The following is a 96393-nucleotide window of genomic DNA, read 5'->3' on the forward strand; positions in this document are numbered from 1 at the left end:
TCCGGCAGATGGAGATGGCCGACGACATGCCCCCGCACCTGAAGTCCCTGATGCGCCCGAAACCGCAGCGCCGGCGCGCCCGCCCCAGCTGGGAGGACGAGGAGGACGCCCTGCTGGACGCCCTCGAGCAGCAGGGCACCGGCGCCCGCGACTGACCCCGGGGCGCGGACCGCACGGGCCGGGCCCGCGGCAGGACCCGGCCCGGCCGCCGTCACCGTGGCCGAACCCCCGGCAGGGACCGCGGGCCGGCGGCCGGACGGACCGCCGACCCGGGCCTGCCCGCCGGCGCCGAGGGCTCAGGCCAGGGAGATGAGGTCCTGGTACTCCTGGCTCCACAGGTCCTCGGTGCCGTCGGGCAGGATCACCACGCGCTCGGGGTCCAGCGCCTCCACCGCGCCCTCGTCGTGGGAGACGAGCACGACCGCGCCCTCGTAGGTGCGCAGCGCGTTGAGGATCTCGCGGCGGGAGGCCGGGTCCAGGTTGTTGGTGGGCTCGTCGAGCAGCAGCACGTTGGCCGAGGACGCCACGAGCGTGGCCAGCGCCAGACGGGTCTTCTCGCCGCCGGAGAGCACCCCGGCGGGCTTGGAGACGTCGTCGCCCTGGAAGAGGAACGATCCCAGGACGTTGCGGACCTCCGTGTCGGCGAGGTCCGGGGCGGCGGAGCGCATGTTCTCCAGGACGGTGCGCTGCGGGTCCAGGGTGTCGTGCTCCTGGGCGAAGTAGCCGAGCTTGAGCCCGTGGCCGGGGATCACCTCTCCGGTGTCGGGCTGCGCCTCCCCGGCGAGCATCCGCAGCAGCGTGGTCTTGCCGGCGCCGTTGAAGCCCAGGATGACCACCCGGGAGCCCTTGTCGATGGCGAGGTCCACGTCGTTGAAGATCTCCAGGGACCCGTAGGACTTCGACAGGTCCCGTGCGGTGAGCGGGGTCTTGCCGCAGTCGGCGGGCTTGGGGAAGCGGATGTTCGCCACCTTGTCGGCCTGCCGCTCGCCCTCCAGGCCCTGCATGAGCCGCTCGGCGCGCTTGATCATCTGCTGGGCGGCCACGGCCTTGCTGGCCTTGGCGCGCATCTTGTTCGCCTGGTCCATCAGCGCCGTGGCCTTCTTCTCCGCGTTGGCGTACTCGCGCTTGCGGCGGTGGGCGTCCTGCTCGCGCTGGAGGAGGTAGTTCTTCCAGCCCATGTTGTACAGGTCGATGACGCAGCGGTTGGCGTCCAGGTACAGGACCTTGTTGACCACCATCTCCATGAGCTCGACGTCGTGGGAGATGACGAGCAGCCCGCCCTGGAAGTTCTTCAGGAACTCCCGCAGCCAGACGACCGAGTCGGCGTCCAGGTGGTTGGTGGGCTCGTCCAGGAGCATGATGTCGGCGTCCGAGAACAGGATCCGCGCCAGCTCCACGCGCCGGCGCTGACCGCCGGAGAGGGTGCGCAGCGGCTGGCCGAGGATGCGCTCCGGCAGGTCGAGGTTGGAGGTGATCGTCGCGGCCTCCGACTCGGCCGCGTAGCCGCCGCCGGCGAGGAACTCCGCCTCGAGCCGGTCGTAGCTGCGCATGGCCTTGTCCCGCACGGCGTCGTCCTCGGAGGCCATGTCCTGCTCGGCCGCGCGCAGCCGGGCGACGACGCCCGCGAGATTGCGGGCGGAGAGGATCCGGTCCCGGGCGAGCTGTTCCATGTCCTCGACCTTGGGGTCCTGGGGGAGGTAGCCGATCGCCCCGGTGCGCGTGACGGTCCCGGCCGCGGGCAGGGTCTCGCCCGCGAGGACCTTCGTCATCGTCGTCTTGCCGGCGCCGTTGCGGCCGACGAGACCGATCTTGTCCCCCTTGTCCACGCGGAAGTTGACCTCGTCCATGAGCAGCCGGGCACCGGCACGCAGTTCGAGGTTCTGGACAGTGATCACGGAGGAGACCTTTCGGCAGGGTGCGGGGCGGGGTCAGCGCCCGAACGGGCAACCAACCCATCCTACCGGCCCCCGTTCCCCGGCGGCACCCCGCTCAGCCGGCCGGGTCCGCGTTCTTGCTCACGTGGTGGGCCGGCATCTCGTCGGCCAGCGCCGACGACTCCCCCGGCAGGGTGCGGGCGTTGTAGTCGGCGACCTGCCAGCCCCGGTGCGGGTGCTCCTGCAGCACGGTCCAGGCGCAGTTGGCCATCCCGGCGAACATGTCCCGCAGCTCGGGCGGGGCCCCCAGGAAGGCCAGCACCCCGCTGCGCAGGGCCGCGCCGTGGCCGACGAGCACACCGGTGCGGCCCTCCTCGAGCGCGGCCGCGGCGTCGCCGAGCACGGCCGCCATCCGCGCGTCGACCTCCGAGGGCAGCTCCGCCCCGGGCACCCGGTAGTCCTCCTGGGTGAAGAACCGCTCGTAGACCTCCGGGTGGCTCTCGCGGAACTCGGCGAACGTGGTGCCCTGCCGGATGCCCACGTCGTACTCGCGCAGCCGGGCGTCGAGCCGGACCTCCAGGCCCGTCAGGGCCGCGAGCTCCTGGGCGGTGTGCCGGGCCCGCTGCAGGTCGCTCGACCACACGAACGCCGGCTCGAACGCCGCGAGCACCGGAGCCGCGCTCCGGGCCTGCAGGCGTCCCACCGGGTCGAGCGGGATGTCGGCCTGTCCCTGGGCGCGCTTCTCGACGTTCCAGGCGGTGCGCCCGTGACGCCACAGCACCAGGCGCCGGCGCACCCGTCCCGTCACGATGGCCTGCTGGTTCATCCCTGCCCCTCGTCCGTGGTCCCGCCCTCGTCCCCATTTTCGGGGCCGCGACATAATCGTGCGAGTCTTCCCGGCGGGCGGGGGCGCTCGGTATCGTGCGACGGCAACTGGTCGGTCATGTGCCAGTATTCCCCACCGTCGGAAGCGGGCAGCATGCGACAGGACGTCCAGCAGTGGTTCAGCACCCGCAGCTACCACGCCCGGGAATGGACACCGGAACAGCTCTGCGGCCGGAAGGCCGGCACGAGGGTCAGCGTGGTGCTGCCGGCCCGCGACGAGGCCGCGACGGTGGGCCGGATCGTCACCGCGCTGCGGCAGGAGCTCATGGAGGACGTGGCGCTGATCGACGAGCTGGTCGTCATCGACTCGGACTCGACGGACGGCACGGCGGCGATCGCCGCGGCGGCCGGGGCCCGCGTGCACCGGCAGGACGAGATCCTGCCCGCCCACGGCAACGTCCCCGGCAAGGGCGAGGCGCTGTGGAAGTCCCTGGCGGTCACCACCGGTGACGTGCTCGCGTTCGTCGACGCGGACCTGCGGGAGTTCGACACCCGCTTCGTCGTGGGGCTGCTGGGCCCGCTGCTGACCGAGCCCGGGGTGCAGTTCGTCAAGAGCTGCTACGACCGCCCGCTGCACGACGGCACCACCATCCTGCCGGCCGGTGGCGGCCGGGTCACGGAGCTGGTGGCCCGCCCCCTGCTCAACCTGTTCTGGCCGCAGCTGGCGGGGCTCGTCCAACCGCTGGCCGGGGAGTACGCCGGACGCCGGTCGCTGCTGGAGCGGGTGCCCTTCGTCTCCGGGTACGGGGTGGAGATCGCGATGCTCATCGACGTCCTGGAGGCCGTGGGCCTGGACGCCATGGCCCAGGTGGACCTGGGCGTGCGCTCGCACCGCAACTCCTCGGACGCGGCCCTGGCACGGATGGCCGCCCAGATCCAGCTGACCGTCCAGGCCAGGCTGCGCTGCGAGTCCCCGGTGGCCGGTGAGCACGGCCAGCTCACGCAGTTCCTGCGCCAGGGCGAGCGGTTCCTCGCCGAGACCCACGACGTCAGCGTCCGCGAGCGCCCGCCCATGGTGGGCATCCCCGAGTACCGCGCCCAGTTCGTCGGCCGCGTCGCATGAGCGGGCTGCGGGTCCTCGTGAACGCGGGCCCCTGGCTGCCCGTGCCCCCGTCCGGCTACGGCGGGATCGAGACGGTGGTCGCCACCCTGGTCCCGGAGCTGCGGCGGGCGGGGGCGCACGTCACGCTGGCCACCGTGGGACCCAGCACGCTCGAGGCGGACGACCACCTGCGGCCGTTGCCGGAGCCGGCGTTCCGGTCCATCGCGATGCCGTACAACCGGGTCTCCGGCATCGCCCACGCCCACATGCAGGTCCTGGTGGACGCCCTGCGGGAGCGGGACCGCTGGGACGTGGTGCACGACCACCTGGAGGTCGTTGGCCCCTCCGTGCTCGCCGCCATGGGCACCGCCGCCCCGCCGACCCTGCAGACCCTGCACTGGGACCTGCGCAAGCACTCCGAGTTCTACTCCGCCTTCGACGGCCGCGGGCGCGTGCGCTTCGCCGCGGTCTCCGCCTCGCAGCTCGAGAGGGCCCCGGCGAACCTGCGCCGGCAGACGCTGGGGGTGGTGCCGCTGGCGGCGCCGCCGCCGCTCGAGGTGGCGGCGGACCCCGGCGAGCACGCGCTGGTCCTGGCGCGCATCACCGCGGACAAGGCCCAGGACGTGGCCGCCCGGATCTGCCGCCGGGCCGGGGTGCCCCTCGTCCTGGCCGGGCCCGTGGCCGGCATCGACGACCCGGAGGAGCTGGAGCGCCGGCTCGCCGACGGCGACGAGGCGCTGCGCGCCCACCCCGACGTCCGCTACTGGCTCGACGAGGTGCGGCCCCTGGTCGACGGCACGACGGTGACGTGGGTGGGCGGTGTGGCCGGCGAGCGCAAGGAGCGGCTGCTGCGCTCCGCCCGGGCGCTGCTGAGCCCCATCCGCTGGGCCGAGCCCGGCGCCACCGGCGTCGTCGAAGCGCTGGCCCGGGGCGTGCCCGTCGTGGGGACGCCGCGCGGGGTGCTGCCCTCGCTCGTCGAGCACGGGCGGACGGGCTTCCTGGCCGCCGAGGAGGACGACCTCGTCCGGCACCTGCACGAGCTCGACACCCTGGACCCGCAGGCCTGCCGCGAGGCCGCCGAGCAGTGGACGCCGGTGGGCATGGCCCGCCGCTACCTGGAGATGTACCACCGGCTGCTGGAGGAGAACCCCGCATGACGCTCAGGATCGCCCTCGTCGGGGCCGGCTCCGTGGCCCGGCGCCACGTCGGGGTGCTGCACGGGCTGGGCGGCGCCCGCGTGGTCAGCGTGACCGACGCGCACCGGCCGGCGGCCGAGGCCCTCGCCGCCGAGCTCGACGTCCCGTGCTTCACCGACCCGGACCAGGCCCTCGACGCGGTGGACGCCGACGCCGTCTACGTCTGCGTCCCGCCCTTCGCCCACGGGCCCGCGGAGCTCGCCGCCCTGGAGCGCGGCAAGGCACTGTTCGTGGAGAAGCCCGTGGGGCTCGGCCTGGACGTCGCCGAGCGGATCGGCCGACGGGTCGAGGAGACCGGGGTCGTCACGGGCACCGGCTACCACTGGCGCTGCCTGGACACGGCCGTGCTGGCCCGTGACCTGCTGGCCGAGGCCCCGCCGCTGCTGGCCAACGGCTACTGGCTCGACAAGCGCCCGCCGGTGCCCTGGTGGGGCCGCACGGACCGGTCGGGCGGGCAGGTCGTCGAGCAGCTGACGCACGTGCTGGACACGGCCCGGTTCCTGCTGGGCGAGGCCGTGGAGGTCTACGCCGCCGGGGTCCGCGGCACCCCGGACGGCACGAGCCCTGACGCCGGGGACGTCGACGACGCGACCGCCGCCACCGTCCGCTTCCGTTCCGGGGCGGTGGCCACGCTCGCGGCGACCTCGGCGCTGGCCGTCAAGCACCGCGCCGCTCTGCACACGGTCAGCCGCGGCCTGGTCCTGGAGCTCGCCGAGGACGGGCTCACGGCCTTCTGGCCCGCCGAGCGCACCGAGCACGCCCCCGCCGAGGACCCGCGGATCGCGGTGGACCGGGAGTTCCTCGAGGCCGTGCGCGGCGAGCGCGAGGCCACCCGGGTGCCCTACGGCGAGGCGCTGCGCACCCACCGGCTCGCCTGCGCCATCGCCCAGTCGGCGCGCACGGGACAGGCGGTCGCGCTGGAGGAGCGCGGATGAGCGCCCGGCGCAACCTGGTGGTTCCCGCGCGGGGCCGGATCGAGATCGCCGAGGAGGAGCTGCCGGACGTGCCGGAGGGCGGGCTGCTCCTGGAGACCCTGGTCACCGGGCTCTCGGCCGGCACGGAGCTGGCCTTCGTCAAGGGCGACCACCCCGGGCTGCACTCCCGGCACGACACCGAGCTGGGGCTGTTCCGCCCCGGTGTGGCCGAGCAGGGCTACCCGGTGCGCCGGCTGGGCTACATGGAGGTCGCGCGGGTGGCCGAGTCCCGCACCCCGGCCTTCCGGGCGGGCGACGTCCTGGCCTCGGCCTACGGCCACGCCACCGCCCACGTCGCCGACCCGCTGGGCGAGCACCTGGTGCCGCTGCCCGCGGCGCTCGACCCGCTGCTGGGCGTGTTCGTGGCCCACTTCGGCCCGATCTGCGCCAACGGGCTGCTGCACGCGGCCGCCGACGCCGGGCCGGTGCGGGGCCTCGGTGACGGTGTGGCGGGGCGGCTGGTGCTCGTCACCGGCGCCGGGCCGGTGGGCCTGGTCACCGGGCTGTTCGCCCGGGCCCTCGGTGCCCGGGAGGTGGCCGTGGCCGACGCCGACCCGCGCCGGCGGGCGGTCGCGGAGCGGCTGGGCTTCCTGCCCCTGGATCTCGACGACGACCCGGGCCGGGTGCTCAAGACCCGCTGGCGGCACGGACCGGGCGAGCACGGCGCCGACGTCGTGTTCCAGTGCCGGGGCAAGCCCGGCGCGCTGCACGCCGCGCTGCGGGCGGTCCGGCCCCAGGGCAGCGTGATCGACCTGGCGTTCTACACCGAGGGCGCCGACGCGGTGCGGCTGGGCGAGGAGTTCCACCACAACGGGCTGAGCCTGCGCTGCGCCCAGATCGGGCGGGTGCCCCGCGGTCTCGCCCACGTCTGGGACCGGGCCCGGCTCTCTGCCGAGACGATCCGGCTGCTGGGCGACCACGCGGCGGAGGTCCGGGAGCACCTGATCAGCGACGTCGTGGACTTCGACGACGCACCGGCGCTCATGCACGACGTCGCGGCCCGCCGCCGGCACGTGCTGACCGCGGTGTTCGAGGTCGACGGCCGCTCCTGACCAGCGCCGACGCGCCGCCGCGGCGGCCCTGCCGGTGCCCCGACCGGTGGACACCCTTCTGTCAGCCGCCTTAGGGTTGAGGTGAGCGCCGTCGTCGTCGCACGACCGCACCCCCGACCGCCGCCTTCCCCGAGGAGCCCCGCATGGCCACGTCGTCCCGCCCGGAACAACCACCCCGCCGCTCCGGCGGCGGGTCGTCGACCGCCCCGCTGCACGCCGAGAAGGTCCTGGGCGGCGAGGCCGACCCCGGCATCGTCGGGGTCCCCGCCACGGGCCCGGGGGTCGAGCCCGCCGGCTTCGAGGAGACCACGCAGGCGCTCGCCCCCGCGGTCAGCCCCTGGGCGGACTCCCTCGGGCGGGCAGGGTCCCGCGCCGCCCAGACGCTGCTCGTCGCCGCCGTGGTGGTGGGGGTCATCTGGGTCCTGCTGCGGGTCAAGGTCGTGCTGATCGCGGTGCTCGTGGCGCTCATCCTCGCCTCCGCCGTGGGGCCGGCCGTGAAGTGGCTCGAGCGCCGCGGCTGGTCCAACCTGCTGGCCACCCTCGCGGCGTTCCTCGGGATCCTGGCCCTCGTCGGCGGCGTGCTCACCGGCATCGTGTTCGCGGTGCGCAGCGAGTGGGACACCCTCACGGCCTCCGCGCTGGAGGGCTGGAACGAGCTGCAGCGCCTCGTGCAGTCCGGTCCGATCCCGGTCGACACGGCAGCGATCGACTCCGCCGTGCAACAGGCCGGGGACTTCGTCACCAGCGGCTCCTTCGCCGGCGGGGCCATCAGCGGCCTGGGCGCAGCCACGGAGTTCATCACCGGCGTGGTGCTGATGATCGTCGTGCTCTTCTTCTGCCTCAAGGACGGCGAGAAGATGTGGAACTTCACGCTGCGCTGGTTCCGCGGCGAGCGCCGGGCCAAGCTGGCCGAGTCCGTGGACCGCAGCGCGCAGGTGCTCGGCGGCTACGTCCGCGGGACGGCCTTCGTCGCGCTCATCGACGCCGTGTTCATCGGAGTTGCGCTGCTCGCCCTGCGCGTTCCCCTTGCCATCCCCCTCGCTGTCCTCGTGTTCGTCACCGCGTTCATCCCGGTGGTCGGCGCGACCATCGCGGGCGTTGTCGCCGTCCTGGTCGCCCTGGTCACCAACGGACCGGGCACTGCTCTGCTCGTGGTCGTGGTGATCATCGTGGTCAACCAGATCGAGGGCAACATCCTGCAGCCGATCATCATGGGCCGCACCCTCAGCCTGCATGCGCTGATCGTGCTGCTCGCCCTGACCGTCGGCACCCTGGTCGGCGGGATCTTCGGGGCCATCCTCGCCGTGCCCTACACCGCCGTGGCGTGGGCCGTGATCCAGGTGTGGTCCAGCCGCTACCAGGTCGGCGACGACCCCGTGCTGGGGCCGGACCCGGTGAACCCGAAGGACCGGGTCGAGTCGAAGGCCACGATGGCCGAGCGCTGGAAGTACCAGCGGATGCGCTATCAGCAGGCGCTGGGCGGCCGCTTCGGCGCCACGGAGCGCGACGCCGACCGGCAGGACGACAGCACCGACGACGGCGGCGAGCGCGCCTCGCGCGCGGCGGGCCGGGGCACCGGTTCGGGCGAGGACGCGCGCAAGCCCTAGTCTGGGACCCATGACCAACACCGAACGCCGCCGGTCCGTCACCGCCGAGGACCTCGCGAACATCGCCGTCTTCGCGGCTCTCACCGCGGCCCTGTCCGTCCTGCCCGGCATTCCGCTGGGCGGGGCGGGCGTGCCGCTGACGCTGCAGACCCTCGCCGTGTTCCTCACGGGCCTGGTCCTGGGCGGGACGCGCGGTTTCCTGGCGGTGGCGCTCTACGTCCTGGTCGGGCTGATCGGTGTGCCGATCTTCGCCGGCTTCCGCGGCGGCCTCGGCGTGCTCGCGGGCCCCTCCGCCGGCTACATCCTGGCCTTCCCCTTCGCCGCGGCCGCCGCCGGCTACGTGGCGCAGTGGCTGATCCCGGCCCGCCGGGCCGGCGACGGCGGGGCCACGAACGCCCGCTACGAGCGCACCGGCACCTACACGCTGCGGCTGGTGGCCGCCGCCCTCGCCGGGTTCGTCGTGATCCGGATCGGCGGCATCACCGGGCTCGTGCTCAACGCGCAGCTGCCCCTGCGGGACGCCTTCCTCGCCGACCTCGTGTTCTGGCCCGGGGACCTGGTCAAGTGCGTGCTCGCCGCGGTCATCGCCGTGGGCGTGCACAAGGCATTCCCCCGGATCGCGGGCACCCGCTGACCCGTGGCCGGCTCCCCGGGGCCGCGGCCCTCGTGTGCTCCGAGGTCACGGTCACCGCCCCCACCGCCTCCGGTGAGCTGACCCTGCTGCGCGGGCTCGACGTGACCCTTCCCGAGCGGCGGGTCGCCGTGGTCGGGCTGAACGGGTCCGGCAAGTCCACTTTCCTGCGGCTGTTCAACGGCCTCGCCCGACCCGCCTCGGGCGCCGTCACCGTGCACGGCATCAACGTGGCCCGCGACGTGCGCACCGCCCGCCGGCACGTGGGCTTCGTCTTCACCGATCCCCTCTCCCAGCTGGTCATGCCCACCCCCGTGGAGGACGTCGAGCTGTCCCTGCGCGGGACCGGCGTCCCCCGCGCCCGGCGACGTGCCGCGGCCCTCGCCCTGCTCGAGCGCGTGGGGATCGCCCACCGGGCCGAGCACAGCATCTACGACCTCTCCGGCGGGGAGCGCCAGCTCGCGGCCTTCGCGGCCGTGCTGGCCGTGGAGCCCGAGGTCCTCGTGCTCGACGAGCCCACGACCCTGCTGGACCTCCGCAACCGCGGGCGGCTGATCGACATGCTCGACGGGCTGCCGCACCAGCTGCTGATCTCCACGCACGACCTCGGGCTCGCCGCGACAGCGCCCCGCGTCCTGGTCCTGCACGAGGGGCGTCTGGTGGCCGACGGCCGCCCCGAGCAGGTCCTGCCCGCCTACGAGCGCTGGTGCGCCGACGGCTTCCCGCAGGAGGACGCGCCGTGAGCCGCGGCCCGGACCTGTTCGGCAGCTACACCCCCGGCACGAGCTTCCTGCACCGGGCCCCGCTGTGGAGCAAGGGCGTGGGCATCGTCGTCGTGACCGTGGCCGTGGTCCTCGCCCCGTCGTGGCCGGTCCCGGCCGCGCTCACCGCGGGCCTCCTGGTGGCGGGCACCGCCGCCGGCGTGCGGGCCCGCGAGTGGTGGCGCGGGCTGGCCCCCGCGCTGCCCGTGCTGGTCCTGCTGGGCGTCTACCACGTCCTCACCGCCGGACCGGGCCAGGCGGCCGACGTCCTGGTCACCATCGTGGTCTTCCTCGTGGTCACCCGGGTGCTCATGCACACCACTCCCCTGCCCGAGCTGCTCGACGGCGTGGTGTGGCTGTGCACCCCGGTGCGGCTCGTCGGCGCCGATCCCGAGCGGATCGGCCTGGCCGTGTCTCTGATGCTGCGCTCGATCCCGTTCATCGTCGGCGCCGTGGGCGAGCTGCGCGACGCCGTGCGCGCCCGCGGACTGCGCCCCAACCCGGTGCGGCTCGTCACGCCCGCGGTGATCTCCACGGTGGCCTACGCCCAGCGCACCGGTCAGGCCCTCGCCGCGCGCGGATTCGACTGAGCGGCACCGCACGAACGTCAGTGCGCTTATGCTTTGCCCATGACTTTCAGCAACGACTCCCAGCTGGACCCCGGGCGGGCCGGCGGTGGTGGCGGCCGCGGCGTCGCCGTGGGCGGTGGGATCGGCGGCACGCTGCTGCTGCTGGTCGTGGGCCTGTTCTTCGGCCAGGACGGCATCGACGCCCTCACCGGAGGCGGACAGGACTCCGGCGGCGGCTCCTCCTCCGGACAGGAGGAGTTCGCGCACTGCGAGACCGGCGCGGACGCCAACCAGTACAGCGACTGCCGGATGATCGCCACCGCGCAGAGCCTCGACCAGTTCTGGGAGGGCTACCTCCCGCAGGCCGCCGGCGAGCGCTACGTGCTGCCCGGGCTCGAGCTCTACCAGGGCCGGGACTCCACCGCCTGCGGTACCGCGTCCTCGGCCGTGGGCCCCTTCTACTGCCCGGCCGACCAGACCGTGTGGCTCGACGTGGCGTTCTTCGACGAGCTGCAGACCCAGTTCGGGGCCGAGGGCGGGCCCCTGGCCGAGGAGTACGTGCTCGCCCACGAGTTCGGCCACCACATCCAGCACCAGATCGGCACCCTGGGATACGCCCAGCAGGACCCGCAGGGCCCGGAGTCCGGCGCCGTGCGGGTCGAGCTGCAGGCCGACTGCCTGGCAGGGCTCTGGGCCCGCGGGGCGTCCGGCGACACCTCTGGGGCGGTGGACCTGCAGGAGGTCACGCCCGAGCAGCTCGAGCAGGCGCTCAACGCCGCGTCGGTCATCGGCGACGACCGCATCCAGGCCACCACACAGGGCCGGGTGAACCCCGAGGCCTTCACGCACGGCACCTCCCGCCAGCGCCAGCTGTGGTTCTGGGCCGGCTACCGCACCGGCGACCTGGACCAGTGCGACACCTTCGCCGCCCGCGACCTCGACAACCCGCCGGCGTTCTCCTAGCACCTCACGCCCACCCCGGCGCACCCCGCACACATCCGACCCGCACTCGCCGAGCCCCCACGGCCACGCCCCCTGAACCGCCGAGCCCCCAGCTACCCACCAATCCCCCAGCAATAGTCATGGGGAACTGAAGGAAAACTGGGGGCTCGGCGTCAACGGGGAGCTCGGCGAGGCAGCCCGTGGCAGTTCAGACAGGTCGGGTGATGACTATTGGCTAATCTGCCCCCATGACGACAAGGACGGCAGTGGCCATCTACGCCCGCATCTCCCAGGACCGCACCGGCGAGGAACTGGGAGTCAAACGCCAACTGGACGACTGCCGCGCCGAGGCCCAACGACGCGGCTGGCAGGTCGCGGACGAGTACGTCGATGACGACATCTCGGCCTACTCGGGCAAGCAGCGGCCGCAGTACGAACGCATGCTCACCGACATCGCCGAAGGGCGCCGCGACGGGGTGATCGTGTGGCACATGGACCGGCTGCACCGCCGCCCGGTCGAGCTGGAACGGTTTGTGGACACCTGCACCGCCGCCGGAGTCCGCGACGTGGTGACGCTGTCCGGGGATGTGGACCTGGTCCACGGGGACGGGCTGCTAATGGCCCGCCTGCTGGCGGCAGTGGCCGCCAACGAGTCGGACTCCAAGCGCCGTCGAGGCGCCCGCAAGGCATTGGAAATCGCCCAGTCCGGACGCCCCGCGATGGGCGGGCCACGCCCGTTCGGCTTCCAGGACGACCGGGTGAGCCACCACCCCACCGAGGCCCCGATCATCGCAGAGCTTGCCGCACGTGCCCTCGCCGGGGAGACCCTGACGTCGCTAGCGAGCTGGTTGCAGGAGACCGGGGTGAAGACGGTGGCGGGCAGGGAGTGGCGCACCAACACCCTGCGGACCCAACTGACCAGCCCGCGCATGTGGGGCATGCGCGTCCACCAGGGCCAGATCATCGGCCCGGCCCAGTGGGAACCGATCATCACCTCTGAACAGGGCGAGCGGCTCCGGCGGCTCTTGCTGGACCCGGCCCGGCGCACCAACCGCAGCGCACGCCGCTATCTGCTCTCCGGTCTGCTGGTATGCGGCAAGTGCGGCAACCGCATGCACTCGGCACCGCGCTACGACACCCGCCGCTATGGCTGCCGGACCGGTCCGGATTTCGGAGGGTGCGGGGGCGTGTACATCTACGCCGAGATGCTCGAGCAGTTCATCACCGAAGCCGTGCTGTTGCGCCTGGACTCCCCCGCCATGGACCAAGCGCTGACCGAGGACGGCATCGACCACGACCAGCTCCGCGCCCTCGCCGACACCATCGACACGCAAAAGCGGCGCCTGGACGACCTGGCGACCATGTGGGCCGACGGAGAGATCTCCAAGGAGGAATGGCGAACCGCCCGGAACCGGATCGAGGGCAAGCTCAAAGACGCCCGGAGCCAGTTCGACCGCTTGAATCGCCGCGACGCGGTCACCGAGTACATCGGCCAGGGCCAGCAGCTACAGGAAGTCTGGAAGTCCCTCAACCTCTCCCGGCAGGTCGCCATCGTCAAAGCCGTCTTGAACTCCGTCACGATCCTGCCCGCCACGCACCTCGGGCGGCACGGACTGGACCACGATCGGGTCGTGCCCGACTGGCGGCAGTGAGGGCAGGGCGGCCGGTCGCGTGCTCGGCGCCGGGGCGCCGTGCGCGCGCAACCGTTCCGCCCTCGCCCCCAACAGCACACCGAGCTCGTGCAATGCCGCCGGGTCGGTGATCTTCTCCGGTACTCCTTGTGCTGCGCAGGTGGAGCTGACCCATGCCGCCACCACGGACGGATCGATCTTGCCCACGATCAGATGTCCCACTGCGCCCAGATGGCCGGCGGACCATCCCAGGACTCCACCTGATCGGAGTTCCAGCGCACCGCCGGCTTCGCGCCAAGAACCTCGGATGCCTGCTCAATGACCGACCCGGGGCTGTCCCCGTGCAGGCGTCTCACCTTCGGTTGGAAGCCCTGACCGAGGTCGTAGCGGTGCATGCCCAGCGCCCGGGTGTTCGGGTCGGTGAAGGTTTTGGTGACGTACTTGGACAGATACCGCGCCGCCAGCCGCGCCTCACTGAGCGAGCCGGAACCGACCGGCAGATCTCCTAGCAGTTTGATGTGCACGAACCCACGGCCCCACGCCTCGCTGATGAGGCTCCGCGAGATGTAGCGCCCCACGGCGAAGTGCACGTGGAAGTGCACCCCGTCCTTATGCAGTTCCGGCACCCAGGCGTACGGCAGAGGGTCGCCGCCGAGGCTGTCGCGCAGTTGCCGGAAGAACAGCCCGGCATGTGCCCGGACCAGGCGGGGGTCAGTGCACCGAGGTTCGCCGTAGGTGAGAGTGCCCAGACGGTTCAGCCGGTTGGCCGCGCAGTATCGCCGCAGTTTGGCCCGAGCACGGCGTGCCGCCTCTTGGGCGGCTCGCTCGGGATCAACGGCAGACCCGGGAGCAACATAGGAGCGGTCGGGCCGCTGGGACGGGACAAAGCAACCACCGCCCTCCCCAGCATCGGGGTACAGAGACAGACGCCACCCCGCATCGACGGCAAGCGGAAGCGTAGGTGCAGCGGAGGAAGGAAAAGCGGACATGACACACCCTGGAGGTCAGGAACCACGAAGGTTCGCACTGTCGCCAGAGAGTGAGCAGACACCCAAGGTAACCGCTACAGTCCCGCGACGTCGCCAGCAGACGCACGCCGTGCCAGACCGGGAGAACAACTGCACCAGATCCCTTGTAGTCGCACAATTTAGCACCCGGGTGCACCCAGGCACAGTGAGGAGGGTGAAGCACCCCAACGAGTTACGTTGCTAGTTCAAGTCAAGGGCGCGCCTGCGGCGCGCCGCGCACCGACAGCCCGGCCCGCCCAGCGCACCTTTTTTCACGTCAGTAGGTCCAAACGCGCTTTTCCTATAGCGGCATCGAACGCAAGAGCGTAGTCCGAGGCCACCCGTATGGCGCAACGCCCAGCGGTCGGGCTTAACACTATTTTCTTGCCCTGCACCTCCGACTCCAGTACCTCGTTTATTTGACGGCGCATACTCAGGACATTTGTCAGCTTCTTAGTCTGCCTGCTAGTTAACTGGCCTTCACCGTGGACTATGGCGTTCCGTACGTCGACTACCACATTAAGCCTTTGAGCCTCTCGATTCCCAGCAAGTTGTACACCAAAAGCGTCTCTTAGTATGCCGTAACGACCATCCCACGTTTGATGATAGGACTCGGCACTATCCTGAATGAGTCGCCGCCCAAGACGGGTTGATTTAATCCCAGACTCATCAACAAGAAGGTCGATGGATTTGCCTACTAGAGCTTCAGCAAGCGAAGCCGCAGAAATAATCTGTCCCGCAACATCGGCGGCCTCAGCAGGCTCAAGGCGATGAAGCGATCTGATCGTGGCTTCAGTCATCGAGGCTACAGCAGCATCGATCCGCATTGATCTTCCCCCCAACTGTATGCCAATCTTGTAAGCGCGGAATCATCTCGAATCGCCTTTCCAACAGCCGACACACTTCCAGCATCAAGGCGTCCAACTACGCCCGCAAGGCCGACCTTTGTGATGTCCGTGGCACTCACAAACAACTCCCCGATTGCGGCAGGGGAAATCTGTTCATTGTTAACCAAAAACCACGCGCCTTCCGCACGAACCGTTTCATGACGGTCATCCAACAAGCCATTGGCCCAAGAAATTACCTCATCCCTCGACTCAGCCTCAACTGGCTCAAGAGAATCTGCCAAACGAGCCATCCATAGACGGGCCCAAGGACTCTGTCGAGGCAAACGCGTGAGATCTCTAAGGGTCGACCAATTGCGCAGATTTTCATGCCGATTTACCAAGTAGCTCCCGACATTAAAGAGTCGGACTGGTTCCTTCGCCACGACTTGAACGAGCCACTCGTCCTTTAGCCGTTCGTCACTTGCTTGAAGGGCCTGAAGTGCTCGCGTCCCGAAGTGTGTGTGGACCGTATAGTTATTCGCATCACCCGTGGCCCAATCTTCAATAACCCGACTTAGCGCCATGAAGTTGACATCCTGAGGATCGGGCTCAGTCTCAATAGCCGACCAATCATCGTATCCAATTTGCATGAATTCTATTGCGGTCAGTTGCTCCGCGGCCTCTTCATTGTACTTTTGGAACGCATCTTCCTTTGCAATGATTTCTTCCCTGACGTCCCAGGCGCTTCGGATATTGGTTTTCTTGTCAGCGAGAACAAGTCCATACCGGCGCGCAATCGCCATAGCATGCTCGATCGCTTCAAAAGCTTGGCTTTGACTCTCTGTAACGATCCGGAAGTCGTCTGCAAATCTATGGACGTCGTAACCCTCTCGAGACATATCCCGCTCAATCTGATTCAGGTAAGCATCCCCAAGAAGGTGACTAGAATCCATGGCTTGCGGAATTCCCATGCCCCTCGGAAACATGTCCAGCAGTAGACCCATAAGCGCTGAGACGGAATCGGCGTCCAGTGTCTGGATAAGGAGTTCTTCTGCGAGAATATTATGATCAATGTATTCGTAACATGCAGCAATGTCGAAGTCTACGATCTGCACACCTCGATCTGGCCATACGGGCACACCGAATTCTTGATGATCCGACATCGGCTGCGCACGCGATGGGCTTGGCAGTCCTGGCTTTAATTTCTCGACAAGCGCGTCGTAGAGAGTGCGGGTCTCGGGAGATAGCAGGCTGATGGGTCGAGGTCCGAGTCCCTTTTTTGGCATGGTAATGGTCTCAATTGCCGGCGAATGTCCGCGACCAAAACGAGCTTCAGTATGTCTCGCTAATTGACTCACACCCCCGTCCAGACTTCGATCAGATATTAGATGGGGCACTTGGTGAAGAGTTGTCGCGACAGCATTTCTTGCGGCGTTGTGTATCGGCAGTTTTTTAGCCAAGGTGCTGGGCAAATGCACGGCGGGGAACCTTTCGAAGGGGGTCCTTCCGAGCATATATGTGGTTGCCATAAAACGTCGGTCACACGGTGTCCTAGGGACTTGCCGGGTTGCCGGACCACGTGCACCGGCAGCCGGCGTGAGGATCAACGCCGGCTGCCGGTGTGCGCGTCTCGAGGGCGCCCGTCAGGTGCGGGGCCGGTCCTCGGGGTCAGGGGTACGACCCGGCGCGGCGGACCGCTCGTCCCGGAGGCGGTCGTCCAGGCGGGAGTCGTCCTGGCCGCGCTCGTCGCGCTCCCGGCGGCCGGCGCCCTCGTGCGACCCCTCGGAGCGCTCGTCGCGCCCAGTGCGGTCCGTGTGGTCGCTCCGGTCGGTGTGCTCCCCGTCCGGGTCCAGCGTGGCGGCCTCCCGCCGGTGCGCCTCCGCCTCCTCGCGTGCCCGGTCGGCCTCCTCGGCGCGCCGCCGGGCGTCCTGCTCGATCCGGTCGGCCTCGATGCGGGCCTTCTCCGCCTCGGCCCGAGCCGCCTCCGCGTCCGCCTTCTGCTCCCGGGCGGCCAGGCTCTGCTCCTCGCTGCGGGCCCGGAGCTCAGCGGCCCGCTCCCGGTTCTGGCGCTCCACGGCGGCCTGGTGGTCCCGCTTCTTCTTGCCGGCCCCCACCAGCGCGAGAATGACGAGCGCCAGCACCACGATCGCCAGCACGATCCAGATCCACGGTTCCATCGGACGGTCCTCCTCGGTCGGCGCGGGCTCCCTCTGGTGTGGGATCCTCACGCTCACGTGCCAGCCCGGCGGGCTGTGCTACCCGTCAGTTCAGCACCGGCACGGTGTTCTGTCCATCACTGTGGACGCCCGGCACACCCGCTCATGCGGGCCTGCCCGGGCCCTCCTGAACTCCCCGCCCGACGGGCGAACATCGCCGCAGGTCAGGAGAATGATCAGGAGAAAGCGAGCAGAGCGCGGGCCGCCGACCCGTGCGCGGGCTCCGACCGACGGCCTCCGCGCCCCCGGTGCGAGACAGATTGTGGCGCCCTGCTGTTCGGCGGCCCGTCGGCCGCCGATGGGCCGTCGCTGCCGGCACCATCCACCGTCCGCCGCGACCCGAGGACGGAGCAGACGTGCGGCCGGCGGCGTGCGTGGCGGCTCAGGCCAGGGAGAGCGCGAAGGACAGCGCGAAGCCGGCCGCGGTGCTCAGCGCCACGGCGGGACCGCCGTGCTCGTAGGCCTCCGGCATGAGGGTGTCGGCCAGGGAGGCGATCACGGCTCCCGCGGCGAAGGCCAGCGGCAGGGAGATGGTCTCGGGGTCGCTGCCGGCCAGCGGTCCGGCCCCGAGCAGCACAGCCAGCACGAGCAGGACCCCGCAGACCGTCCAGAGCAGCACGGCCCTGCCCTTGGACATGCCCTGCTCGCGCATCGAGGCGGCCCCCACGAGGGACTCGGGCAGGTTGGAGACGAAGATCGCGGCGAGCAGCGCCAGTCCCCCGGTGCCCTCGGTGAGGGAGACGCCCAGGGCGACGTTCTCGGGCACCCCGTCCAGGGTGACGGCGGCGAGCAGGGCCAGGCCGGCCGCTCCGCGGGCCGACGCCGCCGTCGGCGCCGTCTCCTGGGACGCGGCGTCCGGGTCCAGCTTGGCGCTGCCCTGCTGCTTCTCCGCGTCGCGGGACCGGGTCCCGGGCTGCGCCCACCGGTCCAGCAGGGCGCTGAGCACGGTGAAGACCACGGCCCCGGCGAACAGCCCGACCACCGCCAGCCCGATGCCGCCGCGCTCATAGGCGTCCTCGAACAGCTCGAAGGCCAGGGCGGTGATCAGCGCTCCGGCGGCGAAGGAGAGCAGGATGGCGAGCACGCGCTTGGGCAGCTCGAAGCGCACCCCGACCAGCGCGCCGATCACCAGGGCGCTGGAGGCGACGAGCCCGAAGATCAGGGTCTGGACCATGACCGCAGTGTAGGAGCCGGCCGTGCTCCCCGGCCCGAAAGGCAGGAGGTTACCGCCGGAGACGGCCCGGGTGAGGTACCCGGCACGACGACGGCGCCCCGCCCACCTCGTGCGAGGTGGGCGGGGCGCCGTCGTCGTGCCGGGAGGGTGCTCAGATGTTGAAGCCCAGGGCCCGCATCTGGTCGCGGCCGTCCTCGGTGATCCGGTCAGGACCCCACGGCGGCATCCAGACCCAGTTGACCCGCCACTCGTCCAGCAGCGGGCCGAGGTTCTGCTCGACCTGCTCCTCGATGACGTCCTGCAGCGGGCAGGCCGCGGTGGTGAGGGTCATGTCGAGGATGAGGGCGCCGTCCTCGGCCCACCGGGAGCCGTAGAGCAGGCCCAGATCGACGATGTTGACGCCGAGCTCCGGGTCGATGACGTTCTTGAGCGCCTCCTCGATCTCCTCCGTGGAGAGCCGGCCCGCAGGGGCCTCGGAGGTGTCGACGGGGGTCTCAGCAGGGGTGTCGGCCATCGCTGGCCTCCTTTCGGTGCTGGTCGGCGCGGCGCTTACTTGACGGGGGCCAGGTAGCGGTCGTAGCCCTCGTTCTCGAGGCGCTCGGCGAGCTCGGGCCCGCCCTCGTCGACGACGCGGCCGTCGGCGAACACGTGCACGAACTGCGGCTTGATGTAGCGCAGGATCCGCGTGTAGTGGGTGATCAGCATGACGCCCATGTCGTTGGTCTCCAGGGCGCGGTTGACGCCCTCGGAGACGACCTTCAGCGCGTCGACGTCGAGGCCGGAGTCGGTCTCGTCGAGCAGGGCCATCTTGGGCTTGAGCAGCTCGAGCTGGAGGATCTCGTGGCGCTTCTTCTCGCCGCCGGAGAAGCCCTCGTTGACGTTGCGCTGGATCATGTCGGGGCTGATCTTCAGCTGCTCCATGGCGGCCTTGACGTCCTTCGTCCACGTGCGCAGGGAGGGGGCCTCGCCGTCGATGGCGGTCTTGGCGGTGCGCAGGAAGTTGGAGGTCGTCACGCCCGGGATCTCCACGGGGTACTGCATGGCCAGGAAGAGCCCGGCGCGGGCGCGCTCGTCCACGGACATCTCCAGGACGTCCTCGCCGTCCAGGAGGACCTGGCCGGAGTCGACGACGTACTTGGGGTGCCCGGCGATGGTGGAGGCCAGGGTGGACTTGCCGGACCCGTTGGGGCCCATGATCGCGTGCACCTCACCGGACTTGATGGTGAGGTTCACGCCCTTGAGGATCGGCTTGGTGGTCTCGTCGTCGAGCACGACGGACGCGTGCAGGTCCTTGATCTCGAGAGTTGCCATGGATGGTTCTCCTGTGGTCGGGAAGAGTGTGGGGAAAGGGCTCAGTGGTTGGCGGAGGCGAGCTCGTCCTGGACGGCCCCGCGCAGCCGCTCCTCGATGTCCGGGACACCGATCTGCTGGAGGATCTCGAACAGGAAGCCGCGCACCACGAGCCGGCGCGCCTCGTCCTCGGGGATGCCCCGGGACATGAGGTAGTACAGGTGCTCGTCGTCCAGCTGCCCGGTGGTGGAGGCGTGGCCGGCCCCGGCGATCAGGCCGGTCTCGATCTCCAGGTTGGGCACGGAGTCCATCCGCGGCCCGTCGCCCAGGATCAGGTTCCGGTTCAGCTCGTAGGTGTCGGTGCCCTCCGCGGTGGCGCGGATCAGGACGTCGCCGACCCACACGCCGTGCGCGTTCTCGCCCTGCAGCGCGGACTTGTAGGTCACCCGCGAGGTGCAGTGCGGCTGGGAGTGGTCCACGAACAGCCGGGACTCCAGGTGCTGGCCGGCGTCCACGAAGGTGAGCCCGTACATCTCCACGGACCCGCCGGGGGCGTCGAAGCGGGTGGACGGGGTCACGCGCACCAGGTCCCCGCCGAGGGAGACGAGCACGTGCTTGAACGAGGCCGACCGGCCCAGGCGCGCCTGCTGGGAGGAGGCGTGCACGGCGTCGTCGTCCCACTCCTGCAGCGTCACCACGGTGAGGCTGGCGGAGTCGCCCACGCGGAACTCGACGTTCTGCGAGAGCACCGCGCTGCCGTGGTGGCGCAGGACCACCAGGGCCTTGGAGAAGGGCTGGGCGTCGATCACCAGGTGCTGGGCCGCCGGGGTGGCGTCCGTGCCGTGGATGTCGACGACGACGGGCGCGGCGATCTCGGCCTCCTGCGGCACCGTGAGCACCGTGGCCCCGGTGACGCTGCACCACGCGTTGGCGGAGACCCGGTCCTCGGGGATGCCGGCGCTGCCGATCCGGGCGTCGTCGCGGCCGACGGTCTCCACGCGCACGGCGTCGGAGTCCACGGTCACGGCCGGCGCCGGGCCGGTGAGGGCGTCGGCGTGCAGGCCCTTGAGGCGCTTGACCGGGGTGAACCGGAAGTCCTCCTCCTTGCCGGTGATCGCCGGGAAGTCGGCCACGTCGTAGGACGTGCGCCGCCCGGCGCGGGAGGAGTCCGGTCCCTCGGCGCTGCCGCCGCGGGCGGACTCCCGCACGAGGGTGTCGTTCTCGACTTTGTCGCGGGCGAGCCGCTCGCCCTCCTGGTCCATGCCCGGGATGGCGACGCGCTTGTCCCCGGTGGGGACGCCGTCGACCTTCTCGCCCAGGTTGTCGTAGACGTCCTTGGCCGTGCCGGCGGCCTTCTCGGCCACCGCGGTGGCGGCGGAGGCGGCGGCTTCCGCCGCGGTGCGAATCGTTTCGTTCAGCTTGGACATGTCAGCCAACGGATCCTTCCATCTGCAGTTCGATGAGGCGGTTGAGTTCGAGCGCGTACTCCATGGGGAGCTCACGGGCGATCGGCTCCACGAAGCCGCGCACGATCATCGCCATGGCCTCGTCCTCGGCCAGGCCTCGCTGCATGAGGTAGAAGAGCTGCTCCTCGGAGACCCGCGAGACGGTCGCCTCGTGGCCCATGGACACGTCGTCCTCGCGGATGTCGACGTAGGGGTAGGTGTCCGAGCGGGAGATCGTGTCGACCAGCAGGGCGTCGCAGACCACGTTGGACTTCGAGCCCTTGGCGCCCTCGCGGACCTGCACGAGGCCGCGGTAGGCGGCGCGGCCGCCGTTGCGGGCCACGGACTTCGAGACGATCGACGAGGAGGTGTTCGGCGCGATGTGCACCATCTTCGAGCCGGTGTCCTGGTGCTGGCCCTCGCCGGCGAAGGCGATCGAGAGGGTCTCGCCGCGGGCGTGCTCCCCGGTCATGTAGACGGCCGGGTACTTCTGGGTCACCTTCGAGCCGATGTTGCCGTCGATCCACTCCATGGTGGCGCCCTCGTGGGCGATCGCGCGCTTGGTCACCAGGTTGTACACGTTGTTCGACCAGTTCTGGATGGTCGTGTAGCGCACCCGGGCGTTCTTCTTGACGATGATCTCGACCACGGCGGAGTGCAGCGAGTCCGTCTTGTAGATCGGCGCGGTGCAGCCCTCGATGTAGTGGACGTAGGAGTCCTCGTCCGCGATGATCAGCGTCCGCTCGAACTGGCCCATGTTCTCGGTGTTGATGCGGAAGTAGGCCTGCAGCGGGATCTCCACGTGCACGCCCTTGGGGACGTAGACGAAGGAGCCGCCGGACCACACGGCCGTGTTCAGCGAGGCGAACTTGTTGTCGCCCACCGGGATGACGGTGCCGAAGTACTCCTCGAAGAACTCCGGGTGCTCCTTGAGGGCGGTGTCTGTGTCCATGAAGATGACACCCTGCTCCTCGAGGTCCTCGCGGATCTGGTGGTAGACCACCTCGGACTCGTACTGGGCGGCGACGCCGGCCACGAGCCGGCCGCGCTCGGCCTCGGGGATGCCGAGCTTCTCGTAGGTGTTGCGGATGTCCTCGGGCAGGTCGTCCCAGGTCTGGGCCTGCTTCTCCGTGGAGCGCACGAAGTACTTGATGTTGTCGAAGTCGATGCCGGACAGGTCCGCGCCCCACGTGGGCATGGGCTTGCGCCCGAAGAACTTCAGGCCCTTCAGCCGCAGGTCGGTCATCCACTGCGGCTCGCTCTTCTTGGCCGAGATGTCCCGGACGACCTCCTCGTTGATGCCGCGGCGCGCGGAGGCGCCGGCGACGTCGGAGTCCGCCCAGCCGTACTCGTAGGTGCCGATGCCCTCGAGCTCCGGGTTCTTCTCCAGGATGTCGGCGATGACAGTGTCGTTGCCGCTGGCGATCTGTTCAGTCATGACGGCCTTCCTCTGTTGTCTGGTCTGTGGGGTGGTCCGTGGTCGTCCGGGCCGCGGCGGGTCCGGGCCGTGCGAGGGGCACGTGCGTGGTGCACACGTGCGCGCCGGCGGCCTGCGTGGAGAGCCGGCGGACGTCCGTGCCGAGCAGCCGGGCGATGAGCTCGGTCTCCAGCTCGCAGAACTGCGGGTAGCGGGCGGCCAGCTCCCGGACGGGGCAGTGGCCCTGGCACAGCTGCGCGGAGACGATGGTGCGCTGGTCCCCGCGCCCCACGGCCACCTCGTTCGTGGAGGCGGCGAAGCCGTCCTGGCTCAGCAGGCGCACGAGCACCGGCAGGCGCTCGGCGACCTCCGGACCGGCGGCCTCGACCTCGGGGCGATAGGTGGCCTCGAGCCGGTCCACGCGCTCCTGGATGAACTCGCGCACGGCGTCGGGCCCGGCGACGCGCCGGATGGCCTCCAGGGCGTCGGTGGCGATCTCCAGGTAGTCGTCGCCGAGCTTGGCGTGGCCCTCGGGAGCCACGACGTAGCGGCGGGCGGGGCGCCCGGCGCCGCCGGTGCGGCGGCGGACCATGGTGACCTCGATGTAGTGCTGCTGCTCGAGGGCGTCGAGGTGACGGCGCACGGCCGCCGGGGTGAGCTCGAGCATGTCCCCGAGGTCGGCGGCCGAGACCGGCCCGTGCTCCAGGACGGCGCCCAGCACGCGGGAGCGGGTGTTCTCCTCCTGCTCCGCCCGCGGTCCGCCCGAGGAGCGGGACAGGCTCCGGGCGTCCGTGGTGTGGGTCATGGGTGAACCGTGCGCTTCCTGGTCGGAGATGGGGTGGAAGGTGGTGTGCTGCGAGGTGCGCCCCGCGCGGGGGCTCACTGAATACACAACCTCAGTATGTCGTTATTCATTCCGGTGGGGCCAGTAAGTTGAGCCTTACCCGGGCCCTGCGGCCGAAATCGCGACTTACTCATAATAACCCCCCGCGGCCGCGGGGCCAAGGGGAACGGGGCGTCGGCGCGCCCCACTACACTGGTCCGGTGCCCGCCCACAGTCCCCCCGCGTCCTCGCCCGCGCTGGCGATCGAGCGCCTCGTCAAACAGTTCCCCGCCCGCCGACGACGCCCCCGCCGCGGCCCGGAGCAGGGTGCGGACGTGGTGCGCGCCGTCGACGGCCTCTCCCTGACCGCGCGGCACGGCGAGATCACGGCGCTGCTCGGGCCCAACGGCGCCGGCAAGACCACCACCCTGGAGTGCGCCCAGGGCCTGCAGCGGCCCTCCGCGGGCACCGTCCGGCTGCTCGGGCAGGACCCGTGGCGGGCCGGCCCGGAGCTGCGCGCCCGGGTGGGCGTCATGCTCCAGGAGGGCGGGCTGCCGCAGGCGGTGCGTCCGCTGGAGCTGCTGCGGCACGTCGCCTCCCTCTACCGCAGCCCCCGGGACATGGACGCGCTCGTCGAGCGCCTGGGCATCAACGGCTTCGACCGCACGGTGGTCCGCCGCCTCTCCGGCGGCCAGCGCCAGCGGGTGGCCCTGGCGGCCGCCCTGGCGGGCAGTCCGGAGGTCCTGTTCCTGGACGAGCCCTCGGCCGGGATGGACCCGCAGTCCCGCAACATCGTCTTCGACCTCGTCCAGCAGCTGCGCCGCGACGGGGTGTGCATCATCCTGACCACGCACCTGCTCGACGACGCCCAGCGGCTGGCCGACCAGGTCTACATCGTGGACCACGGCCGGGTCATGGCCCAGGGCTCCGTGGCCGAGCTGGTGGCCCCCGGCGCGGACACCCCGGCCGTGCTGGCCCTCACCCTGACCCCCGAGCAGGTCGCGGCCGGCCCCTTCCCGTGGGAGGGGCCCGGGTTCGAGGACGTGCACGCGAGCCGCTCCGAGCGCACGGTGACGCTCACCGGCCGGCTCACCCCGGGACAGCTCGAGACGGTGACCCGCTGGTTCACCGCCACCGGGACCCTGCCCGAGTCCCTGTCCCTGCAGCCCCGCACCCTCGAGGACGTCTTCCTCGACATCTCCGGACGGGAGATCCGATGACCGCACCCGCCCAGCCCCGCGCCACGCCCCCGCGCCCGGAGCCCGCTCCCCTGGCCCGGCGGGTCGCGGCGCAGTCGCGCTACGAGGCCCTGACCATGCTGCGCAACGGCGAGCAGCTGCTGCTGCTGGTGATCCTGCCGCTGATGGCACTCGTAGCGCTGACCCTCACCGACCTGCTGGACGCCGACGTCCCGCCCGGCCTCAGCCGCGTGGACGTCGCGGTGCCGGGCGTGCTCACCCTGTGCGTGCTCTCCAACGCGTTCTCCGGCCAGGGCATCCAGACCGGCTTCGACCGCCGCTACGGCGTGCTGCGCTTCCTCTCGACCACGCCTCTGGGCCGCGGCGGGCTGATCACCGGCAAGCTGGTGGCGATCGTGGCCGTGCTGGTGGTGCAGTACGTGCTCGTCGGGGCCCTCGGCGCCGCCCTGGGGTGGCGCCCGGACCCGGTGGCGGTGCTCGTCTCCGTGCCGGTGCTGCTGCTCGGCGCCGCCGCGTTCACCGGGCTGGGCCTGCTGCTGGCCGGCACCGTGCGCGCCGAGGCCACCCTGGCCGTGACCAACCTCGTCTGGGTGGTCCTCGCGGCGGTCGGCGGGACCCTGTTCCCCTCCCGGACGCTGCCGCCGGCGCTGTCCTGGCTGGTGGACCTGCTGCCCTCCGGGGCGCTGGGCACCGCGATGCGGGAGACCTTCCTCACGGGCGGGCCCTCGCTGCTGCCGCTGCTGGTGCTCGCCGTCTGGGCCGCCGCCGCGTGGGCCGCCGCGGTGCGCTGGTTCCGCTGGAGCTGACCGCCGGTCCCGCCCCGGCGGCGACGGCCCGCCGCCCAGCGGCGCAGGGGGCCCGGCGCCGGGGACCTGCCCGGGAGCGCCGGGGTCCCGCCGGCCGGCGCCCGGGGTCGCCGCTCCCCCGGTCCGTGCGCTTGCCGCCCGTGCCCGGGGCGGGGCGAAGGCGGATAAACTGGGACGGCACCCGCACCCGCCGCCCTCCGTCCGGAAGTGAAGCCATGACCCGCGCCAGCGACCCCACCGACGCCGACGTCCGAGCGGACGGCAGGTTCCTGATGCCGACCCGGATCACCCCGTGGGTGCGGTGGATGGCGGTGGCCTCCCTGCTGGCCAACTCGCTGCTGATCCTCACCGGCGGGCTGGTGCGGCTGACCGGCTCCGGCCTGGGCTGCCCCACCTGGCCCCGCTGCACGGACGAGTCCTGGACGAACACCGCCGAGATGGGCCTGCACGGGGTGATCGAGTTCGGCAATCGCCTGCTCACCTTCGTGCTCGCGCTCGTGGCGGTCCTGACGTTCCTGGCCGTGCTGCGGCTGGGCCACCGGCACTGGGACCTGATGCTCATCGCCCTGGTGCTCGGGCTGGCCATCCCGCTGCAGGCCGTGGTCGGCGGCGTGGTGGTCCACACCGGCCTGAACCCGTGGCTGGTGGGCATCCACTACCTGATCTCCAGCGCGATGATCGCCCTGTCCGCCGTCCTGGTCAACCGGACCCGCAGACGGTCCCTGCCGGCCGTCCGCGACGCCGAGCGCCCCGGCCAGGCCCTGAGCCAGCGGCGCCTGATCCGCGCCCTCGTGGTGACCGTCGGCGTGCTCACCGCCCTGATCCTCTACCTGGGGACCCTGGTCACCGGCACCGGCCCGCACGGCGGAGACGACTCCAGCGCCCGGCACGCCTTCGACGCCTACCTCATCACCCGGGCCCACGCGGTGCCGGTGTACCTGATCGTCGTCACCGTGGTCGCCGGACTCGTCCTGGCGCGGCGCCGGCGGTGGCCCGTGCCCGTGGCGTCCGCGCTCCACGTGATGCTGGCCGTGCTCGTGCTGCAGGCGCTGATCGGCTACTACCAGTACTTCAACGGCCTGCCGATCGTGGCCGTGGCCCTGCACCTGGTGGGCTCCGCGGCGCTGGTCTGGGCCGCGGCCCGCACCGTGGAGAAGGGCTTCGCGCTCACCCGCACCCCGGACGTGGTCGTCCGCGCCGCCCTGGACCAGCCGGTGGCCGAGGCTCCCGCCCGCGGCTGAGCGCGCTCAGGACCGCTCGTCGGGGGCCTCGTCGAGCAGCTCCTCCACCGCCTGCGCCAGCCGCTGCCGGCTGGCCGAGGGAATGGGCAGCAGCGGCCGCCGGGGCGGGGCCGTGCTCACCCCGCAGACCTCAGCGAGGGCGTAGAGGGAGCTGAGCGGGCGCTCCTGGCGCAGGATCTCCAGCAGCGGGGCCAGGGCGGCCTGCCACGTGCGCACGGCCTCCTCGTCGCCCTCGACCACCGCGGCGCGGAAGGCGGCGTACTGGCGCGGCAGCACCGCCGCGATCCCGGAGTGCCACCCGGCCGCGTCCGGCGCCGCCTCGTGCAGCAGCCGCTCGCCGCTGACCCCGTGCGCGGTCCCCGGCTCGGCGAGCTCCGCGAACCGGGCGCGGCGCTCGGCGTACTCGGCCGGGGAGCCGGCGGTGTCCTTGAAGGCGTTCACGTTCTCCAGCCAGGACAGCTCGGCCGCGAGCTCCACGGGGTAGCTGAAGCCCGTCGTCGTCGGGTTGTTGTAGACGCACAGCGGCAGGGACACGGCCGCGGCCACCGTCTCCACCTGGTCGGCGATCTCCTCGGAGACGAGGGGGATGTAGGACAGCGGGTTGAGCACCAGCCCGTCCGCCCCGCCGTTCTCGGCGGCGTACGCCATGTCGAGGACCTCGCGGGTGGTCATGGCCGAGATCCCGGCGCCCACCGGCACCCCGGAGCCGCGGGCGGCCTCCACCGCCACGCGCACGACCTCGGCCCGCTCGTCACCGGAGAGGTAGGCGAAGCTGCCCGAGCTGCCCAGCACCACCACGGAGTCCACCCCGGAGCGGGACAGCCGGCGGACGTAGCGCTCGAGGGACTCCAGGTCCAGCCGTCCGCCCGGCTGGAACGGGGTGATCGGATAGGCCACGAGCCCGGTGAAGGTCATGCTGAGCATGCGTCCATCCTAGGACCGCCCGGGGGACGGCCCGGCCCCCGGGCGGCACGGGCGCCGCGCGGGCCTCAGAGGAGAGGGCCGCCCACGAAGGGGTCCACGGCCAGGGCGAGGAAGACGAACGTGATGTAGGCGATCGAGCCGTGGAAGACGTACATCGCCTGCTTGTCGGTCGGCCGCCCGGCCACGGCGAGGGCGTGCAGCTTGTGGCTGTGCCACACGAACCACGCGCCCGAGCCGAGGGCGGTCAGCGTGTAGACCCACCCGGCGCCGCCGACCGGGACGAGCAGCAGCGAGCACACCAGCGTGGCCCAGGCGTAGAGCACCACCTGGCTGCCCACGGTCCGGGCGCTGGAGACGGCCCCCAGCATGGGGACCCCGGCGCGGGAGTAGTCGTCGGCGTACTTCATCGACAGCGGCCAGTAGTGCGGCGGGGTCCACAGGAAGATGAACAGGAACAGCACGAGGGCCGGCCAGTTGAGCCCGCCGGTGACCGCGGCCCAGCCGATGAGCACGGGCATGCACCCGGCCACCCCGCCCCACACGATGTTCTGGGCCGTGCGCCGCTTCAGGACGATCGAGTAGAACACGGCGTAGAGGAAGATGGCCGCGGCCCCGAGCGCGCCCGCGAGGACGTTGACGCCCACCGTCAGCCACACCACCGAGACGACCGCCACGACCCAGGCGAACACCAGGGCCTCCCGGTCGGTGACCTCGCCGGTGACGAGCGGGCGCTTGGCGGTCCGCCGCATCACCCGGTCCTCCTCCCGGTCGATGTAGCAGTTGAACGCCCCGGCGGCCCCCGCGGCGAGCGTGCCGCCCACGAGGGTGTTAAGGATCAGCCAGAAGTCGGGCATGCCCTGCTGGGCGAAGATCATGGTGGGGACGGTCGCGACGAGCAGCAGCTCGATGATCCGGGGCTTCATGAGCGCCACGTAGGCCCGCAGCTTCCGGGAGAACGTCATCCGACCCATCTGACGGGAGGCCGCCGCACCACGCCCGGGCTCGGTGCCGAGGACCGGTCCTCCTGCGGTGCTCGACGTCTCGAGTGAGTTCACGAAATCATTGCTCCCGGTTGCGGTGGTGTCCCCCGCTGGGTGCGCGAGGAGGCCCGGCGACCGCGCCCCGTCGACACGGCGACGGACTGCGCAGCAGCTCGCGGGCGCGGAAGAAGGTCCTATACAGCATAGCGCGTGGTGCTGTCCGTTCCCGCCCCGAAGATGCCGAAGATCGACGGAACGGGCGGCCCGCGCCGGTGGTTCCGGTCACGTCGCCGAAATCCGTGTGACCTAAGCTGGACCCAGACCGCCGGTCCAGGACCGGTGTCCGCTGCGCACGGCAGCGGCTCCCAGCAGAAAGGGCTCCGATTTTCGTGACCGATCTCGATGTGAAGCTGAAGTGGACCGAGCAGGACCAGCGTGCCGTGGACACCGTCCGCGTGCTGGCCGCGGACGCGGTGGAGAAGGTGGGCAGCGGGCACCCCGGCACGGCGATGTCCCTGGCCCCGGCCGCCTACCTGCTGTTCCAGAAGGTGATGCGCCACGACCCCACCGACGACCGGTGGACGGGGCGGGACCGGTTCGTCCTCTCCCCCGGGCACACCTCCCTGACCCTCTACCTGCAGCTGTTCCTCTCCGGCTACGGCATGGAGATGGAGGACATCGAGTCGCTGCGCACCTGGGGGTCGAAGACTCCCGGGCACCCCGAGTACCGGCACACCACCGGCGTGGAGATCACCACCGGCCCGCTGGGCCAGGGCCTGGCGTCGGCCGTGGGCTTCGCCTACGCCCAGCGCTACACCCGGGGTCTGTTCGACCCCGACGCCGCCCCCGGCACCTCCCCGTTCGACCACACGGTGTACGTGATCGCCTCCGACGGTGACCTCCAGGAGGGGGTGACCTCCGAGGCGTCCTCCCTGGCCGGGGTGCAGGAGCTGGGCAACCTCGTGGTGATCTACGACCAGAACCACATCTCCATCGAGGACGACACCGACGTGGCCTTCACCGAGGACGTGCTGGCCCGCTACGAGGCCTACGGCTGGGACGTGAACCGGGTGGACTGGACGAAGTCCGGGGACTACGTGGAGGACGTCGAGGAGCTCTACGCGGCGATCCGGGCCGCGAAGGCCGAGACTACGAAGCCCTCGCTGATCGCCCTGCGCACCATCATCGGCTGGCCGGCCCCGACCAAGCAGAACACCGGGGGCATCCACGGCTCCAAGCTCGGGGGCGAGGAGGTCGCCGCGACCAAGGAGATCCTCGGCTTCGACCCGCAGGCCTCCTTCGTCATCGAGGACGAGATCCTGGCCCACACCCGCGGCATCCAGGACCGTATGAAGGACGTCCGCGAGGAGTGGGAGCAGAACTTCGCCGCGTGGCGGGAGGCCAACCCGGAGCGGGCCCGGCTCTACGACCGGATCCGGGCCGAGGAGCTGCCGGAGAACTACGCGCAAGCGTTCCCGGTCTTCGAAGCCGGCAAGGCCGTGGCGACCCGCTCGGCGTCGGGGAAGGTGCTCAACGCGATCGCCGACACGTTCCCGGAGCTGTGGGGCGGCTCGGCGGACCTGGCCGGGTCCAACAACACCACCATCGAGTCGGCGGCCTCCTTCATCCCCGAGGCCCGCTCCACGAACAAGTGGACCGGCCACCCCTACGGGCGGGTGCTGCACTTCGGCATCCGCGAGCACGCCGCGGCGGCGATCGTCAACGGCATCACCATGTCCTCCCAGACGAGGGCGTTCTCCGGGACGTTCCTGATCTTCTCCGACTACCAGCGCCCGGCCGTGCGGCTCGGTGCCCTGATGAAGGTCCCCTCGATCTACGTGTGGACCCACGACTCCATCGGCCTCGGCGAGGACGGCCCCACCCACCAGCCGGTGGAGCAGCTGTCGGCGCTGCGGGCGATCCCGGGCCTGGACGTGGTCCGCCCGGCCGACGCCAACGAGACCGCCGTGGCGTGGCGGACGATCCTGGAGAACCGGCACGGCCCCGCCGGGCTCGCGCTGACCCGGCAGAACGTGCCCACCTTCGCCCGCACCGACCTGCACCCCGACGCCGAGACCGAGTTGTTCGCCTCCGCCGAGGGCACGGCCCGCGGCGGCTACGTGCTCGCCGACACGGAGGGGACCCCGGACGTGATCCTCATCGGCACCGGCTCCGAGGTCGCCCTGGCCGTGGAGGCCCGCGCGCTGCTGGCCGAGCAGGGGGTGTCCGCCCGGGTGGTGTCCATGCCCTGCCGGGAGTGGTTCGACGCCCAGGACGCCGACTACCGCGAGTCCGTCCTCCCCGCGGCCGTGCGCGCCCGGGTCACCGTGGAGGCCGGGATCGCCATGTCCTGGCGCGACCTGCTCGGCGACGCCGGGCGGGCGGTGTCCCTGGAGCACTTCGGGGAGTCCGCCGACTACGAGACCCTCTACCGCGAGTTCGGCATCACCGCCGACGCCGTGGCCGCCGCCGCCCAGGACTCCCTCACCGCCGCCCAGGAGTCCGTCACCGCCCACCGCTGACCCGCGGCGCACCGACCGAACCCGTTCCCCCGAGCCCGTGTCCGCGGACACGGCGCTCCGACCCCGAGGACTGACACCCATGACCACCCCCACCCAGAAGCTCTCCGACGCCGGCGTCTCGATCTGGCTCGACGACCTCTCCCGCGAACGGCTCACCTCCGGCGGGCTGCAGCGCCTGATCGACGAGAAGAACGTCGTCGGCGTGACCACCAACCCCACGATCTTCGCGGCCGCCCTGGCCGGGCACGACGCCTACGAGGAGCAGGTGAAGGAGCTGGCCGCGGCCGGCACCGACGTGGACGAGGCCGTGCTGACCATCACCACCGACGACGTGCGCGACGCCTGCGACCTGTTCGCCCCGATCGCCGAGGCCACCCAGGGCGTGGACGGGCGGGTGTCCATCGAGGTGGACCCGCGCCTGGCCCAGGACGCCGACGCCACCGCGGCCATGGCCCAGCGCCTGTCCCGGACCATCGGCCGCGACAACGCCCTGATCAAGATCCCGGCCACCGAGGCCGGTCTGCCCTCGATCACCGCGACCATCGCCGAGGGGATCTCCGTCAACGTGACGCTGATCTTCTCCCTCGAGCGCTACCGGGCGGTCATCAACGCCTACCTGCTGGGTCTGGAGCAGGCCCTGGAGAACGGCAAGGAGCTGTCCGGCATCCACTCCGTGGCCTCCTTCTTCGTCTCCCGCGTGGACGCCGAGATCGACAAGCGCCTCGACGCGGTCGGCACCGAGGAGGCGAAGGCCCTGAAGGGCAGGGCCGGGCTGGCCAACGCCCGGCTCGCCTACCAGGTCTTCGAGGACTCCCTGGCCACCGAGCGCTGGAAGCGCCTGGCCGCGGCCGGCGCCAACGCCCAGCGGCCGCTGTGGGCCTCCACCGGCGTGAAGGACCCGAACCTGCCGGACACCCTGTACGTGACCGGCCTGGTGGCCCCGCACACGGTCAACACCATGCCGGAGAAGACCCTCGAGGCGAGCTTCGACCACGCGGAGGTCACCGGCGACACGATCACCGGCACCTACGAGGAGTCCAACGAGCTGCTGAACCGCATCGACGGCGTGGGCGTCTCCTACCAGGAGGTCGTGGAGAAGCTCGAGGCCGAGGGCCTGACCAAGTTCGAGGACTCCTGGGCGGAGCTGCTCGACACCGTGCGCGCCGCCCTCGACAACGCCCGCTGAGCCGGTCCGCACCGCGCCCGCCCCGTCCCGCCCGACCCGAAGAAGGAGACCCATGAGTTCCCTGTCCGTCCAGACCTCCGGCGCGGCCCGCGAGGCCGTCGACCGGCACGTCCCCGCGCTCGTGGGCGACCGGTTCGCCTCCAGGCTCTTCGCCCAGGATTCCACGCTGTGGGGTGCCGCGGCCGAGGAGGAGTCCGCCAAGCGGCTGGGCTGGGTGGCCGCGGCCGAGGTCTCCCGGCCGCTGGTCGCCGAGATCACGGCCCTGCGCGAGGAGTTCGCCGCCGAGGGGGTGGACCGCTTCGTCCTCGCCGGCATGGGCGGGTCCTCGTTGGCCCCCGAGGTGATCACCCGCACCGCGGGCGTCGAGCTGTTCGTGCTCGACTCCACGGACCCGGAGATGGTCGGCGCCGCCCTGGCCGACCGGTTGGAGCGGACCGCGATCGTGGTCTCCTCGAAGTCCGGCTCCACCGTGGAGACGGACTCGGCCCGCCGGGTCTTCGCCCGGGCGTTCGAGGAGGCCGGGATCGACGCCGCCTCGCGCATCGTCGTGGTCACCGACCCCGGCTCCCCCATGGAGTCCTCGGCCCGGGAGGCCGGCTACCGCCGCGTCTTCACCGCGGACCCGACCGTGGGCGGGCGCTTCTCCGCGCTCACCGCGTTCGGGCTGGTCCCCTCCGGCCTGGCCGGGGTGGACGTGGAGGCGCTGCTGGACGACGCCGACGAGGCCGCCGAGGTGCTCCGGGAGGACGCCGAGGACAACCCCGCCCTGCACCTGGGGGCGGCCCTGGGCGGCACGGAGCCGCTGCGCAACAAGCTGGTGTTCCGGGACCTCGGCTCCGGGATCGCCGGGTTCGCCGACTGGGCGGAGCAGCTGATCGCGGAGTCCACGGGCAAGGAGGGCAAGGGCGTGCTGCCCGTCGTCGTCGGCAGCGGCGACGCCCCGGAGGCCGGCGCCGCCGACGTCCTCGTGGTGGAGCTCGTCGCCGAGGACGCCGAGGAGGCGCCGCAGGGCGACGCCGTCCGGGTGGCCGGGTCCCTCGGCTCGCAGCTGATGCTGTGGGAGGTCGCCACCGCGGTCGCCGGGCGCCTGCTCGGCATCAACCCGTACGACCAGCCGGACGTGGAGTCGGCCAAGAACGCGACCCGGGCGCTGCTCGCGGACAAGCCGCAGCCGACGCCCGCCGACGTCGTCGACGGCCCGGTGGAGATCCGCGGCGCGCAGGAGCTGCTCGACGGCGCGCGCACGGTCGAGGACGCCCTCGGCAAGCTGCTCGCCCGGCTGCCGGAGACCGGCTACCTCTCCGTGCAGGCGTACTTCGACCGGCTGGCCTGGGCGGAGCTGGAGGGCGTCCGCCCGGTCCTCGCCCGGGCCACGGGCCGGCCCGTCACCTTCGGGTGGGGCCCGCGGTTCCTGCACTCCACCGGTCAGTACCACAAGGGCGGCCCGGCCGAGGGCGTGTACCTGCAGATCACCGCCGCCTCGGGAACGGACCTGGACATCCCGGACAGCCCCTTCAGCTTCGGCGAGCTGATCTCCGCGCAGGCCGACGGGGACGCCCAGGTCCTCGCCGACCACGGCCGCCCCGTGCTGCGGCTGCGGCTCACCGACCGCGCCGAGGGCGTGGCACGGCTGCGGCAGGCGGTCGAGGCCCTCGGCCGGTAGCCGGGCGGAGCGACCCGGAACGCTGTCCTAGAATGGGAGGACGCCACGGTCGGCGCGGGACGTCCCGCGCCGACCGTTGTGCGTGGAGGAGCTCGAGGGCGGCGCCCGCCCGCGGGCCCGCAGAGACGTGAAGGAGTACCGTTGCCAGACAACAATGCCCGCAATCCCCTGCGGGACCCGAGGGACAGACGGCTCGTGCGGGTCGCCGCCCCGTCGGCGCTCGTGCTCTTCGGCGTGACCGGCGACCTCGCGAAGAAGAAGCTGCTGCCGGCGATGTACGACCTCGTGAACCGGGGACTGCTGCCGCCGTCGTTCGCGCTCGTCGGGTTCGGCCGCCGCGACTGGTCCCACGAGCAGTTCCGCGAGGTCGTGCGGGAGTCCGTCGAGGCCCACGCCCGCACCCCCTTCCAGGAGGACGTGTGGCGCCAGTTCGCCTCCGGGGTGCGGTTCGTGCGCGGGGAGTTCGACGAGGACAAGGCCTACGAGGCGCTCAAGGCGACCCTCAAGGAGCTCGACGTCCACGCCGGGACGCGCGGCAACCATGCCTTCTACCTCTCGATCCCGCCCAAGGCGTTCGAGACGGTGTGCCAGCAGCTCGCCGACCACGGGCTCGCCCAGCACGAGAACGCCGCCGGGTGGCGCCGGGTGGTGATCGAGAAGCCCTTCGGCCACGACCTCGCCTCCGCGGCCGAGCTCAACGCCATCGTGGAGCGGGTGTTCCCGGCCGACTCGGTCTTCCGCATCGACCACTACCTGGGCAAGGAGACGGTCCAGAACATCCTGGCCCTGCGCTTCGCCAACCAGATGTTCGAGCCGCTGTGGAACTCCCGCTACGTGGACCACGTGCAGATCACCATGGCCGAGGACATCGGCATCGGCTCCCGCGCGGGCTACTACGACGGCGTGGGCGCGGCCCGCGACGTCATCCAGAACCACCTCCTGCAGCTGCTGGCCCTGACCACCATGGAGGAGCCGCTGTCCTTCCAGGCCCACCACATGCGCGCGGAGAAGGCCAAGGTGCTCGCCTCCGTCGTGGTCCCGGAGGACCTGGCGGCGCACTCGGCGCTCGGGCAGTACGGCGCCGGCCTGCAGGGCGGGCAGCGCGTCCGGGCCTTCCACCAGGAGCAGGACATCCCCGACGACTCGCGCACCGAGACCTACGCCGCGCTGCGCCTGGACATCAACAACCGCCGCTGGGCGGGCGTGCCGTTCTACCTGCGCGCCGGCAAGCGCCTGGGCCGGCGCGTCACCGAGATCGCGGTGCAGTTCAAGAACTCCCCCAACCTGCTGTTCGGGGACAACGGGCACGAGGCCCTCGGGCAGAACGTCATCGTGATCCGGATCCAGCCCGACGAGGGCGTGACCATCCGGCTGGGCTCCAAGGTGCCCGGGACCCAGTCGGAGATCCGCGACGTCACCATGGACTTCGGCTACGGCCACTCGTTCACCGAGTCCAGCCCCGAGGCCTACGAGCGCCTCATCCTCGACGTGCTGCTCGGGGAGCCGCCGCTGTTCCCGAACCACGAGGAGGTCGAGCTGTCCTGGCGCATCCTCGACCCCTTCGAGCAGTGCTGGGCGCAGCAGGAGATCAAGCCGGAGCCGTACGCGCCGGGGTCCTGGGGACCCGCCGCCGCCGACGAGCTGCTGGCCCGCGACGGACGCGTCTGGAGGCGACCGTGATCGTTTCGATGGAGAACACCACCACCTCGGCCATCGACAAGAAGCTGAACCAGCTGAGGGACCAGCACGGCGTCGTGACGCTGGGCCGGGTGCTCACGCTGGTGATCCTCGCCCAGGCCGGGCACTCGGAGGCCGCGCTGGAGGCCGCGAACTTCGCCAGCCACGAGCACCCGTGCCGGATCCTCATGCACGTGGCGCACTCCTCGTCCGAGGAGACCCGGCTCGACGCCCAGCTGCGCATGGGCGGGGACGCCGGGGCGTCGGAGGTCATCGTGCTGCACGGCTTCGGCGAGCTGGCCGAGCCGACGGAGACCCTGTTCTCGGCGCTGCTGCTGCCCGACGCGCCCATCGTCGCCTGGTGGCCGCACACCGTGCCGCCGCCCTCCCCGCACACCTCCTCGATCGCCGGGATCGCCCACCGGCGGATCATGGACTCCGCGCGCAGCGACGACGCCTACGAGACCCTCGCGGAGCTGCGCCGGCGGTACGTGCCGGGCGACACCGACCTCGCCTGGACGCGGGTCACCAACTGGCGGATCCAGCTCGCGGCGGTCCTCGACCAGGCCGATCCGGCGCCGGTGCGCGAGGTCGTCGTCGAGGGCTGCGGCCGCTCCCCCAGCGTGGTGCTGCTGGGCACGTGGCTGGGCACCCGGCTCGACGCAGAGGTGACCTTCGTGAACAACCCGGGCCCCCGCCGCCTGGACCGCGTCACCCTGGTGCGGGACGACGGCGAGATCGTGCTCGAGCGGCCCGGCCGCACGGTGGCCTGGCTCCGCCAGCCGGGCCAGCCGGACCAGCAGATCGCCATGCCGGTGCGGGACCTCAACGCCTGCATCGCCGAGGAGCTGCGCCGCCTGGACCCCGACGAGGTGTACGGCGAGGTGCTGACCACCGGGCTGCGGGACGTCCGGGTCGCCCGGATCATCGACACCGCCGGGGAGCTGGCGCCCGGGGCGGCGCGGTTCCTGGCCGACCACGGCGGGGGCCGCGCCGAGACGGATCAGCCGGTGGTCCCGGCCGGGGTGGACCCGGCGGACCCCGGGACCGCCGTGCCGCCGTCCGAGCCGGTCGCGGCCACCACCCCCGGGGAGGACCGCGCGTGAGCCCCGCGGCCGAGACGATCCCCCACCCGGACAAGGACACGCTCGCCGCAGAGAGCGCCGAGCGGGCCCTGGACGTCCTCGCGGAGGCGCAGCAGGAGCGCGGGGAGGCCACGGTCGTCCTCACGGGCGGCAGCATGGGCGCCGCCGTGGTCGCCGCGCTGGGCGCCTCGCCCCGGCGCGCCGAGGTCGACTGGTCGCGCGTGAACGTGTGGTGGTCGGACGAACGGTTCGTGGCCGAGGACAGCCCCGAGCGCAACTGCGTCCAGGCCGTGGAGGCCCTCGGCGGTGCACTGAGTCTGGACCCGGACCGGGTGCACTACATGGGCAGCGCCGACGAGTTCGCCACCGCGGAGGACGCCGCCCTCGACTACCGGCGCGAGCTCGCCGCCGCCGCCGGCGCCGAGCTCCGGTCGGAGGCCTTCCCGGTCTTCGACCTCTCCCTGCTGGGCCTGGGGCCGGACGGCCACGTGGCGTCCCTCTTCCCGGGCCTGCCGCACGTGCACGACGCCGAGGCCACCGTGGTCGCGGTGCACGGCTCCCCCAAGCCCCCGCCGGACCGGATCAGCATGACCCTGCCGCTCGTCAACGCGGCGCGGCGGGTCTGGTTCCTGGTGGCCGGGGCGGACAAGGCCGGGGCCGTCGCGGCCGTGCGGGCCGGCGCCCCGCCGGCGCGCACGCCGGGCGCCGGGGTCCGCGGGACCGAGGAGACGCTGCTGCTCGTGACACAGGACTGCCTGCCGGGCTAACGATCCGGCCACGCGCGTGGACCGCACCGCCTCGCGCCGGGGACCATGGGCACACGCCCATCGTCCCGCGCTCCGCCGTCCGCCGGGGGAAGTCCGCCATGACACACGAGCCCTGCCCCGCACCCGGCTCCGGTCCGGTCCACGAGCCGGTCCACGAGCCGGACCTGCAGCTGCGGATGCTGGGCTCCTGCGCGGTCCTGCGCGACGGGGCCGTGGTGGACCTCGGCCTCCGGCAGCTGCGCCTCCTCGCGGCCCTGGCCCTGCTCGGGCGCCGGTCCCGGGCCTTCCTCGCCGGTCTGCTGTGGCCCGGGTGCACCGACGCCCGGGCGCTGGGCAGCCTGCGCGCCGCGCTCTTCGCCGTCAATCACCAGCTGCCCGGGGCACTGAGTGCCGACGGCCACGACATCGTGCTGTCCTCAGCGCTGGCGGTGGACGTGCACGGGCTCCGGGCCCGTCTCTCCGCCGCGGCCGAGACTCCTCTCGCGGTCGGGGCCGCGGAGCTGGCGGCGATGGGCGTCCCCGAGCTGCTGCCCGGATGGTACGACAACTGGGTGCTCGCCGAGCAGGAGCGGCTGCGCAGCCTCTACGTGCACGCGGCCGAGCACGTCGCCACCCTGTGCCTGGCCCGGGGCGACCCCTCCGGGGCCGCCACGCTGGCGGAGGCCGTGCGCGGGGCCGACCCGCTGCGGGAGAGCGCCGTGCGGCTGCTCGTGCGGGCCCATCTCGCGCTGGGCAACCAGGCCGCGGCGCTGCGCGACTACCGTCGCTACTGCGCCGTCGCGTTGGCCGAGACGGGCACGGGCCCCTCGGACGAGCTCCTGCGCGTCATCAGCGCCGTGGCACGCCTGTGACCCGGTGCCCGCCGAGGCCACGCTGCGGGTGCCGCGGCGCGGCCTCCACACGGCGAGGGACCACCGCCCGGCACCACGGTGCGGCACGCCGGGGATGCCGGGACGCTCAGGCGCGCACGGCGTGCTGGAAGCGGAGCAGGTTCCCGGGGTCGTATGCCGCTTTCGCGGTCAGCAGCCGGGAGCGGTCCTCGTCGCTCCAGGCGCGGACGGAGTCCTCGTCCCCGTCCACCGAGCCCAGGAAGTTGACCATCGTGCGCTCCGACACGTGCCCGTCCAGGGCTTCCAGGACGCCCTCGATCGCGGCCGGCACCCGGTCCCCGTCCGGCGGCACGGTGAGCCCGACGAGACCGATCACGTAGCGGCCCTCCCGACCTGCCACGAGGTCGGCGGCGCCTTCCGGGGCGCGGGACAGCGCGCCGCCCATGAGACGGACCTCGATGAGGGCCAGCGGGCAGTCCGAGTCCGGGCCCGCCTGCCCCAGGAGGGCCTCGACGGCGTCGCCGTCCACGTCCTCCAGGAGCCGTCCCGCCTCCCGGTACGGGATGGGCACCGGCGGGTCCATGTGGATCGCGTCGACGTCCCGGTAGCTCATCGGCCCGACCGTGTCCATGACCGGGTCGGGCAGAGCCCGCATCGGCCCGAGCAGCCGTTCCGCTTCCTCCTCCGAGGCCGTGCAGGCGTAGCGGAGCTGGACCACGAACCGGTCGCGCAGCGGTTCGGGGACGATGTCCATGGCCGGCAGCCGCAGCAGGGCGATCGAGGTGGACACCGTCTCCGGCAGGTCCGCCGTCCACCGGGACCACGCGGTGAGCACCTCGCGGGCGTGGGCGCCGGGATAGATGATCGCCCCGCCGTAGAGGCCGTCGAGCGGGAGCAGCTCGAACTCCATCGCGGTGACGACGCCCAGGTTGCCCTTGCCCCCGCGCAGCAGGCCGAAGAGCTCGGGCTCGTGCCCGGCGTCGACCGCCCGGCGCCGTCCGTCCGGGGTGACGACCTCGAAGGACCGGACGTGGTCGGCTGCGAAGCCGAAGGTGCGCCCCAGCACGGGCAGGCCGCCGCCGAGGGTGTAGCCGACGACGCCGACATCGGTCGCGGAGCCGTTGAGACCCACGAGCCCGTGCGGCACGGACGCCTCCAGCACGCTGCGCCAGCGCACTCCCGCCCCGACATGGGCGGTGCGGGACTCCGGGTCCACCGTGCACTCCTGCAGCCGCGCCGTGCTGATGAGCAGTCCGCCCTGCATGGGAAGGTCGGCCCCGTGCCCGGTGGCCTGCACGCCGAGGGGCACGTGGTGCGCGGCGGCCCAGGCCACGGCGGCGGCCACGTCGTCGGCGTCCTGGGCTCCGACCACCACGTCGGGGCGGACGGGCGTCGCGAGGTTGTAGGCGGCGGTCTCGCGGTCGTAGCCGTCGTCCCGCGGGGTGAGCACCGGGCCGGCGACGCGCTGCCGGAGCTCCTCGAGGTCCGCCGGAGAGAACGTGGGAGAGTTCGACGGAGGCATGGTGTCGGCTCCTCGGTAGGGGTGCGGTCGCGCCCCGGGCGGGGCGTGCCGCGAGCATCCTCCCGCCCGCGTTACGACCGCGTTATCGCCGACGCGCGGCCCCGGTCCTCGACGTGCCGCCCGGCGAGGTGCCCTCCCCCGGAACGCGAGTGACCCCGGTCCGCCCGGGTGACCACGGGATGCCGTGGTCACCCGGGCGGACCGGGGTCAGTCGGTGCGGGACCGGGTCAGGCGGCGACCTCGGTGAAGCGCATGACCAGCGCGTACGCGGCGATGGACAGCGCCCACACCACGGCGGTGCCGGTGGTGAGCCGGATGAGGTTCTTCTGAGCCACCCCGGAGGTGTTGAGCGACTGGGTCATCCCGCCGCCGAACATGTCGGAGAGCCCACCGCCCTTGCCCTTGTTCAGGAGCACGAGCAGGACGGCCAGGAGGCTGGTGATCACGATGATCGCCAGGAGCACGGTCTGCAGAATTTCCACTGGGGCCTTCCCTCGGGGTGTCCGTCGAGCAGCCGCGCCGGGGGCGCGGACGGTCAGGGGTCGTGATCAGTCGGTCACGAGGTGCTGCTCGAACCTGGCAATGCTAGCAAACTCCCCGGCGTCGAGGCTGGCGCCGCCCACCAGCACGCCGTCCACGTCCTTGCCCTGCAGGATCGCCCCGGCGTTGGCGGCCTTCGCGGAGCCGCCGTAGAGGATGCGGGTCTTCGCGGCGGTCGCCTCGTCGTAGAGCCCGGCGAGCTCCGCGCGGATGGCCGCGGCCATCTCCTGGGCGTCCCCGGGGCCGGCGACCTCGCCGGTGCCGATGGCCCAGACCGGCTCGTAGGCCACGACGAGCTCGGCCACCCGCTCCGCCTCCAGCCCGGCGATGGAGCCGCGCAGCTGCTCGAGGGTGAACGCGACGTGCTCCCCGGCCTGGCGGACCTCCAGGCCCTCGCCCACGCACAGCACCGGCACCAGGCCGTGGCGGTGGGCGGCGGCGATCTTGGCGTTGCACTGCTCGTCGGTCTCGCCGTGGATCGTGCGGCGCTCCGAGTGGCCCACGAGCACGTAGGTGCAGCCGAGCTTGGCCAGGAACTGCCCGGAGATGTCGCCGGTGTAGGCGCCGGAGTCCTTGTCGGAGAGGTCCTGGGCGCCGTAGACCACGCGCAGGTCGTCGCCGTCGACGAGGCTCTGCACCGAGCGCAGGTCGGTGAACGGCGGGAAGACCGCCACCTCGGCGCGCGAGTAGTCGTGCTTGGCGTCGTCCAGGGTCCACGCGAGCTTCTGCAGCAGCGTGATGGCCTGGACGTGGTCCATGTTCATCTTCCAGTTGCCGGCGATCAGCGGCGTGCGGTCGAACTGTCCGTTGGTCTGCGAAGTCATCGGGAACTCCTGTCCGCGGCGGGTGCGCCGCTCGTCGTGCGGGTCGGCAGTGGTGCGCTGGGCCGGAAGGGCACCCCGGCCGTCCGGGGCCGGGGTGCCCTTCCGCGGTGGTGCGTGCGGGTCAGGCGCCGAGGGCGACGACCCCGGGCAGCTCCTTGCCCTCGATGAACTCGAGGGAGGCGCCGCCGCCGGTGGAGATGTGGCCGAACTGGTCGTCGCGGAAGCCCAGGTTGCGCACGGCCGAGGCGGAGTCGCCGCCGCCGATCACGCTCATGGCGTCCGCGGCGACGATGGCCTCGGCCACCTCGCGGGTGCCGGCGGCGAACGCGTCCATCTCGAACACGCCCATGGGGCCGTTCCAGAAGATGGTCCGCGCGGCCTTGATCCGCTCGGCGAACAGCGCCGCCGAGGCGGGGCCGATGTCCAGGCCGAGGCCGGTGGCCCCGATCTCGCCGCCCACGATGTCCTCCACGGGACGGGTCTCGTGCGGCGCGTCGGCGGCGAACGCCGCCGCGTACACGACGTCCACGGGCAGCACGATCTCGGTGCCGGCGGCGGCGGCCTTCTCGAGGTAGCCCTTGACGGTCTCGATCTGGTCCTCCTCCAGCAGCGACCCGCCCACGCGGTGGCCCTGCGCCGCCAGGAAGGTGAAGACCATCCCTCCGCCGATGAGCAGGGAGTCGGCCTTGCCGATGAGGTTCTCGATCACGGCGAGCTTGTCGGAGACCTTGGAGCCGCCCATGACGACCACGAACGGCCGCTCGGGGTTCTGGACGACCTTCGTCAGCACGTCCAGCTCCCGCTTGACCAGGTCGCCCTGATAGGCCGGGAGCCGGTGGGCGATGTCGAAGACGGAGGCGTGCTTGCGGTGCACCGCCCCGAAGGCGTCGTCCACGTAGGCCCCGCCCTCGCCGGTCAGGGCCGCGAGCTCGTCCGCAAAGGCGCCGCGCTCGGCGTCGTCCTTCGAGGTCTCCCGGGGGTCGAAGCGCACGTTCTCGAGCACCAGCACTTCGCCGTCGGCCAGGGCCTCGGCCTTGTCCCGGGCGTCCGGGCCGACGACGTCGGTGGCGACCCGCACCGGCACGTCGGTCAGGTCGGCCAGGCGCTGCCCGGCGGGGGCGATCGAGTACTTCGGGTCGACCTGTCCCTTGGGGCGGCCGAGGTGCGCCATCACGATGACGCGGGCCCCGGCGTGGGCGAGCTTCTCGATGACCGGCAGCGAGGCGCGGACGCGGCCGTCGTCGGTCACCGCGAAGCCGTCCAGGGGGACGTTGAGGTCCGAGCGGACCAGGACGCGGCGTCCGGCGACGCCGTCGGCGATCAGTTCGTCAAGTGCATGAGCCATGCCACTCACCCTACCCCGGGGCCGCCGCGCCGCCGCCGCTCAGAGCTGGTCGCCGACGTGCTGGACGACGTTGACGAGCCGGGAGGTGTAGCCCCACTCGTTGTCGTACCAGGCGATGACCTTGACCTGGTTGTCGATGACCTTGGTCAGCGGGGCGTCGAAGATCGTGGAGATGCTGTCGCCCTGGATGTCCGAGGAGACGATGGGGTCCTCGGTGTACTTGACGATGCCCTTCATGGAGCCCTCGGCGGCCTCCTTCATGGCGGCGTTGACGGCCTCCACGGTGACCTCCTTCGACGCCTCGAAGGTCAGGTCGACCACGGAGCCGGTGGGGACCGGCACGCGCACGGCGAAGCCGTCCAGCTTGCCCTTGAGCTCCGGCAGCACCAGGCCGACGGCGGCGGCCGCGCCGGTGGTGGTGGGCACCATGTTCAGGGCGGCGGCACGGGCCCGGCGCAGGTCCTTGTGCGGGCCGTCCTGCAGGTTCTGGTCCGCGGTGTAGGCGTGGATGGTGGTCATCAGACCGCGCTCGATGCCGAACGCGTCGTTGAGCACCTTGGCCATCGGGGCGAGGCAGTTGGTGGTGCAGGAGGCCGCCGAGACGATGTTCATCGACGCGGGGTCGTAGGAGTCCAGGTTGACGCCCGGAACGAAGGTGCCGTCGATCTCCTTGCCCGGTGCGGACAGGACGACCTTCTTGGCGCCGCCGTCCAGGTGGGCCTTGGCCTTGCTGCCGTTGGTGAAGCGGCCGGTGGACTCGACGACGACGTCCACGCCCAGGTCGCCCCAGGGCAGCTTCGCGGGATCCGGCTCGGCGAGGAACGTGACCTGCTGGCCGTCGACGGTCATGCCGTCGCCGTTCAGGGCGACCTCACCGGGGTAGCGGCCCATGATGGAGTCGTACTTGAAGAGGTGGACCAGGGTCTCCGGGTCCGTGAGGTCGTTCACGGCCACGACCTCGATGTTGTTGCCCTGCTCGCGCGCCGCGCGGAGGAAGTTGCGTCCGATGCGTCCGAAGCCGTTGATGCCCACTCGAATGGTCACTGGGTTCTCCTGTGTTGGTCGGGATCTCGATCGTTGAACCACGACCATTCTACGTGGTTATCCATGGGTTGTCTTGGGGTCATGAAAGATTCAACCTAAATTCATCCCTAAACCCACATAAAACCACATTCCGACGCGCAGGCCGTCGGAAACCCACGGAGAGGCAGATCGCGCCCCGTCCGACCGGCACCGGAGAGGACCGGTCGCCCCGCGGCGGCCGGGGCGGCGCTCAGGACGGCATCGCCTCCGCGGTCACCCCCGCGTCCGTGCCCGGGATCCCCAGCTCCTCGGCCCGGCGGTCCGCCATGGCCAGCAGCCGGCGGATCCGTCCGGCGACCGCGTCCTTGGTCAGCGGGGGGTCGGCCAGCCGCCCGAGCTCGTCCAGGCTCGCCTGCTTGTTGGACAGCCGCAGCTCCCCCGCCTGCCGCAGGTGCTCGGGGACCTCGTCGCCGAGGATCTCCAGGGCGCGCTCGACCCGGGCGCCGGCGGCGACGGCGGCCTGGGCGGAGCGGCGGAGGTTGGCGTCGTCGAAGTTGGCGAGCCGGTTGGCGGTGGCGCGGACCTCCTTGCGCATCCGGCGGTCCTCCCACTGCAGCAGCGTCTGGTGGGCGCCCATCCGGGTCAGGAGGGCGGCGATCGCGTCGCCGTCGCGCACGACCACGCGGTCCACGCCACGGACCTCGCGGGCCTTCGCGAGCACCCCGAGCCGACGGGCCGCGCCCACCAGCGCCAGGGCCGCCTCGGGGCCGGGGCAGGTGAACTCCATCGCCGCGGAGCGGCCGGGCTCCGTGAGGGAGCCGTGGGCGAGGAAGGCGCCGCGCAGCACGGCCTCGGCGTCGGCCACGGCCCCGTTGACCACGGTCGGCGGCAGCCCGCGCACCGGGCGCCCGCGGGAGTCCAGCAGACCGGTGCGCCGGGCCAGGGCCTCCCCGTCCTGGACGACGCGCACCACGTAGGAGCTGCCGCGGCGCAGCCCGCCGCCGGAGACGACCACGATCTCGCTCTCGTGGCCGAACACCTCGGCGATCGCCCGGCGTGCCCGGCGGGCCGTGGCGCCGAGGTCCACCTCCGCCTCGACGACGATGCGTCCCGAGACGATGTGCAGCCCGCCCGCGAAGCGCAGCAGGGCCGACAGCTCGGCGCGCCGCTCCGAGGACCTCTTGATCTCGAGGCGGGACAGTTCTTCCTTGACCGATGACGTCAGGGCCACGCGGTTCCTTTCCTGGGGACTCTGGGTGTGGGGTGGTGCGGGGCGGACTCAGCGGTGGCGCTCGAAGATCTCCTGGTAGGCGGCCGCGAGCCGGAGCGTGTTGTGCACGGCGGTGCCGGGGTGGGCCCGGACGTCGGCGTAGAAGACCTCGGCGCCCAGGGACGCGGCGACCTCCTCGAGGTCGGCGCCGTCCTCGGTGGCCGAGGGGTCGGCCAGCACGACGTCGAGGGTCAGGTCGGGGCAGTAGGCGTGCAGGACCCGCAGGTGGTCGGCCGCGGTCTTGCCCTGGGTCTCGGTGTCCGGGGAGAGGTTCAGGGTGACGCAGCGGCGGGCCGGGGAGTCGCAGATCGCCCGGCGCAGTCCCGGCAGCAGCAGGTGCGGCAGCACGGAGGTGTGCCAGGACCCCGGGCCCAGGATCACCCAGTCCGCGAGCCCGACCGCCTCCACGGCCTGCGGGCACGCCGGGGCGTCGGCCGGGACCAGCCGCACGTTGCACACGTCGGCCTGCTTGGCGAGCACCGCCTGCCCCGTGATCGTGCGGACCGCGCCGGGACCCTCCGGGCGGTCGGGATCCCCGGCGCCGGGCACGTCCCCGGCGATCACCAGCGGCTGCGTGGACATCGGCAGCACCCGGCCGCGGGCGCCCAGCAGGGCACCGGCCCACTCGAGGCCGGCCACCGGGTCCCCCAGCAGCTCCCACAGCGTGACGATGAGCAGGTTGCCCAGGGCGTGGTTGTCCAGGGCCGTGGCCCGGCCCTGGGCGCTGCTGAAGCGGTGCTGCATGACGTCGCGCCACGTCCGGCCCCACTCGGAGTCGTCGCACAGGGCGGCGAGGGCCATCCGCAGGTCCCCCGGCGGCAGGACACCGAGCTCGTCGCGCAGCCGGCCGGAGGAGCCGCCGTCGTCGGCGACGGTCACGACGGCGGTGAGCAGCGGGGTGATGCGCCGCAGCGCGGCGAGGTTCGCCGAGAGGCCGTGCCCGCCGCCGAGGGCCACCACGGAGGGGCTCTCGTCGCCGGGACGCCGGCCGGACGGGTCAAGGGAGTGGTGCGGGTCGGCCTCGGCGCGGCTGCTCAGCGGCAGCCGGGGGAACACGCCGGTGGGGGGAAGGGTCATCGAGGGTCCAAAGGGGTCAGGGCTGGCCGGTCACTCCCGGCCCACGTCCCGGTGCTGGATGTTGACGGTCACGAGCGGCAGCTTGGCGAGCCTGCGGGCCACCTCCTCGCTGACGGCCACGGAGCGGTGCTTCCCGCCCGTGCAGCCGATCGCGATGGTGGCGTAGTGCTTGTTCTCCGTACGGTACCCCGCGAAGACCGGCTCCAGCATCGAGACGAACCGGTCCACGAACTGCCGGGGCCCCTCGTCCTGGAAGACGTAGTCCCGCACCTCGGGGTCCTTGCCGGTGCGGGGTCGCAGGGACGGCACCCAGTGCGGGTTCGGGATGAAGCGGACGTCGGCCACGTAGTTCGCGTCCGCGGGGACCCCGTACTTGAAGCCGAAGCTGAGCACCGTCAGGCGCAGCACCACGGGCCCGTTGGTGGAGAAGAGGTCGGCCACGGCCTTGGACAGGGCGTGCACGTTGAAGCCGGAGGTGTCCAGCACCACGTCGGCCGACTCCCGCAGGTCCGTCAGCAGAGCCCGCTCCGCCCGGATCCCGTCCAGGATGCGGCCGCCGGCCTGGAGCGGGTGGGGCCGGCGCTGGTGCTCGTAGCGCGAGACCAGCACCTCGTCGGCCGCGTCCAGGAACAGCACGGAGAAGTCGACGTCGGAGGCCTCCAGGGCCGCGAGCGTCTCCTTCATGTCGTTGAACAGGGCCTTGCCGCGGACGTCGATCACCACGGCCAGCTTGGGCAGGGCCTGCGGGGTGCGGGAGACGAGGTCCGCGAGGGTGTGCAGCATCTGCGGGGGCAGGTTGTCGACCACGTACCAGCCGAGGTCCTCCAGGGCGTTGGCGGCGGTGCTGCGCCCGGCCCCGGACATGCCGGTGACGATGAGCAGCTCCGAGCTCGTGGGCTTCGCCTGGTCCGCTCCGTCCGCGACCGCGTCCGTGCCGGCGGTGTGCTCGCTCATGTCCGATCCGTCTCCCGTCGTCCTGCGTCGACCTGCCCTCACGTGTCCTGCTCCGGACCGTCCCGTCCCGGGCCGCTCCGTCCTGGGCCGCCCTGTCCGGTGCGGCGGCCCGCCGCCCGTGCCCGCGGCGGTCCGTTCCAGCCTAACCAAGTTGGCGGCCCGGGCCGGCCCGCACGACGCGGGGCGTCGGCTCAGGAGAGCACCTCGCCCGTGGTCATGTTCACCGCCGGGGCGGCCTCCTCCTGCTGGGACTGCAGGGCGGCGGCGACCTTCTCGGACAGCGCCCGCCCGAACCCGGGCACCTGCTCGATCTCCTCGACACGGGCCGCCCTGAGCTTCTTGACCGAGCCGAAGTGCTTCAGCAGCGCCTTCTGCTTGGCCGGCCCCACCCCGGGCAGCTCGTCCAGCACGGAGACGGTCATCGCGGAGGAGCGCTTCTTGCGGTGGAAGGTGATGGCGAAGCGGTGGGCCTCGTCGCGGATGCGCTGGAGCAGGAACAGGCCCTGGCTGGCCCGCGGCAGGATCACCGGGAACTCGTCGTCCGGGACCCAGACCTCCTCCAGCCGCTTGGCGAGGCCGACCACGTGGACGTCGTCGATGCCGAGGTCGGCCAGCGCCCGGGCCGCCGCGGCGACCTGCGGCGGGCCGCCGTCGACCACCACGAGACTGGGCGGGTACGCGAACCGCGCCCGCTCCGGGGCCTCGGCCCCGGCCTCGACCTGCCCGGTGCGGGGGCCGGCCGCCTCCCGCTGGGCCTTCTCCTCGAGGTGGCGGCGGAAGCGGCGGGAGATGACGTCGTACATCGAGGCGGTGTCGTCCCGGGCCGCCTCCCCGGTGATGGAGAACTTGCGGTAGTCCGCCTTGCGCGGCAGCCCGTCCTCGAACACGACCATGGACGCGACCACGTTGGTGCCCTGCACGTGCGAGATGTCGTAGCACTCGATGCGCATCAGCGGCACCGGGATGCCCAGCGCCTCCTGCAGCTCCTGCAGCGAGGCGGAGCGGGTGGTGATGTCCCCGGCGCGCTTGGACTTGTGCAGCTTCAGCGCCTGCCGGGCGTTCTCCCGCACCGTCTCCATGAGGTGGGCCTTCTCGCCCCGCTGCGGGACCGCGATGGTGACCCGGGAGCCGCGCAGCCCGGAGAGCCACTCCTCGAGCCGGTCGGCGCTGTCGGCGGGCTCGGACAGCAGCACGGTGCGCGGGATGGCGTCCTCGCGGTAGGCGAGCTCGGCCGCGGGCCGGTGCTTGGACCCGCGCGGCTCCGGCGGCGCGGCGGCCTCGGCGATGGCGGCGCTCTCGGAGGCCTCCGCGGCCGTCTCCCCGTAGACCTGCTCGAGCAGCTGCTCCAACAGCCGTCCGCCGTCGGCCTCCTCGACCTTCTCGGTGACCCAGCCGCGCTGGCCGCGGATGCGCCCGCCGCGCACGTGGAAGACCTGCACGGCGGCCTCGAGCTCGTCCTCGGCGAGGGCGAAGAAGTCCGCGTCCGTGCTGTCGGAGAGCACCACGGCGTTGCGCTCGAAGGCCTTCTCCAGGGCGGCGATGTCGTCGCGGCGGGCGGCGGCGGTCTCGAAGTCCATCTCCGCGGCGGCCTCCTGCATCTGCCGCTGCAGCTCCTTGATGAACGGGGTGGCCTGCCCGGCCATGAAGCGGCACAGGTCCTCGGCGAGGGCGTAGTGGTCCTCCTCCGAGATCCGGCCGACGCAGGGCGCGGAGCACTTGTCGATGTAGCCGAGCAGGCACGGGCGCCCGGACTGCTCGGCGCGCCGGTAGACGCCCTTGGAGCACGTGCGGACCGGGAAGACGCGCAGCAGGGCGTCCAGCGTCTCCCGGATCGCCCAGGCCTGGGAGTAGGGGCCGAAGTAGCGGTTGCCCTTCTTCTTCTCCCCCCGCACCACCTGGGCGCGCGGGACCGTCTCGGACATGGTCACGGCGAGGTAGGGGTAGGACTTGTCGTCCCGGTAGGCGATGTTGAACCGGGGCTTGAACTCCTTGATCCACGTGTACTCGAGCTGCAGGGACTCCAGCTCGCTGCCCACCACGGTCCACTCCACCCCGGCCGCGGTGGTGACCATGGCGCGGGTCTTGGGGCTGAGGGTGTGCGGGGGCGCGAAGTAGGAGCTGAGCCGGTTGCGCAGGTTCTTCGCCTTGCCCACGTAGACCACGCGCCCGTACTCGTCCCGGAAGCGGTAGACGCCCGGGTCGGTCGGGATGTCCTGGCGGGCGGGGCGGTAGCTCTCCGGATCGGCCACGGTCCGGTCCCCCTCAGCGGCCCGTCGGCGCGGGCTGGGTGTACCGGGCCAGCAGCTCCCCGAGCTCGGCGGCGTCCCCGGCCACGGCGGCGAAGCCGGTGCCGAGCTCGCCCTCGTCCGCGAAGCCCCACGCGACGCCCAGGCAGTCGATCCCGTGCGCGAGCGCGCCCTCGGCGTCGTAGCGGCGGTCCCCGATCATCACCGTGCGCGCCGGGTCCGGGGCGTCCACGCCGAGCCGGCGCAGGGCCTCGCCGATGATCGCGGGCTTGTCGTGGACCACTCCGTCGCGCGGGGCGGCCGCGGCGTCGTCGGCGGCCCCCGAGACGGTCTCGAACCAGCGGCCGAGGCCGAACCTCTCGACCGCCAGCTCCGCGGTGGGCTCGGGCTTCTGGGTGGCCACGGCCATCCGCGCCCCGGTCCCGTGCAGCCGCTCGAGCAGGGCCTCCACCCCGGGGTAGACCCGGGTCTGCGCCAGGCCCTCGGTGCGGTACCGGGCCCGGTAGGCGGCGACCACGCGCGGGATCTCCTCCTCCGGGACGTCGGTGAACGCCCGCAGGGACCAGCCCACGGGCGGGCCCACGAAGCGGCGCAGGTCCTCGGGCACGGCGTGCCCGTGCTCGGCCAGCGCCCGGGCGATGCCCCCGGTGATCGCCCCGGCCGGGTCCAGGAGCGTGCCGTCGAGGTCCCAGAGCACCACGGGCGCGGTCATCGGGCCGCTCCCGCGGCCTGCTCGCCGAGGATCTCGGCGAGGAACCGGCCGGTGTGGCTCGCCGTGTTGCGGGCCACCTGCTCGGGGGTGCCCTCGGCGATCACCCGGCCGCCGCCGGAGCCGCCGTCGGGCCCGAGGTCCACCACCCAGTCGGCGGACTTGATGACGTCGAGGTTGTGCTCGATGGTCATCACCGTGTTGCCCTTCTCCACGAGACCCTGCAGCACGAGCAGCAGCTTGCGGATGTCCTCGAAGTGCAGGCCGGTGGTGGGCTCGTCGAGCACGTAGATGGAGCGGCCGTTGGAGCGCTTCTGCAGCTCGGCGGCCAGCTTCACGCGCTGGGCCTCGCCGCCGGACAGGGTGGTGGCGGGCTGGCCGAGGCGGACGTAGCCGAGGCCGACGTCCACGAGGGTGTTCAGGTGCCGGGCGATCGGGCCGAACGCCTTGAAGAACTCCGCGGCCTCCTCGATGGGCATCTCCAGCACCTCGGCGATGGTCCGGCCCTTGTAGTGCACCTCGAGGGTCTCCCGGTTGTACCGGGCGCCCTTGCACACCTCGCACGGGACGTAGACGTCGGGCAGGAAGTTCATCTCGATCTTGATCGTGCCGTCGCCGGAGCACGCCTCGCAGCGCCCGCCCTTGACGTTGAAGGAGAACCGGCCGGCCTGGTAGCCGCGCACCTTCGCCTCGGGGGTCTCGGCGAAGAGCTTGCGGATGTGGTCGAACACGCCGGTGTAGGTCGCCGGGTTGGAGCGCGGGGTCCGGCCGATGGGGCTCTGGTCCACGTGCACGACCTTGTCCAGCTGGTCCACGCCGTCGATCCGCTTGTGCCGGCCCGGGACCTGCTTGGCGCCGTTGAGCTTGTTGGCCAGGGACGTGTAGAGGATGTCGTTGACCAGGGTGGACTTGCCGGACCCGGACACCCCGGTGACCGCGGTGAGCACGCCGAGCGGGAACGCCACGTCGATGCCCTGGAGGTTGTTCTCCCGCGCGCCCACGACCTTGAGCATGCGCTTGCGGTCCACCGGCCGCCGCCGGGCGGGCACGGCGATGGCCTTGCGCCCGGAGAGGTAGTCGGCGGTGATGGAGTGCTCGTTGGCGAGCAGCTCCTCGTAGGTCCCGGAGTGCACCACGCGCCCGCCGTGCTCGCCGGCGCCGGGGCCGACGTCCACGATCCAGTCGGCCTCGCGGATCGTGTCCTCGTCGTGCTCGACCACGATCAGGGTGTTGCCCATGTCGCGCAGCTTGGTGAGGGTCTCGATGAGCCGGCGGTTGTCCCGCTGGTGCAGGCCGATGGAGGGCTCGTCGAGGACGTAGAGCACCCCCACGAGCCCGGCGCCGATCTGCGTGGCCAGGCGGATGCGCTGGGCCTCCCCGCCGGACAGCGTCGCGGCGGCGCGCTCCAGGTTGAGGTAGTCCAGGCCGACGTCCACCAGGAACGTCAGCCGGGCCTGGATCTCCCGGAGCACCTGGTCGCCGATCTTCGCGTCCCGGGCGCTCAGCTGAAGGTCGCGGAAGAACTCGTGGGCCTCGCGCATGGGCATGCGGGTGGTCTCGGCGATGTTCTTCCCGCCGACCGTCACGGCGAGCATGGTCGGGTTCAGCCGCGCGCCGTCGCAGGCGGGGCAGGCGACCTGGCGCATGTACTGCTCGTAGCGGTCCTTGGCGTGGTCCGACTCGGTCTCGGCGTGCTTGCGCTTGATGTAGCCGATCACGCCCTCGAAGCCCTGGGTGTAGCGGCGCTCCCGGCCGAAGCGGTTCCGGTAGGCCACGGTGACCTGGTAGTCCTTGCCCTCGAGGATCGCCTTGCGCGCCTTGGCGGGCAGCTTGCCCCAGGGGGTGACGAGGTCGAAGCCGACCTCCTGGCCGAGCCCGGCGAGCAGCCGGTTCCAGTACTCGCTGGTCGCCTTGCCCAGCGACCACGGGGCGATGGCGCCCTCGACCAGGGAGAGGTCGGCGTTGGGGACCACCAGGTCCTCGTCGACCTCCAGGCGGGAACCGATGCCGTCGCACTCCGGGCACGCCCCGAAGGGGGCGTTGAAGGAGAAGGAGCGGGGCTCGATCTCGTCGGCCTGCAGCGGGTGCTCGTTGGGGCAGGCGAGGTTCTCCGAGAACGGCCGGCGCAGCTCCAGCGGGTGGGCGATCTCCTCGTCGGAGCGGGGCACGAGCTCGACGACGACGCGGCCCTCGGCGAGGCCCAGCGCCGTCTCGACGGAGTCGGTGAGGCGCTGGCGGATGCCCTCCTTGACCACGAGGCGGTCGACGACGACCTCGATGGTGTGCTTGTACTGCTTCTTGAGCTTGGGCGGGTCCGAGAGCTGGACGGTCTCGCCGTCCACGGTGGCGCGCGAGAAGCCCTTGGCGGAGAGCTCCTGGAACAGGTCGGCGAACTCGCCCTTGCGCTCCCGCACCACCGGGGCGAGGACCTGGAAGCGGGTCTTCTCCGGCATCTCCAGCAGCTGGTCCACGATCTGCTGCGGGGTCTGCTTCTCGATCCGCTCCCCGCACACGGGGCAGTGCGGCCGGCCGATGCGCGCCCACAGCAGGCGCATGTAGTCGTAGATCTCGGTGATCGTCCCGACCGTGGAGCGCGGGTTGCGGGAGGTGGACTTCTGGTCGATGGACACCGCCGGGGACAATCCCTCGATGAAGTCGACGTCGGGCTTGTCCACCCGGCCCAGGAACATCCGGGCGTAGGAGGACAGGGACTCCACGTACCGGCGCTGGCCCTCGGCGAAGATCGTGTCGAACGCCAGGGAGGACTTCCCCGACCCGGACAGGCCGGTGAACACGACCATCGCGTCCCGGGGCACGGTCAGCGAGACGTTGTCGAGGTTGTGCTCGCGCGCCCCCTGGACCACGATCTCGGTGAGATCGGACTTGTGGGTGGCCCTGGACACGGCGGCGGAGGCGGCGCCCGCGCCGGGCTCGGAGGGCTCGTCGGCGGGGTTCAGGACCAGGGTGGACGTGGGGATCGGCTCAGACACGCCCTCCACTCTAGTACCGGGCCCGGACATGACCACGGGCTCCGTGCGCCGGTTCACACCCGGTCCACGGGGCCGGTGGAGGTGTCCTCGCGCATGCGCTCGGAGGCGGCGTCTCCCCCGGCGTCCGGCGCCGCGGCGGCCTCGCCGCTCCCGGGGCGCCCGGTCCCGGCGGCGCGGGCCTCGCGCTGCCGCCGCCGGACCTCCCGGGCGTCGAGGGTGCGGGTGACGACCTTGAGCTGGCCCGTCGCCGGGTCCACCTCCACGATGTCCACGGTGCGGCGCAGCGGGACCTCCTTGATCAGGAGCACGGCCAGCAGCGTCACGAGGGAGGCGAGGGCGGCGACCAGGAAGATCAGCCCGGTGCCCGTGCCGTAGGCCTCCCGCACGATGCCCTCCACGGAGGCGGGCAGCGCGTCCAGGTCCATCGTGGAGGAGTCCGCGGCGGCGGGGTCCCCGCCCTGGGCCCGGGTGCGGGCGGCGAGCTCCGCGGCCAGGTGCGAGCTCATCAGCGCGCCGAAGACGGCGACCGCCACGGCCCCGCCCATGGTGCGGAAGAACGCGACCGAGGAGGAGGCCGCACCCATGTCCTTGAGCCCCACCGTGTTCTGCACGGCCAGGACCAGGTTCTGGTTCAGTGCGCCGATGCCCAGGCCCACGAGGAGGATGAAGACGCTCACGGTCCACAGCGGGGTGTCGTGCGTGAGGGTGGAGGCGAGGAACAGGCCCGTGGACATCAGCACCGCGGCCACGACCAGGATGATCTTCCACCGCCCGTAGCGGGTGATCAGCTGCCCGGCGACCGTGGCGCCCACGAGCGAGCCGAAGACCTGCGGGAGCATGAGCACCCCGGCCATGGTGGGGCTGAAGCCCTGGCCCAGCTGGAAGTACTGGCCCAGGTAGGTGGTCGAGGCGAACATGGCCCCGCCGGTGGCGATCGCCGCGAGGATGGCGAGCGCCGTGGTGCGCTCCGTGACCACCCGGATGGGCACGACCGGCTCCGCGGCGCGCTGCTCGACGAGCACGAACAGCACGGTGCCCACGAGCGCGGTCGCCACGAGGGCCGCGGAGGTCCCGGAGACCCACTCGAACATGCCCGGCTGGCCGGCCAGGGAGACCCACAGCAGCAGCGCGGAGGCCGAGACGATCAGCAGGGCGATGCCCAGCCAGTCGATGCTCACCCGCCGCGGGGCCTGCGGCGGGATCCGCAGGGTGCGGTGGACCAGCACCGCGGCCAGGACCGCCAGCGGGGCCGGGATCAGGAACACCCAGCGCCAGCCGAAGAGGTCGACGATCAGACCGCCCAGCAGGGGGCCGGCGGAGGTGGCCACGGCCATGACGGCGCCCATGTAGCCGGCGTAGCGGCCGCGCTCCCGGGGCGGGATGATCGTGCCCATGATGGTCATCGCCAGGGCCATGATGCCGCCCATGGCGATGCCCTGGACCACGCGGGCCAGGATGAGGAACTCGATGGTCGGGGACAGTCCGGCCATGGCCGAGCCGAGCACGAAGATCACGATGGACAGCTGCAGCAGCTTCTTCTTGTCGAAGAGGTCGGCGAGCTTGCCCCACACGGGTGTGGTCGCGGCGTTGGCCAGCAGGGTGCCGGTGACCGTCCAGGACAGGGAGGTCTGGTCCCCGCCGAGGTCGGCCATGATCACCGGCAGGGCGGTGCCGATGATGGTGAGGGTGACCATCGCCATGAAGAACACGGAGAGGATGCCGGTGAGGGCGCGGAGCACGTCCTGGTGGGACGCGCCGGTCCCTCCGCCCGGTGCGGCGGCTGGCTGGGGTGCGGTCATCTCGCGGTCTCCTCCTCGTGGTGTCGGTGCTGCGGGGGCCGTGGGCTCCCCGGGTGCTCTGCGTGCTCCCCGTCGTGCTCCCCGCCGGCGGTGGCCGGCGCGGCGCGCGGGGGTCTGCGGGTCTCCCGGCAGGAGGTGGTGCGCTCCGCGCCGAGGGAGTCCAGGAAGACGGTGGTGATCTCGTTGATGGCGCCGCGGCTGGCGCGGGCCTGGTCCTCGTCCCAGCCCACGAGCCGGGCCGCCAGGCGCTGGGCGTCCTGCTCCACGACGGCGCGGACCTGCTCCCGCCCCCGCCCGGTGATGGCGACCAGGGCCGCCCGCCCGTCCTCGGGGTCCGGGGTGCGCTCGACCAGGCCGGCGTCCTCCAGGCCGGCCAGCTGGCGGCTCAGCCCCGACGGGCCGAGCCCGGTGTCCGAGGCCATGACGGTGGCCCGGCGCGGCCCGGTGCTGTCGAGGTAGTAGAGCAGGGCGATCGCCGTGGGGTTGAGCTGGCGCTGACCGGCGTCGGTCTTGGTCACGCGCTTCATGACGCGCTGCAGCTCGAGCAGGTCGCGCACCAGCTCCACGGCGGTGTCGTGGGAGACGGGCAACGGGGCTCCTCCGGGATGTCGGCAACGGGTGGGGCAACGACGACGGGGCGCTCGTCCCGCGCTGCTCCCGCCGCTCGCGGGACCGGCGACGGCGGGCGCGGAGCGCTCTCCACCCCTGATGATTTGTTGCCGCACGCAACTATACGGGGGCGGTCCATGGTCCACAAGGTCCGGCGAGGTGGCTCCCGTCACGCCCGGCCGGGCGCTTCCCCGAGGCGTCCGGCCGCGGAGCGGCCGCTGCGCGGGCCCACAGCAGGGCCGACTGGCGAGTCGCTGGACTCCGGCGTACCTTCGTCCTCATGATCGCAACGAAGACGGAGGTCACCGACCTCGCCGAGGTCACGATTCGCCGGATCTCCGTGAGCGAGATGGACAACAACGTCTACCTGCTCACCTCCAAGGACGAGGGCACCCAGGTGCTCATCGACGCCGCCGACGACCCTCGCGCCATCGCCGGTCTCGTGGGCGCCGGCAACAGCGACTGCTCCCAGGCCTTCGGCAACCTCCAGCTCATCATCACCACGCACTCGCACTGGGACCACGTGCGCGCGCTCGACGAGGTCCGCTCCCGCTCCGAGGCGATGACCGCCTGCGGCGCCGACGACGAGGCCGACATCTCGGTCCCGATGGACCTCACCTTCGAGGACGGGGACACCGCCGAGTTCGACGGCTTCGACCTGGAGGTCATCGGCCTGCGCGGGCACACGCCCGGCTCGATCGCGCTGGTCTACCGCGATCCGCAGGGACCGGCGCACATCTTCTCCGGCGACTCCCTCTTTCCCGGCGGCGTCGGCAAGACGAACAGCCCGGAGGACTTCCGGCAGCTCCTCGACGACGTGACCGAGCGGATCTTCGACCGCTTCGACGACGACACGGTCGTCCACCCCGGCCACGGCAAGCCGACCACGCTGGGGGCCGAGCGCCCGCACCTGGACGAGTGGCGCGCCCGGGGATGGTGAACGCCGGGCCCGCCGTCAGCGCGGAGGCCCCCTCGACCGACCGCGGCGCCTACACCGCGGTCCTGCTGTTCCCGCTCCTGGTCCTGGCCGGCGGTCTCGTCGGCTTCCTGGCCCCCGGCGCGGTGAGCGGGCTGTCCGGGTGGGTCAATCCCCTGCTCGGGCTGGTCATGTTCGGCATGGGCCTGACCCTGCGGCCGGTCGACTTCGCCCTCGTGGCCCGGCGCCCGCTCCCGGTGCTGCTGGGCGTCGTCGCCCAGTACGTGCTGATGCCGCTCCTCGCGCTGCTCGTCGTGCTGCTGCTGCGTCTGCCCCCGGAGCTGGCGGCCGGCGTGATCCTGGTGGGCTGCGCCCCGGGCGGCACCGCGTCGAACGTGGTGTCCTACCTCGCCCGGGGGGACGTCGCCCTGTCGGTGGCGATGACGTCGATCTCCACCCTGCTGGCTCCCCTGCTCACGCCCCTGCTGACCCTCTGGCTGGCCGGTCAGTACCTCCCGGTGGACGGCGGGTCCATGGCGTGGTCGATCACCCGGATCGTGCTCGTGCCCGTGGTCCTGGGCCTGGCCGTGCGGCTGCTGCTGCCGGGGCTGGTCCGACGCGCGCTGCCCGTCCTGCCCTGGGTCTCCGTCGCGGCCATCTCCCTCATCGTGGCGATCGTCGTCTCGGCCAGCGCGGACCGGATCGTGGAGGCGGGTCTGCTCGTGCTCGCGGCCGTCGTCCTGCACAACGTGCTCGGCCTGGCCCTGGGCCACCTGGTGGGCGCGCTGACGGGCCTCCCGCCCGCGGCGCGGCGCACCATCGCCGTGGAGGTGGGCATGCAGAACTCCGGCCTGGCCGCCGGCCTCGCCGCCCAGTACATGAACCCGCTGGCGGCCTTGCCCGGGGCGGTCTTCTCCGTCTGGCACAACCTCTCCGGAGCCGTGTTCGCCCTGCTCTGCCGCCGGGCCGACGCCCGGGCCGCCCGCCGGCTCCCAGATTCCTGAGAATCCCTCGCCCCGGCTCCGGCGGACCGCCGCCGTCGGTTAGCGTGAGCCCATGACCTTCGTCGCGCCCTGCGCACCGGACACCACCGCGGGGCGCACCGGCGCGCGCCCGCACGCCGCCCTGACCGCCGTGCGGTCCGCCCCCACGATCCTCGAGGGCATCCGCCGCGCCGACGCCCTCGTCGCCGCCGCCCGGGAGGAGCCGGTGGCCGCCCTGCCGGTGCTGGTGGAGGAGCTCCGCCGGGGCGAGGACCAGCTCGCCGCACTCGCCGCCGTCCACGCCCTGGCCGCGGTGCCCGGGGCCCGACCGGACACGCTGCTCACCGCCCTGCTGGACGACGCCCGGCCCTGGGTGCGGGAGCACACAGCCTGGTCGCTGGCCGCGCGGGAGCCGGTCGCCCGGGCCGTGCCCGCCCTGGCCCACCTCGTCGCCGGAGGCGGCTTCCCCGGCATGCTGGCCCAGCGCACCCTGCAGGCCTGGGCCCCAGACGTCGGTGGCCCCGTGGGGGACGCCCTCACCCACACCCTCGCGGGCACCCCCGAGCCCTGCGCCCGCGCCCGCCTCGCCGAGACCGTGGGCCTGGTGCCCGGATCCGTCGCCACCGGGCTGCTCCGGACGCTGGCCGGAGACCCCGCGGAGGACCACGCGGTCCGCGGGGCCGCCCTGGAGGCCCTCGTCGAGCGGCACCACGAGGACCCGGAGGGTGTTCCCGGGCTCCTCGACCTCGCCGCCGAGTGCGCACGGGCGGGCGGGCCCCTGGCCCCGGTCGCCCGACTGGCCCGGGCGGAGCTGGAGGCCGGCCCGGCCGCTCCCCCGCCGCCCGGGAACGGCCCCACCGTGCTGCAGGCGTTCCTGCACGCGGAGATCGATCGCGACCTCACCTTCTCCGGGCGGGGGGACAACGGCGGGATCGCCACCCTGCTCACCCAGCTCGGCGACGCCCTCGCGGCGCACCGCCCGCCGCACGGCACCGGGACGGTGCGCGTCGTCACCCTCTCGCGGGGCAGCCACGACGAGGCGCGCGCCGCCCTGCCCCGGCTGGCCGGGGCAGGGCACGTCTTCGGCGTCGTGCCGTTCCAGGGCTCCCCGGTGCCCATGGCCGAGGCCTGGCCGCGGCGGGTCGCCGCGGAGCGCGGCCTGCGGCGCGCGCTCCGGGCGGCGGGCCCCGTGGACGTCGTGCACCTGCGGATGGCCGACGTCGGCTCGCTCGCCGCCGCGGCCGTGGCGGCCGAGCACGGCATCCCCCGGGTGCTGACCATGGCCCCGGACCCGCACGCGCTGGTCGCCGCCCGCGAGGCGGCCGGCACCCTCACCCGGGAGGGCTTCGGCGCCGTCGACGCCGTGGAGCACCTGTGGTTCCGGGTGCGCCTGCTCGCCGACCTCGCCGCCGGGGCGGAGCACCTGGTGCTGTTCCCCCGCCCGGACCTCGCCCGCGACGCCCGCGAGCTGCTGGACCTGGACCCGGACGCGCCCGGGCGGTGCACCGTGGTGCCCGAGGGCATCGACCTGGGCTCGGTGGACCGGGCCGCCGCGCAGGCCGAGGAGGGCACGGGGCAGGAGCTCGAGGAGCTCGACGCCGTGCTCGCCGGCCTCCCGGCCGAGCGGCGCGGCCTGCCGCTGGTCGTCACGGTCGGGCGCCTGCACCGGGTCAAGGGCACCGCGGACCTGGTCGAGGCCTGGGCCGCCGACGAGCGGCTGCGCGCCCGCTGCAACCTGCTCGTCGTGGGCGGGAACCTCGCGCACCCCTCGGCCGACGAGCGCGAGCAGCTGGGGCGCATCGACGCCGCCGTGCCGCGCGCCCGGGCCGCCGCCCGCGGCCTGCTCCTGGCCGGCCACCGGCCCCACGGCACCGTGGCCGTGTGGCTCGCCGCGGTGCGCCGGGGCCGGCCGGGGCTCGCCGCCCCCCGGGGCGCCTACGTGTGCGCCAGCGTCAAGGAGGAGTTCGGAGTTGCGCTCGTGGAGGCGCTGGCCAGCGGCCTGCCCGTGGTCGCGCCCGCGGCCGGCGGGCCGGCGACCTTCGTGCAGGAGGGCGTAACCGGCGTCCTCGTCGACACCCGGGACCCCGCCGCCCTGTCCCGGGGCGCCGCCCGGGCCCTGGACCTCGCCGCCGGGCCCGGGGCCGAGGACGCCGCCGCGGCCGCGTACGCCACCGTGCGCGAGCGGTTCAGCATCGAGGGCATGGCGCAGGCCCTCATCGCCGTCTACGGCCGCGTCGCGGCCCCCGCCACCGACAGGAGCCCCACCCCGTGACCCTGCTCGTCATCAGCCCCGACTACGCGTCCCACCTCTTCCCCCTCGCCACCCTGGCCACCGCCTGGCGCGACGCCGGGCAGCGGGTGGTCGTGGCCACCGGCCCGGCGACCGCACCCCTGGCCCGGGACTTCGGCTACGACGTGGAGCTGCTGCCGCTGGGGCGCGGGTCCAACCCCGGGGTGATCCGGGCGGAGGAGCAGCCGGCCGGGGAGGACGACGCGCTGCGCGGGTTCTTCGCCGCGACCCGGCGCGGCCCCGTGGAGACCCTGTCCTTCCAGGCCCGGGCCCGCCGGGACGACCTGCTGTGGGACCCGCTGGGCACGGCCCGGCGCGTGCAGGCCGTGGTGGAGCGGGTGCGCCCGGACCAGGTGATCGTGGACCACCTGGCCTTCAGCGCCCGCCTGGCGCTCACCGGCAGCGGCGTCCGGCACGCCGACGTGGTGCTGGGCCACCCCTCCGCCCTGACCGTGGCGGACGAGGTGTACGGGCACCCGCCGGCCTGGCCCGGCCGTCTGCGCCCGTCCCCCGCCGAGCTGGCGGCCCTGCACCGGCTGTGCTCGGCCGTGCGGGACGAGTTCACGCAGCAGTGGAACGACGCGCTGCAGCAGCTCGCCCCGGGCGCGCCCGCGAGCGCGGACGCGTTCGCGGAGACCGGTGACGACCTGCTGCTCAACTACCCGGGCGAGCTCCACGACGACTCCCGGACCCGCCGGCTGCCCGAGCACACGTTCCTGGGTTCGGCCGTGCGGGAGGAGGCCGAGGATCCAGAGGTGGCCGCGTGGCTGGCGGCCTCGGACCGCCCGGTCGTCTACGTCAGCCTCGGCAGCTTCCTCTCGGTGCGCGGGGACGTGCTCGCCCGCGTGGCCGAGGCCCTGCGCGGCCTCGACGTCCGGGTGGCCCTGGCCGCCGGCGCCACGCCGCCCGCCGCCCTCGGGCCGGTGCCGGGAGACTGGCTCGTGCGCGGCTCCCTGCCCCAGGTGACCCTGCTGCGCCGGGCGCGCGCGGCGATCTCGCACGGCGGCAACAACAGCGTCACGGAGGCGCTCACGGCCGGGGTGCCCCTGCTCCTGCTGCCCCTGTCCACGGATCAGTTCGCCGGAGCGGCCGCCCTGGAGACGGCGGGACTGGGCACCGTGCTGGACCCCAACGCGGTCACCGCCGCCGAGATCCGCGAGGCCACGGCCGCGCTGCTCGACGACGGGCACGGGGGCCGGGAGCTGCTCGAGGAGCTGCGACACGGGCTCACCCGCCGCCCCGGTCCCCAGCGGGCGTTCGCGGCCCTTGCCGGGTGAGCGGCCCGTGCCGGCTGATCGGGACGGGGCCGACCCGGAGGAGCGTGCGCCGGGAGCCGGGCTACGGCTGACCGTCCTGCCCCCGGACCGCCGGGCGGACGCGGCCACCGCGGGACAGCCTCCCGCCTTCGGGCGCACCCTCCGGTTCGCCCTGGCCATGCGCGGCGGGGTCAGCCTGGCGGTGTGGATCGGCGGGGCGGTCGCCGAGCTCGACCTGCTGCGCCGGATCCGGATCCACCGGGACCCGGCCGGCGGGCTGCACGCCGTGCTGCTGCAGCCCTCGGCGGCGCCCGATCCGCACACGGCCGAGCGCGCCCGGGTCTACGCCGGGCTGCTCGCGGACGCGGGCTACGACCGGGTGGAGTTCGACCTCCTCGCCGGGGCCAGCGCCGGCGGGCTGAACAGCGTGGTGCACGCCGTGGCCCAGCGCGCCGGCACCGGGCTGGGCGCCCTGGGCCTGCTGTGGCAGGAGCACGCGGCGCTGGGCCGGCTCCTGCGCCCGCTGGGGCGGACACCGGTCGACTCGCTGCTCCAGGGCGACGCCTACCTGTGGCCGCGCGTGCAGGAGCTGCTCGCCACCGTGCACGGGGACCCGCGGCACCACCCGGACCTGGTGGCGGAGCACGTGTCCGTGGACCTGTCCGCCACCGTGCTGGACAGCGATCCCTCCTTCCACGGCGGCGCGGCGGAGGGCCGGGGCGGGTTCCACTTCTCCTCCCCGGAACCGGGCTGCCCCGCTCCCCCACTGGGCAACGACATCCCCGCCCGCCCCGGGGCGCCCGGGGAGACCTCCCCGGAAACGCCCGAGGAGGCCGGCCACCACGCCGCCTCCCTGGCCCGTCTGGCCTACGCGGCCCGCGCGACGTCGTCGTTCCCCGGCGCGTTCGAACCCGCCGCCGTGTGGTCGGCGCCGACCGCGGGCCGGCTCGGCGGGTTCCCCCGCCCGGACCTCAGCCACGCCTTCTCGGCCCACCGCGACCCGCAGGGGCTGCCCTTCCGGGTGATCGACGGCGGGGTCTTCGACAACATCCCCATCGACCGGGCCGTGGCGGCCGCCGGCACCCGGACCTCGCTGCGGCACGCCGACCGCTGCCTGCTCTACCTGGACCCGGACCCGCCCGCCGCGCAGGAGGTCCGCGCCGGCGACCTGGACCTGCCGCGCCTGGTCCGCACGCTCGGGGCCACGGTCACCCGGCTGCGCCGGCGGGAGACGGACGAGGACGAGGTCCTGGCCCTCGCCGACCGCCGGGACGACCGGCTGGTCGCCGACGGGCGGCTGCACCCCCTCGCCGCGCTGCCCCTCGCCTGGGACCCGGTCTCGCGGGAGGACCGGCGTCGCGCGTACCTGCGCTACCGCGCCCGGGCCGATGCCGCGCTGCTGGCCCGGCTGCTGACCCGGCCCGCGCAGTGGCAGCTGGCCTCCACGCTCCCCCGGCGCCAGGAGGTGCACGCCCGCGGCGCCGCCGAGCTCGAGCCGCTGCGGCAGGAGCTCGCCGGGCGCTACGACGCCCTGTCCCGCGGCCCGCTGACGGTACCGGAAGCCACGGCCGTGCTGCGCGGCCCGCAGGCGCTGGCCGACGCCGCGTCCTGCGTGCTCGCGTGGGTGCGCTTCCTCGAGTCCCTGCTGCTCGCCCCGGGGGCCGGTCCGGTCCCGACGGCCGGCTTCGACCCGGCGCCCGCCCGGGCGGTCGCGTACCGGGTGCTGGCCGCGGCCGGTCACGCACGGGACGGACTGTTCGCGGCGGTCCTGGCGGTCTGCGCGGCCCCGGGGGCCCCGGTCACGGCCGCGGTGCCCGTCTGGCTGGACGCCTCCTCCCCGGCGTCGGGCGCCGGAGAGGAGGCCTGGCGGGAGCTCGATGCCGCGGTGGCCGTGCTGCGCGGCGCCCACGCCGCCGTCCAGGGGCGGCTGGGGGCCGACCACGGCCCGCCGCCCGACGGCCCGCCGGGCCCGAGCGTTCTCTGGCGCGAGTCCCCCTGGTCCGCCGTGCCCGTCTCCGGGCCGGTGCCGACCGCCGCGGACCTGCCGCCGCTGTTCGCGGCGGCCGGGATCCCCACGCCGGTCTCCGGCATCAGCTACGGGGAGATCCGCGGGGACGGCGCACCCGCCCGGCCCGCGGCGCTCGGACCGCTGCCGCGCGCCTGGGCGCGGCAGCGGCTGCAGCGCGCCCTCGACGCCGCGGAGCGCCCCGGCGCCAGCGACGACGAGCTGCGCCGACTCCTGGCCCCCGACGCCGAGCGGCTCCCCGCGCAGGACAAGCTCGCCGGCGCCGGGCTGTTCAACTTCCGCGGCTTCCTCGCCGCCGACTGGCGCGCCAATGACTGGTGGTGGGGCCGCCTCGACGCCGCGGCCGGTGCGGCGGCCTTCCTCCGCGGGCTGCCCGCCCGGTCCGGGCCCGCGGCGGACCTCCGCGCGGGCACCGGGGCGCCGGCCGCGTCGGACCCGAAACCGCACCGGCCGGCGCAGGAGGACCCCGCCCCGGAGGAGTCCGCGCAGCCGGGCGCGGAGCAGCACGGCACGGGCCCGGACAGCACAGGACCGGACCGGGCAGTCCCGGACGACGGAGCCGCGGACCTCGCGCGGGGGGCCGCCGCCGCGCTGCAGGAGAGCCTGCTGGACGAGCTCGGCGGCGGGGACCGGCAGCACGCCCTCACGACCCTGGGGGCCGGTGCGGACGGGCTGGCCCGGCTCGCCCCGGGCTACCGGATCTCGCTGGCCTCGCGCGGTCTGCGGGTGCTCGGCCGGGCTCTGGCCGGGACCCCGGACCTGCCCCGCGGGGTGTGGGAGCTGCTGCTGTTCCTGGTGCAGCCCGTCCTCGTCCTGGTCCCCCTGCTGCTCGCCCCGGTCCGCGCCGCGCTCGCGTTCGTGGCGGCCGCCGTGGCCCTCGGGCTGCTCGGGGCACCGGAACCGGCCGACCGGGTCGGGGAGCTCGTCCTCGCCGGCGCCGGATCCCTGCTGCTGGCCGCCGCCCTGCTGCGCACGGTGCACCGGGCGCACCGGAGGTGGTCCCGCGTCCTCGCGGCCGCCGGTGGTCCACCGGCCGCGGCGCTCGCCGACGCCGCCCGGGACGCCGCCCTGCGCCGGGCGGGGTGCTGCGGCGCCGCCGCGGCCGCGCTGCTCCTCCCCGCGGCGGCCGCGGCGACGACCGGCCGGACCGCGCTGGTGCTGCTGCTGCTGGCGGGGGTGCTCGCGCTCGAGCGCTGCGCCGCCGCCGTGGCGCTGCGGGTGCCGGGCCGGGAGCCCGTGGACGAGGTGGTGCGCGCGGCCGGCGTCGTGCTGGCCGCCGTGGCCGGGTGGGCGCTCGTCGTCCTGGTCGTGCCGGGCCCGGTGGCCGTCCCGCCCGCCGGCGGGCCGGCGCCGCTCGTGGCGGCCGCCGCGGGCGCCGTGCTCGCGGCGCTCGTCCTCGCCGGGTTCCTCCGCCCCGCCTGGACCGCGCTGGTCGCCGGTGCCGCCGCGAGCACCGCGGCCGCGCTGCTGGGGACCGTCGGGGCGCTGACCGACCGGCCCGGCGCGGGGGCCGCCGCGGCCCTGCTCGGCTGGGCCACGGCGCTGTGGTGGGCTCCGCGCGAGCCGATGCTGCGCCCCTGGGAGCGCTCGGCGGAGCTGCGCCCACCCGGTGGCCGGCGGGAGCGCGGATAAGCTGGGGGCGATGAAACTCCTCGAAGCCCTCTCCCCCGAGCTCGGCACCCCGGGCCACCCGTACTACCGCGGCGACTTCGCCTCCAACCCGCTGTCCGGGGACGAGGTGTACGAGGGGTTCCTCGGCTGGATCGCATCCCGGGACATGGAGCTCTACCCCGCCCAGGACGAGGCCGTCCTGGAGTTCGCGAGCGGGTCCAACGTGATCCTCGCGACCCCGACCGGGTCCGGGAAGTCGACCGTGGCGGTCGCGGCCCACTTCGCCGGGCTCGCCGCGGGACAGCGCTCCTACTACACCGCCCCGATCAAGGCCCTGGTCTCGGAGAAGTTCTTCTCCCTGGTGGAGATCTTCGGCGCCGAGAACGTCGGCATGGTCACCGGGGACTCCGCCGTCAACGCGGACGCGCCCATCGTGTGCTGCACGGCGGAGATCCTCGCCAACGTGGCCCTGCGCGAGGGCCGGGACGCCGACGTGGGGCCCGTGGTGATGGACGAGTTCCACTTCTACTCCGACCCGCAGCGCGGCTGGGCCTGGCAGGTACCGCTGCTGGAGCTGCCGCAGGCGCAGTTCCTGCTCATGAGCGCCACCCTGGGGGACGTGTCCCGCTTCGAGGAGGGCATCACGGAGCTCACCGGGCGGCCGACCACGACGGTCTCCTCGGCCGAGCGGCCCATCCCGCTGCACCACTACTGGTCCGAGGACCCCATCCACGAGGCCCTCGAGGAGCTGCTGAGCACCAACCAGGCCCCGGTCTACGTAGTGCACTTCTCCCAGCTGCAGGCCATGGACCAGGCCCAGAACCTGATGTCCGTCAACGTGCTCTCCAAGGAGGAGAAGGAGCGGATCGGGGAGCTCATCGCCGGGTTCCGCTTCTCGGCCGGCTTCGGCAAGACGCTCAACCGCCTGGTCCGCCACGGCATCGGCGTCCACCACGCCGGGATGCTGCCCAAGTACCGCCGGCTCGTGGAGCAGCTCGCCCAGACCGGCCTGCTCAAGGTCATCTGCGGCACGGACACCCTCGGGGTGGGCATCAACGTGCCCATCCGCACCGTGGTCATCACGGCCCTGTCCAAGTTCGACGGCGAGCGCACCCGCCGGCTCAACGCCCGCGAGTTCCACCAGATCGCCGGGCGGGCCGGACGGGCCGGCTACGACACCGCGGGCACCGTGGTGGTCCAGGCGCCCGAGCACGTCATCGAGAACACCAAGGCCATGAAGAAGGCCCACGCGAAGTTCGGCGACGACCAGAAGAAGCTGCGGCAGGTCGTGAGGAAAAAGCCGCCGCAGGGCTTCGTCTCGTGGGGCAAGCCGACGTTCGAGACCCTCGTGGCCTCGGAGCCCGAACCCCTGAGCTCCTCCTTCACCGTGACCCACTCGATGCTGCTCAACCTCCTGCAGCGGCCCGGGGACCCGGTGCTGGCCGCCTGGCACCTGCTCACGCACAACCACGAGACGCGGCAGCGCCAGCGTGCCCTGCTCAAGCAGGCGATCGGGATCCTCAAGGAGCTGCGGGCCGCCGGCGTGGTCGAGAAGCTGGACACCCCGGACGAGGAGGGCCGCACCTGGCGGCTGACCGTGGAGCTGCAGGAGAACTTCGCCCTGAACCAGCCGCTGTCCCCCTTCGCCCTCGCCGCCCTGACCCTGCTCGACCGGGAGGCCCCCGGCTACGCGCTCGACGTCGTCTCCGTCATCGAGGCCACCCTCGAGAAGCCGCGCCAGGTGCTGAACATGCAGGAGAAGAAGGCCCGCGGAGAGGCCGTCGCCGCGATGAAGGCCGAGGGGCTGGACTACGAGGAGCGGATGAAGGAGCTCGAGGAGGTCAGCTACGCCAAGCCCCTCGAGGAGCTGCTGACGCAGGCCTTCGAGACCTACCGCACCGGGGCCCCGTGGGTGGCCCAGTTCGAGCTGACCCCGAAGTCGGTGGTCCGGGACATGTACGAGCGGGCGATGACCTTCGGCGACTACGTGCAGTTCTACGGGCTGGCCCGCTCCGAGGGGATCCTGCTGCGCTACCTCTCCGACGCCTACAAGGCCCTGCGCCAGACCGTGCCGCTGGACATGCTGCGGGAGGACCTCGAGGACCTGGTCGAGTGGCTGGGCGAGCTCATCCGGCAGACCGACAACTCGCTGCTGGACGAGTGGGAGAAGCTCGCCGCCGGCGAGGAGTCCCCCATGGGCACCTCCGCGGACTCCCTCGAGGAGCTCATCGACGAGCAGCCCCCGGTGATCACGGCCAACCCGCGGGCGTTCCGGGTCATGGTGCGCAACGCCCTGTTCCAGCGGGTGGAGCTGTTCGCCGATGAGAAGGACAAGGTGCTCGGGGCGCTGGACGGCGCGCACGGCTGGGACCGGGACCGGTGGGCGGACGCGATGGACGCCTACTTCGACGAGCACGAGGACCTCTACACGGACCCCCAGTCCCGGGGGCCCGCTCTGGTGCGCATCGACGAGCGGCCCGAGGGCCTGGACGGGTACTGGACCGTGGTGCAGGTCTTCGACGACCCCGACGGCCACCACGACTGGGGCATCAACGCCCGCATCGACCTGCGCGCCTCCGACGAGGACGGCTTCCCCGCCGTGATCGTGGACAACGTGGGGCCGGTCACCGAGACGGGGCGCTGAGCGCCCGCGCCGGGGACCGGGGCCGGGACCGGAGGAGGCCCCCATCCGCGCGAGCGGGTGGGGGCCTCCGTGGTCGGGCGCCGGGTCAGGAGGAGCGGCCGGTGCTTCCGCCCCGCGAGGTGTCCGGGGTGGTGGTGCCGGCGGCGTCCTGCACATCCGCGCGGGCGCCGTGGACCGCCTCGGCCTCCGGGGTCGGCACCGCGTCGGGCTCCGGGCCCACCCCGGTGCGCTCGAACTCGCGGTGCTTGCCGCGGGCCCGGTCCAGGAGGTCGTGGAAGTACTTCTCGGACTCGACCAGCTCCTCGCGGTGCTTGTCGGAGATCTTGGGCATCTGCCGCTGGTACTTGGCGGCCTTGTCGGCGAGCTTGCGCCGCTCCTCCGGGGAGGCGTCCTGCGGCAGGGTGACGTACTGCTCGGCCGTGGTCTGCAGGCCGCCGATGATGCGCAGGGCCCGCCCCTTGGGGCTGAACAGCGAGGCCAGGACGGTGATCACCAGCACGCCGATGATCACGGACAGGGACAGCCCGATGCTGACCTCGACGACCTCCACGTGCTCACCGTTGTTGATGAACGGCAGGCTGTTCTCGTGCAGGGCGTGGATGATGAGCTTCACGCCGATGAAGCCCAGGATGATGGCCAGGCCCCAGGAGAGGTAGATGAGCCGGTCCAGCAGCCCGTCGATGAGGAAGTACAGCTGACGCAGGCCCATGAGCGAGAACGCCACGGCGGTGAACACCAGGTAGGTCTCCTGGGTCAGACCGAAGATCGCCGGGATCGAGTCGAGCGCGAAGAGCACGTCCGTGCCGCCGATGGCGACCATGACCAGCAGCATCGGCGTCATCGCCCGCTTGCCGTTGTGGATGGTGAAGAGCTTGTCGCCGTCGTAGTGGTCCGTGGTGTGGATGAAGCGCTTGGCCAGGCGGACCACGAAGTTGTCGGCCTCGTCGTGGCCCGACTCCGAGAGCTCGCCCTTGATGAGCGAGCCGGCGGTGAGCAGCAGGATCAGGCCAAAGGCGTAGAACACCCACGCGAACTGGTTGATCAGCCCGGCGCCCACGAAGATCAGGGCGGTGCGGGCCACCAGGGCGAAGGTGATGCCGAAGAGCAGCACCTTCTGCTGGTCCTCGCGCGGCACCTTGAAGGACGCCATGATGATGAGGAAGACGAAGAGGTTGTCCACGGACAGCGCCTTCTCGGTGATGTACCCGGCGTAGTACTCCCCGGCGTAGCGACCACCCCACTCCACCAGGACGAACAGGCCGAACAGGAGCGCGAGGCCCACGTAGATCGCCGACCAGATCGCGGCTTCCTTCAGCTGGGGCTCGTGCGCCTTGCGCACGTGGAACACGTAGTCGAAGAGGAGCAGGCCGACGATGGCCGCGATCGTGATGATCCAGACGGTGAGTGAGACTTCCATGGTTCTGCTTTCGGGGTCGAGTACGGGACAGCCGTAAGTCTCTCCGCCGAGCACGCCGCACCCTTCGGGTGCGCCGCGCTGGGTCCGGCCGCTGCGTCCGGCCGGGTCCGGGGACCCGACGTGCTGACGTCCACAGCGCTGAGGGATACTCCCCTAGGCTCGGCCCAGTCTATACGGAGGTCGCGATGGGCACGGCCAGGGGCCCGGTCCGACGTGTGCCGGACCGGGCCCCTCGCCCTGCGGGCCGTCGACGACGGTCCCGGGCGCTCAGCCTGCCACGACGCTCAGCGGCCGCTCTCCCGGTGCTCCGTGCCCTGCACGTGCCGGCTCTCGGTGTGGTGCTCCTCGACCGTCTTGCCCGTGTGCTCGTGGACGTCGGGCAGCTCCACGCGGGACCGCTCGGAGGCGCCGCGGGCCGCGTGGTGCTTCTTCACGAGCTCGGCCTGCACGATGCGGATCTCCTGGGTGGGCGTGCCCTCCGGGATGCCCCGGTAGACCTCGATGGCCCGGTGCAGCTCGGCGACGGCGTGGGCGGACCGGCCCTTCGGGCTGAGCATGGACGCGACCGTGGCGACCGCGATGATGGCCACGATCACGCCCAGGGACACGAACGTGGGGATCTCCGGGGCCCAGGCGATGTGCTCGCCGCCGTTGATGAACGGCACCTCGTTCTCGTGCATGGCGTGCAGGATGAGCTTGACCCCGATGAACGCCAGGATCAGCGACAGGCCGTGCTTGAGGTAGATGAGCCGCTCCATCAGCCCGCCGAGCAGGAAGTAGAGCTGGCGCAGGCCCATGAGGGCGAAGATGTTGGCGGTGAAGACGATGAACGGGCTCTGGGTGAGCCCGAAGATCGCCGGGATGGAGTCGAAGGCGAACATCAGGTCGGTCACGCCGATGGTCACGAAGACGACGAGCATCGGCGTGAAGAGCTTCTTGCCGTTCACCGTGGTGCGCAGCTTGTTGCCGTCGTACTGGTCCGTCATGGGGACCACGGTGCGCAGCTTGCGGATGAGGGCGTTCTCCTCCGACTCGTCCTCGCCGTCGTCCTTGGCCTGGTGGTAGGCGGTCCAGAGCAGGAAGACGCCGAAGATGTAGAAGACCCAGGAGAAGTTGGCGATGATCGTGGCGCCCAGCAGGATGAAGATCCCGCGCAGGACGAGCGCGATGATGATGCCCACCATCAGCACCTCCTGCTGGTACTTCCGCGGCACCGCGAACCGGGTCATGATCACGATGAACACGAACAGGTTGTCGATGCTGAGGCTGTACTCGGTGATCCAGCCCGCCACGAACTGGGTGCCCTGCTCGGCGCCGGCGAAGGCGAACATCAGGCCGCCGAACACCAGCGCGAGGGCCACGTAGACGCCCACCCAGATGCCGGCCTCCTTCATGGAGGGCTCGTGCGGGCGCTTGGCGACCATGATCAGGTCGAAGAGAAGGATGCAGCCGAGAACGACGAAGGAGCCGATCTCGAACCACGCGGGTAGCTGTGTGTGCACGCGAGTTCTTTCGCTTGGAGATGGATGAGCCCGCGGCCGGCGTCGTCCGTGGAGCGGGGCGGACCGGGGCATCACGATGAGCCGCAAGTCTCTCCGCCGCTCCCGGTGGGCTCCGTGCCCGGATGCCGAGGTGCGGCCGCTGCGACCGGCCCGGCTCCGTTGCCCGGCGTGCTGACGATCGCAGCGCTGAGGGATACTCCCCTACGCGGGGAGCACTCTACCCCAACCTGGGAGAACGCCGGGAACCGGCGTCATCGCGGAACACGGTTGCCGGCAGGGACGGGTCCAGGCAGGGACGGGTTCAGGCAAGGGCGTGGGCTCAGGCGTGCCCGGCCTGCTGCATCTGCCGCAGTTCCTTCTTCAGGTCCGCGAGCTCGTCGCGGATCCGCCCGGCGAGCTCGAACTGCAGCTCGGCGGCGGCGGCCTGCATCTGCTCGGTCATCTGCGCGATGAGGTCCACCAGGTCCTCCGCCGGGGCGGCGGCGACCCCGTCCCGGCGCAGCTTCTGCTCGGCGGCCGCCACCGCGTCCCGCCCGCCCTTGCCCGCGGTCGGTGCGGTCTTCTTCCCCGCGGCCGCGCGCCGGGCCAGCAGCTCCCGGGTGTCCTCCTCCTCGCGCTGGAGCTGGTCGGTGATGTCCGCGATCTTCTTCCGCAGCGGCTGCGGGTCGATCCCGTGCTCGGTGTTGTAGGCCACCTGGATCTCCCGGCGCCGGTTGGTCTCCTCGATGGCCGTGGCCATCGAGTCGGTGATCCGGTCGGCGTACATGTGCACCTGGCCGGAGACGTTGCGGGCGGCGCGGCCGATCGTCTGGATCAGGGAGGTCGTGGAGCGCAGGAACCCCTCCTTGTCCGCGTCGAGGATGGCCACGAGGGAGACCTCGGGCAGGTCCAGGCCCTCCCGGAGCAGGTTGATGCCCACCAGGACGTCGAACGTGCCCATCCGCAGCTCGCGCAGCAGCTCCACGCGCCGGAGGGTGTCGACGTCGGAGTGCAGGTACTGCACCCGGACCCCGTGCTCCATCAGGTACTCGGTGAGGTCCTCGGCCATCCGCTTGGTCAGCGTGGTGACGAGCACCCGCTCGTCGCGCTCCACCCGCACGTTGATCTCGTCGAGCAGGTCGTCGATCTGGCCCTTGGTGGGCTTGACGATGACCTCGGGGTCGACCAGCCCGGTGGGCCGGATGATCTGCTCCACGTAGCCGTCCGCCTGGGACAGCTCGTACTTGCCCGGGGTGGCTGAGAGGTAGACGGTCTGGCCGATCCGCTCCAGGAACTCGTCCCACTTCAGCGGCCGGTTGTCCATCGCGGAGGGCAGCCGGAAGCCGTGCTCCACGAGGGTGCGCTTGCGGGACATGTCGCCCTCGTACATGCCGCCGATCTGGGGGATGGTCACGTGGGACTCGTCGACCACCAGCAGGAAGTCGTCCGGGAAGTAGTCGATCAGGCAGTGCGGCGCCGAGCCGCGCGGGCGGCCGTCGATGTGCAGCGAGTAGTTCTCGATGCCGTTGCAGTAGCCCATCTGCTCCATCATCTCGAGGTCGTACGTGGTGCGCATGCGCAGCCGCTGGGCCTCGACGAGCTTGTTCTGCGACTCGAGCTCCTGCAGCCGGGCTGCCAGCTCGTCCTCGACGGACTTCACGGCCCTGGCCATCCGGTCCGCGCCGGCCACGTAGTGGGAGGCCGGGAAGACGTACATCTCGGTCTCCTCCCGGATGATCTCCCCGGTCAGCGGGTGCAGGGTGTAGATGGACTCGATCTCGTCGCCGAAGAACTCCACGCGGATCGCGTGCTCCTCGTACATCGGGATGATCTCCACCGTGTCCCCGCGAACGCGGAAGGTGCCGCGGTGGAAGTCGACGTCGTTGCGCGCGTACTGCATGTTCACGAACCGGCGCAGCAGCTCGTCCCGGTCCATCTCCTCGCCCTGGCGCAGGGTGACCATCTGGGCCACGTACTCCTCCGGGGTGCCCAGGCCGTAGATGCAGGACACGGTGGCGACGACCACGACGTCGCGGCGGGTCAGCAGCGCGTTCGTCGCGGAGTGCCGCAGCCGCTCGACCTCCTCGTTGATGGAGGAGTCCTTCTCGATGAAGGTGTCCGTCTGCGGGACGTAGGCCTCCGGCTGGTAGTAGTCGTAGTAGGAGACGAAGTACTCGACCGCGTTGTTCGGCAGCAGCTCGCGCAGCTCGTTGGCCAGCTGCGCGGCCAGCGTCTTGTTCTGCACCATCACCAGGGTGGGCCGCTGGACCCGCTCGATCAGCCACGCCGCGGTCGCCGACTTGCCGGTGCCCGTGGCGCCGAGCAGGACCACGTCCTTCTCGCCCGCCTCGATGCGCGTGGCCAGCTCCTCGATGGCCCGGGGCTGGTCGCCCGCGGGGACGTAGTCGGAGATGACCTCGAAGGGGGCGACCACACGGTTGATCTTCTGCGCCAGGCTCATGGATCCAGGCTACGCTCCGCCCCGGACACGGAGAGCGGGTTCCTCCGGAGGCGATCAGCGACCGCCGGATCACCTCGATGCGGCCCGGCGAGCGGGCCGGGCGAACCGGTGCGCGGCAGCGTCACATGCGCTGGTACCGGGCGCGGACGACCAGGAACAGCCCGTAGGAGATCAGCCCCACGGCCACGGCCCCGAGGAGCCACGTGCCGAAGGGCTGCCCCTGCAGGGACTTCAGGGCACCGTCCAGGCCGGTCGCCTCCTCGGGGTCGTTCTGGAGGGTGGCCACCACGAAGAGCACGCCCAGCACCGCCAGGGCCACCCCCTTCGCGACGTAGCCTGCCACCCCGAGCGCGACCACCGCCGAGCCCGCCCGGCCCGGGGGCAGGCCCTTCAGCGTCTGCGTGAACGTGCGGGTCACGCCGCGGTAGACGAAGTAGCCGCCGGCGACGACCAGCCCCAGCCCCACGGCCACGAGCAGCACGGTGCCGGCCGGATGGGCCATCAACCGGGCGCTGATCGACTGCGTGGACCGGCTGCTGTCGCTCGAGCCGCCCAGGGCGTAGGTGCCGAAGACCGCGGCGATCGCGCCGTAGACCACAGCCTGGCCGCCGGTCTTGAGCCGGTGCTTGAGCCTCTCCCGGTCCGAGTGCTGCGTCGCGCCGAAGACGGTCTCGCTGAGCAGGAACACCGCCAGGGCGGCGCAGCCGAGGAAGCACGCCCACAGCAGCACGGTACCGCCCGGGGTGCCGGCGAGCGCGGCCACGGCCCCGGACTGGTCCGCGGATCCGGACCCGCCACGGGCCACCCGGAGGGCGGTCACCCCGATCATCGCGTGCAGCAGGCCCGCGGCCACGAAGCCGGCCCGGGCCGCGAGCACGAACCCGCGCGAATCCGTGGCCTCGTCGGCGGCATCGGCCGCCCTGGTCGCCCGGCGTCCGAACTCGCCCATGGGTCCTCCTGAGGATAGGGCTTCATCGTGCGCCCCGCGGCGACTCCTGTCCACGCCGCCGTTCGACGGACACCCGACCGCCCGGGTTCCGGGTGGCCCGCGCCGGGTGCCCCGCGCCGGACGCCGGAACCGGACGACGCACGCCCGGCGACCCCTTGACGGCTTAGTTAATCCTCTTTACTTTTAGGGCGTCCCGTCCGTTCCTCCCCCCGAACCTCCGCCGGCTCAGCCGCTCCCGAGAACCGGCCCCCGGCCGGGCTGCGCCCCACCCGCGGTGACGCCTTCGAAAGGACCTCCCCATGACTGCCCCGTCCGCACTCTCCCCCCGGTTCTCCCCCGCCGCGCGCCGGCTCGTGGCCGGGGCGGCCGCCCTGGCCACCGCGGTCTCCGCCGGCCTGGTCACCGCCCTGCCCGCCCGGGCCGACCAGGCGACTCCCGCCGTCGTGGACTCGACGGTCCACGACGGCCGGTACCTCAGCCTCACCTTCGACGACGGGCCGGACCCGGTCAGCACCCCGGCGCTGCTCGCGGTGCTGAAGAAGCACCACGTCAAGGCGACCTTCTGCCTGTGGGGCGACCACGTGCAGCAGCACCCCGAGGTGGTCCGGCAGATCGCCGCCGACGGGCACCGGCTGTGCAACCACACCATGCACCACGACGACATGGCCGGCTGGGACGCGGACGCGATCCGCCAGGACCTCGAGCAGACCAGCGCGGCCATCCGCGCCGCCGTGCCCGGAGTGCGGATCGACTACTTCCGGGCGCCCTACGGCAGCTGGGGACGGACGCCCGAGGTCGCGGCCGAGCTCGGGATGCAGCCGCTGGGCTGGCGGCTGACCGTCGGCGACTGGGCGCCTCCGGGCACGGCCGAGCTGGTGCGCCGGATCGAGGAGGGCGTCACGCCCGGGGCAGTGGTGCTGCTGCACGACGGCGGCGGCGACCGGAGCCAGACCGTCGAGGCGGTGGACCAGGTGATCCCCCGGCTCCAGGCCGAGGGCTGGCGCTTCGACAAGCCCGCCCGGCGGGGGTAGGCCGCCGGTCCTTCCGCGGACGTGCGGAAGGACCGGCCCGACGTCGTCCGGGCGCCGGCCTCGGCGCCCGGACGACGGCCGGTGCCGCTCCCGACGCCGTCCGACCGGCACCGGCCGCGGTGGCGGGCGGTGTCCGGGCGCCGGCTACTGCTGGAAGGCGGCGTCGAAGGAGGCGCCGGCGGGGCCGAAGTCGAAGCGCTTCAGGAAGGCGAGCGCCTCGGGCGCGCCCTGGAGGCGGTCCATCCCGGCGTCCTCCCACTCCACGGAGACGGGTCCGTCGTAGCCGATTGCGGTGAGGGCCCGGAAGCTGTCCTCCCAGGGGACGTCGCCGCGGCCGGTCGAGACGAAGTCCCAGCCGCGGCGGGGGTCGCCCCAGGGCAGGTGCGAGGACAGGATGCCGTTGCGCCCGCCGCCCATCCGCATCTTCGTGTCCTTGCAGTCCACGTGGTAGATGCGTTCGGCGAAGTCGGAGATGAACGCGACCGGGTCGATCTGCTGCCACAGGAAGTGGCTGGGGTCCCAGTTCAGCCCGAAGGCCTCCCGGTGGCCGATGGCCTCCAGCGCCCGGTGGGTGGACCAGTAGTCGTAGGCGATCTCGGACGGGTGCACCTCGTGGGCGAAGCGCACACCGCACTCGTCGAAGACGTCGAGGACGGGGTTCCATCGGTCCGCGAAGTCCCGGTAGCCGGCGTCGATCACCTCCGCGGGAACCGGGGGGAACATCGCGACGTACTGCCAGATGGAGGACCCGGTGAAGCCGACCACCGTGTCCACGCCGAGCCGCTGCGCCAGGCGCGCCGTCAGCTTCATCTCCTCGGCGGCCCTCGTCCGCACGCCTTCCGGGTCGCCGTCGCCCCAGACCCGGGGTCCCACGATGGCCCGGTGCCGGAAGTCGATCGGGTCGTCGCAGACGGCCTGGCCCTTGAGGTGGTTGGAGATGGCCCAGACTCCCAGCCCGTGGCGCTCGAGGATGTCCAGCCGCTCCTGGACGTAGGCGTCGTCGTCCCACCTCCAGGCGTCGAGGTGCTCCCCGGACACGGCGATCTCCAGGCCGTCGTAGCCCCAGCCGGCGGCGAGCTCGGCGACCTGCTCGAGCGGGAGGTCGGCCCACTGGCCGGTGAACAGGGTGTAGCGGTGTGCCATGGCATTCCTCGGTGTCGGGGAGAGGAGGTCTCCGGTCGGTCGGACGTCGGTGGCGGGTCGGTGGGGGGCGGTCGGGGGTCAGAGCCGGACTGCGGCGCCGTCCCGCGCCGCGCTGTCCGTCACGGCGTGGAGCACCCGCTGGACGGCCAGCCCGTCCGCGAAGTCGGGCGCGGCCGGGACCCCCGTGTCGATGGCGTGCAGGAAGTCGGCGGCCTGGCTGGTGAAGGTGTGGTCCCAGCCGAGGGTGTGCCCGGGCGGCCACCACGCCCCGGCGTAGGGGTGGGAGTCCTCGGTGACGAGGATCCGGCTGTAGCCCTGGGCGTCCCCCGGGGCGGTGGTGTCGAACAGCTGCAGCTCGTTGAGCCGTTCCAGGTCGAAGCGCAGGCCGCCGCGGGAGCCGTAGACCTCGAGCTCGAGGGCGTTCTTGCGGCCGGTGGCGCAGCGGGAGACCTCCAGGCTGACCACCGCCCCGGAGTCGGTGCGCAGGGTCGCCCAGGCGGCGTCGTCGACCGTGACGCGCTCGGTCCCGTCGGGGCCCTCGCGGGTCCGGACGAACGTGTCGGTGGTCCCGGAGACGGAGGTGACCGGGGAGCCCAGCAGGAAGCGCACCTGGTCGACGGCGTGCGAGGCGAGGTCCCCGAGGGCCCCGGACCCCGCGGTCTCCCGCCGCAGACGCCACGTCATGGGCGCGTGCTCGTCGGCGAGCCAGTCCTGGAGGTAGCTGGCCCGCACCTGCCGGACCTCGCCCACCCGGCCGTCGGCGATCATCGTGCGCGCCAGCGCCAGCGCCGGGACCCGGCGGTAGTTGAAGCCCACCATGGCGTGCACCCCGCGGGCCCGGGCGGCGGCCGCGGCGGCCGCCATGCGCTCCGCCTCGGCCACCGTGTTGGCCAGCGGCTTCTCCACGAGCACGTGCTTGCCGGCCTCGAGGGCGGCGACGGCCATGTCGGCGTGCAGGTGGCCGGGGGTGCAGATGTCGACGACGTCGACGTCGGGCCGCTCCAGCACCGACCGCCAGTCCGTGCTGCTCTCCTCCCACCCGTACCGCCGGGCGGCCGCGGCCACGTGCCCGGCGTCCCGGCCGACCAGCACCCGCTGGGCGACGCGCGGCACGGGGTAGAAGGCGTTGACGTTGCGCCACGCGTTGGAGTGGGCCTTGCCCATGAAGGAGTAGCCGAGCACGGCCACGCCCAGGACGTCCGGCGCGGGCCCCCGGTCGGTGCGGGCGGCCGGCTCGGGTGCGGGGTTGGTCATGGGTGTCCTCCTCGGGTCCGGTCACGGGCGGCGCGCAGGAACGCCAGGCCGTGCTCCGCGAGCTGGTCCTGGGTCGGAGCCAGCGGCCGCCAGACCGCGGCGGCGGTGGCGATGCTGGCGTTGTGGGCGGTGAAGCTCTCGATGTTCAGGGCGCCGGTGTAGCCGACGTCGTCCAGGGCCTCGAAGATGCCGGTCCAGTCGGTCTGGTCCCCGCCCGGGGCTCCGCGGTCGTTGCCGCAGACCTGCAGGTGCACCAGGTGCTCCCCGGCCGTGCGGACCGCCTGGGCGGAGGACCGTTCCTCGAGGTGCAGGTGATAGGTGTCCAGGGCCAGGCCCACGCCGTGTCCGAGCAGCGGGCCCAGGGCCTCGAGGGCCTGTGCGGTGGTGTTGATCAGCGAGGTCTCGTACCGGTTGAGCGGTTCGATGCCCAGGACCACCCCGGCGGCCTCGGCCTCTGCGGCGAGCGGGGCCAGGTTCCGGCGCAGCTGCGCGTACGCCTGCTCCCGCTCCGTGGCGTCCATCCGCCACAGCCGTCCCGTGTGCGCGTAGAAGGGTCCGCACACCGCGGGGGCGCCGACGTCGTGGGCCAGCCGGATGCAGGCGCTGAGGTAGCGCTGGGTCCGCAGCACCACGTCGTCGTCGGCCAGCACCAGCTCGCGCCCGGGGGCCATGGCGCCCACGATCCACGGCCGCAGCCCGGCGAGCGCGTCCCGCACCGTCCCGGCCGAGAGGTCGCCCTCCTGCTCCAGGGGCAGCTCGACGGCCTCGAAGCCCAGGCCCGCGATCTTCGCCAGGAGCGGGGGCAGGTTCGCGTCCGTGAGCGGGGACTCCCACACCCAGGTGTTGACGCCGATCGGGCGGTGCATGCGCGGCTCTCCTTCCGGTGCGGTGGACTGGGTGGACGCCCCGCCCGCCGCCGGGAGGCCCGGCGACGGTCCGGTGGCGGGCGGGGCGGGCGCCGCGCGGCTCAGGGGATGGTCCGCTCCCGCCACACGTCGGGATAGCCCGGCAGGTCCTCGCCGCCGAACTTGGCGTAGTGGCCGTCCGGCATCCCCTCGTTCTCGGCCAGGAACCCGGCCCGCTGGTCCTCGGTGATGGGCTCCTGCGGCAGGACCCACTCGGTGGGCACCTCCTCGCCGGCGAAGATCTGCTCCAGGGCCAGCAGCGGGGTGCGCCACTGGAAGTTCGAGTACACCGGGGCGATGCCGGTCAGGCCGGTCTCCTCCCACTTCCGCAGGAAGCTCATCTCGTCCTCGCCGGTCATCACGGGGTAGTCCGCGCCGGCGTCCTCGAAGGCCTCGATGGCGGCGACGGCGCCGTCACCGGCGTCCATCCACACGCCCTGCACCTCGCCGGTGGCGAGCTCGTCGGAGATGATCTTCTTGATCTCGGTGGGGTCGGCCCCGGTGAAGTAGTCCGTGGCCTCGATCCCGTTCTCCTCGAAGATCTTCTCGGCGGCCGCCCAGCGCTGCTCCAGCACGTCGACACCGGGCAGGATGCGCAGGGCCACGACCTTGTCGCCCTCCTGGAGGTTGTCCACCAGGAAGTTTGCCGAGTCGATGCCCCAGGCGAAGCCGCCGATCGGGTGGATGAAGGTCGTGGCGCAGTCGGTCTCCACCCCGCGGTCGAAGACGACCACCGGCTTGCCGGTCTCGCAGGCGCGCTCGACCGCCGGGGTGAGGGCGGCGGTCGAGTTGGGCGAGATGATGAACGCGTCGCACCCGCCCTCGGCGATGAAGTAGTCGATGTCCGCGATCTGCGTGTTGTCGTCGTCCTGCGCGTCGCGGGTCTCCATCTCCGAGATCACCCCGGACTCCTGGAGCACCTTCAGCTGCTCGTTCATGGTGATCCAGCCGGTCTGGCGCCACGGGTTGGAGATGGAGGCGTTGGAGAAGCACACCTTCTGCGGCCCGTCGGCGGCGAACTCCGCGGTCGCGGTCGTCTCGCCCTCGATGTACTGCCTCCACGGCTGCTCGGGATCGCCCTGGAAGGAGGCCGACCGCTGTTCGGACTGCTCGTCGTACTCCGCCTGGTCGAACCACTCGTCCCCGCCTTCCGGGGCGGGGGTGGCGGCCGCCTCCTCGGCGCCCTCGGTGGCCGGCGGGTTCTCGATCGATGAATCGGTGGTGCAGGCGGTCAGTCCCAGCAGCGCTGCCGCTGCCACCACGGTGGCCTGTGACTGGATGCTTCGGCGCATCATGTTCCTTCCTCGTCGGAGCCCGGGGCGGGCTGTGCTGCGATGGCACGCTGCGGGTCGTGGGCCGCGGCGGCGCGGCCGCGGCGGCGCCGCTGCCACGTCCTGGTGCCGGCGGCGACCGCGACGATGATGATCACGCCCTGCACGGTGTCCCGCCAGGTCGACTGGACACCCAGGAAGTTCAGGAGCGCGAAGAGGGTCTCGAGGGCGAACGCCCCGGCGGCCGCGGACAGGACCCAGCCGCGCCCGCCGCCCAGGACGACGCCGCCGAGGACCACGGCGGTGATGGCCGTGAACTCGTAGCCCCGCCCCACGGAGGGGTGCACTCCGGCGTAGCCCACCAGGATGATCCCGGCCACGGTCGCGGCCAGGGAGGAGAGCATGAACGCCCGGGTGCGCACCCACCAGACCCTCGCCCCGGTCAGCGCCGCGGCCCGCGGGTTGTCGCCCACGGCGATGAGGGTCCGGCCGTAGGGGCGGCGCATGAGCCAGAAGGCGGCGGCGGCGATCGCCGTCACCAGGACGACCGGGTAGGGCAGGACCTCCAGGACCGGGACGTCCTCGATGCCGCCGCGGCCGATCTGCCGGAAGCTGTCCGCGGGGTTGCCCGTGGCGGCACCGCCGGTCCAGTAGAGCACCAGCCCCAGCAGGGCCAGCATGGTGCCGAGGGTGACGATGAAGCTCGGGACCTTCAGGAGCGTGGTGACCAGGCCGTTGACCAGTCCCACCAGGGCGCCGAGGAGGAGCATGAGCACCAGGACGGGCACCACCCGGCTGTCGTCCTGGCCGATGAGGTTGCCGGCCACGAAGACCTGAGCGGTGACCACCGACCCCATGGACAGGTCGAACTCCCCGGAGACGATCACGAAGTACTGGCCGATGGCGGCGATGGCGATCGGCGCCGTGCGGCCGACGAACCGGATCAGCGAGCCCGGTTCCCCGAAGGACGGGTTGACGGCGACCGCCGCGGCCAGCAGGAGCAGGAGGAGCACGAAGACCGCTCCCCCGGGTGTCCGCAGGGCGCGCAGCACGCGCTCGTGCCGTGGCGCACGGTTCTGCTGCAGGACGGCCGCCCGGTCCGTGACGGTGGCGCTCATGCCGGGACCTCCTGCTCGCCGCGCGCGTGCTGGCTCTGGTCGAAGCGGGCGGTCCGGCGGGCCACCCTGCGCCGGGCGTACACGGCGACGGCGACCACGATGACGATCCCGCGGACCACGTCCTTGAGGAACGGGTTGATCTGCATGACGCTCATGATGTTGTCGATCATCGCGAAGATCAGCACGCCGCCCAGCGTCCCGACCAGCGAGCCCTTGCCGCCCGAGAGGAGCGTCCCGCCGAGGACGACGGCGGCGATCGAGAGCAGGTCGTAGCCGCCCTGGGACCCGATGGTGGGGCTGCCCACCCCGAGCCGCGCCGCCAGGAGCAGTCCCGCGAGCCCGGCCAGCGTGGAGCAGATGACGTGGGCGGCGACGATCGGGGTGCCGGTCTGGATCCCGGACATCCGGGCGACCCGGATGTCCCCGCCGACGGCGTACATGTGGTGGCCCAGGCGGGTGCGCGTGAGCATCAGCAGCACCGCCGCGGCGCAGGCCAGCATGATCAGCGTGGAGATCGGGACGGGCCCGATGCCGGTGGCGCCCACCAGCCGGAAGGCCACGGGGGCCTCTCCCGAGCTGCCCTTGTAGTTGGTGGCGAGATAGCCGCTGACGATCAGCCCGGTGCCCAGCGTGGCGATGAACCCGTGGACCTTGAGCCCGGACACGACGAGTCCGTTGACCAGGCCGATGCCCGCCGAGACGACCAGTGCCACGGCCACGCCGGGCAGGATGTTCCCGGGCTGTCCGGCCATGATCCCGGCCGAGAGCAGGCTGGCGAGGCTGATGACGTACGGGACGGACAGGTCGAGGCTGCCCACGAGGATCACCAGCGTCTGGCCGATCGCGATGAACCCCAGGACGCTGGTCCCGGTGAGGATGGCCGAGACGTTGCCCGCGCTCACGAAGCTGCGCCCGGCGGCGCCGACGAGCACCGTGCCGGCGAGGAAGGTCAGCAGGACCACGAGGTAGACGATGTGGGTGGACGTGAGCCGGGAGAACGCGGTCATGGTGTGGCCCCCTCCGTGCGGGCGCCGGTCGCCAGCTGCAGCACCTGTTCCTCCGTGGAGCCGGGCGGGAGCTCGCCGGCGATCCGGCCGTCCCGCATGACGAGGATGCGGCCGGACATGCCGAGCACCTCCGGCAGCTCGCTGGAGACCATGAGGATGGCCCTGCCCTCGGCGGCGAGCCTGCGCATGAGCTGGTAGACGGCGATCTTGGCGCCCACGTCGATCCCGCGCGTGGGCTCGTCGAGGAGCACCACGCGGGGGTCCACGGCCAGCCACTTGGCCAGCACCACCTTCTGCTGGTTGCCGCCCGAGAGGTACTGGACCTCCTGGTCCAGGTCCCGGGCCACCACCTCGAGGGAGGACAGCACGCCCGGGGCCGCCCTCCTGGCCTCGGGGGTCCGGCGCGGGAAGACGGACCGGATGACGCCCAGGACGTTGTCCAGGACGGACTGGTCGAGGCTCAGCCCCTGGGACTTGCGGTCCTCCGTGATCAGCGCGATGCGCTGCCGGACGGCCTGCCGGGGCGAGGAGGCGGTGTAGGGCCGCCCGTCCAGCTCCATCCGCCCCCGGGTGAAGGGGTGGACGCCGAAGACGGCCTCCACCAGTTCCGTGCGCCCGGATCCCTGCAGCCCGGCGACCCCCACGATCTCTCCCGCCCGCAGCGTCAGGTCGATGGCGTCGAGCTGGTCGTTGCCGCCGTCCTCGACCTTCAGGAGCTCCCGGCCCGCCTCCGTGCCGGGCTCCTCGTCCGGGAAGTAGGCGGAGATCGGCCGGCCCACCATCATGCGCACCAGGGAGGCGTCGTCCATGGCGGAGGCCGGCTCGGTGCCCACGACGCGGCCGTCCTTGAGGACCGTGATGGTGTCGCAGAGGTCGAAGATCTCCCGCAGCCGGTGGGACACGTAGAGGATGGCGGTGCCGCGCGCCCGGAGCCGGCGGATGATCGCGTACAGCAGCTCCACCTCCGGGCCCGCGAGCGCCGCGGTCGGCTCGTCCATGGAGATGATGCGGGCGTCGTAGCTGATGGCCTTGGCGATCTCCACGATCTGCTGCTGCGCCACGGACAGCGAGCTCACCGTGGTGGTTGGGCGGATGCTGGTGACGCCGAGGTCCTCGAGGAGATCGCCGGTCCGCGCGTTCATGGCGCGTCTGTCCACGAGCAGGCCGCTGCGCGGCTCGCGGCCGAGGAACACGTTCTCCGCGACCGTGCGGTCGGGCAGCAGGTTGAACTCCTGGAACACCGTGGACAGCCCGGCCGCGTGGGCCTGGGTGGGGTGGTGGAAGTCCACGGGGGTGCCGTCGATCTCCACGGTCCCCGCGTCGCGTTCGTGGACCCCGGCGAGCACCTTCATCAGGGTCGACTTCCCGGCGCCGTTCTCGCCGACGAGGCCGTGCACCTCGCCGGCGTGCAGCTGCAGCGCCGCGTCCTGGAGCACCGGCACCCCGAAGAAGGACTTCGACAGGCCGGTGACCCGCAGCACCGGGGAGCTCGCACGCTCGTTCATGCGGTCACTGTGACATGCACCACGAACTTCTGTCGATGGTCCTACAAAAGTTGTTTTGTGTGTATGCAATTGTGACGTGCTTGACCCCCACAAGGGGCCATGCTCTACTGAAAAAGTGCTGAAGAGTCACCAGCGGGAGTCGTCATCGCGGCCCACGGCCTCGCCCGCTCCCGGGGCGAGCGAGGTCTTCCAGCTGCTGCGCGACGGCCGCCCGAGGACGCGGGCGGAGCTGGCCCGGCTGACCGGACTGGCACGCTCGACCGTGGCCTCGCGCGTGGACACCCTCATGGCACTGGGCCTCGTCGCCCCCGACGGAGGCGCCGCCTCGACCGGCGGACGCCCGCCGTCGCTGTTCGCCCTCAATCCGGACGCCCGGGTGGTGGTCGGCGCGGACATCGGCGCCACGCACGCCCGGGTGATCCTGGCGGACCTCTCCGGCCGGGAGCTCGCCGAGGAGCGCCAGGCGCTCTCGATCGGCGAGGGACCCGACGCGGTCCTGGGGTGGCTCGTGCGCACGGTCGCCCTGCTGCTCGAGCGCGCGAACCGCTCGGTCGCGGAGCTCGCCGCCATCGGCATCGGGCTGCCCGGGCCCGTCGAGCACCGCACGGGCCGGCCGATCAATCCCCCGATCATGCCCGGCTGGGACCGCTTCGACGTCCCCGCCCTCGTGCAGACCCGGTACGACGTGCCGGTGCTGGTGGACAACGACGTCAACATCATGGCCCTGGGCGAGCGGAGCTTCTTCTGGCCCGGGACCACCGAGCTGATGTTCGTCAAGGTCGCCACGGGCATCGGCGCCGGGATCATCTCCGGCGGTGTGCTCCAGCGCGGCGCCCAGGGGACCGCCGGGGACCTCGGCCACGTCCGGGTGCCGCGCGGCGGCGAGGTCCTCTGCCGGTGCGGCAACACCGGCTGCCTCGAGGCGCTGGCCGGGGCGCCCGCACTCGTGGCCGCGCTCAACGCGCAGTCGGCCGGTGAGCTCGTCACCAGCCAGGACGTGATCGATCTCGTCCGGTCCGGCGACGCCCGGGCCGTCCAGGCGATCCGCCAGGCCGGCCGGGACATCGGCGACGTGCTGGCCACCTGCGTGAACCTCATCAACCCGTCCGTGATCGTGATCGGCGGCAGCCTCGCCCAGGCCGGGGAGCACCTGCTGGCCGGGATCCGCGAGGTCGTCTACCGGCGGTCCCTACCGCTGGCCACCGAGCACCTGCGGGTCGCTCCCTCGGTCGCCGGGGATCGGGCCGGGGTGATGGGGGCGGCCGTGATGGCCGTCGACCACGTTCTGTCCCCGGAGTCCATCGAAGCCGCCTGCGCCGCCCTGACCACGAGCTGAGGGCGTGCGCGGCGCACTGTTATGGGACCAGCCCACCCGCCGTGGACCACGGTGTGCGACCATTCCCGGCACCCGGAACCGGAAGGACTGTCCACGGGTGACCGCTCTGGGCCGCCTGCCATCCCGATGGTGCGTCTTCTGTGCACCAGGGCCGTCTCTTCGGACAGCGCCGCCCTGATCTGCGCGCGTCACGTGCGGCGACCTGGCGGAACGGGTGCACGGACTGGTTCCCGGTCGAGCTCCGCACTCATCGTCGCGCACGAGCTGACGGCGCACACCGATCGGGCGAGACACCTGTTTCAGGTGCCCCGCCCGATCGTCGGTACCGTGTCAGTTGCGCGCGCTGCCGGTGTTCGTGCCCTCGCCGGAGTCGTCGCGGTGGTAGAGGTACTCGTTGCCGTGCTGGTCCTTCTCCACGTAGAAGTGCTCCTGGACCTCCTGGTACCACCGCTCGGCGGCCTCGCTCATGTGCTGGCCCTCCTGGGTCTGGGCCAGGCGGTCCCCCGGCCCGTAGACCCGCATCGCGATGGCGTTGAGCCGGTCGAGGATGCGGTGCGGCTGTTCCCCGTCCCGCGTGGTGGTCTGCTTCTTCTTCACCATGGCGTCCCCCGATGCCGATGTGATGGTGCTCACCATTCTATCGCCGCCCCCTCCGTCCGGCGCTCCGTCCGGCGCTCCGGGAGGGCTGCTGGATCCCGCGGAGGCGCGTGGGGCTCCGGTGGTGGTGCGGTGCGACCGGACGTCGTCGGACTGCCCTCGGGCATGAAGCAGGCGCTGGTCAGGGCCGGGAGCGTGAGGGCGGCCCGGGTGTGCCACCGGGAGCGGTGCAGGACTACAGCCGGTCGGGGCGCGCCGGGGACGGCAGGCGGGGCTCGACGTGCCGCTCCCACCAGGCGTCCACCCGGTCGAGCAGCTGCTGGACCGGGCCGTCGTTGACCAGCACGGTGTCCGAGACCGCGGCCCGCTCCTCGTCCGTGGCCTGGGCCGCGATCCGCGCCCGGGCGTCCGTCTCCGTCATGCCCCGGTCCTCGACCATCCGCCGCACGCGCTCGGCCACGGGGGCCTGCACGGTGAGCACGTGGTCGAAGCGCCCGTGCTGGCCGGTCTCCACCAGCAGGGGGATGTCCTCCACGAGCACCGCGTCCTCGCCCGCCGCGGCGGCCAGCCGTTCTGCCTCCGCCCGCACCAGCGGGTGGACGACCGCGTTGAGCCGCTGCCGGGCCTGCGGGTCGCCGAACACCAGGGCGCCCAGCGCTGCCCGGTCCAGCCGCCCGCCGGGGGTCAGCACCGCGGGCCCGAACTCCTCGACGATCCCCTCCAGGCCGGGCTGCCCGGGCTCCTGCAGGGCCCGGGCGATGGCGTCGGCGTCGATCACCGTGGCGCCGAGCTCCGTGAGCCGCCGGGAGACCGTCGACTTGCCCGAGGCGATCCCGCCCGTGAGTCCGATGGTCAGCATGCGGCCATGGTAGCCGCCGGGCGCGGACGGGGGCTCACGCCTCCCCGGCGGCGGCGACGGTGGTCATCACGTCCGGGAGCGTGCCGGGCCCGTGCGGGCGCTGGACCCGCAGCCAGCGGAACCCGTAGCCCTCCAGGGCGATCTCCGCCGCCGAGTCGGCGTCGAGGGTGCACGTCCCGTCGGCGAGCAGGTCCACCAGCTCGGTGCCCTCCTCCTCGCCGGGCAGCCGCAGCGGCACCGTGGTGGGGGCGGCCGCCAGGTTGTGCAGGGCCACGACGGCGGAGCCCTCCCAGGAGCAGCGGTGGGCCAGCACCCCGGGCCGGGGCTGGTCGAGGACCTCGGCCGGCCCCCAGGCCAGCTCCGCGCACTCCCGGTAGCGGCGGGCCAGCAGGGTGACGAAGGCCAGCAGCGAGTCCGGGTCCCGGCGGGCGGCGGCCACGTTGACGGCGCCGGGCCCGTACTCGCCCTCGACGACGGGCCCGGAGAGGTCCTCGGCCGCGGCCGAGGAGAAGCCGCCGTTGCGGCCCGCGGTCCACTGCATGGGCGTGCGCACGGCCATCCGGCCCTCCGCGGCGAGGTTCTCGCCCATGCCGATCTCCTCGCCGTAGTACAGCACCGGGGTGCCCGGCAGGGAGAACAGGAGGGAGTACACCATCCGGATCCGCTGCCGGTCGCCCTGCAGCATGGGCGGCAGCCTCCGCGTGAGGCCCCGCCCGTAGACCTGCATCCGCTCCTCCGGGCCGAACGCGGCGAACACCTCCTGCCGCTCGGCCTCGGAGAGCTGGTCCAGGGTGAGCTCGTCGTGGTTGCGCACGAAGTTGGCCCACTGGGCGTCCCGCGGGATGCGCGGCCGGCTCTCCAGGGCGGTGGCCAGCGGCCCGGCGTCCTGGCGGGCCAGGGAGAGGTAGAGGTTCTGCATGGCCACGAAGTCGAAGATCATGGTCAGCTCGCCGGCGTCCTCGGTGCCGAACAGCTCGAGCTGCTGCGGATACGGCAGGTTGACCTCGCCCAGCAGGACCGCCCGGCCGTTGCGGCGGTTCGCGAACCTGCGCAGGGAGCGGAGGAAGCCGTGCGGGTCCGTGAACCCGCCCTGGTTCTCGAAGTCGTCGCCCTGCTCGATGGCGAGCAGCTGGGGGATGCCGTCCACCCGGAAGCCGTCGAGGCCGAGGTGCAGCCAGAACCCGGCGATCTTCGCGATCTCGTCCCTCACCTTGGGGTGGGACAGGTTGAGGTCCGGCTGGTGGCGGTAGAAGCGGTGCAGGTACCAGTGCCCGGTGGCCTCGTCCCGGGACCAGATGCCGCCCTCCTTGTCGGGGAACACGGCCTTCTCGGAGGTGTCCGGCGGCTCCTCCTCCCGCCAGACGTAGTAGTCGCGGTAGGGGTTGTCCGTGCTGGAGCGGGCGGCCCGGAACCAGGGGTGCTGGTCGGAGGTGTGGTTGACCACGAGGTCGGCGATGACCCGCAGCCCCCGGTCCTGGGCGGTGCGGATCAGCTCCACGAGGTCCCCGAAGCTGCCCAGCCGCCGGTCGACCCCGTAGAAGTCGGTGATGTCGTAGCCGTCGTCCCGGTTCGGCGTGGGGTAGAACGGCATGAGCCACAGGCAGGTCACGCCCAGCTCGGCCAGGTAGTCCACCCGCTCGGCGAGCCCGGCGATGTCCCCGGAGCCGTCGCCGTCCGTGTCCAGGAACCGCTCGATGTCCACGCAGTACACGACCGCCTGCTTCCACCAGAGGTCGGAGGTGTCGGCGATGCGCATGGTGGCTCCCTGGGTCGCGGATGCCTCCCTGTCTAGCAGGCCGCAGCGGACGCGTCGAGGGAGCGCCCGGCCGCCCTAGAGTGGGCAGCATGGACCCGGACCCCCTGCTCAGCCGCGCCACCGCCTACACCACCCTCGCCGCGGGCACGGAGGCGGTGGCCGAGCTGGAGATCAAGCGGTCCCGGTTCCTGGCCGTGCTCCGCCGGGCCGGCACCGAGGCGGAGGCGCGGGCCCTGGTGGAGGAGCTGCGCCGCAGCTTCCACGACGCCCGCCACCACTGCTCCGCGTTCGTGCTCGGCCCGGACCGGGACGTCCAGCGGTCCTCGGACGACGGGGAGCCGGCCGGCACCGCCGGCCTGCCCATGCTCGAGGCGCTGGTGCTGCGCCGCACGGGCACGGCCCCGGGCGGCGCCGACGTCACCGACCTCTCCGACGTCAGCGCCGTGGTGGTGCGCTGGTTCGGCGGCACCCTGCTCGGAGCCGGCGGGCTGGTGCGCGCCTACTCCGACGCCGTGTCCCAGGCCCTCGACGGGGCTCGGCTGGTCCGCCGCCGGAGGCAGCGCCTCTACCGCCTGCCGGCCTCGCACGCGGACGCCGGCCGGATCGAGAACGAGCTGCGGGCCACCGGCCTCACCGTGCTGGGCACCTCCTACGGGGCCGCCGGCGCCGAGCTCGGCCTCGCCCTGCCCGACGACGACGCCGCCCTCGCCGCGGCGCACTCCCGGGTGGCCGCGCTCACCGGCGGCGCCGGGGTCCTGCACCCGGTGGGCGTGGACTGGGTCGATTCCCCCGCCGCTCCCCCGGCCTGAGCTCACCGCACCCCAGCGGGCCGGGCCGGGCCGGGCCGGGCCGGGCCGTGGGACGGCAACGGTCGCTGGTGGCGGGGGCCGGGCTGCCACGGCCATGTCCGGGGATGGGGCGGAGCTCCGGTCCGGAGCCGGCCGGTTCGCCGCAGCCGTCGCCGCCCGGACCGCGCCGACGGGTCTGAGCGGTCGCGTCCGGAGCCGGACACGGGGACGGCCCCCGCCCTGGAGAGGGCGGGGGCCGTCGGAGTGCAGTGCGGGACTGCCTGCCGGTGCCGGTCGGCTCAGGCGCCGGTGAGCTTCTCGCGCAGCGCGGCCAGGGCCTCGTCGGAGGCCAGGGTGCCGGAGTCGGCGGGAGCCTCGGAGGAGTAGCTGGTCGGAGCCGGCGCGGACGAGGAGGACGAGGAGGAGGAGCTCGTCGTGCCGCCGGCGGCCGCCTCGGCGTCCTCGGCGATCGACTTGCGGACCTGCTCCTTGTGGGCCTCCCAGCGGGCCTGGGCGTCGGCGTACTGCTGCTCCCAGGCGGCGCGCTTGTCCTCGTAGCCCTCGATCCACTCGTTGGTCTCGGGATCGAAGCCCTCGGGGTACTTGTAGTTGCCCTGCTCGTCGTACTCGGCGGCCATGCCGTACTGGGCCGGGTCGAACTCGGTGGAGTCCGGGTCCACGCCCTCGTTGGCCTGCTTGAGCGACAGCGAGATGCGGCGGCGGTCCAGATCGATGTCGATGACCTTGACGAACAGCTCGTCGCCCACGGAGACGACCTGCTCGGCCATGTCCACGTGGCGCTGGGCCAGCTCGGAGATGTGCACCAGGCCCTCGATGCCGTCCTCGACGCGCACGAACGCACCGAAGGGAACGAGCTTGGTGACCTTGCCCGGCACGACCTGGCCGAGGGCGTGGGTGCGGGCGAACAGCTGCCACGGGTCCTCCTGGGTCGCCTTCAGCGACAGGGAGACGCGCTCGCGGTCCATGTCCACGTCGAGGACCTCGACGGTGACCTCCTGGCCGACCTCGACGACCTCGGACGGGTGGTCGATGTGCTTCCAGGACAGCTCGGAGACGTGCACCAGGCCGTCGACGCCGCCCAGGTCCACGAAGGCACCGAAGTTGACGATCGAGGAGACCGTGCCCGTGCGGACCTGGCCCTTCTCGAGCTTGTGCAGGAAGTTGGAGCGGACCTCGGACTGGGTCTGCTCGAGCCAGGCACGGCGGGACAGGACCACGTTGTTGCGGTTCTTGTCCAGCTCGATGATCTTCGCCTCGATCTGCTGGCCGATGTACGGCGCGAGGTCGCGCACGCGGCGCATCTCGACGAGGGAGGCGGGCAGGAAGCCGCGGAGGCCGATGTCCAGGATGAGGCCGCCCTTGACGACCTCGATGACGGTGCCGGTGACGACGCCGTCCTCCTCCTTGACCTTCTCGATGTCGCCCCAGGCGCGCTCGTACTGAGCCCGCTTCTTGGACAGGATCAGGCGGCCTTCCTTGTCCTCCTTGGTGAGGACCAGAGCCTCGACCTCATCACCCACGGTCACGACCTCGTCCGGGTCGACATCGTGCTTGATGGACAGCTCGCGGGACGGGATGACGCCCTCGGTCTTGTAGCCGATGTCGAGAAGGACCTCGTCGCGGTCGACCTTGACGACGGTGCCCTCGACGAGGTCGCCGTCGTTGAAGTACTTGATGGTCGCGTCGACAGCGGCGAGGAAGTCCTCCTCGGACCCGATGTCGTTGACGGCAACCTGCGGGGTGGTGGTGGTCATGTAGTAGGGGCTCCGATGTGGATAGGTTCTGATCAGTCGGAACGGCACCTGCCGGCCGGCCGCGGCCGTTCCGAAGGACTGTTGGACAGGGTGCGTGCACAGCACGCACCGGCTCAGTCTACGGATGCGCCGAAAAGGAAGCAACACGCGCCCGCGCGGGCGGCGTCGTTCAGAACTGTGTGACCCCGTAGGGGGCGGTCGGCGTCTCCATGAAGTCCTGCAGGTCCCGCAGCGCGTCCTCGTCCCGGGCGACGATCAGCCCGGCCTGGGCCAGGGTGCTGGCCTTGACCGCCCCGAGGTACAGGGACCCCAGCACGTCCACCCGCATCGCCACGTCGGCCCCGTCCGGCAGCTGCACCGCGGGCACCGACCGGCCGGCGTCGTCGTCGGCGGTGCGGGGCCGGTCGGCGACGCGCTCGACCACGGGGCGCCCGCTCGTGGTGTCCAGCGCCCACAGGCCGTCGGCGTAGCCCATCGAGTCCACCAGGGAGATCACGATCCGCCCGCGCACGGTGTACGGGCGGGCCTCGAGGGCGGCGGCCGGGTCCAGGACCCGGACCCAGACCTTGTCCGACTCCGAGGTGACCCGGTACTTCGCGCGGTCGGTCATCGCCCACACCAGCGGGTCCTCCACGGGGGCCCGGCCGAAGCGGACCTGGTCCACGAGGTCCAGGGAGGTCACGAACTCCCACAGGGCGATCGACACGTCCGGGGAGGCGCCCACGAGGTCGAGCACGGTGAGGGTCAGCGGGTAGGAGGTGTTGGGCTCGAACCGGTAGGTGACGTAGCCGTCCGGTCGCATCGCGTCGTCGTAGTGCACCGCGCAGCGCACCTCGGGGTCGGCCTTCTGCGGGGTGATGGCGTACTCCCCCGTGTACTCCGGCCAGTGGTAGGCCACCCGGCTCACCGACCCGTGCGAGCTCTCGTGGAAGCGCTGGAAGAGCACGGGCGCCAGCCGGCGTACGGCCTCCCCGTCGGCCATCTCCACGGTGCCCACCGTGGGCGCCTTCAGCTGCAGCCGTGTGGTGGCGTCGACGCTCACCTCGCGGTTGAACGTGGCGGCGCCGAAGCCGAAGCGCCCGTAGATGGTCGCCTCCGTCGCGGTGAGCAGCGCCACGGGATAGCCGTCCCGCTGCGCGCGGTCGAGGGCGCCGGTCATCAGCCGGCGCAGCAGGCCCCGGCGGCTGTGGGTGGGGCGGACCGTGACCTCGGAGATCAGCCGGGCGCGCAGCAGCCGGCCGCGGCCCACGTTGAGCGAGCCCTCCCACGAGGCGAACGTGGCCACGGGCCGCCGGGTGGGCAGCGCCGCCTCCGGCACCGCGTGCGGATAGGCCGCCCGCAGCCGCACCCGCTCGGCGTGCATCCAGGACAGGGTGCGCTCGAGGGTCTCGTCGGTGGGCTCCGCCTGGTGGAAGCCCTGGCGGATCGCCCGGACCCACTCCGCCGCGGCGGGGTTCTCCGCCGTGCCGCCGGGACCCACCCCGAACTCCGCGAAGGTGTAGTCGTGCCCGCCGGCCGAGTAGGACTCGGTCACGGTGCCCGGGGTGGTCGGCGGCGTCGGTGCGTCGTGCGTCAAGTCCATGTCGTGTCCCTCGTTCGCGGTGCGGGCGGTCGGGTGCGGGCCGGGCGGAGCGGTCAGTGGGCCGCCTCGTGCCAGGACCGCCCGGTGCCCACGTTGACCTCCAGCGGCACCGCCAGCTCGGCGGCCCCGCCCATCTCCTCGCGCAGCACCCGCTCCACGGTGGGCGCCTCCCCGCGCACGACCTCCACCACGAGTTCGTCGTGCACCTGCAGGAGCACCCGGGAGGACAGGCCCTCGGCGGTGAAGCGGCGGTCCACGCCGAGCATCGCCTTCTTGATGATGTCCGCGGCCGAGCCCTGGATCGGGGCGTTGAGGGCGGCGCGCTCGGCCATGGCCCGCAGCTGCCGGTTGTCGCTGGAGAGGTCCGGGAGGTAGCGGCGGCGCCCGTCGATCGTGGCGGTGTAGCCGTCGGCGCGGGCCTGCTCCACGACCCCGCGCAGGTAGTCCCGCACGGCGCCGAACCGGGTGAAGTAGTCGCTCATCAGCGTCCGGGCCTCGTCCACCGGGATCCGCAGCTGCTTGGAGAGCCCGAAGGAGCTCAGCCCGTAGACCAGCCCGTAGCTCATGGCCTTGACCTTGGAGCGCATCGCCGCGGTCACCTCCTCCGGGGCCACGCCGAAGATCTTCGAGCCGACGAACCGGTGCAGGTCCTCCCCGTTGCGGAACGCCTCGATGAGCGCCTCGTCCCCGGACAGGTGCGCCATGATGCGCATCTCGATCTGGGAGTAGTCGGCGGTCAGCAGCTGCTCGTACTCCCGGCCCGCCCCGGGGCGCCCGACCACGAACAGGGCGCGGATGCGCCGGCCCTCCTCGGTGCGCACCGGGATGTTCTGCAGGTTGGGGTTGGTGGAGGACAGCCGGCCGGTGGCCGCGACGTTCTGCATGTACGTGGTGTGCACCCGCCCGTCCTCGGCGATGGCCTTCTGCAGGCCCTCGACGGTCTGGCGCAGCTTGTTGGCGTCCCGGTAGGCCAGCAGGCTCGCCAGGAAGCGGTGGCCCTTGGAGTCGGGGTCGGTGCGGGTGAGCAGCTCCGCCACGGCGTCGGCGTCGGTGGTGAAGCCGGACTTGATCTTCTTGGTCCTCGGCAGGCCCAGCTCCTCGAACATCACCTGCTGCAGCTGCTTGGTGGAGCCCAGGTTGACGGGCTCGGCGATCTGGGCGTGGGCCTCCTGCTTGGCCTGCTCGATCACCCGGGCGAAGTCGTCGAGCAGGACCTGCACGCCGTCGGGGTCCACCGCGATGCCGGCCAGCTCCATCCGGCCGAGCACGACGGCCAGCGGCAGCTCCAGGTCGGTGAGCAGGCCGGTCTGGTGGGTCTCCGCGAGCTTGTCCAGCAGGTGCTCGGAGAGCTGGGTGGTGGCCACGGCCAGCTCCGCCTCCCGGCGCAGCACGGCCGGGTCGGGCCAGGGCTGCTCCTCCAGGGCCAGCTCCTGCTGGCCCTGGGCCGCGGGGCCGCTGTCCTCCGCGGGGGCCACCGCCAGCCCGAGCCGCTCCTCGAGCAGCGCCGGCAGCTCGTAGCTGCGCCGTGCGGGCTGCAGCAGGTAGGCGGAGAGCTGCGGGTCGTCCACGACGCCCTCCAGCGCCAGCCCGCGCACGGACAGGGACTTCCAGACGTCCTTGACCCCGTCCACGATCTTCGCCCGTCCCGCGTCGGCGAGCCAGCCGGCCAGGGCGGACTCCAGCTCCGCGTCCGCGGCGGAGAGGTCGAGGAACACGGCGGAGGGCGCGTGCCCGCCCCGGGCCAGCACCACCCCGGAGAGCTCGCGGGCTCCGGGCAGCTCGGGGTCGTCCTCGCGGTGCAGGGCGCGCAGGACCACCGGCCCGTCCCCCGCGGTCAGCCAGTCCTGCAGCTCATCCGCGGCGCCGGGCCGGGCCACCTCCCCGAGGCCGAGGTCGGCGGGCGGGGCGGCCTCGTCCTGCGGGCGGCCGAACGCGTCGAAGAGCCGGTTGCGCAGCCCCTCGCCGAACTCGAGGTCGTCGAAGACCTCTCCCACGGCCCGGGCGTCGGGGACGGGCAGCGCGGCGTCGGCCAGGTCCACGTCGAGGCCGAGGTCGGTGACGAGCCGGTTGAGCCGGCGATTGCGCTCCACGGCGGCGCGGTGCTCGCGCAGCGCCTCGCCCTTCTTGCCCTTGATCCGGTCCGCGTGCTCGAGCAGCGAGGGCACGTCCCCGTAGGCGAGGATCCACTTGGCCGCGAAGCCGGCCCCCACCCCGGGCACCCCGGGCAGGTTGTCGGCCTGCTCGCCGGTCAGCGCGGCGAGGTCGGGGTAGTGCCGCGGCGGGACCTTGTACTTCTCCACCACCGCGGCGGCGTCCATGTGCTTGAGGTCGGAGGGGGTGCGCCCGGGATAGACCACCGTGACGTGGTCGTCGATCATCTGGAAGGCGTCCCGGTCCCCCGAGAAGACGAGGACCTCGTAGTCCTGCTCCGCGCCGCGGCGGGCCAGGGTCGCCAGGACGTCGTCGGCCTCGTGGCCCTCCGCGGTGACCACGGGCACCCCGAGGGCGTCGAGGATCCGCCGGATCTGCGGGACCTGGCCGTGGAACTCCTCGGGCGTCTCGTCCCGCCCGCCCTTGTACTCCTCGTACTCCTGGGAGCGCAGCGTGGGCCCGTCGAGGTCGAAGGAGACCACCAGGTGCGTGGGCTTCTGCTCCCGCACCAGCTTCACCAGCGTGTTCACGAAGCCGTACACGGCCTCGGTGTGACGCCCGTCGGAGGTCACGAAGGCGGGGCCGCCGCCGTACTCGGCGGCGCGCGAGAGCGCGAAGAACGCCCGGAAGGCCAGGGAGTGGCCGTCGACCAGCAGCAGCTTCCGGTCCGGCCGGGAGACCGGCCGGGGAATCTCGACCTCGACCGGGTGGTCGGTCTCCGCCCCCACGATCACCGTGCGCACGCCGGCCTCGGAGCTGCTGTCGGTCAGGATCTGCTGCGTCGTTTCACTCACGGACCCATCCTAGGGCCCGCGCCGGACGGGCCCCGTGCGCCGCCGCGTGCGGGTCAGGCGACCTGGTTGATGATCGCCTCGGCGACCTCGCGCATCGACAGCCGCCGGTCCATGGAGGTCTTCTGGATCCAGCGGAAGGCCTCGGGCTCGGTCAGCCCCATCTTGGTGGTCAGCAGGGACTTCGCGCGCTCCACGAGCTTGCGGGTGGCGAACTGCTCCTTCATGTCGGAGACCTCGCGCTCCAGCGCCGCGATCTCCTCGAAGCGCGAGATCGCGATCTCGATCGCCGGCACGACGTCGTCGACGGTGAACGGCTTCACCACGTAGGCCATCGCACCGGCCTCGCGGGCCCGCTCGACGAGCTCGCGCTGGCTGAAGGCCGTGAGCAGCACCACGGGGGCGATCCGCTCCGAGGCGATCTGCTCGGCGGCCGTGATCCCGTCCAGGACCGGCATCTTCACGTCCATCAGCACCAGGTCCGGGCGGTGCTCGCGTGCCAGCTCGACGGCGCGCTGGCCGTTGTCGGCCTCGGCCACCACGTCGTAGCCGGCCTCCCCGAGCATCTCCACGATGTCGAGGCGGATGAGGGTCTCGTCCTCGGCCACCACCACCCGGCGGGGCGGGCGCAGGGACGTCCCGGCGCCCTCTCCGGGAAGGGCGCTGTCCCGGTCCTCGGGCTCCTCCGCCGGGGCGGGTTTCGGCTGCTCCGTCACGCTGACTCCTTGCCTGCTGGTGGGGCGGTCCCGCGGCGGGCGGAACCGCGGGCTCCGGGTGCACGGGTGGCTCAGGGCCGCCCGGCACGGCACGTGCCGTCCGATCGGTCCCAGCCTATAACTGTTGTACGCTGGTCGAGCGCAGGAGCGGCCCCTCGCCGGGGCCGTGCGGACTGCGAGCACGGGCCCAAGTGGCGGAATTGGCAGACGCGCCGCACTCAAAATGCGGTTCCTCGGAGTGTGGGTTCGAGTCCCACCTTGGGCACGAGCACCCCGGACCGGCGGTCCGGGGTTTTTTCGTGCCCCGGACCGCCGGTCCCCGCTCAGTCCCCGCTCACCGGCCGGAGGGACGCTCGCGCAGCAGGTTGGTGACCCGGGCCGTGGACAGCCGCCGCCCCTGCTCGTCGGTCATCACGACCTCGTGCACGGTCATCGTGGCGCCCAGGTGCAGCGCCGTGCAGGTCCCGGTCACCGTCCCGGCGGCGATCCCGCGCTGGTGCGTCGCGTTGATGTCGACCCCCACCGCGTACCGCTCCGGGCCGGCGTGCGCGCTCGCGGCCGAGGAGGCCAGGGTCTCGGCCAGGACGCAGTGCGCCCCGCCGTGCAGGATCCCGCCGGGCTGGGTGTTCGGCTCCACCGGCATCGTGGCGACCGCGCGCCCGGGCGTGAGCTCCGTGAACCGGATGCCCATCGCCCGGGCGAGACCGCCGATCCCGTGCCCGGGGAAGACCGCGTGCAGCTCCTCGGGCACCCCGTGCTCGCTGAGCTCCCGGGCGTGCTCCTCCGGGCCCAGGCGCCCGCTCAGGACTCCCGCCACGGCCCCACGCGCTCACGCCGCCGCTGGCCGCTGAGCAGCTCGCCGGCGTCCTTGACGTCGCCCACCCGGTGCACCTTCACGAGGTTGGTGGTGCCGGCGACCCCGGGGGGCGAGCCGGCGCAGATCACCACGAGGTCGTCCTCCCCGGCCAGGCCCTGCTCCTGCAGGTGCAGGTCCACCTGGCGGGTCATGTCGTCCGTGTGGTCGACCTTCGCGACCTGGATCGGCTGCACGCCCCACAGCAGGGACATCAGCGCGGTCACCAGCGGCTCGGGGGTGAAGGCCAGGATCGGGTGGGCCGGGCGCAGCCGGGAGAGCCGGCGGGCGGAGTCCCCGGACTGGGTGAAGGTGCAGATGTAGCTCACGTCCAGCTGCCGGGCGATGGTGACCGCCGCGCGGGTCACCGCACCGCCGCGGGTGCGCGGCTCCGTCCCCAGCGCCGGGACGCGCTCGAGCGCCTGGGACTCGGTGGCCTCGATGATCCGGGCCATGGTCTCGATGGTCTCGATCGGGTACTTGCCCACCGAAGTCTCCCCGGAGAGCATCACCGCGTCCGCGCCGTCGAGCACCGCGTTGGCGCAGTCGGAGGCCTCCGCCCGGGTGGGGCGCGGGCTGTCGATCATCGACTCGAGCACCTGGGTGGCGACGATCACCGGCTTGGCCCAGCGGCGGGCGAGCTCGATGGCGCGCTTCTGCACGATCGGCACCTGCTCCAGCGGCAGCTCCACCCCGAGGTCGCCGCGGGCGACCATGATGCCGTCGAACGCGTCGATGATCTCGTGCAGGGAGTCCACCGCCTGGGGCTT

75 protein-coding genes, 1 tRNA gene and 1 pseudogene are annotated in these 96393 nt (G+C 72.6%); 30 read left to right on the forward strand and 47 right to left on the reverse strand.

What is annotated here, in order from left to right:
• Positions 1-296: 296 nt before the first annotated feature.
• Both GMA12_RS15075 and GMA12_RS15080 read right to left on the reverse strand, forming a co-directional pair.
• The gene (locus GMA12_RS15075) at positions 297-1895 is read right to left on the reverse strand and encodes an ABC-F family ATP-binding cassette domain-containing protein (RefSeq protein WP_162459929.1); all 1599 of its coding nucleotides are present in this window, start codon (positions 1893-1895) and stop codon (positions 297-299) included.
• 94 nt (positions 1896-1989) lie between these two features.
• Positions 1990-2700, reverse strand: coding sequence for a histidine phosphatase family protein (locus GMA12_RS15080; protein ID WP_162459930.1), 711 nt, complete (start codon positions 2698-2700; stop codon positions 1990-1992).
• Positions 2701-2853: 153 nt separating this feature from the next.
• On the opposite strand from GMA12_RS15080, the gene GMA12_RS15085 reads away from it, so the two are divergent.
• The 10 genes from GMA12_RS15085 to GMA12_RS15130 all read left to right on the forward strand — a co-directional run bounded on the left by GMA12_RS15085 (position 2854) and on the right by GMA12_RS15130 (position 13185).
• Complete coding sequence (locus GMA12_RS15085) at positions 2854-3822, forward strand: glucosyl-3-phosphoglycerate synthase (RefSeq protein ID WP_156270341.1); 969 nt, start codon at positions 2854-2856, stop codon at positions 3820-3822.
• Complete coding sequence (locus tag GMA12_RS15090) at positions 3819-4958, forward strand: glycosyltransferase (RefSeq protein ID WP_156270342.1); 1140 nt, start codon at positions 3819-3821, stop codon at positions 4956-4958. The genes GMA12_RS15085 and GMA12_RS15090 overlap by 4 nt, the downstream gene beginning before the upstream one ends.
• Positions 4955-5932 carry a Gfo/Idh/MocA family protein gene (locus tag GMA12_RS15095; protein ID WP_156270343.1) on the forward strand — a complete coding sequence of 326 codons (978 nt, stop codon included), beginning with the start codon at positions 4955-4957 and terminating at the stop codon, positions 5930-5932. Before GMA12_RS15090 ends, GMA12_RS15095 begins: the two co-directional genes overlap by 4 nt.
• The gene (locus GMA12_RS15100) at positions 5929-7023 is read left to right on the forward strand and encodes a zinc-dependent alcohol dehydrogenase (RefSeq protein WP_156270344.1); all 1095 of its coding nucleotides are present in this window, start codon (positions 5929-5931) and stop codon (positions 7021-7023) included. The genes GMA12_RS15095 and GMA12_RS15100 overlap by 4 nt, the downstream gene beginning before the upstream one ends.
• 143 nt (positions 7024-7166) lie before the next feature.
• Entirely contained in the window at positions 7167-8630 is a 1464-nt protein-coding gene (locus GMA12_RS15105) for an AI-2E family transporter (RefSeq protein ID WP_156270345.1), read from the forward strand.
• Positions 8631-8640: 10 nt separating this feature from the next.
• Positions 8641-9264, forward strand: coding sequence for a biotin transporter BioY (locus GMA12_RS15110; protein WP_156270346.1), 624 nt, complete (start codon positions 8641-8643; stop codon positions 9262-9264).
• Positions 9265-9296: 32 nt separating this feature from the next.
• Positions 9297-10004 carry an energy-coupling factor ABC transporter ATP-binding protein gene (locus GMA12_RS15115; protein ID WP_370831726.1) on the forward strand — a complete coding sequence of 236 codons (708 nt, stop codon included), beginning with the start codon at positions 9297-9299 and terminating at the stop codon, positions 10002-10004.
• The gene (locus GMA12_RS15120; RefSeq protein WP_162459931.1) at positions 10001-10612 is read left to right on the forward strand and encodes an energy-coupling factor transporter transmembrane component T family protein; all 612 of its coding nucleotides are present in this window, start codon (positions 10001-10003) and stop codon (positions 10610-10612) included. Before GMA12_RS15115 ends, GMA12_RS15120 begins: the two co-directional genes overlap by 4 nt.
• A gap of 39 nt (positions 10613-10651) precedes the next feature.
• Complete coding sequence (ypfJ, locus tag GMA12_RS15125; RefSeq protein WP_156270348.1) at positions 10652-11554, forward strand: KPN_02809 family neutral zinc metallopeptidase; 903 nt, start codon at positions 10652-10654, stop codon at positions 11552-11554.
• 245 nt (positions 11555-11799) lie between these two features.
• On the forward strand, positions 11800-13185 hold the full coding sequence (locus GMA12_RS15130; protein WP_370831728.1) for a recombinase family protein: 1386 nt from the start codon (positions 11800-11802) through the stop codon (positions 13183-13185).
• Positions 13186-13373: 188 nt separating this feature from the next.
• Here the strand turns inward: GMA12_RS15130 and GMA12_RS19690 are convergent, their stop codons facing one another.
• The 10 genes from GMA12_RS19690 to GMA12_RS15180 all read right to left on the reverse strand — a co-directional run bounded on the left by GMA12_RS19690 (position 13374) and on the right by GMA12_RS15180 (position 23345).
• A complete protein-coding gene (locus tag GMA12_RS19690) occupies positions 13374-14153 on the reverse strand; it encodes a rolling circle replication-associated protein (protein WP_156270350.1) in 780 nt (259 codons plus the stop codon).
• Between the two features lie 290 nt (positions 14154-14443).
• On the reverse strand, positions 14444-14998 hold the full coding sequence (locus tag GMA12_RS15140) for a hypothetical protein (protein WP_156270351.1): 555 nt from the start codon (positions 14996-14998) through the stop codon (positions 14444-14446).
• Positions 14977-16476 (reverse strand): RNA-directed DNA polymerase, encoded by a 1500-nt coding sequence (locus tag GMA12_RS15145; RefSeq protein WP_162459932.1) that lies wholly within the window; start codon positions 16474-16476, stop codon positions 14977-14979. The genes GMA12_RS15140 and GMA12_RS15145 overlap by 22 nt, the downstream gene beginning before the upstream one ends.
• Positions 16477-16641: 165 nt before the next feature.
• Positions 16642-17175 (reverse strand): hypothetical protein, encoded by a 534-nt coding sequence (locus tag GMA12_RS15150; protein WP_156270353.1) that lies wholly within the window; start codon positions 17173-17175, stop codon positions 16642-16644.
• A 421-nt stretch (positions 17176-17596) separates the two neighbouring features.
• Complete coding sequence (locus tag GMA12_RS15155; RefSeq protein ID WP_156270354.1) at positions 17597-18388, reverse strand: ZIP family metal transporter; 792 nt, start codon at positions 18386-18388, stop codon at positions 17597-17599.
• Positions 18389-18539: 151 nt separating this feature from the next.
• A complete protein-coding gene (locus GMA12_RS15160; RefSeq protein ID WP_156270355.1) occupies positions 18540-18902 on the reverse strand; it encodes a metal-sulfur cluster assembly factor in 363 nt (120 codons plus the stop codon).
• Between the two features lie 35 nt (positions 18903-18937).
• Positions 18938-19699, reverse strand: a complete 762-nt coding sequence (gene sufC, locus GMA12_RS15165; RefSeq protein ID WP_156270356.1) for a Fe-S cluster assembly ATPase SufC — start codon at positions 19697-19699, stop codon at positions 18938-18940.
• Positions 19700-19740: 41 nt separating this feature from the next.
• Positions 19741-20940 carry a Fe-S cluster assembly protein SufD gene (gene sufD / locus GMA12_RS15170; protein ID WP_156270398.1) on the reverse strand — a complete coding sequence of 400 codons (1200 nt, stop codon included), beginning with the start codon at positions 20938-20940 and terminating at the stop codon, positions 19741-19743.
• Between the two features lie 166 nt (positions 20941-21106).
• A complete protein-coding gene (gene sufB / locus GMA12_RS15175; protein WP_156270357.1) occupies positions 21107-22561 on the reverse strand; it encodes a Fe-S cluster assembly protein SufB in 1455 nt (484 codons plus the stop codon).
• Positions 22554-23345, reverse strand: coding sequence for a helix-turn-helix transcriptional regulator (locus tag GMA12_RS15180; protein WP_156270358.1), 792 nt, complete (start codon positions 23343-23345; stop codon positions 22554-22556). The genes sufB and GMA12_RS15180 overlap by 8 nt, the downstream gene beginning before the upstream one ends.
• A 239-nt stretch (positions 23346-23584) precedes the next feature.
• Between GMA12_RS15180 and GMA12_RS15185 the strand changes: the two genes are divergently transcribed.
• The 3 genes from GMA12_RS15185 (at position 23585) to GMA12_RS15195 (ending at position 26609) form a co-directional block, all read left to right on the forward strand.
• Complete coding sequence (locus tag GMA12_RS15185; RefSeq protein WP_370831732.1) at positions 23585-24583, forward strand: ABC transporter ATP-binding protein; 999 nt, start codon at positions 23585-23587, stop codon at positions 24581-24583.
• Positions 24580-25368, forward strand: a complete 789-nt coding sequence (locus GMA12_RS15190) for an ABC transporter permease (protein ID WP_156270359.1) — start codon at positions 24580-24582, stop codon at positions 25366-25368. The genes GMA12_RS15185 and GMA12_RS15190 overlap by 4 nt, the downstream gene beginning before the upstream one ends.
• A 215-nt stretch (positions 25369-25583) precedes the next feature.
• A complete protein-coding gene (locus tag GMA12_RS15195) occupies positions 25584-26609 on the forward strand; it encodes a COX15/CtaA family protein (protein WP_156270360.1) in 1026 nt (341 codons plus the stop codon).
• A 6-nt stretch (positions 26610-26615) separates the two neighbouring features.
• On the opposite strand, the gene GMA12_RS15200 is transcribed toward GMA12_RS15195, so the two are convergent.
• Complete coding sequence (locus tag GMA12_RS15200) at positions 26616-27533, reverse strand: dihydrodipicolinate synthase family protein (RefSeq protein ID WP_156270361.1); 918 nt, start codon at positions 27531-27533, stop codon at positions 26616-26618.
• Between the two features lie 65 nt (positions 27534-27598).
• Complete coding sequence (locus GMA12_RS15205; RefSeq protein WP_240898878.1) at positions 27599-28495, reverse strand: heme o synthase; 897 nt, start codon at positions 28493-28495, stop codon at positions 27599-27601.
• Positions 28496-28902: 407 nt separating this feature from the next.
• Between GMA12_RS15205 and tkt the strand changes: the two genes are divergently transcribed.
• The 7 genes from tkt (at position 28903) to GMA12_RS15240 (ending at position 38264) form a co-directional block, all read left to right on the forward strand.
• A complete protein-coding gene (gene tkt / locus GMA12_RS15210; RefSeq protein WP_162459933.1) occupies positions 28903-31035 on the forward strand; it encodes a transketolase in 2133 nt (710 codons plus the stop codon).
• Positions 31036-31114: 79 nt separating this feature from the next.
• The gene (gene tal / locus GMA12_RS15215; protein ID WP_156270362.1) at positions 31115-32221 is read left to right on the forward strand and encodes a transaldolase; all 1107 of its coding nucleotides are present in this window, start codon (positions 31115-31117) and stop codon (positions 32219-32221) included.
• A gap of 52 nt (positions 32222-32273) precedes the next feature.
• Positions 32274-33884: a glucose-6-phosphate isomerase gene (locus GMA12_RS15220; protein ID WP_156270363.1), complete on the forward strand. Its 1611-nt coding sequence runs from the start codon at positions 32274-32276 to the stop codon at positions 33882-33884.
• Between the two features lie 168 nt (positions 33885-34052).
• On the forward strand, positions 34053-35564 hold the full coding sequence (zwf, locus tag GMA12_RS15225) for a glucose-6-phosphate dehydrogenase (protein ID WP_156270402.1): 1512 nt from the start codon (positions 34053-34055) through the stop codon (positions 35562-35564).
• Positions 35561-36667 carry a glucose-6-phosphate dehydrogenase assembly protein OpcA gene (locus GMA12_RS15230; protein ID WP_162459934.1) on the forward strand — a complete coding sequence of 369 codons (1107 nt, stop codon included), beginning with the start codon at positions 35561-35563 and terminating at the stop codon, positions 36665-36667. Before zwf ends, GMA12_RS15230 begins: the two co-directional genes overlap by 4 nt.
• Positions 36664-37413 (forward strand): 6-phosphogluconolactonase, encoded by a 750-nt coding sequence (pgl, locus tag GMA12_RS15235; RefSeq protein ID WP_162459935.1) that lies wholly within the window; start codon positions 36664-36666, stop codon positions 37411-37413. The genes GMA12_RS15230 and pgl overlap by 4 nt, the downstream gene beginning before the upstream one ends.
• A 98-nt stretch (positions 37414-37511) precedes the next feature.
• Positions 37512-38264: an AfsR/SARP family transcriptional regulator gene (locus GMA12_RS15240; protein WP_156270364.1), complete on the forward strand. Its 753-nt coding sequence runs from the start codon at positions 37512-37514 to the stop codon at positions 38262-38264.
• Positions 38265-38370: 106 nt separating this feature from the next.
• Here the strand turns inward: GMA12_RS15240 and GMA12_RS15245 are convergent, their stop codons facing one another.
• The 13 genes from GMA12_RS15245 to GMA12_RS15305 form a co-directional block, all read right to left on the reverse strand.
• The gene (locus tag GMA12_RS15245; RefSeq protein WP_156270365.1) at positions 38371-39765 is read right to left on the reverse strand and encodes an FAD-binding oxidoreductase; all 1395 of its coding nucleotides are present in this window, start codon (positions 39763-39765) and stop codon (positions 38371-38373) included.
• Between the two features lie 227 nt (positions 39766-39992).
• Positions 39993-40247 (reverse strand): preprotein translocase subunit SecG, encoded by a 255-nt coding sequence (gene secG / locus GMA12_RS15250; RefSeq protein WP_162459936.1) that lies wholly within the window; start codon positions 40245-40247, stop codon positions 39993-39995.
• A gap of 66 nt (positions 40248-40313) precedes the next feature.
• On the reverse strand, positions 40314-41129 hold the full coding sequence (tpiA, locus tag GMA12_RS15255) for a triose-phosphate isomerase (protein WP_156270367.1): 816 nt from the start codon (positions 41127-41129) through the stop codon (positions 40314-40316).
• Positions 41130-41250: 121 nt separating this feature from the next.
• Complete coding sequence (locus GMA12_RS15260) at positions 41251-42474, reverse strand: phosphoglycerate kinase (protein ID WP_156270368.1); 1224 nt, start codon at positions 42472-42474, stop codon at positions 41251-41253.
• A 39-nt stretch (positions 42475-42513) separates the two neighbouring features.
• Entirely contained in the window at positions 42514-43518 is a 1005-nt protein-coding gene (gap, locus tag GMA12_RS15265) for a type I glyceraldehyde-3-phosphate dehydrogenase (RefSeq protein WP_162459937.1), read from the reverse strand.
• A 229-nt stretch (positions 43519-43747) separates the two neighbouring features.
• Entirely contained in the window at positions 43748-44728 is a 981-nt protein-coding gene (gene whiA, locus GMA12_RS15270) for a DNA-binding protein WhiA (RefSeq protein ID WP_162459938.1), read from the reverse strand.
• A gap of 48 nt (positions 44729-44776) precedes the next feature.
• Positions 44777-45844: a gluconeogenesis factor YvcK family protein gene (locus GMA12_RS15275; protein ID WP_156270370.1), complete on the reverse strand. Its 1068-nt coding sequence runs from the start codon at positions 45842-45844 to the stop codon at positions 44777-44779.
• Positions 45845-45874: 30 nt separating this feature from the next.
• Positions 45875-46798, reverse strand: a complete 924-nt coding sequence (gene rapZ / locus GMA12_RS15280) for an RNase adapter RapZ (protein ID WP_156270371.1) — start codon at positions 46796-46798, stop codon at positions 45875-45877.
• 191 nt (positions 46799-46989) lie between these two features.
• Complete coding sequence (gene uvrC / locus GMA12_RS15285; protein WP_162459939.1) at positions 46990-49047, reverse strand: excinuclease ABC subunit UvrC; 2058 nt, start codon at positions 49045-49047, stop codon at positions 46990-46992.
• Between the two features lie 13 nt (positions 49048-49060).
• Positions 49061-49756 carry an HAD hydrolase-like protein gene (locus GMA12_RS15290; protein ID WP_156270372.1) on the reverse strand — a complete coding sequence of 232 codons (696 nt, stop codon included), beginning with the start codon at positions 49754-49756 and terminating at the stop codon, positions 49061-49063.
• Complete coding sequence (uvrA, locus tag GMA12_RS15295; RefSeq protein WP_370831757.1) at positions 49753-52752, reverse strand: excinuclease ABC subunit UvrA; 3000 nt, start codon at positions 52750-52752, stop codon at positions 49753-49755. The genes GMA12_RS15290 and uvrA overlap by 4 nt, the downstream gene beginning before the upstream one ends.
• Before the next feature lie 44 nt (positions 52753-52796).
• Positions 52797-54542 carry an MDR family MFS transporter gene (locus tag GMA12_RS15300; RefSeq protein WP_156270373.1) on the reverse strand — a complete coding sequence of 582 codons (1746 nt, stop codon included), beginning with the start codon at positions 54540-54542 and terminating at the stop codon, positions 52797-52799.
• Positions 54539-55132 carry a MarR family winged helix-turn-helix transcriptional regulator gene (locus GMA12_RS15305; RefSeq protein WP_156270374.1) on the reverse strand — a complete coding sequence of 198 codons (594 nt, stop codon included), beginning with the start codon at positions 55130-55132 and terminating at the stop codon, positions 54539-54541. Before GMA12_RS15305 ends, GMA12_RS15300 begins: the two co-directional genes overlap by 4 nt.
• Positions 55133-55431: 299 nt before the next feature.
• On the opposite strand from GMA12_RS15305, the gene GMA12_RS15310 reads away from it, so the two are divergent.
• Genes GMA12_RS15310 through GMA12_RS15335 form a run of 6 tightly spaced genes read left to right on the forward strand, consistent with a single transcriptional unit; the run spans position 55432 to position 66877 of the window.
• The gene (locus tag GMA12_RS15310) at positions 55432-56091 is read left to right on the forward strand and encodes an MBL fold metallo-hydrolase (RefSeq protein ID WP_156270375.1); all 660 of its coding nucleotides are present in this window, start codon (positions 55432-55434) and stop codon (positions 56089-56091) included.
• Positions 56085-57071, forward strand: a complete 987-nt coding sequence (locus GMA12_RS15315; protein ID WP_156270376.1) for a bile acid:sodium symporter family protein — start codon at positions 56085-56087, stop codon at positions 57069-57071. The genes GMA12_RS15310 and GMA12_RS15315 overlap by 7 nt, the downstream gene beginning before the upstream one ends.
• 52 nt (positions 57072-57123) lie before the next feature.
• Entirely contained in the window at positions 57124-59322 is a 2199-nt protein-coding gene (locus GMA12_RS15320; RefSeq protein ID WP_156270377.1) for a glycosyltransferase, read from the forward strand.
• Entirely contained in the window at positions 59319-60617 is a 1299-nt protein-coding gene (locus GMA12_RS15325) for a nucleotide disphospho-sugar-binding domain-containing protein (protein WP_162459940.1), read from the forward strand. Before GMA12_RS15320 ends, GMA12_RS15325 begins: the two co-directional genes overlap by 4 nt.
• Before the next feature lie 7 nt (positions 60618-60624).
• Positions 60625-64254 carry a DUF3376 domain-containing protein gene (locus tag GMA12_RS15330; protein WP_156270378.1) on the forward strand — a complete coding sequence of 1210 codons (3630 nt, stop codon included), beginning with the start codon at positions 60625-60627 and terminating at the stop codon, positions 64252-64254.
• A 10-nt stretch (positions 64255-64264) separates the two neighbouring features.
• On the forward strand, positions 64265-66877 hold the full coding sequence (locus tag GMA12_RS15335; RefSeq protein WP_156270379.1) for a DEAD/DEAH box helicase: 2613 nt from the start codon (positions 64265-64267) through the stop codon (positions 66875-66877).
• An 85-nt stretch (positions 66878-66962) separates the two neighbouring features.
• On the opposite strand, the gene GMA12_RS15340 is transcribed toward GMA12_RS15335, so the two are convergent.
• The 4 genes and pseudogenes from GMA12_RS15340 to GMA12_RS15355 all read right to left on the reverse strand — a co-directional run bounded on the left by GMA12_RS15340 (position 66963) and on the right by GMA12_RS15355 (position 73185).
• Positions 66963-68294 carry a TerC family protein gene (locus tag GMA12_RS15340; protein ID WP_156270380.1) on the reverse strand — a complete coding sequence of 444 codons (1332 nt, stop codon included), beginning with the start codon at positions 68292-68294 and terminating at the stop codon, positions 66963-66965.
• A gap of 512 nt (positions 68295-68806) precedes the next feature.
• Positions 68807-69796, reverse strand: a pseudogene (locus tag GMA12_RS15345) (TerC family protein); the annotation flags it as partial.
• 319 nt (positions 69797-70115) lie between these two features.
• The gene (gene uvrB, locus GMA12_RS15350; protein ID WP_156270382.1) at positions 70116-72236 is read right to left on the reverse strand and encodes an excinuclease ABC subunit UvrB; all 2121 of its coding nucleotides are present in this window, start codon (positions 72234-72236) and stop codon (positions 70116-70118) included.
• 121 nt (positions 72237-72357) lie between these two features.
• Positions 72358-73185, reverse strand: coding sequence for a DUF1206 domain-containing protein (locus tag GMA12_RS15355; RefSeq protein WP_156270383.1), 828 nt, complete (start codon positions 73183-73185; stop codon positions 72358-72360).
• Positions 73186-73484: 299 nt separating this feature from the next.
• Here GMA12_RS15355 and GMA12_RS15360 point away from each other — a divergent pair, with 299 nt between their 5' ends.
• A complete protein-coding gene (locus tag GMA12_RS15360) occupies positions 73485-74216 on the forward strand; it encodes a polysaccharide deacetylase family protein (protein ID WP_156270384.1) in 732 nt (243 codons plus the stop codon).
• 144 nt (positions 74217-74360) lie between these two features.
• Here the strand turns inward: GMA12_RS15360 and GMA12_RS15365 are convergent, their stop codons facing one another.
• From GMA12_RS15365 to GMA12_RS15395, 7 genes are all read right to left on the reverse strand, one after another.
• Positions 74361-75359: a sugar phosphate isomerase/epimerase family protein gene (locus GMA12_RS15365; protein WP_156270385.1), complete on the reverse strand. Its 999-nt coding sequence runs from the start codon at positions 75357-75359 to the stop codon at positions 74361-74363.
• A 78-nt stretch (positions 75360-75437) separates the two neighbouring features.
• Complete coding sequence (locus GMA12_RS15370) at positions 75438-76613, reverse strand: Gfo/Idh/MocA family protein (protein WP_156270386.1); 1176 nt, start codon at positions 76611-76613, stop codon at positions 75438-75440.
• Positions 76610-77479, reverse strand: a complete 870-nt coding sequence (locus GMA12_RS15375) for a sugar phosphate isomerase/epimerase family protein (RefSeq protein ID WP_156270387.1) — start codon at positions 77477-77479, stop codon at positions 76610-76612. The genes GMA12_RS15370 and GMA12_RS15375 overlap by 4 nt, the downstream gene beginning before the upstream one ends.
• Positions 77480-77580: 101 nt before the next feature.
• On the reverse strand, positions 77581-78810 hold the full coding sequence (locus GMA12_RS15380) for a substrate-binding domain-containing protein (RefSeq protein WP_156270408.1): 1230 nt from the start codon (positions 78808-78810) through the stop codon (positions 77581-77583).
• Positions 78810-79907, reverse strand: a complete 1098-nt coding sequence (locus tag GMA12_RS15385) for an ABC transporter permease (RefSeq protein ID WP_156270388.1) — start codon at positions 79905-79907, stop codon at positions 78810-78812. Before GMA12_RS15385 ends, GMA12_RS15380 begins: the two co-directional genes overlap by 1 nt.
• Positions 79904-80914, reverse strand: coding sequence for an ABC transporter permease (locus GMA12_RS15390; protein WP_156270389.1), 1011 nt, complete (start codon positions 80912-80914; stop codon positions 79904-79906). Before GMA12_RS15390 ends, GMA12_RS15385 begins: the two co-directional genes overlap by 4 nt.
• Positions 80911-82419, reverse strand: coding sequence for a sugar ABC transporter ATP-binding protein (locus tag GMA12_RS15395; RefSeq protein WP_156270390.1), 1509 nt, complete (start codon positions 82417-82419; stop codon positions 80911-80913). The genes GMA12_RS15390 and GMA12_RS15395 overlap by 4 nt, the downstream gene beginning before the upstream one ends.
• 118 nt (positions 82420-82537) lie before the next feature.
• Here GMA12_RS15395 and GMA12_RS15400 point away from each other — a divergent pair, with 118 nt between their 5' ends.
• Positions 82538-83755 (forward strand): ROK family transcriptional regulator, encoded by a 1218-nt coding sequence (locus GMA12_RS15400; protein ID WP_156270409.1) that lies wholly within the window; start codon positions 82538-82540, stop codon positions 83753-83755.
• A gap of 330 nt (positions 83756-84085) precedes the next feature.
• On the opposite strand, the gene GMA12_RS15405 is transcribed toward GMA12_RS15400, so the two are convergent.
• From GMA12_RS15405 to GMA12_RS15415, 3 genes are all read right to left on the reverse strand, one after another.
• Positions 84086-84388: a hypothetical protein gene (locus GMA12_RS15405; protein ID WP_370831751.1), complete on the reverse strand. Its 303-nt coding sequence runs from the start codon at positions 84386-84388 to the stop codon at positions 84086-84088.
• 199 nt (positions 84389-84587) lie between these two features.
• Positions 84588-85211 carry a dephospho-CoA kinase gene (gene coaE / locus GMA12_RS15410; protein WP_156270391.1) on the reverse strand — a complete coding sequence of 208 codons (624 nt, stop codon included), beginning with the start codon at positions 85209-85211 and terminating at the stop codon, positions 84588-84590.
• 34 nt (positions 85212-85245) lie between these two features.
• Entirely contained in the window at positions 85246-86967 is a 1722-nt protein-coding gene (locus tag GMA12_RS15415; RefSeq protein WP_156270392.1) for an alpha-amylase family protein, read from the reverse strand.
• A gap of 89 nt (positions 86968-87056) precedes the next feature.
• Between GMA12_RS15415 and GMA12_RS15420 the strand changes: the two genes are divergently transcribed.
• Positions 87057-87776, forward strand: a complete 720-nt coding sequence (locus GMA12_RS15420; RefSeq protein ID WP_156270393.1) for an IMPACT family protein — start codon at positions 87057-87059, stop codon at positions 87774-87776.
• A 278-nt stretch (positions 87777-88054) separates the two neighbouring features.
• Here GMA12_RS15420 and rpsA read toward each other — a convergent pair whose 3' ends face one another.
• The 4 genes from rpsA to GMA12_RS15440 form a co-directional block, all read right to left on the reverse strand.
• Complete coding sequence (gene rpsA / locus GMA12_RS15425; RefSeq protein ID WP_156270394.1) at positions 88055-89530, reverse strand: 30S ribosomal protein S1; 1476 nt, start codon at positions 89528-89530, stop codon at positions 88055-88057.
• Between the two features lie 169 nt (positions 89531-89699).
• Complete coding sequence (locus GMA12_RS15430; protein ID WP_156270395.1) at positions 89700-91112, reverse strand: GNAT family N-acetyltransferase; 1413 nt, start codon at positions 91110-91112, stop codon at positions 89700-89702.
• A gap of 53 nt (positions 91113-91165) precedes the next feature.
• Positions 91166-94057: a DNA polymerase I gene (gene polA / locus GMA12_RS15435; RefSeq protein WP_162459942.1), complete on the reverse strand. Its 2892-nt coding sequence runs from the start codon at positions 94055-94057 to the stop codon at positions 91166-91168.
• 53 nt (positions 94058-94110) lie between these two features.
• The gene (locus tag GMA12_RS15440) at positions 94111-94686 is read right to left on the reverse strand and encodes an ANTAR domain-containing response regulator (protein WP_047803981.1); all 576 of its coding nucleotides are present in this window, start codon (positions 94684-94686) and stop codon (positions 94111-94113) included.
• Positions 94687-94955: 269 nt separating this feature from the next.
• Between GMA12_RS15440 and GMA12_RS15445 the strand changes: the two genes are divergently transcribed.
• Positions 94956-95035 (forward strand) — tRNA-Leu (locus tag GMA12_RS15445).
• Positions 95036-95104: 69 nt separating this feature from the next.
• Here GMA12_RS15445 and GMA12_RS15450 read toward each other — a convergent pair.
• Positions 95105-95587 carry a PaaI family thioesterase gene (locus GMA12_RS15450; protein ID WP_370831754.1) on the reverse strand — a complete coding sequence of 161 codons (483 nt, stop codon included), beginning with the start codon at positions 95585-95587 and terminating at the stop codon, positions 95105-95107.
• Positions 95572-96393, reverse strand: an 822-nt coding sequence (locus GMA12_RS15455) for a pyruvate kinase (RefSeq protein ID WP_240898879.1), incomplete at its 5' end; no start/stop codon positions are given. The genes GMA12_RS15450 and GMA12_RS15455, both read right to left, overlap by 16 nt.

Source organism: Kocuria sediminis (assembly GCF_009735315.1).
Classification (GTDB): Bacteria; Actinomycetota; Actinomycetes; order Actinomycetales; family Micrococcaceae; genus Kocuria; species Kocuria turfanensis.

Bases quoted from the DNA above. Each gene is read 5' to 3' on its own strand.
- GMA12_RS15190 (WP_156270359.1), top strand. From the start codon at position 24,580: ATGACCGCACCCGCCCAGCCCCGCGCCACGCCCCCGCGCCCGGAGCCC.
- GMA12_RS15180 (WP_156270358.1), bottom strand. From the start codon at position 23,345: ATGACCCACACCACGGACGCCCGGAGCCTGTCCCGCTCCTCGGGCGGA.
- GMA12_RS15335 (WP_156270379.1), top strand. From the start codon at position 64,265: ATGAAACTCCTCGAAGCCCTCTCCCCCGAGCTCGGCACCCCGGGCCAC.
- GMA12_RS15340 (WP_156270380.1), bottom strand. From the start codon at position 68,294: ATGGAAGTCTCACTCACCGTCTGGATCATCACGATCGCGGCCATCGTC.
- GMA12_RS15365 (WP_156270385.1), bottom strand. From the start codon at position 75,359: ATGGCACACCGCTACACCCTGTTCACCGGCCAGTGGGCCGACCTCCCG.
- coaE (WP_156270391.1), bottom strand. From the start codon at position 85,211: ATGCTGACCATCGGACTCACGGGCGGGATCGCCTCGGGCAAGTCGACG.
- GMA12_RS15220 (WP_156270363.1), top strand. From the start codon at position 32,274: ATGAGTTCCCTGTCCGTCCAGACCTCCGGCGCGGCCCGCGAGGCCGTC.
- GMA12_RS15320 (WP_156270377.1), top strand. From the start codon at position 57,124: ATGACCTTCGTCGCGCCCTGCGCACCGGACACCACCGCGGGGCGCACC.
- GMA12_RS15315 (WP_156270376.1), top strand. From the start codon at position 56,085: ATGGTGAACGCCGGGCCCGCCGTCAGCGCGGAGGCCCCCTCGACCGAC.
- GMA12_RS15360 (WP_156270384.1), top strand. From the start codon at position 73,485: ATGACTGCCCCGTCCGCACTCTCCCCCCGGTTCTCCCCCGCCGCGCGC.
- GMA12_RS15095 (WP_156270343.1), top strand. From the start codon at position 4,955: ATGACGCTCAGGATCGCCCTCGTCGGGGCCGGCTCCGTGGCCCGGCGC.
- GMA12_RS15370 (WP_156270386.1), bottom strand. From the start codon at position 76,613: ATGACCAACCCCGCACCCGAGCCGGCCGCCCGCACCGACCGGGGGCCC.
- GMA12_RS15385 (WP_156270388.1), bottom strand. From the start codon at position 79,907: ATGAGCGCCACCGTCACGGACCGGGCGGCCGTCCTGCAGCAGAACCGT.
- GMA12_RS15200 (WP_156270361.1), bottom strand. From the start codon at position 27,533: ATGCTCAGCATGACCTTCACCGGGCTCGTGGCCTATCCGATCACCCCG.
- GMA12_RS15430 (WP_156270395.1), bottom strand. From the start codon at position 91,112: ATGGACTTGACGCACGACGCACCGACGCCGCCGACCACCCCGGGCACC.
- GMA12_RS15275 (WP_156270370.1), bottom strand. From the start codon at position 45,844: ATGACCCTTCCCCCCACCGGCGTGTTCCCCCGGCTGCCGCTGAGCAGC.
- GMA12_RS15140 (WP_156270351.1), bottom strand. From the start codon at position 14,998: ATGCGGATCGATGCTGCTGTAGCCTCGATGACTGAAGCCACGATCAGA.
- GMA12_RS15110 (WP_156270346.1), top strand. From the start codon at position 8,641: ATGACCAACACCGAACGCCGCCGGTCCGTCACCGCCGAGGACCTCGCG.
- GMA12_RS15375 (WP_156270387.1), bottom strand. From the start codon at position 77,479: ATGCACCGCCCGATCGGCGTCAACACCTGGGTGTGGGAGTCCCCGCTC.
- ypfJ (WP_156270348.1), top strand. From the start codon at position 10,652: ATGACTTTCAGCAACGACTCCCAGCTGGACCCCGGGCGGGCCGGCGGT.
- GMA12_RS15085 (WP_156270341.1), top strand. From the start codon at position 2,854: ATGCGACAGGACGTCCAGCAGTGGTTCAGCACCCGCAGCTACCACGCC.
- GMA12_RS15195 (WP_156270360.1), top strand. From the start codon at position 25,584: ATGACCCGCGCCAGCGACCCCACCGACGCCGACGTCCGAGCGGACGGC.
- uvrB (WP_156270382.1), bottom strand. From the start codon at position 72,236: ATGAGCCTGGCGCAGAAGATCAACCGTGTGGTCGCCCCCTTCGAGGTC.
- GMA12_RS15245 (WP_156270365.1), bottom strand. From the start codon at position 39,765: ATGCCTCCGTCGAACTCTCCCACGTTCTCTCCGGCGGACCTCGAGGAG.
- GMA12_RS15100 (WP_156270344.1), top strand. From the start codon at position 5,929: ATGAGCGCCCGGCGCAACCTGGTGGTTCCCGCGCGGGGCCGGATCGAG.
- tal (WP_156270362.1), top strand. From the start codon at position 31,115: ATGACCACCCCCACCCAGAAGCTCTCCGACGCCGGCGTCTCGATCTGG.
- GMA12_RS15390 (WP_156270389.1), bottom strand. From the start codon at position 80,914: ATGACCGCGTTCTCCCGGCTCACGTCCACCCACATCGTCTACCTCGTG.
- GMA12_RS15150 (WP_156270353.1), bottom strand. From the start codon at position 17,175: ATGGAACCGTGGATCTGGATCGTGCTGGCGATCGTGGTGCTGGCGCTC.
- GMA12_RS15205 (WP_240898878.1), bottom strand. From the start codon at position 28,495: ATGACGTTCTCCCGGAAGCTGCGGGCCTACGTGGCGCTCATGAAGCCC.
- GMA12_RS15260 (WP_156270368.1), bottom strand. From the start codon at position 42,474: ATGGCTCATGCACTTGACGAACTGATCGCCGACGGCGTCGCCGGACGC.
- GMA12_RS19690 (WP_156270350.1), bottom strand. From the start codon at position 14,153: ATGTCCGCTTTTCCTTCCTCCGCTGCACCTACGCTTCCGCTTGCCGTC.
- sufC (WP_156270356.1), bottom strand. From the start codon at position 19,699: ATGGCAACTCTCGAGATCAAGGACCTGCACGCGTCCGTCGTGCTCGAC.
- GMA12_RS15290 (WP_156270372.1), bottom strand. From the start codon at position 49,756: ATGACCGCGCCCGTGGTGCTCTGGGACCTCGACGGCACGCTCCTGGAC.
- GMA12_RS15240 (WP_156270364.1), top strand. From the start codon at position 37,512: ATGACACACGAGCCCTGCCCCGCACCCGGCTCCGGTCCGGTCCACGAG.
- GMA12_RS15300 (WP_156270373.1), bottom strand. From the start codon at position 54,542: ATGACCGCACCCCAGCCAGCCGCCGCACCGGGCGGAGGGACCGGCGCG.
- GMA12_RS15090 (WP_156270342.1), top strand. From the start codon at position 3,819: ATGAGCGGGCTGCGGGTCCTCGTGAACGCGGGCCCCTGGCTGCCCGTG.
- GMA12_RS15160 (WP_156270355.1), bottom strand. From the start codon at position 18,902: ATGGCCGACACCCCTGCTGAGACCCCCGTCGACACCTCCGAGGCCCCT.
- GMA12_RS15380 (WP_156270408.1), bottom strand. From the start codon at position 78,810: ATGCGCCGAAGCATCCAGTCACAGGCCACCGTGGTGGCAGCGGCAGCG.
- tpiA (WP_156270367.1), bottom strand. From the start codon at position 41,129: ATGACTTCGCAGACCAACGGACAGTTCGACCGCACGCCGCTGATCGCC.
- GMA12_RS15355 (WP_156270383.1), bottom strand. From the start codon at position 73,185: ATGGGCGAGTTCGGACGCCGGGCGACCAGGGCGGCCGATGCCGCCGAC.
- GMA12_RS15080 (WP_162459930.1), bottom strand. From the start codon at position 2,700: ATGAACCAGCAGGCCATCGTGACGGGACGGGTGCGCCGGCGCCTGGTG.
- sufD (WP_156270398.1), bottom strand. From the start codon at position 20,940: ATGGACCAGGAGGGCGAGCGGCTCGCCCGCGACAAAGTCGAGAACGAC.
- rapZ (WP_156270371.1), bottom strand. From the start codon at position 46,798: ATGAGCGAGCACACCGCCGGCACGGACGCGGTCGCGGACGGAGCGGAC.
- GMA12_RS15420 (WP_156270393.1), top strand. From the start codon at position 87,057: ATGGACCCGGACCCCCTGCTCAGCCGCGCCACCGCCTACACCACCCTC.
- GMA12_RS15310 (WP_156270375.1), top strand. From the start codon at position 55,432: ATGATCGCAACGAAGACGGAGGTCACCGACCTCGCCGAGGTCACGATT.
- rpsA (WP_156270394.1), bottom strand. From the start codon at position 89,530: ATGACCACCACCACCCCGCAGGTTGCCGTCAACGACATCGGGTCCGAG.
- GMA12_RS15415 (WP_156270392.1), bottom strand. From the start codon at position 86,967: ATGCGCATCGCCGACACCTCCGACCTCTGGTGGAAGCAGGCGGTCGTG.
- GMA12_RS15155 (WP_156270354.1), bottom strand. From the start codon at position 18,388: ATGGTCCAGACCCTGATCTTCGGGCTCGTCGCCTCCAGCGCCCTGGTG.
- sufB (WP_156270357.1), bottom strand. From the start codon at position 22,561: ATGACTGAACAGATCGCCAGCGGCAACGACACTGTCATCGCCGACATC.
- GMA12_RS15105 (WP_156270345.1), top strand. From the start codon at position 7,167: ATGGCCACGTCGTCCCGCCCGGAACAACCACCCCGCCGCTCCGGCGGC.
- GMA12_RS15395 (WP_156270390.1), bottom strand. From the start codon at position 82,419: ATGAACGAGCGTGCGAGCTCCCCGGTGCTGCGGGTCACCGGCCTGTCG.